This is a genomic window from Haliea sp. E17 (genome assembly GCF_048323675.1).
Lineage (GTDB): Bacteria > Pseudomonadota > Gammaproteobacteria > Pseudomonadales > Halieaceae > Mangrovimicrobium.
Genome location: NZ_JBLWFK010000005.1, coordinates 345304 through 460278 on the forward strand (window position 1 = coordinate 345304; position 114975 = coordinate 460278).

Sequence of the window (114975 nt, forward strand, 5' to 3'; positions counted from 1 at the left end):
AATGCTGGCCAGCCTGGGCGAGGCCCAGAGCGCCTGGAACACGGTGCAACTGCTGCAGCGCGACGGGGTGAATGCCCGCTTCGTCGACCTTACCGGCTGGCGCGACGACGAGCACCTCGCCCTCGACGAACGCATCATAAAGGCTTTCGAAGATATAGACCTGGCCGCGGAGTTGCCCATCGTCACTGGCTACGCGCATACCCGCGATGGCTTGATGGCGAGTTTTGACCGCGGCTACAGCGAGATGACCTTCAGCCGGACCGCAGTGCTTACCGAGGCCCGCGAAGCGGTGATCCACAAGGAGTTTCACCTGTCCAGCGCGGATCCGAACATCGTCGGTGAACAGTACGCGGTGCCCATCGGCCGCACCAATTACGATGTGGCTGACCAGCTGGCCAACCTCGGTATGGAAGCAATCCACCCGAAGGCGGCGAAAGGCCTGCGCCAGAACAATATCCCCTTGCGGGTCAAGAACACCTTCGAGCCTGAGCATGCGGGTACCCTGATCACGCCCGACTACGTCAGCGAGACTCCGCGGGCGGAAATCATTGCGGGCAGCCGGGGGGTGTACGCGCTGGAGCTGTTCGACCAGGACATGGCCGGGCAGATCGACGTATTCGACAGGGAAATCCTGTCGACCATCCGGCGCTTCCGGGGCCAGATCATCGCCAAGGATATCAACGCCAATACCATCACCCATTACCTGGGCGGTAACCTCAAGACTATCAAGCGTATCCGCCAGGCCCTGGAAGAGACCTTCCCCGACGCCGAAATCGACCAGACCAAGGTGTCTATCGTTTCGGCTATCGGCAGCGACCTGAAAGTGACCGGTATCCTGGCGAAGGCGGTAGCGGGCCTGGCCGCCCACGATATTGGCGTGCAGGCCATGCACCAGTCCATGCGCCAGGTCGATATGCAGTTTGTGATCAACGAGGACCAGTTCGACGATGCGGTGAAGGCACTGCACGAATGCCTCGTGGAAGTGCACGATCACGGCGCGGCGATCTGCCTGGCCCAGGCCTGAACCCCGCCTGCCGGGTCCGCGGGTCTGAATCGCCCCGTATTGGTCGCCCCCCGGGCCCCGGGTTTGCCGGTGGGGCTGCAATATTCCCGATAATCACGCCGCAATCGATCTCCGCGGGAACTTGTGGCCGGCAAGTCTGTCCTCATATACAGATAGCAGGCCGCAGATTTCCCGCGGCCCGGCAGGGGAAACCACCGTGACACACAGCAGAACCCGGCAACCGCGATCAGAAAGCCTTTGGCTTTCGGTGGCGGTATTGTGCCTGTTTCTGTGCAGCGGCCCCCTGTCAGCGGGCCTTGAGCAGTCAAAGCAGCTGTTCCCCGGGGAACTCGCAAGCCTCTCTGCTCCCGCCGGGGACCAGGGGTCGCTGGACAGCGGAGAGCTCGCCCTGCCCTCCCCGGTTGTATTCAGTGCCCTGCTGCTCTTTTTCCTCCTCGTACCCACCCCGAATCGCGGCCTGTTTCCCCACCGCCGCCTGCGTGGCCGACTCGCCCGCGCTCCTCCCTGTTCAGTTACTGCCTGAGTTTTTTGCCAACTGAATTATTTGCGGTGCCCGTGCGCACCGCCTGAGGAGCATTACAATGATCAATTACAAATCACTTCCCACTGTGTCACTGAAGCATGTGGACCGTATCGAGAGACCGGATTATTCCGAGCCGTTGACCACGGAAAGTTCGGCGCTGGAGGTCCTTTTGGATTTCCGCGAACAGCAACCGATGATGCTGGAGTCGAGCACACCGCTCAATGAGGCCATTGAGCTGATGAAGCGGACCCATGAGAAGGTAAAACTGGTTATCGACAGTGAAGAGACCTTTCGCGGGGTGATTTCCCTGGCGGACCTGCTCTCGGTCAAGGTGATGAAGGCGAGCCAGTCCACCGGTATGCACCATCACGAACTCACCGTGGGGGATGTGATGATTCCGCGCAATACCCTCCGAGCAGTCGAATACACCGAATTGTGTTCGGCACGTGTTGGCGACCTGCTGTCGACCATGAAAAACTATGGCGACCGTTTCGTCCTGGTGGTGGACGGCAAGACCAACTCCCTGCGCGGGCTGATCGGATCCGGGGCCATCGCCCGCGGACTGCGCATCCCGATCCTTATCGGCGAGAGGGCAAATACCTTTTCCGATATTTACCACGCGGTTCGTGTCTGAGACAGTCCTGGGCTGGCGCGGCGGAAGCAGGATTCCGCCGCGTTTTCAGCGCATTATCCTGTGCTGGTTTTCGCACACTGCGGAGAAGCAGCGCGGTGGTTTATAGCCACCGCGCTTACCCTGTGTCCCGCCTGATTATAGCGGGAGTCTGTTAGCCCACGCCGTCCGAGTCATCGGAGTCATCGGAGTCGTCGGAATCGTCGGAGTCGTCGGAATCGTCGGAGTCGTCGGAATCGTCGGAATCGTCGGAATCGTCGGAGTCGTCGGAGTCGTCGGAGTCGTCGGAGTCGTCGGAATCGTCGGAGTCGTCGGAATCGTCGGAGTCGTCGGAATCGTCGGAGTCGTCGGAATCATCATCCGAGATCTGATCCTTGCCGGTGTAGCCGTTCAGCTTGCCGGTAGCCCCCATCACCGCGACCTTTTCACCCGGCGCCAGCTCCAGGCCAAGAATCTCGCTCAGCAGTTGGGCCGCTTCCTCGGTCAGTAACAGGTCCAACTGGCGAATAACCAGTTTGCCGTTTTTCTCGACGCCCACATCTGCGTTGCCGAGGTCAATATCGAACAGGGTAACGCGCTCACTGACATCGCCATCCACCTCGATAACTGCACTTACGACATTCTGTTCGCCAAGGGCCTCGATGGTCAGGTTGTGCAGGACCAGGCGGGTGCCATCGGGGCCCTCCAGTACCAGGCCCCCGGAGAGGTCGATTTCCCCGACTGTACCGGCAAGGTCAACCACGCCGCCGGTAACGGGTACCCGCAGCCAGCCTTTTTGGGGAACAATCTTGCCGGGCTTCACTGCCGAAGTGTCGATGTCGGCATTCGCCAGTGCCTCGTTAAACAGGCTGGAAAAATACAGCGTACTGCCGCCGGCCTGGTATTTGATCTGGTAGGTCGGTGCGGCGGTCACACCGCTGGTCGCAAGATTGAGGGCGACCAGCGTGCCGGCAACCATGGCCTTCATCGGGGTGTCTTTCTTCATTCTGGTACTCCTGGTTTTATTGTGGCGCTCCCGCCTCTGGCCTTACCGGCCTGTTTCGGGGTCGTGTCATCCGGCGAAGAGGGCTTCATCCCGGGTTCACAATCTTGTTATAAAGCGAGTATAGCCGCCCGCCATTCACTGGACCGAGGTCGATTGTCGAAAAGTTATGAAAAGCCGAGCCCCGATTGCTATCAGCTACCGACCCAAGGCGCAGGATTACCTGCCGGTGGTGGTGGCGGCGATTCGCCGCCACCTCGGCGACTGGCCCGTGGTCCTGTTGACCGGAAAGGAACACCTTCCACCTGAAAACTGGATTGAATCCAATAAGATAGAAGCTATCACCGACTGGCAGCACAGCGCCGGCGCGAACAAGATCCTGCGCCTGTGGGAGCACCAGGAGGTTTTTGCGGCGCATTTTGACCGCTGGATCTGGTGGCATGACGACATGCTGTTATTGCGTCCACTGGAGGCGCCGGAAGCCGAATTTGCCCGGCCGCTGGTGCGCCACGGCCAGCGCAAGCGCCCGAACCGGGAATTGAACAACTGGCACAATATGCTCTGGGATACCCTGGGCTTTTTTCGCTGCCTGTCGATCGCGGCGCCCAATCCGGTTATGCACACGCCGCGCCTGATAGAGCGTGAAGGCCTGCAAGCCATACCGGCGCAGTGGAATCGCAGCCGGCTGCTATTCGAGCCGACCTACCTGTTGTGGCAGTGGCACCGTATGGGCCAGCAGCCTGAAGTTGCGGAAGATTTCCGGATTTGCCAGTTCGAAGGCGACATTCCACCGATCGCTGAACTGGAAGACTCCCCCTGCACGATTTTCAACTGGGGGCGCCATATCGACCACGCTGCTGCGGCAGGTGAATTTGGCCGGCTGTATCCGCTGGACTATGGGTAAAAGACTGCTGCGTGGTGCGGGGTAGCGGGTTCAGGACTGGCCGCGTAATTTGTGGACGTGTTTCTGCACCAGCGCCAGGTAACGCGGGGTATAGCCGACATCCTCGAAAATGGGGTCACCCTCCTCGTCGCGAGCGATGATCCTGTCGCCCTGCCGGTAGGGAAATGAAGCGACGAGCTCATCGAGGGCGGTACCCAGCAGCTCGGCGATCAGTTGTTCGCGACTGCGCAGCGGAAAGAGTTCGGCCAGGGCTTCAACTTTTGCCGCGTTTTCCACTGTCAGGTCGATGCGATATTGCTCATGCACCAGTTCGCCGGATGCCTGTTGGTCCCAGACGCCTACCAGATCGACAAAACTCATTGATGCCCTCCACCTCAGGGAACTAACGATATGACAGATTCGTGAAGCCTGAGTTCAGCCTAGTCCATCTGCCTGCGGGTGGCGAGCGATAAGCGCCCGAGAAAGGCTTTCCTGTGGATTTTTTTGCGAGTAGTCTGGCGTTGGGCGCTTGCGCAGGAGTGGGGTGGCATATGCTGCACAGCACATTGATGCAGGAAGACTTCCCGGCACGGCTGGAGGCGGTATTCCCCGACCGCGCCACCGCCGATGCGGCGGCCAGTGTGCTCTGCCAGCGCTTCGGCCTGGACCACTCCCAACTGGGTATCGCCGAATGCCATTCTCCCGGAGGAAACCATCGCAATCGTTTCGCCAACCGGGTCAGCGGCAGGATTTTCCAGAAGCGCCAGCTGCAGCTGGCGGCCGCGACCTTCGCCCTCATGTTCCTCGGTTTTGTCCTGATCGCCCTGCTGGAATTCCTCGGTTTCATTTCCCCGAGCACCATTGCGGTGTTGCTGGCGACCCTGGTGCTGGCGGCCCTGCTGCCACTGGCGGGGGGACTGCTGTCCTGGCGCCGGGCGGGTGTGCGCGGAGACGCGGCGCTCTCGCTGGGCCGGCGCACCGTGCTGCTGGTGGAGGTGCATGACATCAGCGAGCAGTACCAGTTGCGCGACGCGCTGCAGGAAATGGGCGCCAGGGTGGATAGCGGGGATATCGCTGGCGTGTCCTGATGTAATTTGTTCGACTAATTCGAATAAAAACTCCGAATAAATCCGATTTTTTGTCCATTAAATCGAATATAACCTGTGCTCAACCTATTCGGTAATGCGGCAATTGCGCATTTCGGCAATCCAGGACAGCAGGGAGAAACAGACATGCAAGCCAAAATCGCCAATCCTGACCACCCCATCAACCCGCTCCTGCAGCAGCGCTTCAGCCCCTATGCCTTTGACCCGCAGCGCACTGTTGCCCCCGGGGACATCGTCGCGCTGTTCGAGGCGGCCCGCTGGACCATGTCCTCCTACAATGCCCAGCCCTGGCGTTACATCGTCGGCGTCAAGGGCAGTGCGGACGGCGTGTGGGAGAAAATTCACGCCAGCCTGGTCGAGGGCAACCAGCCCTGGGCCGCCAATGCACCGGTACTGGTAATTGGCCTTGTCAAGACCGTATTCGACCACAACGGCAAGCCGAACATCGCCGCCGAGCACGACCTCGGCGCTGCATCGGCCATGCTGACTGTCGAGGCCACAGCGCGCGGCCTTGCCGTACACCAGATGATCGGCATCGAGGCGGACAAGGTGGTGGCCACCTTCCCCCTGCCGGAACACGTCAAACCGGTAACCGCGCTGGCGATTGGTTACGCTGGCACACCGGATGTCATTCCCGCGGCATATGCCGAGCGCGATGCCACACCGCGCCAGCGCCTGGCGCAGGCGGACTTCCTGCTGTAGCCCCCCGGGCCGCCGACTTGTGGCGGCTGTCCGCCGCGTGTAATGTGGGCGCCCGGTGCGGGCGCCTGGCCCGCGGGCAACAGCGGAGCGCGGGATGCACAACAAGGCCCTCGAGGGTTTCGATACGATCATCGTCGGTGCCGGCAGTGCCGGCTGCGTGCTCGCCAATCGCCTGTCCGCAGACAGTTCCCGCCGAGTGTTGCTGCTCGAGGCCGGTGGCAACGACCGCTGGCACTGGTTCCACATTCCCGTCGGTTACCTGTTTGCCATGGGCAACCCGCGCGCCGATTGGTGTTATTCACTGGAGCCCCAGGCGGGCCTCAACGGCAGGGTGCTGCCCTACCCGCGGGGCAAGGTGCTCGGCGGCTGCAGTGCCATCAACGGCATGATCTATATGCGCGGCCAGCGCGAGGACTACGACTACTGGCACCTGCCCGGCTGGGCATGGGACGAGGTGTTGCCGCGTTTTCGCCGCTCCGAGAGCTACTTCGGTGGCGCTTCGCAATACCACGGCGCTGACGGCGAACTGCGGGTTGAACAGCAGCGCCTGCACTGGCCGGTACTGGAGGCATGGAGCGAGGCCTGCAGCGAGTACGGCATTCCGCCCACGGATGACTTCAACACCGGCGATAACGGCGGGGTGGGCCTGTTTCACGTCAACCAGGTGAACGGCGTGCGCTGCTCCGCCAAACGCGCTTTCCTGAAACCGGTTGCGGGTCGGCCGAACCTGCAGGTCCTGACCGGCGTCATGGTCGATAAACTGGTCTGGGACGGGCACCGCGTCAGCGCTCTGGACGTCCTCATCGACGGCCGGGCCCAGCGTATCGACACGGGCGGCCAGGTGATCCTCTCCGCCGGTGCGGTTTCCTCGCCGTGTATCCTGCAGCGCAGCGGGATTGGCGGTGAGGAACAGTTGCGCGATGCCGGCGTTGCCTGCCGGCTCCGGCTGGACGGGGTTGGCGGCAACCTGCAGGACCACCTGCAGATTCGCGTGCAGTTCCGGGTCGAGGGCACCACTACCCTCAACTGCCTCAACGGCAGCTGGTATGGACGCGCCCGTATGGGGCTCGAATACCTGCTGAAGCGCTCCGGGCCGCTGTCCATGGCCCCCAGCCAGCTCGGCGCCTTCTTCAAGTCGGATGCCTCGCAGGCGCGTCCCGATCTCGAATACCACGTGCAGCCCATGAGCGCGGAAAAACTCGGCCTCGACCTGCACCCCTTCCCGGGCATCACCGCCAGTGTCTGTAACCTGCGTCCGACCAGCCGGGGCCGGGTGGACATCCGCAGCGCCGATCCCCTGCAAGCACCCGCCATCGACCCGCGCTATCTCAGCACCGCGGCGGATCGCGATATCGCCGCACGCTCCATCGAGATTACCCGGGAAATTTCCAGCCAGCCGGCGGTCGCACGCTTCCGACCCCGGGAAATCAAACCGGGACCGGAGATTACCAGTCCCCAGGATCTCGCCCGGGCGGCGGGGGATATCGCCACGACCATTTTCCATCCGGCCTGTACCTGCAAAATGGGCGAGGAAGGCGACCCGCTGGCGGTGACCGATGCCCGCTTGCAGGTGCGCGGCTTCGACAACCTGTACATCGCCGATGCCTCGGTCATGCCGGATATCACCAGCGGCAACACCCATGCGCCGGTGGTTATGATTGCCGAGACCCTCAGCGAGTACCTGCGCGCCTGATTCGCCAGTGGCCTTGCCGCTCCGCCTGGATCATAATGCGGGGCGAGGTCACCTGATACCTGCACTGCAGAGGGGCGCTGAAAGCTGAGCCAGGACAAGCAGTTCGCGCGACACCGCATCGATATCGATGCCGGGGAAATCCGCCTCGGCATCATCGGTGATCTGCACACCCACTGGGACGATGTCGATAACTGGCAGTTCGCTTCGGCTCCCTATGACCTCCTGTTCTTCGCCGGCGATCTCGGCGGCGGCCTCGCCGACAGCACACTGCGGGTCGCGCGCTCCATCTCGAGGTTGCGCCAGCCCACCTTGGTGATGCCCGGCAACAATGATACGGTCGACGTGGAAGAGCTCGCGGCGGAGCTGGCCCTGCAGGGCGGGTTCAACAAGATCCTGGCGATTACCCGCGACAACGCGACCGAGAGTGATATCCGCCTGTGTGGCTACAGCCTTCACGAACTGCGCGCCTGCGGCCTGGCGGTCGATATTATCGCCGGACGTCCCCACAGCATGGGCGGCCCGCAACTCTCCTTTCCCGATTACATGGCCGCGACCTACGCGGTGCACAGCCTCGAGGATTCGGCGCGGCGCCTGTGCGAGCTGGTCGACGCGGCCGAGGCCGAGGCGCTGGTTTTCATGGCGCACAATGGCCCCACCGGGCTGGGCGATGAGCCCGGTGCTATCTGGGGTTGTGATTTCAAGCCCGGCGGCGGTGACTGGGGCGACCCGGACCTGGAGGAGGCCATCGCCTATGCCCGTTCCCGAGGCAAGCGGGTACTGGCGGTGGTTGCCGGGCACATGCACCTGCGCACCAGGGATGGCGAGGAGCGGCCCTGGCTGGTCGACCGGGACGGCACACTGTATGTCAATTCGGCGCGGGTACCGCGGATCTTCGCCGGTGACGACGACACCCTGCGCCATCACCTGGAAATGCGTATCGAAGCCGGCGGGGTCAGCTTTCGCGAGCTGCTGGTGCCGGAGTCCGGGGCTATCTGATTACCTTCCCGGTGCGCTGATTTCTCCCAGCAATTCCCTGGCGCGCCGGGAGGAGACCCCGAACCATTCCGCGACATCACCGAGCAGCGCCTGTTCTTCCTCGACCACTGTGTCGTCGGCAAGGGCGACTGCCGCGGCGAGGGTAAACGCGGTCTCCCGGTCGTTGCGGTTGGCGCACAGCCGGTTGCCCAGTGCCTGCAGCAGGAACGCGGGGCCGCGTTCGCGGGCCGCCGCGTCGCAGCGATCGAGCAATGCGTCGAGGTCCGCTGCGTCGAGCAGGTCGCCGGCCAGCAGGCGAATGGCGCCGCGCACCGAGGCCAGTTCCTCCGGCGCGTGGTGGCCGTCGGCCATCATTACCAGGTACATGGTTTCGGCGAAGGGGGCGACCCGGGCCAGGGCTGCCTCGCGGCGGGGAGCGGCCACATTGCCCGGAGCCTGGTCGGCCGCCGAGTCCTGGGCCAGCAGGGCGTCGCGCAGGCGGCGAATTACCTCGGTATCGATTTGCAAGGTCAGGGTTCCTCTACGCGCCGCCTGGCCAGTCTGCGCTGCCAGGTTCGGGGCGGGGCTGTGACCCTGCGCCAGGGTGGATCGGGGCGCCGGCGATAAGCGGTGCAATTGCTGAAGCTGGGCGATGTACTTGCATGGCTGGTCCCCGGAAACAGAGCGCCCATACTAAGGTGTTCCCGCGCCAAGCGTCTACTTGAGGGCATAGCGGGTGTGGCGGGGTCAGAGAACCAGCCAGGCCAGCCCCAGGGCCACCAGCACCAGCAGTGCGGCGAGACCGATGATCGGCCAGCCGGCCCTGTAGGTTGCGTCGTTCTCCGCCTCGATCATCCGCTGGTGATTGTGGAAGCGCCAGGTGGCGAACACGATAACGGCGATGCCGACCAGGACCAGCAGCAGGGCCAGCGGATTGATCGACTGTGCGACAGGTGCGGATGCCTTGCCCGCGTCCACCGAGGCACGCAGGTAGGCAGAGAACAGTTCAAATCGCTCGATGATGAAACCAAAGGCGATAATGGCTATCGCGGTCCGGATCCAGGCCAGCCAGGTGCGTTCGTTGGCGGCGTGGTCCGTGTAGTGTTTCACTCGGAGGTGTCCTCCTCGTCGCGTTTCTCGACGAAGCGGCCAAAGAAAATCCCGACTTCGAAGAGCAGCCACATGGGCCCCGCCAGCAGCGTCTGCGAAATCACATCCGGGGGCGTCAGCAGCATACCGATGACGAAACAGCCGACGATGACATAGGGGCGCTTCTTGCCCAGGTCCTCGGCGGTGGTGATGCCGGCCCAGATCAGCAGGATGGCGACAATCGGGATTTCAAATGCGACACCAAAGGCGAAAAACAGCTTGAGGACGAAGTTCAGGTAGCTGTTGATGTCGGTCATGATGGCCACGCCCTCGGGGCCGACACTGGTGAAAAAGCCGAAGATCAGCGGAAACACCACGAAGTAGGCGAAGGCGGCGCCGGCATAGAACAGCGCGATACTGGTCACCAGCAGGGGCACCGCAAAGCGCTTTTCATGCCGGTACATCCCCGGTGCGACGAAACTCCAGGCCTGGTAGAGCACGTAGGGAATGGCGATGAAGATCGACGCGAACAGGGTCAGCTTGAAGGGCGTCAGGAAGGGCGAGGCGACTTCCGTGGCGATCATCGTGGCCCCGGGAGGCAGCAGGTCCCGCAACGGCAGCGAGATATAGGCATAAATGTCGTTGGCGAAGGGGAACAGGCAGATAAAGACCAGCAATACGGCCAGTATCGCGCGTAACAGGCGATCGCGCAGCTCCGTCAGGTGGGCGACCAGCGGCAGTGGCGGGTCCTGGATATCCTGCTCGCTCATTGCGGTCGCTGCTCTGCTTTGTCCTCGGCGGGTTGAGGTGCCGGAGGCTCCTCGATTTCATTCGCCAGTTGCTGTACCTGCTCGTCAAATTCCCGCCGGGTTTCCTTGAGTTCACGCATCACCGCATCGTTGTGCAGTTCGCGTTCAACTTCCGACTTTATCTGGTTGAAGCCGCGGCGGAAACGCGACCACCAGGCCGCACCCGTGCGGATGGCGCCGGGCAGGCGCTCCGGGCCGATTACCAGCAGGCCGACCACGGCCACGATGATCAGCTCGGCAAAACCGATATCGAACATCTCGTGGCGCTCTACTTGTCCTTGTCAGGTGAGGAGTCTTCCTCGGCCTGTTTCTCTTCCACCGGTTTGTCGTTGCTGTCCTCGTCGGACATGCTCTTGCGGAAGCCCTTGACCGCGCTGCCGAGGTCGGAGCCCAGCGTGCGCAGGCGCTTGGTACCGAACAGCATGACCACGATTGCCAGAATGATCAGCAGCTGCCAGATACTGATTCCACCTAAGCCCATAAATATCTCCGTCTATATTCAGTTGTGGGAATTGTTGCGGGCGGCCTTTTCGTCCAGCCCGGATACACCGAAGCGCCTGCCGAGGCACTCGGTGACTTCTGCCGCGTCCACTTCGAGATGCGACAACATGACCATGCAGTGAAACCAGAGGTCGGCGACTTCGCCGACCAGTGCCTCGCGACTGCCGCCGGCGTCGAGGTCGCGGGCGGCGAGGATGGTTTCCACCGCTTCCTCGCCGACCTTTTCCAGGATCTTGTTCAGCCCCTTGTGGTGCAGGCTGGCGACATAGGAGCTTTCCGGGTCCGCGCCCTTGCGCTGTTCCAGGGTCGCCGCCAGTTCGCGCAGGATGTCATTCATTCGCCCTTGGCTCCGTATAGGTCTTGCGGATCGCGCAGCACCTCATCCACCGTGGCGAGGGTGCCGTCGACTGCCGCGACCCGGTAAAAACAGCTGCGCCGGCCGGTGTGGCAGGCAATCCCGCCGACCTGCTCAACCTGCATCAGCACCGTATCGCCGTCGCAGTCCACGCGCAGTTCCTTCAGGTGTTGCACATTGCCGGATTCCTCGCCCTTGCGCCACAGCGCTGCGCGGGAGCGCGACCAGTACACTGCGCGCTGCTCCTGCAACGTAAGTTGCAGGGACTCGGCATTCATCCACGCCATCATCAGCACTTCACCGGTCTGCCAGTCCTGGGCGATGGCGGCAACCAGTCCCTGTTCGTTCCATTTGATGTTGTCGCTGAGGCTCATAATTACTCCGGCTTGACGCCCTGATTATCGCACAGGGCCGGACGCCTCACGACCGCCTCGGCCACAGCAGGGCGAGACCCGCGGCCACCAGAGCCCAGCTGGCCAGCGGTACTTCGGCAAGCCAGTCCAGTGCCTGGGGCCTGGCAACCACCACGGCGGCGGCCAGGGCTGCCAAGCCGGCCGCGCTGCGACCGGACAGGGTCCGTGGCCGGGATGGCCTGGATCCCCGGGCAGGGTTCCTTTCGGTAGTGCCGTGCTCGAGTTGATGCAGTACCAGGTCGGGGACCCGGGGCAGTTGCTCCAGCCAGGAGGGTGCCTGGCGCTGCAGCTTTTGCAACATGCTTTGCGGCGAGTAACGTTCCGCCATCCACTGTTCGAGGAAAGGTTGCGCGGTATCCCAGAGGTTGAGGTCCGGGTAGAGCTGGCGTCCCAGCCCTTCGATATTAAGCAGGGTTTTCTGCAACAATACCAGTGACGGTTGCACTTCCATATCGAAGCGGCTGGCTGTGCGAAACAGGTAGACGAGCAGCTGGCCGAAGGATATCTCGCTGATCGGCCGCTCGAAAACCGGTTCGCAGACTGCGCGCATGGCCGCTTCGAAGTCCTGCACCCGGGTATCCGCCGGCACCCAGCCACATTCTACATGCAATTGGGCGACTTCCCGGTAGTCGCGATGAAATATTGCCAGCAGGTTGCGGGCCAGGTAGTACTGGTCGGAGTCGGACAGTGAGCCGATGATGGCGCAGTCGACCGCGATATAGGTCGGGTCCGCCGGGTTGGAGGCGTCGACGAAAATGTTCCCCGGGTGCATGTCCGCGTGGAAAAAACTGTCGCGCAGCACCTGGGTGAAGAATATTTCCACCCCGCGCTCGGCCAGCAGCTTCAGGTCCACGTCCAGTTCCTTCAGGGTTTTGACGTCGGTGACGGGAATGCCCTTGATCCGTTCCATGGTAAAGACGTTGTGGGCACTGTAGTCCCAGTACACCCGCGGCACGTAAACCAGCGGGCTGTCCTCGAAATTGCGCCGCAGCTGCGAGGCATTGGCCGCTTCGCGGCCGAGGTCGAGCTCGTCGAGGACCACCAGTTCGTAGTCCTTGACCACCTCCACCGGGCGCAGGCGCCGGCCGAAGGGCAGGAAGCGCTCGACCAGCCGGGCGAGGATGAACATCAGGGCGAGGTCCTGGCGAATTACCGGCTCTATGTCCGGGCGCAGGACTTTGACTACCACCGATTCGCCGCTGGCGAGGGTGGCGGCGTGCACCTGGGCCACGGACGCCGAGGCCATGGGTTCCGGGTCGAAGCTGGCGAAGAGGTCTGCTACGGGTTGCCCCAGGCTCTTTTCGATGATCGCCACCGCCTGTTCGCCGGGAAAGGGCGGCACCGCGTCCTGCAGGCGGGCCAGCTCGTCGGCGATATCCTCGGGCAACAGGTCGCGGCGGGTGGACAGCATCTGGCCGAATTTCACGAACACCGGGCCCAGTTCTTCCAGGGCCCGGCGCAGGCGTTCTCCCCGTGGCATGTCCGGCACCGGGTGCAGGTGCCAGGGGGCCAGCTTAAAGGCTGTGCGGGGCAGCGGCGGCAGGTTGGAATGATCGAGCAGCAGGTCCAGGCGGTAACGGCCGACGACACGGAAAATGGTTAACAGGCGCAGGCTGCGGGACACGTCAGGAGCGATCCTTGTAATCGCTGGTCTTGCGGCGCAGCCGGGCGATACGGGAGTTGAGGCGATCCACCCGCAGGCAGAGATCCTGCACGTCGCGGTAGAAATCTTCCAGTTCCAGCCGCGGCGGCGTCAGGCGGGCTTCCTCCTGGATAAATTCGGCGAGCTGGCGTGACAGTCCTGCCCCCGCCTGGCGGCCCCAGCGGAAGCCGCCGCGCAGCATCTGCGCTACCTGGTGCCCGGCGACGTCGCCGAGGGTATTAACCAGGGGGGCTTCCCAGTCCGGGTCGAGGCCGGCGATGATTTTCTGCAATTCGATCAGCGCAGCGCTGTCCCCGCGCAATTCGAGGCCGCCGTTGATCAGCGCTGCGGCGGGGTCGTCGGCGGTCGCGAGGGCGGCAAACTCCGAGGCCTCACCGCGCAGGCTGGTAGTGACATCGCCCTCCCAGGCGCCCATCAGGCGCACGCCGCTCGCGGCGGGCTGCAGAAAGGCGTCCAGCTGCGGCGCTGTGCAATGCAGTGCAAACACCTGGCCTTCCAGCGCCGCGAGGGCCTGGCTGCCGCCGGGCGAAAGCTGCAGCGCCCGGTTGAGCAGGGCCTCCACCGCGGCCAGCGCCGCCGTATGCAGGGTGGGGTCGATCTGCGCGGACACGCTCAGGCCTTGACCCCGCGGTGTACCGCGACGATCCCGCCGGTCATGTTGTGGTACTCGACACTGGCGAAGCCGGCGTCTTCCATCATGTCCTTCAGGGTCTCCTGGTCCGGGTGCATGCGGATCGACTCGGCCAGGTACTGGTAGCTGTCGGCGTCGCCGGCCACCAGGCGGCCCATCAGCGGCAGCACGCGGAAGGAATAGGTGTCGTAGGCCTTGCTCAGCAATTCGTTGCCGGGCTTGGAAAATTCGAGCACCAGCAGCCGCCCGCCGGGCTTCAGCACGCGCAACATGGAGCGCAGGGCGAGGTCCTTGTCGGTGACGTTGCGCAGGCCGAAGGCGATGGTGATGCAGTCGAAACTCTCGTCCGGGAAGGGCAGGAACTGGGCATCCGCCTGCACGAACTCGATGTTGCCGACACGGCCGTGGTCGAGCAGCTTGTCGCGCCCCACCCGCAGCATGGAATCGTTGATGTCGGCCAGCACCACGCGGCCCTCATCGCCGACGATGTCGGCAAACTTCGCCGCCAGGTCGCCGGTGCCACCGGCGATGTCGAGCACGGCGTTGCCCCGGCGCACGCCGGACAACTCGATGGTGAAGCGCTTCCAGATGCGGTGGATGCCCGCGGACATCAGGTCGTTCATCAGGTCGTAGCGCGCGGCGACGGAGTGAAACACGCCGGCCACCATGCCGGCTTTCTCATCGCTGTCGACTTCGCGGTATCCGAAGTGGGTCTTGTCTTTTGCGCTCATGGGTCCTCCCGGGAGCGGGTGATTGTACCCTGAGGAAGGCTCACAGGTCAGTGTGTGGCCTCGGGAAGTTCAGGCTCACGCGCTCGGCACGGGGCCACCGATTGCGCATCGTCATGGTTGAAAGTTGATTACCTGCACGTCCGGGTCTCTGCTCGCTCCCGCGGCATCCATTCGCTGCAGGTAGTCCTGCCAGCGCCGCTCCTGCTCGAGGCAGAGTTGGTGCAGGAAGTCCCAGGAATACAAGCCGCTGTCGTGGCCATCATCGAAAAACAGCTGCAGGGCATAGTTGCCCACCGGCTTGATATTCGAGATGCCGACGTTGAGCTTGCCGACCTGCAGCACCTCCTGGCCCGGCCCGTGGCCCTGGACTTCGGCCGAGGGCGAATAGACGCGCAGGTACTCGCAGGGCAGCCGATAGCTGTTGCCATCGGCGTAGCGCAGCTCGAGTTCGCGGGAGCGCTTGTGTAACTCGATGCCGGTGGGGCGGGTGTCGGCGGCCATGGCGATTCCTAGAGAATGAAGCGCGAGAGGTCTTCGTCGGCCGACAGTGCTTCCAGCTTGGAATCCACGTAGGCTGCGTCCACGCTCAGGGTCTGGGTGGAAAGGCTGGAATCCGCCGCCTCGTAGGAGGCCTCTTCCAGCAGGCGCTCGAGCACGGTGTGCAGGCGGCGGGCGCCGATGTTCTCGGTGCGCTCGTTGACCTGCCAGGCGGTCTCGGCGATGCGGCGGATGCCGTCGGCGGTGAATGCCACCTGCAGTCCCTCGGTGGCCAGCAGGGCCTGGTACTGCTCGGTGAGGGAGGCGTTGGGCTCGGTGAGGATGCGCTCGAAGTCCTCGGGGGTGAGTGCAGCGAGTTCCACCCGGATGGGCAGGCGGCCCTGTAGCTCGGGGATCAGGTCCGAGGGTTTGGCCAGGTGGAAGGCGCCGGAGGCGATGAACAGGATGTGGTCGGTCTTGATCATGCCGTGCTTGGTGGTCACGGTGGAGCCCTCGATCAGCGGTAGCAGGTCGCGCTGCACACCCTCGCGGGAGACGTCCGCGCCGGCGCCCTCGCTGCGCTTGGCCACTTTGTCCAGCTCGTCGATAAATACGATACCGTTCTGTTCGGCGGCTTCCAGCGCCTTTTGCTTGAGTTCGTCCTCGTTGACCATCTTTGCCGCCTCTTCCTCGGTGAGCGCGGTGAAAGCGGCCTTGACGGTCATCTTCTGGGTTTTTTTCTGGCCCCGGTTCATGTTGGAGAACATGCTCTGCAATTGGCTGGTCATCTCCTCCATGCCCGGGGGCGCCATGATTTCCATGCCGATGCCGGGGGTGCGCAGTTCCACCTCGATCTCTTTCTCGTCGAGCTCGCCCTCGCGCAGTTTCTTGCGCAGCAGCTGGCGGGTGCTTTGGCCGGCGCTGGCGTCGTGCTCGCCGCGGGCGGGGGGCAGCAGGATGTCCAGAACCCGCTCTTCCGCGGCTTCCTCGGCGCGGTAGCGCACCCGGGTCATTTCCTGTTCGCGGTACATCTTGATGGAAACATCCACCAGATCGCGGACGATCGACTCCACATCCCGGCCGACATAGCCCACTTCGGTGAACTTCGTTGCCTCGACCTTGACGAAGGGCGCCCCGGCCAGCTTCGCCAGGCGCCGCGCGATCTCCGTTTTACCGACCCCGGTGGGGCCGATCATCAGGATGTTCTTGGGGGTGATTTCCGCCCGCAGTTCGACGGGTAGCTGCATCCGCCGCCAGCGGTTGCGCAGGGCGATGGCCACCGCCCGCTTGGCCTCGTTCTGGCCGATGATGTGTCTGTCGAGCTCCGAGACGATCTCCCGGGGGGTCATGTTGGACATGGGAATCAGTAATCCAGTTGTTCGATGGTGCGGTTGTGGTTGGTATAGATGCAGATATCGCCGGCGATCGACAGGCCCTTCTCGACGATCTCGCGGGCGCTGAGTTCGGTGCAGTCGAGCAGGGCGCGGGCCGCCGACTGGGCGAAGGGGCCGCCGGAGCCGATGGCGATCAGGTTGTCCTCCGGCTCGATCACGTCGCCGTTGCCGGTGATGATCAGCGAGGTGGTCTTGTCCGCCACCGCCAGCAGGGCCTCGAGCCGGCGCAGGGCGCGCTCGGTGCGCCAGGCCTTGGCCAGTTCGACGGAGGCGCGCACCAGGTGCCCCTGGTGCTTGTCGAGTTGCGCCTCGAACAGTTCGAACAGGGTGAAGGCATCGGCGGTGCCGCCGGCAAATCCCGCCACGACCTGGTCTTTATACAGACGGCGAACCTTGCGGGCGTTGCCTTTCATTACCGTGTTGCCGAGGGATACCTGGCCATCGCCGCCGATTACCACGCTGTTGCCCCGGCGCACCGAGAGGATGGTGGTGCCTCTGTACTGTTCCACGTTGTGTCTCCTGTGTCAGAAGGGGGGATATGGGGGCAAAGCCGCAGGATTCAAGAAAAGAGACCGCAAAAGGGCGTGCAGGTTCGACTGGGAATGCTTGCCTACGCGACTGGGTTATAGCCGAGGGAGTGGAGTGACCCTGGAAGCTTTGTTCCACCCAGCCGGCCACTGCTTCCGACCTGTGCGCCCGAGACACGCCGTGAACCCTTCCATGGGGGCTCGGATGCAGTATCCATGCTGCATACGGTCTCGGGCACACAGGTCGGAAGCAGTGTCCTCGTTTCGAACGGGAATCCGGGTTGGTTGCCTTCGTTCGGTGTGTGCGTGCGCTGTCCGGGAGTTATCCCGCTGGCCGCTTCATCAGCAGCGTATCGATGCCCTGCCCCGCGGTCAGGCCGCGGGCCCGGGACATTTTCGCGTGGGTGTCGAAGGGGCCGAGGTAGACCCGGAACCAGCGGCCGTTGTCGCTACGGGTTTCCTCGATCGAGGGTTCGAGGCCCAGCAGGATCAGTTCCGCGCGGCGGCGTTCGGCGTCCTCGGACTGGCGGAAGGAGCCGGCCTGGAGGAGGTAGATGATGCGGGCTTCCGCCGGGGTCGGGCGGCTGGGTTCCGCGGCTGCTGCGGCTGGTTGCTTGTAGTCCTCGTCGATGCTTTCCCCGGGCAGCATGGTGTAGAAGTCGAAGCGCGGTTCGGGCGCGGGTTCGGCCTTTGCTGATGCTGCCGTTGGCTGCGGGCCGCCGGGTTCAGCCTGGGGCAGGCTGCCGAGGTAGACGAGAAAGCTCAGGAACACGCCGGTGAGGACGCCGGCGCCGTACCAGCGCCAGCCGCCGCCGGCGCTGTGGCTGGCGGCCTTGCGTTTTGCCGCGGGCGCCTTGCGTGTGCGTTGCGCGCTGCCGCGCTTGGCGTAGTCCCGGGCCACCTTACATGCTCTCCGGCGCGGAGACGCCGAGCAGGTCGAGGCCGTTGGCGATCACCCGGCGGACCGCCAGCGAGAGTGCCAGGCGGGCGTCGCGCAGGGGCTTGTCGTCTACCAGGGTCTTGTGGGCGTTGTACCAGGTGTGGAAATCGCCGGCCAGTTCGCGCAGGTAATTGGCCACCTGGTGGGGCTCCGAATTGGTCGCGGCGTGGGCAACGACTTCCGGGTAGCGGTCCAGCTGGCGCAGTACCGACTTTTCCTGTTCTTCAGTGAGCTGTTCGAGGCTCTGCAGGGCCGCTTCCTGGTCCCAGCTGTCACCCTGCTCTTCCAGCTTGCGCAGGATGGAGCACACCCGGGCGTGGGCGTACTGGATGTAGTACACCGGGTTGTCATTGCTCTGGGACAGGGCCAGGTCGATGTCGAAAGTCAGTTGCGAACTGGGGCCGCGGGCGACCAGGAAGTAGCGGGTAGCGTCGCGGCCCACTTCGTCGATCAGGTCGCGCAGGGTCACGTAACTGCCGGCGCGCTTGGACAGCTTGACCTCTTCCCCATCGCGCATCACGGTGACCATCTGGTGCAGGACATAGTCCGGCCAGCCCTCGGGGATGCCTTCGCCCAGGGCCTGCAGCCCGGCGCGCACGCGGGTCACGGTGCTGTGGTGGTCGGCACCCTGTTCGTTGATTACCCGGCCGAAACCGCGCTGCCACTTGTTCAGGTGATAGGCGACATCCGGCAGGAAATAGGTGTAGCCGCCCTCCGACTTGCGCATTACCCGATCCTTGTCGTCGCCGAAATCGGTGGTGCGCAGCCACATCGCGCCGTCTTTCTCATAGGTGTGGCCATTGTCCACCAGCAGCTTGACCGCCGCTTCCACCGCGCCGCTGCTGTACAGCGAGGATTCGAGGAAGTAGCAGTCGAAATGGACGCCGAAGGCCTTCAGGTCGAGGTCCTGTTCCCGGCGCAGGTAGGCCACTGCGAAATCGCGGATGCTGTCGGAGTTGTCCGGGTCGCCCGCGCCGGTGACGTGGCGGTCCTCGGCGTCGATGGTCTCGCCGGCGAGATAGGCCCTGGCGACATCCACGATATAGTCGCCGCGATAGCCGTCCTCGGGCCATTCCGGGCTGTCCGGTCCCAGGCCATGGCAGCGCGCCTGTACCGAGCGGGTGAGGTTGTCGATCTGGGCGCCGGCGTCGTTGTAGTAGAACTCGCTGGCCACGTCCCAGCCGGTGGCGGCGAGCAACCGGCACAGGCTGTCGCCCACCGCGGCGCCGCGGCCGTGGCCGACGTGCAGCGGGCCTGTGGGGTTGGCGGAGACGAATTCCACCTGCACCTTGCGACCCTCGCCGCTTTGGTTGCGGCCGAAGGCTTCGCCCTGCTCAAGGATGCGGCGAACCACGGCCTGGCCGCTGTCTTCGCTGAGGAAGAAGTTGATGAAACCGGGCCCGGCGATTTCGGTGCGCTGGACCACCTGGCTCGGCGGCAGTGACGCGCAGATCAGGCCGGCGAGTTCGCGCGGAGGCATGCCCGCGGCCTTGGCCAGGGTCAGGGCGACGTTGCTGGCGAGATCGCCGTGGCTCTTGTCGCGGGTGCGGTCCACCTGTATCGGGGGGATGTTGCCCGCTGGCAGTTTTTCATTCTGAACAAGCGTATCCAGCGCCTGCGCGATGAGCTGGGAAATTGCGTCCTTCATCTGGAGGAATGTACCTGAGTCGTGTTGCGTGTCCCGGGAGGGGCCGGGAAGTGAAGGCGCTATTATCCCTGCATCGCCCCGTGATAGCCAGCTGGCCGGGACTCAGAACATATCCAGGGGATCCACGTCCAGCGACCACTTGAGGCCGCCCCTGGCCGGCAGGTTCCTGGCGGCGGTGACCAGCTCGCGGGCGGCCTCCCGGGCCAGCGGCCGCGACTGGCAGTGCAGTAGCAGCTGGCTGCGATAGCGGCCGGCGCGGCGCTGCATGGGGGCTGGCAACGGTCCGATCAGCTGGGCCTTGCCGCGCAGGCGGGGTTCCAGAGCCTCGCGCAGGAGACACAGGAATTGCTCGCCCTCCCTGGCATCCGCGCAGTCGGTGCGGGCCAGGACCAGCTGGCCGTAGGGGGGCAGCCCGGTCGCCTGCCGCTGTTGCAGCAGGCCGAGGGCCTGCTGGTGGTAGGGCTGGTCGAGCATGGCGCGCAGGGCGGGATTGTCCGGGTGGTGGGTCTGCAGCAGTACCCTGCCGGGGGTGTCGGCGCGCCCGGCGCGCCCCGCCACCTGGTTGAGCAGCTGGGCGGCCTGTTCCTCGCCGCGAAAATCGGTACTGAACAGCATGGCGTCCATATCGATGATGCCGACCAGGGCCAGGCCCGGAAAATGGTGGCCCTTGGCCAGCATCTGGGTGCCCAGCAGGATGCAGGGGCGGCCGCGATTGACCTCGTCCACCAGCTCGCGCATTGCGTCGCGGCCCTGCATCGAGTCGCTGTCCACCCGGTAGACCGGCCAGTCGGCGAAGTGCCGGCGCAGGTAATCCTCGGTTTGCTCGGTGCCCAGGCCCTTGCTCATCAGTTGCTGGCTGTGGCACTCGGGGCAGCCCGGTGGCGTCGGCGCCGCCGCGCCACAATGGTGGCAGCGCAGGCGCCGGGCGCGGCGGTGCAGGGTGAGGCGGGCGTCGCAGTGGGAGCAGCCGGCAATCCAGCCGCAGTCGTGGCATTGCAGGGTAGGGGCGAAACCGCGTCGATTGAGGAACAGCAGGGCCTGGCCGCCCTGGTGCAGGGTGTCGCCTACGGCCTGCAGTAAAGGTTCGGAGAGGCCGGCCTGCAGGGTTTTCTGGCGAATATCCAGGGTCTCGATGCGCGGCGGCATCCCACCACTGGCGCGCTGTTGCAGGCGGTGGTGCCGGTAGCGCCCGCCCAGGGCGTTGTGCAGGCTTTCCAGCGAGGGTGTCGCGCTGCCCAGCACCACCGGGCAATTGTCAATTTGTGCGCGTTTGACGGCGACATCCCGGGCGCTGTAGCGGAATCCGTCCTGTTGCTTGAAGGAAGCGTCATGTTCCTCGTCGACAATTACCAGCCCCGGTCGCGCCAGTGGCGTGAACACCGCGGATCGTGTGCCGATAACAATGTGGGCCAGACCGCTGCGTGCGGCCTCCCAGGCGCTGTAGCGCTGTGCTTCGCCGAGCCCCGAATGCAGGACTGCCAGACCATCGCCGAAGCGGTCGCGGAAGCGGGCCACTGTCTGCGGGGTGAGGCCGATTTCGGGAATGAGTACCAGTGCCTGCCTGCCCGCGTTGAGGCAGTCGTCGATCAGGCGCAGGTAAACCTCGGTTTTGCCGCTGCCGGTGACACCTTCGAGCAGGTGGCAGCTGAACCCGGCGGATGCACGGATTCCGTCAAGGGCCTGGCGTTGTTCGGGAGTCAGTGAGGGCCGGGGGCCGCGGTCTATTGCGGCAGGCTGCGCCGGGATATCACAGGTTTCGGCCAGTTGCTTCTCGGCCAGCGCGCGCAGGGCCGCGCGGTTGATGCCCGCCGCGGCAAAGCGCGAAGCGGGCACTGCTACGGCCTGCTGTAACAGGGATAACGCCTGTGCCTGCTTTGGCGAACGGGCCAGGGCGCCCTCCGGCAGGCCTTTTCCCCGGGTGGTCAGGCGCCACCCCGGTGCGGCGAGGGCGCTGTGTTCCCGGCCCTTGCGCAGCAGGGTCGGGAACGCGACGGGATAGACTTCGCCCGGGGGGTGCTGGTAGTAGTCGCAGGCCCAGCGGCACAGTTCCAGCAGGCCCGGACCGATGAGCGGCTCGCTGTCGATGATGGCGCTGGCGGATTTCAACGTTGCGACCTCCATATCGCTGGCGTCGACCACGGCGACCAGTACGCCGGTAAGCTCGCGGCGGCCGAAGGGGACGCTGAGGCGGATTCCCGCCTGCAGGTTGGCGGCCGCGACCCCGGCAGGGGGCAGGTAATCGAACAAACTGTACAGTGGCGTCGGGACGGCCACGCGCAATACAGGCATTGGCATCGGTCTGCGGGCGAAGAACGGCGGCCAGTTTAGCAACCGGTCCGGGGAACAGGCCACGCTGCCGCTGCCGATGGGGCGAATTTTTGCGCTTGCCATCGCCGCCTGGTCTGGTAAGATGCGCGCCTATTTTTTCCCGACACCGTGCCCGGCAGAAGATCGGGTGGCGGCGTCCAAGTGTGAGGAGCACGTACCATGAAAGCGGATATTCATCCTAAATACGAAGCGGTTACCGCCACCTGCAGTTGCGGCAACATCATCAACACCCGTTCCACCCTGGGCGAAGATTTCCACGTGGACGTGTGTTCCAACTGCCACCCGTTCTTTACCGGCAAGCAGAAAATTGTCGATTCAGGCGGTCGTGTTGATCGCTTCAAGAAGCGTTTCGGCACCCGCGGCGCCAAGCGCTAAGCATCACCGTGCTGCTTCAGGCAGCTCGAAAGCGCCAGTTACCGACGGTACTGGCGCTTTTTTTATGCCTGCCGTTTGCCGCCTGTTCCCGCGGCCAGCCCACTCCCGGGCAGTCCGCAGTCGACTGCGCGGTCGCGCCGGCTCAGCTGCAGGAGTTCCGCGTAGCGCGGGTCAGCGATGGCGACACCCTGCGACTCGCGGGCGGTGACAAAGTGCGCCTGATCGGCATCAATACCCCGGAATTGGGCCATGGCGGGGAGGCGGGGCAGCCATTGGCCGAGGAGGCGCGGGCCGCGCTTTCGGCCCTGGTGGCGGATGGCCGGGTGTGGCTGCAGGACGGTCCCGAGGCCCGCGACCCCCACGGACGGCGACTGGCCTGGGCCTTCGATGCCCGGGGAGAGGGTATCGCGACACAGTTGCTGCGGCAGGGCCTGGGATTTCACGTGGCAATCGCGCCCAACACCGCCAGGGCGCAGTGCCTGGCGGCAGCGGAAGCAGCGGCGCGGGCAGCTCGGCTGGGTGTCTGGGGTATTGCTGAATACCGCCCGCGCAGCGTCTCCGGGCTCGAACCGGGGTACCGCGGATTTGCCCTTTTGCAGGACCGGGTCACCCGGGTCAGCTTCAAGGAAAATGGCTGGTGGCTGCAGTTGGCAGGCAAGGTCGGGGTAAAGATCGGTCCCGGGAGCCAGTCGCTGTACTCCCGATCGGCGCTGGAAGCGCTGCAGGGCCAGGCGGTCCAGGTGCGGGGCTGGCTGGTGCCGATGCGCGGAGGTTGGTGGGTGCTCACTCTCGGCCATCCCAGTATGTTGGCGTCTCCGGGCGAGACAAGAGAGAGGGAATAAATCAACTTGTTCCCGAAATGCGTTTTCTTTATCCTCGTATACCTTTTTTTAGCGGTGCCTTCCTATGTCTGACGACTTCAAGCGAGCTGCCCTCGCTTACCATGCGGAGCCAACGCCCGGCAAGATCAGTGTCGAACTGACAAAACCGGCCCAGACCCAGCTGGACCTGTCCCTCGCCTACAGCCCCGGGGTGGCAGAGCCATGCCGGGAGATTGCCGCAGATGCCGAGGCAGCCTACCGGTATACCGGCAAGGGCAACCTTGTCGCTGTCATCAGCAACGGCACCGCGGTGCTCGGACTGGGCAATCTCGGTGCCCTGGCCAGCAAGCCGGTGATGGAAGGCAAGGCCCTGCTGTTCAAGCGCTTTGCGGGAATCAACGCCATCGACCTCGAAGTGGATACCGAGGACGCGGGTGAATTTATCGAGACGGTCGCGCGTATTGCGGACAGTTTCGGCGGCATCAACCTGGAGGACATCCGGGCGCCCGAGTGCTTCGAGATAGAAGCGGCGCTGGTCGAGCGCTGCAGTATCCCGGTGTTCCATGACGACCAGCACGGAACGGCCATTGTCACCGCCGCCGGCCTCGTCAATGCGCTGGAAATCCAGGGCAAGCGGCTCGAGGACGCGGTGATTACCTGCCTCGGGGCCGGTGCGGCTGCGATCGCCTGTATGCGCCTGCTGGTGAGCCTCGGTGCCCGGCGGGAAAATATCTTCATGCTGGACCGCCTCGGGGTAATTTACGCCGGTCGTGAAGGGGTGAATGCCTATAAGCAGGAGTTCGCCAACCACACCGACAAGCGCAGCCTCTCCGACGCCATCAATGGTGCAGACGTGTTTATCGGCCTCTCCGGCGCCGACCTGCTCAGCTCCGAAATGCTGCTTTCCATGGCTGAGCGTCCGGTTGTTTTCGCCTGTTCCAATCCCGACCCCGAGATCAGGCCGGAACTGGCGCGGGCCACCCGCGACGACCTGATCATAGCGACCGGTCGCTCGGATTACCCCAACCAGGTGAACAACGTACTGGGCTTTCCTTTCATCTTCCGCGGCGCCCTGGACGTGCGCGCCAGTTGCATCAACGAAGAGATGAAGATCGCCGCTGTGCAGGCGCTGTGTGCGCTGGCGAAGGAGCCGGTGCCGCAGGAGGTCCTGCTCGCCTGTGGTTTACAGTCGCTGGAATACGGCCCGGAGTACATCATTCCCAAGCCGATGGACGTCCGCCTGCTGGAAAGCCTGTCAGCCGCCGTCGCCCGGGCTGCGGTAGAAAGCGGTGTCGCGCGACGCGCGCTGCCCGCCGAGTACGCTGAAGCGGTCTAGCGGGCCCCGCGGCCCGCTGGCACCTGCCCGCTAGAAAATATCCCTCACCAGGTTGTCTTCCTGCTGCTGGCTGCGGCCATTGCCGTTCTGCCCGTTCGCAGTGGCCCGGGGCGCGGTTTCCTCGCGGAAAAACTCGAAGATCGCGGTGGAATCCCCGGGGGCGGCAAGACCGCCAGTTGTCGAGTTGATCCGCACGGTAACCACGCCCGGGGGAATCGGACGCTGCCGGTCGGGGCTGTCGCGAAGCGCCTCACGCATGTAGTCAATCCAGATCGGCAGTGCTGCGGTGCCGCCGAACTCCCTGCGGCCGAGCGGGGTGTAATTGTCGAACCCGACCCAGGTTGTGGTGACGACATCCCGGTTGTAACCGGAGAACCAGGCGTCCATCGGCCCGTTGGTGGTGCCGGTCTTGCCGGCGATATCACCGCGTTTCAGCGCCAGTGCGCGGGTCCCGGTGCCCTTCTTGATCACGTCCTGGAGAATGCTGGTCATGATAAAGCTGACCCGTTCATCCATCACCCGCGGCGGCTGCGGCAGCGCATCTTCAGCAGCCTCGCTGGCGAGAATTTCTTCCATGCTGAGTTCCTTGCGTCCGGCGGGTGCCGGCTTGTCGTCGCAATCGCGGCATACCGTGGGTGGCCGGGCCTGGAAAATCACCCGGCCCTCCATGTCCTCGACGCGGTCGATCAGGTAGGGCTCTACCCGGTAACCGCCATTGGCGATGGTGGCATAACCGCTCACCACTTCCAGCGGCGTCATGGCGTGGGTGCCCAGCGCCAGTGACAGGTTGGCGTCCAGGTTCGAGGTGTCGATACCGTAGCGCTCGAGCGCGGCGACCAGGTTGTCGATGCCGAGCTGTTGCAACAGGCGGATCGAGACGACGTTGCGCGACTTGGTCAGCGCCCAGCGCAGTCGGGTCGGCCCGTAGAACTCGCCACTGTCGTTTTCCGGGCGCCAGATGTCCTCGATGGAATTGTCGGCGACCACGATGGGCGCATCATTGATGATGCTGGCCGCGGTAAAGCCCGCTTCCAGAGCCGCTGAATACAGGAATGGCTTGAAGTTGGAGCCCGGCTGGCGCAGCGCCTGGGTGGCCCGGTTGAATTTGCTGAGCTCGAAACCCATGCCGCCAACCACGCTGACAATGGCGCCGTTGTCCGGGTTGAGCGACACCAGCGCGCCCTGCACGGCGGGAATCTGCGCCAGCTGCCAGGCGCCCTCTTCATCCTGTACCACACGAATCAGGTCGCCCGGCTTGAACAGCTCGGCGGGCGTTTTCGGCGCCGCCCCCAGATAGTTTTCGGTGCGGTAGGGGCGCGCCCCGGACATGCCCTTGTCCCACAGCAGCTCGCCGGTGCCGGCATCCCGGAACAGCAGCTTCACGCGGTCTTCCCCGATCTCCATTACCACGGCGGGCGTCTGGCCGATGATCTGCGGGATGGCCTCGAGCTTTTCTACCCAGTATTCCGCAGCAGCGTTGGCATCGTCCGCGGGTGGGGACCAGTGTTGCTCCGGTCCGCGGTAGCCGTGGCGACTGTCGTAGGCGAGCAGGCCATCAATCAATGACTGGCGGGCAACTTTCTGCAGCGGGCTGTTGATCGTGGTATAGACGCTGTAGCCATCGTTGTAGGCCTCGACGCCGTAGCGGTCGAGCATTTCCTGGCGGGCCATCTCTGCGGCATAGTGCGCGGCGAAGCTGATCTGCGCGCCGTGGAGGCCCGCGGTAACGGGGGCGACTACGGCTTCAGCATATTCCTGCTGGGTGATGTAGCCGAGATCGCGCATGCGCCCGAGAATCCAGTTGCGGCGCTCCTTGCCCGCCTCGGGGCCGCTTATCGGGTTGTTGCGCGACGGCGCCTTGGGGATGCCGGCGAGCATGGCGTACTGGGCGAGGTTCAGGTTGTCGATGCTGGTGCCGTAGTAGACCTGGGAGGCCGCCTCGAAGCCATAGGCGCGGTGCCCGAGGAACACACGGTTGATATACAGCTCGAGAATTTCCTGCTTGCTCAGGCGGCGCTCGATTTCGATTGCCAGCAGAATCTCGTTGAACTTGCGCATGAACGTCTTTTCCAGCGAGAGGAAATAATTCCGCGCCACCTGCATGGTCAGCGTACTTCCCCCGGAGCCTTTTTCCCCGGTCACCACCAGTTCCGAGGCCGCCCGGGCGAGGCCCATCAGGTCGATCCCCTGGTGCTGGAAAAAGTTGTCGTCTTCCGCCGCCAGCAGGGCGTCGATGAACTGCGGCGGAATCTGGTCGTAGGCCAGCGGACTGCGCTTCTGTTCGCCGAACTGGCCGATCAGGTCGCCCTCGCGGGTGTATACCCGCATGGGTGTCTGCAGTTTCACGTCGCGCAATGTCTGCACGTCCGGAAGGTCCGGACTGAGGTAAAGGTAGATACCCGCGAGCAGCCATAACGCGCCAAACAGGCCTAAAAACATAAAACGGAGCAGAAAGTTGAGAAAGCTCATGAATTCACTTTACAAAGTTGGGGCCTGAGTTAGTGTTATAAGCGGGGGCGGGCATGTATTTGGTAATTATATGCCTTTTTTGGTTTGGGATATATTTACCGCTATGTTATAAGTTCTTATTAATGTATCGGTGCATAAAAACATCCTAAGCTAGTGATACACATAGGGAAAAGAGTTGCTTGGATTAATAGGGAAAAGAAAAGCGACACCGGTTCTGGGGCTTGATATCAGTTCGACGACAGTGAAGCTGCTGGAGTTGAGCTACTCAGGGGGACGCTACCGGGTAGAGAGCTACGCAGTGAGCTCCCTGCCAGTGGACGCGGTCGTTGAAAAGAACGTCAACGACGTCGAGGGCGTTGCCAACGCCATCAGCAGCGTCGTCGCCCAGTCGCGCACCAAGCTCAAGACCGTGTCTGCCGCAGTCGCCGGGTCTTCCGTCATCACCAAGGTGATCGACATGCCAGCCGGCCTCAGTGAGGACGACATGGAGACCCAGCTTACGCTGGAGGCGGATCAGTACATCCCCTACCCGCTCGAGGAAGTCGCCATCGACTTCGAGATCCAGGGGCCATCGCCAAAAGGCGCCAACCAGGTCGAGGTCCTGCTGGCTGCCTGCCGCCGCGAGACCATCGATATGCGGGTAGCGGCCATCGAGGCCGCGGACCTGACGCCCAGGATCATGGATGTCGAAGCCTACGCGATGGAGAGAGCCTTTTCCCTGATACGCAATCAGCTCGATATCGACGAAGACGGTACGGTGGCGATTGTGGATATCGGCGCGACCATGACCACTCTCAGCGTGATCACTGCCGACAGTACGATCTATACCCGCGAACAGCTTTTCGGCGGCAAGCAATTGACCGACGAAATCATGCGCCGCTACGGCCTGCCGCTCGAAGAAGCGGGCCTGGCCAAGAAGCAGGGCGGCTTGCCCGACGACTACGAGCCCGAGGTTCTTGAACCCTTCAAGGATGCGGTAGTCCAGCAGGTGGCGCGCTCGCTGCAGTTTTTCTTTTCCTCCAGCCAGTACAACGATGTCGACTGCATCGTCCTGGCCGGCGGTGTGGCTTCCATGGAGGGCTTGCCGGAACTTGTGCAGGAGAAGCTCGGCACGCCGACCTCCGTTGCCAATCCTTTTGCCGATATGTCGATTTCTTCCAGGGTCAATGCGGTGGCGCTGTCCAGTGATGCCCCGGCGATGATGATAGCTTGCGGGCTCGCGCTACGGAGTTTTGACTGATGGCCCAGATTAACTTACTCCCGTGGAGAGAAGAGCGGCGCCAACAGCTCAAGCGCGAGTTTCTTATGATTCTCGTCGTAGTGGCTGTTCTGGGTGCCGCCCTGGTATTCCTGGCCGACCGCATGGTGAATGGCCAGATCGACTACCAGCGCCAGCGCAATAACTACCTGAGTACGCATATTCGTGAACTGGACAAGGAAGTCGCCGAGATCAAGGAGCTGCAGAAGCGCCGCAATGAATTGATCGATCGCATGCAGGTCATCCAGGAATTGCAGGGCAACCGCCCGGTCATTGTCCGGATCATGGACCAGATCGTGCGCACGGTGCCCGATGGTGTGTTCTATTCATCCCTGAAGAATTCCAACAGGACCATCACCATCGATGGTATTGCCGAGTCCAATAACCGGGTGTCCAGCCTGATGCGCCGTCTCGATGCTTCCGACTGGCTGGCCTCGCCAAATCTGGACAAGGTGCAGGCGGCGCCAGAGTACGGTGACCAGGCCAACCGTTTCCATCTTACCGTCAAGGTCGAACTGCCGAATTCCGACCAACAGGAAGAGGGGCAGTGATTCATGGCTATTGAGAACTCAATGCGCTCACTGCGCGAATTCGATATCAACGACCTGGATTTCGACAACGTCGGTTCCTGGCCGATCCTGATCAGAGTGTTCATCTGGATAGTGGTATTGGGTGTTGTGCTGGGCGGTGGTTACTACTACCACATCAAGGGCCTGCAGGAGCAGCTTGTTGCCGAGCAGAAAAAAGAAACAGCGCTGAAACAGGACTTCGAGAAGAAGGCATTTGAAGCTGCCAATCTCGAAGCCTACCGGCAGCAGCTCAAGGAGATGGAGGAGTCTTTCGGCGCCCTGGTCAAGCAGCTGCCCAGCGACACCGAAGTGCCCGGTCTGCTGGAAGATATCACCAATAAAGGCCTGCTGAACGGCCTGAAAATTGACTCGATCGACTTGCAGCCTGAAATTCAGCGCGAATTCTACGTTGAGCTGCCCATTTCGATAGTAGCCCGAGGTTCCTACCACGACCTCGGGGCATTTGTGAGCAGCATGGCAGCCCTGCCGCGGATTGTGACCCTGCACGACTTCACGATCAGCGCACCCAAGGGCGACGCCGACAGCCTGAGCCTGCGAATAATCGCAAAAACCTATCGGTACCGGGACGACGAGGTGTGAGCATGCTGCGACTGGTAAGCAAATTCGCCGTCCTCACCCTGCCGGTATTGCTGGTGGCCTGTGGTGGGCGCGGTTTCAGTGACCTCGATGCCTTCATGGCGGAAAAGCGCAGTCGTCCGGGGGGGATTATTGCGCCGATACCGACCTTCAAGGCCTACGAGGCGTTTGGTTATAGCGCCACTACCCTGCGCAGTCCCTTCGAGCGGCCTATAGAGGTTCGTGAAATCGCCCAACTCCAGGCGGTCAGTGCGGTAAAACCTGACACCACGCGACCGAAGGAATTCCTGGAGCAATTTACCCTCGATTCGCTGCGCATGGTGGGTACGCTGGAGCGCAGCGGAACCGACTGGGCTTTGATCCGGGACCCCGAGGGCGGGGTACATCGGGTGACACTGGGGAATTATGTCGGTCGTCACTACGGCAAGATCGTGGAGCTGGGCGATGCCTGGGTGGCTGTTGTTGAGATTGTCAGCGATGGCAGCTCGGACGGCTGGGTCGAACGACCGCGCACAATCAAGTTGTCCGGAATGTGAGCCGGGCCGTGGGTGATTGCCATGTCAAATAGAAAACAACATTTGGGGACAAGGGCCGTGGGGAAAGGAACAATGCAAATAGGGAAGTGGACGTGGCTGGCGCTAGGCCTGCTGCTGGGAACCAGGGCGGTAGCGGCGGATCCCACCATCACCGACATTGAGTTCAGCTCCCGTTCAGGCAGCAAGTTTGAAGTCCGCCTGGATTTCGACCAGGCGCCACCTGCGATGCAGGCTTACACGATCGAGAAGCCGGCGCGCATCGCGGTGGATTTCCCCGGCGCGAAGAGCGCGCTGGCGGAAAAGCGCTTCGAGCTGCCCTACGGCAATGCGACCGGCGTTGTGGTCCTGGAATCCGGTGACCGTACCCGTATGGTCGTCAATCTGGTGAAACTGGTGCCCTACGAAACCCGGGTCGACGGCAACAGCCTGTTCCTGGTGGTTGGCCAGGATTCGGGCGACTACGTCAAACCGACCAGCGATCCCAATCGCCTGCCCAGCCAGGTAGAGGAAGTGGTCACCGTAAATTCTGAAATCAGCGACCTGCAATTCCAGCGTACGCCAGAGGGCGAGGGTCGCCTGACTCTGGAACTCACCAATCCTTCAGTAGATGTGAACGTCTACAGCGAAGGCGGGGACATCAAGGTGCAGTTTGTGGAAACCTCGGTACCCGAACGGCTGATGCGCCGCTACGATGTCACCGACTTCGCCACCCCGGTGAACAGTGTCGACGTGAATACCACGGAGCGTGGGGCCACGCTGACCCTGAAAACCCAGGGTGAATTCGATTACCTGGCCTACCAGACCGATAACCAGTATGTACTTAGCGTCAAGCCACTTTCCGCCCATGAGGTCGAGGAGCGGCGCAAGGAATTTGCCTACACCGGTGACCGCATCTCCCTCAACTTCCAGGATATCGAGGTGCGGGCGGTGCTGCAGTTGATCGCGGACTTCACCGAACTCAACCTGGTGGCCAGCGATACCGTCTCCGGCCGTATCACCCTGCGCCTGCAGAACGTGCCCTGGGACCAGGCGCTGGAACTGGTGCTGAAAACCAAGGGTCTGGACAAGCGCCAGGTTGGCAACGTGCTGATGGTGGCGCCGGCCGCTGAAATCGCCGAGCGCGAGCGCCAGGAAATTGAGGCGAGCAAGCAGATTGCCGAACTGGCCCCACTGCAGTCCGAGTTTGTCCGTATCCGCTATGCCAATGCCGCACAACTGGTCACCCTGTTCAATGCCGGCGCAGAAGAGGGTGGCAAGCTGATTTCGGAGCGCGGTTCTGTCGTCGTCGATGCGCGGACCAATTCACTGATCATCACGGATACCGCGGCCAAGCTTGCCGCGATTCGCGAGCTTATTGAGCGTGTCGACATTCCGGTACGCCAGGTAATGATCGAGTCGCGTATCGTGATCGCGAGTTCCGACCTGACCCACAACCTGGGTATTGAGTGGGGCGGTGGCTACCTGAATTCCAGTAAGGACAATATCCTTTCGGTCTCCGGCGACGCGGCCAACGTGGTGGGTCTCAATAACTCGATTATCAACGGTTCGACGCCTTCCCTGTCCTATCCCGGCGCGCTGCTGGTTGACCTCGGCGTTGCCAGCACCAGCGGTTTCGCGGTCGGCTTTACCAGTGAAGACCTGTTCCTTACAGCCGAGCTTTCCGCGCTCGAGGCGGCCGGCCAGGGTGAGGTAGTTTCCCAGCCCAAGGTGATTACCGGCGACAAGCAAAAGGCCAATATCAAGTCGGGTACCGAAATTCCCTATCAGGAGGCGGCTGCATCCGGTGCGACCTCGGTATCCTTCAAGGAAGCTGTACTGGAGCTTGAAGTAACCCCCAACATCACCCCGGATGACCGCATCTTGCTGGAACTGCAGGTCAAGCAGGATTCCGTGGGCGACCTGGTTCCCAGCGGTAACCTGGGCGGCTTCATCCCCTCCATCGACACCACGGAACTGAACACCCAGGTGCTGGTTGGCAACGGTGAAACCGTGGTACTGGGCGGGGTATTCAAGACTGAAGATATCGAGACCATCAACAAAGTGCCGTTCTTTGGTGACATTCCCTACGTCGGCGCTTTCTTCCGCAGCGAAACCAAGTCCAAGACCAAGACGGAAACGCTGATCTTCATCACGCCACGGATCCTGGCCGATACCCTCCTCGATTAATGCCGGTTCAACGCGTATTCCTTGTCGGCCCCATGGGGGCCGGCAAGAGCACTATCGGCCGGGTACTCGCCGACGAGCTAAGCCTGCGCTTTGTCGACAGCGACAGCGAAATCGAGGCGCGCACCGGCGCGGACATCCCCTGGATTTTCGATGTCGAAGGTGAGTCCGGATTCCGTGAGCGCGAACGCCAGGTTATCGAGGAAATGACCACCTGGGACGGCATCGTGCTGGCTACCGGCGGTGGCGCCGTGCTGGCGCCCGAGAATCGCACTGCCCTCGCGGGCAGGGGGTTTGTAGTCTACCTGTATACCAGTATCGACGAGCAGGTGCGGCGCACCCGCCGCGATCGCAAGCGACCGCTCCTGCAGGGCGTCGATCCCGAGGCAACCCTGCGGGAGTTGATGCGCATTCGCGACCCCCTGTACCGGGAAATCGCGGACTGTGTCATCGATACCGCCGCCGGCACGCCCAAGTCCGTGGCCCAGCAGGTGGCGCTGGCAATTCCCGGGTAAAGACAGCTACCCCCCTCAGCCAGTATCATAGCCAGCCGTTTTGGGCTCGAGGAATTCCGTGTGTCCCTTCTGATGCATACCCTGCATGTCGACCTGGGTGAGCGCAGTTACCCCATTTACATCGGTCGCGACCTGCTCCGCGATCCGTCGCTGATTGCCCGGCATATCCGCGGTTCCCAGGTCGTCCTGGTCAGCAACGACACCGTCGCTCCGCTGTACCTCGATCACCTGAAAGCCTGCCTGGGTGAGCGCGGCCTGGTGACAGAAGTCATCCTGCCCGACGGCGAGCGCTACAAAACGCTGGAAAGCTATACCCGGATACTGGACCGGGTAATGACCGACCGCCACAGCCGGACCACCACCATGATCGCCCTCGGCGGCGGGGTGATCGGCGATATCACCGGGTTTGCCGCGGCCTCCTACCAGCGCGGCGTGAATTTCATCCAGGTCCCCACGACACTGCTGTCCCAGGTGGACTCCTCCGTGGGCGGCAAGACCGCGGTCAATCATCCGCTTGGCAAGAACATGATAGGCGCCTTCTACCAGCCCGTCGCTGTGGTCATCGATATAGCCACGCTGGCGACCCTGCCACCCCGGGAGTTCGCCGCGGGACTCGCCGAGGTGGTCAAGTACGGCCTGATTTGCGATGCACCGTTCTATACCTGGTTGCGCGAAAACATGCCCAAACTGCTGGCGCGGGAAGAGGCGGCCCTCGCCGAGGCGGTTGAGCGCAGCTGTGCCAACAAAGCGGCCGTGGTCGCCGAAGACGAGCGGGAATCCGGGCTGCGCGCAATCCTCAACCTGGGCCATACTTTTGGCCACGCCATCGAAACCGCGCAGGGCTACGGCGAGTGGTTGCACGGTGAGGCCGTGGCGGCCGGGATGGCACTGGCCATGGAGATGTCGGCCCGCCGCGGCTGGCTGGCTATGGCCGAAGTCGACAGCTTCCGCAGCCTGCTGCGGACCATGGGGCTGCCCGAGCGCCCCCCCGCGGACATAAGCCCGGCGCAGTTTATCGACCTGATGGGGCGCGACAAAAAAGTGGTCGACGGCAGTCTGCGGTTGGTGTTGTTGCGGGCGATAGGCCAGGCCTGTGTGGTTGACGACGCCACGGAACAAGAATTGCATGCATTGTTGGGAGGCGGCTGACCGGGCTGGCGCCCGGTTTGTCGGAATCTGGCCGACTGTGTAAAATAGCGCCCCCTTTTGCCGTGCCCGGCTCTTTTTCGAGTTTCTGGGCAAAAGCTTAAGTTTTTGTTTTTTCTAATTATTTTGGACTGACTATGAGCGCAGGCCTGTACAGACCTGAAGAGTTCCGCGACAACTGCGGGTTCGGACTGATAGCCCATACCTCGGGCGATGCCAGCCATCGCCTGTTGCAAACCGCAATCGAGTCCCTCACCTGCATGACCCACCGCGGTGGTATTGCGGCAGATGGCAAGACCGGTGATGGCTGTGGCCTGCTGATGCAGATGCCGGTCCAGTTCATGCGAACCCTGGCCCAGGAGTGTTTTTCCGCCGAGCTTTCCGAGAGCTTCGCGGTGGGACAGATTTTCCTCAGCCAGGACGAGGCATTGGCCAAAACCGCACGCGCGGCTACGGAGCAGGCGCTCACCGACCAGGGCTTCAAGGTACTGGGCTGGCGCGAAGTACCCACCGACCCCTCGGTATGCGGAGACATCGCCCTGCAAACCCTGCCGCGCATCGAGCAGGTATTCGTCGACGGGCCGGGCTTTTCCGATGTCGACCTGGCCACGCGGCTGTTTGTCGCCCGCCGCAAGGCGGAAATCGCCAACGAAGCCGACGGTGATTTCTATATCTGCAGCCTCTCCGGCCGGGTGATTTCCTACAAGGGCCTGATGATGCCGGTAGACCTGCCGCGCTTCTACCCGGACCTCGCCGACCAGCGCCTGGAAACCGCGATCTGTGTATTCCACCAGCGTTTTTCCACCAACACCATGCCGCGCTGGCCGCTGGCGCAGCCCTTCCGCCTGCTCGCGCACAACGGTGAGATCAACACCATCGACGGCAACCGCAACTGGGCCGAGGCGCGCACCGCGCGTTTCGAGACCGAGCGGCTTCCCAATATCCGCGAGATCGCCCCACTGGTGAACCGCACCGGCTCGGACTCCTCCAGCCTCGACAACATGCTGGAACTGCTGCTGACCGGTGGCGTGGATATGCCGCGCGCCCTGCGCATGCTGATTCCGCCGGCCTGGCAGAACATGGAGTTGATGGACTCCGACCTGAAGGCGTTTTACGAGTACCACTCCATGCACATGGAGCCCTGGGACGGTCCCGCCGGCGTGGTCCTGACCGACGGTCGCTACGCGGTCTGCCTGCTCGACCGCAACGGCCTGCGCCCGGCGCGCTGGGTGCGCACCAAGGACGGCTTTATCACCCTCGCCTCGGAAGTGGGTACCTACGGCTACAAGAGTGAAGACGTCATCGCCAAGGGGCGCGTGGGACCCGGCCAGATCCTCATGGTCGACACGCATACCGGAGAATTGCTGCAGACCGAAGAGATCGAGAATCGCCTGAAAAACCGCCAGCCCTACAAGCGCTGGCTGCAGGAGAAGGCCCAGCGTATCGAGGGCACCCTGGCCTCCGAAGCCGTTTCCGGCCTCGAGCGCGATCAGGTCAAGGCCTACATGAAAATGTTCCAGGTCAGCTTCGAGGAGCAGGACCAGGTGCTGCGCCCGCTCGGTGAATCCGGTAACGAGGCGGTGGGCTCCATGGGCGACGATACCCCCATGGCAGTGCTGTCGCGCACCCAGCGCCCCCTGTACGACTTCTTCCGCCAGAAATTCGCCCAGGTCACCAACCCGCCGATCGATCCCCTGCGGGAAACCATCGTCATGTCCCTGGAAACCGACCTCGGCGGCGAGAAAAACGTGTTTTCCGAGGGTCCGGAGCACGCCGACCGCGTTATCCTGACCTCGCCGGTCCTGTCCCAGGGCAAGTTCAATACCCTGATGAACCTGGATCGCCCCGGTTTCACCGTGTGCCGGGTGGACTGTACCTATACTGCCGCCGACTCCGACCTCGAGCAGGGCATCGCCGCGGTGCAGGCAGCCGCTGAACAGGCCGTGCGCGAGGGCGCGACTATCCTGGTGCTGTCCGATCGCGGCATCAGCAAGGAGCGCCTGCCGGTGCACAGCCTGCTGGCCACCGGTGCAGTGCACCACCACCTGATCAAGCAGGGCCTGCGCGCCGATGCCAATATCGTCGTGGAAACCGCGAGTGCGCGGGATTCCCACCAGATTGCCTGCCTGCTCGGTTTTGGTGCTACCGCGATCTATCCCTACCTGGCCTACAGCGTCCTCGAGGAACTGATCCGTTCCGGGGAGCTGCTCGGTGAACCGAGCGTCTGCTACAAGAACTACCGAAAGGGGATCAACAAGGGCCTGTTGAAAATCATGTCCAAGATGGGCATTTCGGCGGTCTCCTCCTACCGTGGCGCGCAGCTCTTCGAGGCCATCGGCCTGGCGAAGAGTGTGGTAAATACAGCGTTCTGTGGCGTGGCTTCGCGCATCGAGGGCGCCGGGTTTGCCGAACTGGAAGCCGACCAGAAAGCGCTGGCGGCCGACGCCTGGGTGCCGCGCAAGCCGATCGCCCCGGGCGGCCTGCTGAAATACATGCACGGCCAGGAATACCACGCTTTCAACCCCGACGTGGTGACCGCCCTGCAACAGGCGGTGGCCAGCGGGAACTATGCGGATTACCAGCGCTACGCGACCCTGGTCAACGAACGCCCCGTGGCAACCCTGCGCGACCTGATGCGTCCGGTTATCACGGGCGAGGGCATCGCCCTCGACCAGGTCGAACCGATCGAGAAAATCCTGCCGCGCTTCGACTCCGCCGGCATGTCGCTGGGCGCATTGAGTCCCGAAGCCCACGAGGCGCTGGCCGTTGCGATGAACCGCATCGGTGCGCGCTCCAACTCCGGTGAAGGTGGTGAGGACCCGGCGCGCTACGGCACCGAGCGCTCCTCCAAGATCAAGCAGATCGCCTCCGGCCGTTTTGGCGTTACCCCGCACTACCTGGTAAACGCCGAGGTGCTGCAGATCAAGGTGGCCCAGGGTGCCAAGCCCGGCGAGGGTGGCCAGTTGCCCGGTGGCAAGGTCAACGACCTGATTGCCCGCCTGCGTTATTCCGTGCCGGGCGTGACCCTGATTTCACCGCCGCCACACCACGATATCTATTCCATCGAGGATCTCGCGCAGCTCATCTTCGACCTCAAGCAGGTCAACCCGGACGCGCTGGTCTCGGTGAAGCTGGTTTCCGAGCCCGGCGTGGGCACGATCGCCGCCGGCGTGGCCAAGGCCTATGCCGACCTGATCACCATCTCCGGTTACGACGGCGGTACCGCGGCCAGCCCGCTGACCTCGATTCGCTATGCCGGCTCGCCTTTCGAGCTGGGCCTGGCCGAAGTGCAGCAGACCCTGCGCGGCAACAAGTTGCGCGGCTCCATCCGCCTGCAGGCGGACGGCGGGATGAAGACCGGTCTCGATGTGATCAAGGCGGCGATTCTCGGCGCCGAGAGTTTCGGTTTTGGTACCGCGCCGATGGTGGCGCTGGGCTGCAAGTACCTGCGTATCTGTCACCTCAACAACTGCGCCACCGGCGTCGCCACCCAGCACCAGAAGCTGCGCGACGACCACTTCAAGGGCACGGTGGACATGGTGGTGAACTTCTTCACCTTCATCGCCATCGAGGTCCGCGAGTGGCTAGCGAAACTCGGCGTGGCTTCCCTCGAAGAGCTGATCGGCCGCACTGACCTGCTGGAACTGCTGCCCGGCGAGACCGAGAAACAGGCGCGCCTGGATCTCTCGCCCATCCTTTACAAGGACGCACAGGCGAAGGGTGAGCCGGAATTCTGCCAGGTCGCCCGCAACGAGCCCTTCGACAAGGGCGAGAAGGCGGAGGCCATGGTGGCTGCAACCCTGCCGACCATCGACGCCGGCAAAGGCGGCGAATTTGAGTTCGAGGTCTGTAACTGTGATCGCTCGATCGGCGCGCGCCTTTCCGGGGAAATCGCCAAACGCTGGGGCAACACCGGGATGGAGAGCAACCCGCTGGTGCTGCGCCTGAAAGGTACCGCGGGCCAGAGCTTCGGCGTGTGGAACGCTGGCGGCCTGCACATGTACCTCGAGGGTGATTCCAACGACTACGTCGGCAAGGGCATGGCCGGCGGCAAGCTGGTGATCTACCCGCCGGCAAATGTGGAATACAAGTCCCAGGAAGCCTCGATCATCGGCAACACCTGTCTCTATGGCGCCACTGGCGGCCGGCTGTTCGCAGCGGGTATCGCGGGTGAGCGTTTCGCGGTGCGCAACTCCGGTGCGCACGCGGTGGTCGAGGGCACCGGTGACCACTGCTGCGAATACATGACCGGTGGCAACATCACCGTACTGGGTACAACGGGTGTGAACTTCGGTGCAGGTATGACCGGCGGTTTCGCCTACGTGCTCGACCTGGATCGCACTTTCATCGACAAGTACAACAGCGAACTGGTGGACATCCACCGGGTCAGCTCCGAGTACATGGAGGCTTACCGCAATCACCTGCGCGGCAATATCCGTGAATTCGTCGAGGAGACCGGTTCGGCCTGGGGTGCCTTCCTGCTGGAAAACTTTGAGGACTATGTCGGCAAGTTCTGGCTGGTGAAGCCGAAAGCCGCAGAGTTCGATCGCCTGTTGTCCCGCCTGCGCAACACGGATTGACGCGGGTACTGGAGAAGCTTTTATGAGTAATCGTCTGTCGAATTCGTTCCAGTTCATCGACGTCGGCCGCAGCGATCCGGACAAGAAGGCGCTGGATGAACGCAAGCGGGACTACGTGGAAATCTACAACCCGTTCACCCGTGAACAGGTTGCCGAGCAGTCGCACCGCTGCCTGGAGTGTGGCAATCCCTATTGCGAATGGAAATGCCCGGTACACAACTTCATCCCCAACTGGTTGAAGCTGGTTGCCGAGGGCAACCTGTTCGAGGCCGCGGAACTGAGCCACCAGACCAATACCCTGCCGGAGGTCTGTGGCCGGGTGTGTCCCCAGGACCGTCTGTGTGAGGGCGCCTGTACCCTCAACGACGGTTTTGGCGCCGTTACCATCGGCTCCTCGGAGAAGTACATCACCGATACCGCGCTGGCCATGGGCTGGCGGCCGGACCTTTCCGGCGTCGTCGACACCGGCAAGCGGGTCGCCATCATCGGTGCCGGCCCCGCCGGCCTGGGCTGTGCCGACATCCTGACCCGCAACGGCGTCAAGGCCGTGGTCTATGATCGCTACCCCGAGATCGGCGGCCTGCTGACCTTCGGTATTCCCGAGTTCAAGCTGGAAAAGCAGGTGATGGTGCGCCGCCGCGAGGTGTTCGAGGGCATGGGTATCGAGTTCCGCCTCAACACCGAAATCGGCACCGACGTCAGCATCGACGAACTGCTCGCCGACTACGACGCCGTGTTCATGGGCATGGGCACCTACACCTACATGAAGGGCGGCTTCCCCGGCGAGCACCTGCCGGGTGTCTACGAAGCGCTGCCCTACCTGATCGGCAACGTGAACAACAATCTCGGCTTCGAGCAGGCAGATGATGCGTACGTCAACCTGAAGGGCAAACGCGTTATCGTGCTCGGTGGCGGCGACACCGCCATGGACTGCGTGCGCACCGCAGTGCGCCAGCAGGCGGAGCAGGTCATCTGTGCCTATCGCCGCGACGAGCAGAACATGCCCGGCTCCCGCCGCGAAGTGCAGAATGCGCGCGAGGAAGGCGTCGAGTTCCTGTTCAACCAGCAGCCGATCGAGGTCGTCGAATACTTCGGCCAGGCCTGCGGCGTCAAAGTGGTCGAGACCGAACTCGGCGAACCCGACGCCGATGGCCGCCGCCGTCCCCAGCCCATCCCGGGCAGCGAGAAAGTACTGGAAGCGGATGCGGTGATCATCGCCTTCGGTTTCCAGCCGAGCCCGCCGGAGTGGCTGGCGAAGGTCAATGTCGACGTCAACGACTGGAAGGGCGTGGTGGCTGCAGAGCACCAACAATTCAAGTTCCAGACCAGCAACCCGAAGATCTTCGCCGGCGGCGACATGGTGCGCGGTTCCGACCTTGTCGTGACCGCGATCTGGGAAGGGCGCCAGGCAGCCGAAGGCATTCTGGATTTCCTCCAGGTCTGACGGATTCAGGGCGCCGCAGGTTGCCGCCCGGGGTGTGCCCTCGATCTGCCAGCACAGGCGCATGTCCCGTGCTTACTCGAAGGACTTTTAACTCGACGCACGGAACATGCGCCTGTGCTGGCTTGTGCGGTGCGAACGTCCAGTAGCATCTGGTTCAGCTGGAATTCCGCTGCAGGCCAGGGTTTGCGGTTGAAGCCCGATTCAGTGGCACCCCGGTTCGCTGACCACATACCCTTTCCTTTCCTTGCCCGGGTTTTTGCCGCCAGCGTTTAGTCTGGCGACACAAAATGCCATAATGCCGCCCGGATTAGACAAGCAGGTGACCCCGTGAGCGAACTCAAGAACGACCGCTTCCTCCGCGCGCTGAAACGCCAGCCCGTGGACAGGACCCCCGTGTGGATGATGCGCCAGGCCGGCCGCTACCTGCCCGAGTACCGGGCCACCCGGGAACAGGCCGGATCCTTTCTCGACCTGTGCAAGAACGCGGAACTCGCCTGCGAGGTGACCATGCAGCCGCTGCGCCGCTACCCGATGGACGCCGCGATCCTGTTTTCCGACATTCTCACGATTCCCGACGCGCTGGGCCTGGGGCTCTATTTCGAGACCGGCGAAGGCCCGCGCTTCCGCAAGACCGTGCGCAGCGAAGCCGACCTCGCCGGGCTCAACAGTATTCGCGCCGATGACGATCTCGACTACGTGATGAATGCGGTGCGCACCATTCGCGCCGAACTGAACGGCGCGGTACCGCTGATCGGCTTCTCCGGCAGCCCCTGGACCCTGGCGACCTACATGGTCGAAGGCGGCTCCTCCAAGGACTTTGCCCAGGTCAAGGGCATGGCCTATGACAAGCCAGAGCTGATGCACAACCTGCTGACCCTGCTGGCGGATGCGGTGGCCGATTACCTGGCGGCCCAGGTGCGCGCCGGCGCCCAGGCCCTGCAGATCTTTGATACCTGGGGCGGCAGCCTTTCCGCCGGGGGGTACAAGGAGTACTCACTGAAGTACATGCAGCGCATCGTCACCCGCCTGCAGGCCGATGAAACGACACGCGACGTGCCGGTGATAGTGTTCACCAAGGGCGGTGGCCAATGGCTGGGCGCCATCGCCGAGTGCGGCGCCGCAGGTGTCGGCATCGACTGGACCACGGATATCGGGCTGGCCCGCCAGTTGGTTGGCGACCGGGTGGCGTTGCAGGGCAACATGGACCCGGCAATGCTGTTTGCTTCTCCCGCGCGGATTCGCGAGGAAGTCGCGACGATTCTTGCGGCTTACGGTCACGGTACCGGCCATGTCTTCAATCTCGGCCACGGCATCACCCCGGGGGTGAATCCCGACCATGTGACTGCGTTTGTGGATGCGGTGGTGGAGTTGTCGCCCCAGTATCATGTAGCGGGCTGATTTCTCGAGGACTGTTGTCTGGTATGAGCACGGAATCCGCACACACAGGCGCATGTCCCGTGCTTACTCGAAGGCGTTTTGACTCGACGCACGGGACATGCGCCTGTGTGTGCTGACTTGGGAGCCAAGCCAGATACGATGCTGAAATTGCCTGGATCTGGCCGTGAGCGAGAGATTGAACCTGCAAGGACTCCCACGCTGAGTTAAAGCGCTCTCGAGCCGTGGGAGTCCTTGCAGGTTCAAGCTCGGATTCGAGCCACCACCCTGTTCATTGGTCGAATATGGTCGAGCTTCTGGCTCAACGATGCTAACGATCAGTTCTGTCCTTCCACCCGCCGGGCTTTCTCGCCCGAATCGCAGCAGAAATCGTGGTCCATATCCAGGGCCGGGGACTGCGAGGCAGGACGGCCGACGATCTTGGCCGGGACGCCCGCAACCGTTGTATGCGGCGGAACCTCCTCCAGCACCACGCTGCCCGCACCCACCTTGGCGCCCTCGCCAACGCGGATATTGCCGAGGATTTTCGCGCCCGCGCTGATCAGTACGCCGTCGCCGATCTTGGGGTGGCGGTCGCCGGTTTCCTTGCCGGTGCCGCCGAGGGTGACCGATTGCAGGATGGAGACATTGTTGCCGACCACGGCGGTCTCGCCGACCACCAGGCCGGTAGCGTGATCCAGCATGATACCGCGGCCCATGCGGGCGGCGGGGTGAATATCCACACCGAACTGCACCGAGACGCGGTTCTGGAAAAACAGGCCCATCGATTCGCGGCCGTGGGTCCACAGCCAGTGGGCGATGCGGTGGCTCTGCAGGGCGTGGAAACCCTTGAAGTAAAGGAAAGGGATGTAGAGTTCGTGGCAGGCGGAGTCGCGCTCCTCGACCGCGAGCAGGTCGGCGCGCACCGCCTCACGAATGCCGGCGTCGTCTTCCAGCGCCTGCAGCATGACTTCGCGCAGCAGCAGTGAAGTGACGGTGGGGCTGTCGAGCTGGCTGGCCAGGTGGAAGCTCAGCGCGCACTCCAGGGTCTTGTGGTTGAGGATCGTAGCGTGCAGGAAGCTCGCCAGGATCGGTTCTTCCTGGGCGTGCCGTTCGGTTTCCGCGCGGATGCGTTCCCACACCGGATCGGGTTGCTTGCTAGACATTTCGGTACCTCGCTTCAGAGCGTGGACTGTAGCTCATTCGGTGGCATTCGTCACGGTGGTACCGCTCCGGTAGCGCCACAGCGGGTGGCCGCTGCGCTGGTATTTCTGTTCGAACAGGGTCAAGCCCTCGGGGTGCAGCAGCTGCGCGACCTGGCCCCTGCGTCCGGCCAGCAGCATCGCCAGGCCGAATTCCTCGACATAGATCTGCCAGTTGGAGCGGAGCTCGATCCGCCCGCCCAGTGCAGGCAGCAGGACAAAGGCAGGGTGGCCGTGAATCCGCCGCTGCAGGTGGGCGGACTTGGGCCAGGGATTGGGGTAGAGCAGGTAGTGAAAATCCACCGGCCAGTGCTGCTCGAGGACCAGTTGCCAGATATCCTCGCACTGGGCCCGCAGCAGGAGGTAGTCCCCCGCGTTATCCGGCAGGTGTCGCGACAGCCGGTCTGCGGATTGGTCGATGCCGACGATGCGGTGGTCCGGATGGCGGGCTGCCAGCAGGGCGGTGCTGCGCCCGGTGCCACAGAAGGAATCCAGCACCAGGCGCTTGGGGTCGTCCTGCTGCAGCGCAGCGAGTGCCGCGAAGGCTTCCCGGTTGTGCGCGGCCAGTGGTTTGCGCCAGTTGTGGCCGAGGTGGCGCTGCACCACGGCGGGCAGCTTCGGGTGCAGCCATGCCTGGTTGCTGGTGACAGGTCGGGAGTCGGTTTGCAATTCCGCGCGCCTTCGGTAACGTTGGGCGGTCGCGCGACGGCCGCCTGGCTGCTCGCGCCGCGATATATTAAACGGCCGCAGGGCCGCATGCTAATGGAACTGGAATTCGATGCGAGAGGATCTGCGCCCCTACTGGGTAAAAAAAGCCTACCTGCGTTTTCGCGACTGGTATACCGGTTATTTCCTGGTCCCGGAGTGCGAGTCGCTGGGCCCCCACGCCACAGTCATGAAACCCTGGTTCGTGCGTATCTCAGGGCCGAATATCCGTATTGGCCGCAACCTGACGGCGATCGGGGAGCGCAACAGCCCGGTGGAAATAGGCGTCTGGGGGCGCGAACCGGGGCAGGGGCGGGTGGAGATCGGCGATTGCGTGCTGCTGAGCCCGGGCAGCCGGATCAGCGCCTGCGATGAGATCGTGATTGGCGATGGCACCATGTTTGCCCACGGCGTCTACGTCACCGACAGCGACTGGCATACCCTCTACGATCGCACCCGGCGGGATGAACGCGTGCTGCCGGTACATATAGGCCGCAATGTCTGGCTGGGGGACCACGCGACAGTACTGAAGGGCGTCACTATCGGCGAGAACTCGGTGGTGGCGGCGCGCGCGGTGGTTACCCGCGACGTGCCGCCGAATGTCGTGGTGGCCGGCAACCCGGCAAAGGTGGTGAAGTCGCTGGATCCGGAGCAGGGCTTTACCACCCGCATGGATTACTTCGCCGATCCCGAAGGGCTGGCGCGCTTCTTCGACCAGGTCGATCGGGATGTCCTGGCGGGGAACAGCCTGTGGCGCTGGCTGCTGTCGCTGGTCTACCCGGCGGGTGTCCGGCGCTGACCCCTATTCCGGGTAGAGCGTCCGCACCCCCTCCTCTGTGCCCAGTAGCAGGACGTCCGCCGGGCGCAGCGCAAACAGGCCGTTGGTGACGACGCCGGTAATGCCGTTGATCTTTTCCTCGGTGGCCAGCGCCTGCGGGATCGGGTAGTTGTAGATGTCGAGGATGATATTGCCGTTGTCGGTAACGAAACCCTCGCGGTACACCGGGTCGCCGCCCAGCTTGACCAGTTCGCGGGCGACGTGGCCGCGGGCCATCGGAATCACCTCCACCGGCAGGGGAAACGCGCCGAGGGTGTTTACCAGTTTCGATTCATCGGCAATACAGATGAATTTGTCGGCGACAGCCGCGACAATTTTTTCCCGTGTCAGCGCACCGCCGCCGCCCTTGATCAGCTGCAGCGCACGGTTACTTTCGTCGGCCCCGTCGATATAAAAATCCACGCGGTCCACGGCGTTGAGGTCGAGTACCGGGATGCCGTGACCTTTCAGGCGCTCCGCCGAGGCCTCGGAACTGGCTACCGTGGCGCCGATCATGCCCTTGATATCCGCCAGGCAGTCGATAAAGCGGTTGGCGGTGGAGCCGGTGCCGATGCCCAGCACGGTGTCGTTCTCGAGGTGCGGCCGTATATAAGCCAGTGCTGCTTCGGCAACGGCCTGTTTCAGTTCGTCCTGGGTCATGGGCGTGGTCTCGGCGGGAGTCAGGGGGCGCCATTATAGCCGGGCCGGGCAAGTGCCCGCGAGCTGGAATCTGGGGGACAGACGGGACTGGCGTAGTGGTGCTCCGAATACGCACCCACAGGCGAATGCCCCCGGCGGCTCGAGGGCGCTTTTTACTCACCGCCGGGGGCATTCGCCTGTGAGCGCTCGTCCCGGTGGTAACTTCGAACGCGCTGCACGTATTCAAGTCTTGCTCGTGGCGAGAGCCTCACCGCCAGACCCCCGCCACGGTGAGTAAAAAGCGCTCTCGAGCCGTGGCGGGGGTCTGGCGGTGAGGCTCGGATTCAGTGCGCCGGTTGCCGCCGTATCGTAATTCGCTCCCAAGCCCAGACTCCTGGAAGGATAACCCCCGTTGGGGCTGGTATTCTCGCGCTCGTGCTTTAAGATTGCCGCTTTGTTGCCCACTGGTGGTGGAAATGCCTCAGTCCTATATAAAACGCATCCTCGATGCCCGGGTCTACGATGTCGCCAGGGAAACCCCGGTGGATCGCGCCGAGCTGATGTCCCGGCGACTCGGGAACAACGTCTGGTTCAAGCGCGAAGACCTGCAGCCGGTGTTCTCCTTCAAGTTGCGCGGCGCCTATAACAAGATGCAGCAGCTCAGCGAAGCGGAGCGGCAGTGTGGCGTGGTAGCGGCCTCCGCGGGCAACCATGCCCAGGGCCTGGCGATGGCCGCCAGCCGCATGGGGGTAAAAGCCACCATCGTGATGCCACGCACTACACCCATTATCAAGGTCGACGCGGTGCGCAATCGCGGCGCCAAGGTGGTGCTGCACGGCGACTCCTTCGAGGAAGCCGCGGACAAGGCCCAGGAACTGGTCGACACGCAGGGGCTGGTGTATGTCCACCCCTTCGATGATCCCGATGTGATTGCCGGGCAGGGTACCGTTGCCATGGAGATTGTGCGGCAACTGCAAAAACCCCTGGACGCCATTTTTGTGCCGGTGGGCGGCGGTGGCCTGCTCGCCGGTGTCGCCGCCTACATCCGCTATGTCTGGCCCGAGACCCGCATTGTCGGCGTGGAGCCGGAGGACGCCGCCTGCCTGAAGCTGGCCATGGAGCGCCAGCGCCGCGACAAGCTGCCGGAAGTGGGTATTTTCGCGGAGGGGTGCGCAGTCGCCCAGATCGGCAAAGAGCCGTTCCGGGTTATTCGCGAGACGGTGGATGAAGTCATCACTGCCAGCACCGACGAGATGTGCGCGGCGATCAAGGATATCTTCGAGGACACCCGCAGCATCGCCGAACCAGCCGGGGCCCTGGCGCTGGCCGGGCTGAAGACCTACGTGGAGCGCGAGGGGGTCAGCGGCCAGGACCTGCTGGCCATCGTCAGTGGTGCCAATACCAACTTTGACCGCCTGCGCTATATCTCGGAGCGCACGGAAATCGGCGAGCAGCGCGAGGCCGTGCTCTCGGTAACCATTCCGGAAAAACGCGGCAGTTTTCGCAGTTTCTGCGGCGCCCTGGGACGCCGCAACATCACCGAATTCAACTACCGCTATGCGGACCCGGGGTCGGCACAGGTGTTTGTGGGGCTGTCCGTGGTTCCCGGCGGCAAGGACCTCGCCGGCCTGCTCGAGCACCTTGCCGAAAAAGGCTATGAGGCGGTCAACCTGTCCGACAACGAGGTGGCCAAGCTGCACGTGCGCTACATGGTGGGCGGGCATGCGCCGACCAGCCTGGAGCACGAACGGGTCTATCGCGTCGAGTTTCCTGAACGCCCGGGAACCCTGGCGAAGTTTCTCGCAGGTCTCGGCCAGCGCTGGAATATTTCCATGTTCCACTACCGCAATCACGGTTCCGCCTTTGGCCGGATCCTGATCGGGGTGCAGGTCGCTCCGGCGGAGCGGCGGGAGTTCGAAGCGGTGCTGGATACCATTGGCTATCGCAACTGGGACGAGTCCGATAATCTTGCTTACCAGCTGTATCTCGGGCGTCGCGTGGACTGATGTCCGCTGCGACGTCCAGGTGAAAAAATATTCCCGAAAAAAAATCGACTTTTTCACTATGAAGTCTGGACAGCGTAATTACTTGTGAAATAATGCCAAAAGTTGCCGCTTGGTCATTTTCCTGGCACAACTCAAAAAACGCTGAACAGCGCCAGCTTAAATGGCTGAAATAATAGCGGTGAAGGCATCTCACAGAAGTGCCAAACCTTTGGACGTGATAGAGAGAGTGTAATCCAGCGTGGACCGTAAACCCGACTTGATGCTTGTATTGATGGCGGTATTTGGCTTTGGGCTGGTTATCAGCCTGATGCTCCCCATGGCTGCCAACGAGACTGTTGCCGCTCCGGCATCCGAACTGCAGGCAGGCGTCATCATCGAAGAGTAAGCGGGTGCGGCTGCGCGCCGCTACCCGCAGTCTACCTCCTGCAATTATGCAGGGCAGTTTCTGTCGCGATAAAATCCATCACAACATCCCACGGTTCCCGCGGTAATAACGCTACTTCCTGGCAGGCGTAGCCGAGCCCGATTTTCAGGGTGGACGAACCCGCCAGGCTGCGGTCGTAAAAACCACCCCCCATTCCCAAGCGGCCTCCGTGCCGGTCCCAGCCGACCAGTGGCAGCAGGATGACCTCGACGTCACCGGCGGGGATACGCGGCCGGTTCGGCAGCGGTTCCGGTATGCCGAATCGATTGGTAAGCAGCGAATCTCCGGGACTCCAGGGGGCGAAGCTAAGGTGGTTGTCCGCTTCAATGACCGGCAGGTAGACCTGCTTGCCAGCGTCGGCCAGTTGCCCGAGCAGCGGTGCGGGATCGATTTCCGCGTCCGCCGCAATGTACCCGGCAAAACTCTGGTAGGCGCTCCAGTCGGGAATGCTGCAGGCGTGGGCAGGCAGATTGGCCGCCGCGACACCGCGCTGCTCGGGCGTCAGCGCCCGGCGCCGCTGGCGCAGTTCGTTGCGCAGGCGAAGTTTGTCGGTGTTTTCAGGCATGCAGTGAATCGCGAATCACGGGCCTGGAAACGGCCGGCGCGGGGAGCAGAGTCCTGGCGTGGGTCATGGCAGGCATCGCAATCGGAAGTTCCACAGGAGTGTTTTCGCCCCGGGTTTACTGCTGAGTTGTTTGGTAAGAGATTCCCGGCGTACCGCTGGCAGCGCTGCCCTTGAACCCGACGGTTCAAGGAGGGGGCACCTGCACTGTTTCAGGCTTTCCGGTCATTGGCCGGACCTGCACACCAACAGCGGCGAGACACCCCCGGTATTACATTTATCGGCTCGAGGACTGTCTGCCTGGCGCATACGCCAGGGATCCGGGAAGCAGTATAGCGCAAGCGCAAGAGCCCTTCGCCCTTGATTTTTCCGCGAGAATTGGGTTCAGCCGATTTCCAGTTGCCGCAGCTGGTACAGCGCATCGTCCAGTTTGCGGTTGAGTTTTTCCATTTCGCCGCTGTCTGGCGGGGCCTGGGCGGCGGCGCTCTGGTCCGAGGCCTGCAGTAACTCGTAGCTGATGTTGAGTGCCGCCATGACGGCAATGCGCTCGAGGCCGATCACCTTGCCGGAATCGCGGATGCTGCGCATCTGCTTGTCGAGGTATTTGGCGGACACGATCAGTTCGGCCTCCTGCTCTTCGGGGCAGGCGACCTGGTATTCCTTGTCCAGGATCTTGACCGTGACGGTATTGGTCGGGGGCACGGGGATTACTCCATGGTGCGCAGGCGGGTGATCATGGCCTCTACCTTGGAACGGGCCATTTCGTTTTTGTCGATTAACTCCTGGCGTTCCTGTTGCCAGCTGGCAACCTGGGCCTTGAGCGACTTGTTTTCCCTGTTCAGCAACTGGCACAGGCTGATCAATTCGTCGATCTTCTGCTCCAGCGCCTTTACTTGCTTGTCGGCCATCGGGTTGTACTGGTCTTAGCTTGACAGGAGTTTTACTATAAGGGCGCTATCAGGCAAGGTCAACGAAACAAAATCAATGAAAATCAACAGCCTGCCGGGTTTTTCTGCAACAGGGCCAAAACAGGTACCGGCGCGTTCCAACGCACGCCGCACGAGCGATGATTGAACTGACAGATTACTCCGAAACCCCCTTTGACTTCGACGAGGTCGCCGGCTACCTGCTGGAGCAGGGAATCGATGCCAGCCCATCGGGAATCCACGGCTGCCTCTGCGGCCTGCTGGCGGCGGGCGCGCCGGCGGAACCGGAGGCCGGCCTGGCCCTGCTGGGCCAGGCCATGTCCTTCGATCTCTACGGCGAACTGGCCGGCCTGGTGATGGGGCTGTACGAGGTCTCCTCGGCGGCGCTGGAGGACGAGGAATTCGACTTTCATCCCCTGCTGCCCGACGACGAGGCTGAAATCGGCGAGCGCACGGGGGCGCTGGCGGACTGGGTTCGCGGCTTCATCAACGGTTTCGCCCAGGTCAACCAGGCCGAGCTGCGCAAGGACAGCGGCGAGATCCTGGGCGACTTCGCGGCTATCGCCGAGGCCTGTGTCGGCGAGGCTGACGACGACGATGAGGCGGAGGACAGTTACCACGAACTGGTGGAATACCTGCGCTTCGGCGCCCTCAATATCTACATGGACAGTCGCGTTTCGGCCCCGGCCAGCAACGGCAAGCCCTCCCTGCACTGATGGCCACCCTGCGCATCGAGTCCACTCCCCCCGCGGGGAGCAAGCTGCGGATTTCCGCCAGTGAATTCACCCGTCGCCGCCGGCGCCTGATGGACATGATGGAACCCAACAGTATTGCCATCGTTCCCTCGGCCCGGGAAACGCAGCGCTCCCGCGATACCGAGCACCCCTTCCGCCAGGACAGTGATTTCTACTACCTGTGCGGTTTTGTCGAACCCGAGTCGGTGCTGGTGCTGGTGCCGGGCCGCGACCACGGGGAGTTCGTGATGTTCTGCCGCGAGCGCGACCCGGCACAGGAGTTGTGGCACGGGCGGCGCGCCGGTCCCGAGGGGGCCTGCGAGCATTTCGGTGCTGACGATGCCTTCCCGGTCAGCGATATCGACGAGATTCTTCCCGGCCTGATCGAGGGCAGGGAGCGGGTCTACTACTCCATGGGCCGCAGCGCCGGTTTTGACCGCCGCATCATGGACTGGGTAAACAGCATTCGCAGCAAGGAGTCCAGCGGCGCCGTGCCGCCGGGCGAATTTACCGACCTCGACCACATGTTGCACGACATGCGCCTGATCAAGAGCGCCGCCGAACTGCGCCTGATGCGCCGGGCCGGCGAGATTACCGCCGCCGCCCATCGCCGGGTCATGCAGGCCTGCGAGCCGGGTCTGCCCGAATACCAGCTGGAGGGCGAGATGCACTACCAGTTCACCCGTGGCGGCGCGCGCTTTCCCGCCTACCAGAGCATCGTCGGCGGCGGTCGCAATGCCTGCACCCTGCACTACGTGGAGAACCGCGACCGGCTGCGCGATGGCGACCTGGTGCTGATCGACGCCGGCTGTGAATTCGAGTACTACGCCGCGGACGTCACCCGCACCTTCCCGGTGAACGGGCGCTTCAGCCCGGAACAGCGACAGCTCTACGACCTGGTGCTGGCCGCCCACCAGGCCGCCTGTGCCGAGATCCGTCCCGGGAACCACTGGAACCAGCCACACGACGCCAGCGTGCGGGTGCTGACCGAGGGGCTGTGTGCACTGGGCCTGCTCGAAGGCGATCCAGAAGCCGCGATCGAGTCCGGGGCCTACCGGGAATTCTACATGCACCGGGTCGGGCACTGGCTGGGCCTCGACGTGCACGACGTGGGTGATTACCGGGTCGGTGGGGAATGGCGGATGCTGGAACCGGGGATGGTATTGACGGTTGAACCGGGCATATACGTGGCGGCGGACAACACGTCGGTAGCGCGCAAGTGGCGCGGCATCGGCATCCGCATCGAGGATGACGTGGTGGTGACTCCCGGTGGTTACGAACTGCTTACCGAAGGGGCGCCGCGTCGGCCGGATGATATTGAAACCCTGATGGCCGGCGGATGAGCGAGATGCGCGATATCGTCATCGCCGGCGGGGGCATGGTGGGTATCAGCCTGGCGCTGCGGCTAGCCCGGCAATTGCCGGGTGAGCGACGCATCACCCTGGTTGAGGGTTTTCCCCTGCCCACGGACAGCGCGCAACAGTCGGCCTATCACCCCTCTTTCGATGCCCGGTCGACGGCACTGAGCTACTCCAGCCAGTCCATCTTTGTGGCACTGGGGCTCTGGGACGCTATCGCCCGGCATGCCTGCCCGATCGAAACCATCCACGTGTCCAATCGCGGCCGCTTCGGCAGTGCCCTGCTGCGCGCTGCGGATTACGGCTGGCCGGCGCTCGGCTATGTGGTTGAAAATCCCTGGCTGGGGCGCTGCCTGGCGTCCGCCCTGCGCGCCAGCGAAGTGGAAATCCTGAGCCCGGCTACCGTGGAAACCGCGCGCGTGATCCCGGCGGGGCAAAAACTCGCGCTTTCGGGCGAAGGGCCGGAGTCCCTGGAGACCCGTTTGCTGGTCGTCGCCGATGGTGCGGGCTCCGGCCTGCGTCAGCGGCTCGGTTTCAGTGCGCATGAGAAGAGTTACGGCCAGCAGGCGCTGGTGGGGAACGTGGCCCATGCCCAGCCGCACGGCGGCCGGGCCTTCGAGCGCTTCACCGCCAATGGCCCGCTGGCCCTGTTGCCGCTGCCCGGTGTCAGCGGCGCGCCGCACCGCAGTGCGCTGGTCTGGACGGTGGACCCCGAACGCGGCAGCCGGCTGCGCGACTGTGCGCAGGCGGAATTCCTGGGCGAGTTGCAGGAGGCCTTCGGTTACCGCCTCGGCCGCCTGCAGCAGGTCGGCGAGCGGGCGCACTACCCCCTGTCACTGGTGCAGTCGGCGGAGCAGGTACGCAGCGGTGTGGTGGTCATGGGCAATGCCGCCCATGCGCTGCACCCGGTGGCCGGACAGGGCTTCAACCTGGCCCTGCGGGCGGTGGCGGTCCTGGCGGATACACTCGCCGAAGCGCTGGAGCAGGGCGAGTCCTGCGGTGACCTGGCGGTCCTGGAGCGCTACGAGCGACGCCAGCGCGGTGACCAGCGGCGCACCATCGCCTTCAGCGACAGCCTGCCGGGCCTGTTCAGCCACCCCGGCCCCCTGCTCGGGTTGACCCGCGACCTGTCCCTCGCCGGCCTGGATATCCTGCCGGCACTGAAGCGCGAATTCGTGCGCCACACCGCCGGTGTGGCGGCGCTGGGAGAATAATATGCCCGCTACTTCCCGCTATGACGCGGTGGTCATCGGTGCCGGTATCGCCGGCAGTGCCCTCGCCATTGCCCTGGCCCGGGGCGGTCTGGAGGTGGCGCTGGTGGAGGCCCGCCCCCTGCAGCGCATCGACCTGCCCGTGGAACTGGAGCTGGGCGCGTTCGACCAGCGGGTCAGTGCGCTGACCCCGGCATCGGTGCGCCTGCTGGAGGAACTGGGGGCGTGGCCGCTGGTGGAGGCCTATCGCCACTGCGCCTACCGCCACATGGCCGTGTGGGATGCCGAGGGCACTGGCCGGATCGAGTTTGACTGTGCAGAACTGCAGGCGCCGGTGTTGGGGCATATCGTCGAGAATCGCGTCGTCGTGGACAGCCTGCTGGCGGTGCTCGATGCGTCCCCGGCCATCCGCCAGTTGAGCACCAGCCGGCTGCAAGCCTGTGAGCGGCAGGCCGACGGCGACATGCTGCTGAGCCTCGACAGCGGGGACCAGCTGCGCACTTCACTGCTTGTCGGCGCCGACGGTGCGCTTTCCCGGGTGCGCGAGCTCTGCGCCTTCAGCACCCGCGAGTGGGACTACGGCCACGCCGCCATCGTCGCCACCATCCAGACCGAGCGACCCCATGCGGATACCGCCTGGCAGCGTTTCCTGCCCAGCGGACCGCTGGCCTTCCTGCCCCTGCCGGGCACCCGGGAGACCCATTTCAGTTCGATCGTGTGGTCGCTGGATTCCCCCCTGGCGGAACCGCTGGTGGGCTGCAGCGATGCCGACTTCTGCGCCGAACTGACCCGTGCCTCCGAGGCCTGCCTCGGCCAGGTGCTGGCGGTGGGGCCGCGCGCCAGCTTCCCCCTGCGCCAGCGCCACGCCCGGGACTATATCCAGCCCGGTGTCGCCCTGGTGGGCGATGCTGCGCATACCATTCACCCGCTGGCTGGCCAGGGCATCAATCTCGGCCTGGCGGATGTGGCGGCCCTGGCCGGCGAGGTCCGCAGCGCCGCAGCCCGGGGCCTGTCGCCCGGACAGCTCGAGGTGCTGGCCCGCTACCAGCGCCAGCGCAAGGGCGAGAACCTGCTGATGATGGGGGCCATGGAAGGCTTCAAGCGCCTGTTCGAGCAGCAATCCCTGCCGCTGCGCTGGCTGCGCAACGCCGGCATGCGCGGCGTGGGTGGCGTAGCTCCGCTGAAGCGCCAGTTGATGCGCCACGCCATGGGTATCAGCTGAGTCCGCGCGCCGTATTGTTTTTCATCTATCGACAGTTAGAATGACCCGGTCAACCGCACCCGCCCCGGATTCCGGGCATTGCCGCCAGAGGACAGCAAATGAGCCAGACGCCCAGTGAACTGAAATACGCCAGGAGCCACGAATGGGCCCGCCTCGAAGAGGATGGCACAGTAACTGTCGGCATTACCGACCACGCCCAGGACGCGCTGGGCGACGTGGTCTTTGTCGAGCTGCCCGAGATCGGCAATACCCTGTCCGCTGGCGACGAGGCCGGAGTGGTGGAATCGGTCAAGGCCGCGTCGGATATCTACGCACCGGTGAGCGGTGAAGTAATCGCCGTCAACGAAGCACTTGAAGACGAACCGGAGACGGTCAACGCCGATCCCTACAACGATGGCTGGTTTTTCAAGCTGCAGCCCAGTGATACCACTGAGCTGGACGAACTGCTGAGCGCGGACGAATACAATGAAGCCTGCGACGAGGACGACTAGTCCTCCTCGCTTTTCCACTCGTACCGCGAATTTCACGGGAAAACAATGACTGCTATCGCCGAACTGTTCCTGCGTCCGGGGGCTGACCGGCGCCTGCGCGGCGGCCACCTGTGGATCTACTCCAACGAGATCGACAGCGCCAGGAGCCCGCTCGCCGGGTTCGCGCCGGGGGACGCGGTCGACGTCCGCAATGCCCAGGGGGACTCTCTCGGCAGTGCCTATATGGACCCGCACTCCCTGATTTGCGCGCGGCTCTACGCCCCCGGGGAGTTTCGCCTCCTCGATGCGAGCCTGTGCCGGGAGCGGCTTGCCACCGCCCTCGCCGGGCGGGAACTGGCCTTCCCCGGGCCCTGGTACCGGCTGGTCTACGGCGACAGCGACGGCCTGCCGGGTATGGTTGTCGACCGTTTTGGCGATTATCTCGTCGTGCAGCTCAACAACGCCGGCGCGGAACACTACCGGCAGGCCCTGGTGGAGGCGCTGGTAGAGCTGGTGCAGCCGGCGGGAATCCTGCTGCGCAGTGACAGCCGCGAGCGCCGCGATAGCGGCCTGGCCGGCGGCGCCGAGGTGATCTTCGGCGAGGTGCCAGAAGCGGTGGAACTGGAGGAGAACGGCGTCCGCTTCCTCGCCCCGGTACACCAGGGCCAGAAGACCGGCTGGTTTTACGATCATCGCATGGGGCGCGCACGCCTGGCGCCCTGGGTGGCGGGGAAGGCCGTGCTCGATGTTTACAGCTACATCGGCGGCTGGGGTATCCAGGCCGCGGCGTTCGGCGCCAGCAGTGTCTGTGCGGTGGACAGCTCCGCCGCGGCGCTGGAGGGGGTCATGGCTAACGCCGCGCTCAACGGGCTGGCACAGGTTGTGGAAGTCCGCCGCGGCACCGCCACCGATACCCTGCAGGCGATGCGCGCCGAGGGCCGGCGTTTCGACGTGGTGATACTCGACCCGCCGGCCTTTATCCAGCGGCGCAAGGATCTCAAGAAAGGCCAGGCCGCCTACCGGAAACTGTTCGAACTGGGGCTGCACCTGTTACAGCCCAATGGCCTGCTGGTCGCCGGCTCCTGCTCCATGCACCTGAGCAGGCCGGACATGCTCGTTCTGCTGCAGCAGGCCGGTGTGCGCGCCGGTTGCCGGCTGCAGGTGGTCGAGCAGGGCTGCCAGGGCCCCGACCACCCCATCCATCCGGCCATCCCGGAGACGGAATACCTCAAGAGCATCTTTGCACGGCGCATTTCCGGGTAAAAAAGTCCGGAAATCGACCAGTGGATTGGGCAAACTGTGAAAAATTGCCTAATATTTAACCAAAGGCTCGGCGAAGTTGAGCGATACTAAACGGCTCAACCCATAAAAACGTGGCGTGCAGCAACGCAAGTGCGTGACGCCAGAGGTAGCCAGATGCGACCCGCAAAAACGGCCGCCACCACCTGCGAGGTGAGTGAGATGGCTGTAGTAGATACGTTCACCAAGCTGATTTTTGATCAGGGCTCCGAGTATTCGTCGGAAGAACGGGCGATCATTGAGACGCTGCGCCTGGTGGATGACAACCTCCTGCCGGACTCTCCCCAGGAAATGGGCGCCTACCTGCGCGCGCTGGGGGTACAGGAAATGATCGAGCTGGTGAGCCAGGTGGTCGCGCGCCTGGGGCGTGAGGCCGCGGTGGGCGAACTCAAGTCCGCCGGCGAGACTTACCCGCGCGGCTCACAACGCCTCCACTGAGTACCGCCGCGACTTACCCGGCTTCCCCGCTTTCCTCTCCCTCTTCCGCCGCCGGCTTTTTCGCCTTGGGCGGCTTCAGGCCGCAACCCGCTTGCAAGGCGAAGTTTGCCTGGTAGGTGTTTTCCCGATCGAGGCCCTCGAAGGCCAGGTCGACCACCTGGTCGAGCTGGAAGCGGCGGGTGGTGCTGGTCAGGCTCGCCGTCCACTTGTCGTAACTGAATTTTTCCGGGTCCTTGCGCAGGTCCACGAATCCTTCCAGGCCGGTTTCCTCGAGGCGGACATTGAAGCCGCTGCTGGTAACGTGGCTGACCCGGCCCCGGAACACCGCGTTGTCGCCTGCCGCCAGGCGTTCGAGGTAGCGTCCGGCCAGCCAGCGTTCAGCTTCCTGGGTGGCGGAGCGCGCGTTGCCGATACGTTCTTTCAGCTGTTCCAGCGACGCGTTCCCGGTACCGCTCGCGGGCTCGCCGCGTAGCAGGCGCTTGAGCTGCAGGTGTACCAGGAAGTCCAGGCTCTTGCGCAGGGGCGAGGTGCAATTGGTATAGCAGGGTAGCGCCATGCCCATGTGCGGGCCCGGGGCGTCGGAAATTTCCGCGCGGGTGAGCAGGCGGTTGACCATGCCGCGCAGGGGCAGGTCGTGCTCGGGCGCCGCGAGGCCGCGCATGATGTCGCCGTAACCCTCGACCTCGGCGGGGTCCTTTTCCAGCAGCGCGGGGGCGTGCAGTTCCAGGAAGTGCTGCAGCTCTTCCTTGCGATCTGCGCGGAAGCCGGCGTGGACCACATAGGGCCCGGTGGCCTCGCGCTGGCGGAGAAAGCTCGCCGCGCAGCGGTTGGTGGCGATCATGCACTCTTCCACCAGTTTCTGGGACTGCAGCTTTTCGTAGGGTTCGATGTTCTCGATACGCTTGTTGTCGTCGAGCAGCCAGCGGTACTCGCGCCGGTCCTCCATCACCAGGTGGTGATTCTCGCGATTTGCGCGCAGGGCGCGGTACACCTGGTACAGGGCCTCCAGTGGGGAGGCGTGCATCATCAGTTCGTCAGCCTGCCCGCTGAGGTAGCGGTCCACCGCGAAGTAGGACAGCTTGGCGCGGGAGCGGATAGTGGCCTCGCAGAATTCGAAATCACCCAGAGAGCCGTCATCCTTGACCGAGATCCGGCACACCAGGGCCGGGCGGTCGACGCCCTCGGACAGGGCGCAGGTCTCCTGGGACAGTTCCTCCGGCAGCATCGGCAGGATGTCGCCGTGGAAATACACGGTGGCGCCCCGCGCGGTCACGTCCTCGAACAGGCTCGAGTCGGGGGTGATATAGGCGGTGGGATCGGCAATGGCGACAAACAGCGTCCAGCCGTCCTCGGCGACCTGCGCGTACAGGGCGTCGTCGATGTCCTGGGTCTTGGCCGCGTCGATGGAAATGAATTCCAGGTCGGTGAGATCCTGGCGGCGTTCGTCGGCCAACGGCTGGCACTCGGCCAGGCGCTTTTCCAGGTCCTTGCGGCTGGCGCTGCTCCACTCGGCGGGAAGGCGGTATTTCGCCATGCAGTAAGCATTTTCGATTCCGGGCGTATCGTCACTGCCGATAACGCTGAGGATCTTCGCCTGCGGCTTGCCGTCGCGAATCGGGTGGCGCAGGATGCCGGCGCGCACGTAATCGCCTTCCTTTACGCCGTTGCGGGCGTGGGGCGGAATAAACAGCCAGCGGCGCAACTGGGGCAGGTCGGGTTCGACAAACAGGGCCTTGCCCTTGCGCACACAGCGCCCGGTAAAGTCAGCCAGCGGGCTGTCCACCAGCTTTTCGATGTCGGCAATGACCCGGTTGTCCTTGGCCGGCCGAATGCAGACCTTGACCCGGTCATCGGGGAAAGCCTTGAGCATTTCGTCCGGGGGGATGAAGATTTCCCGTCCGTCGTCCAGGACGGCGAAGCCGTAGCGTGCCTGAGTGCCCTTGATGACGGCCTCGGTGCGCTCTTTTTCCGCCTCCATCTGGGACTTGAGGCCCTTCAGCTGCGCGAGGGAGTCCTGATTGAGCATGAAATGAAGTTATTACTGTGACAAATTTGAGCCCGCTATCCTAGCCTATATTGCGGGCCCTGTCAGTGAGCGGCGCACGTTAGCGGCAATGCTGCCCATGAATGGCCGCCGGCATTGACAGCGCCCCGAGGCGGCTTTAATAATGAAGCCGTAGATGCGCTCTGGAACACGTCGGGTAAATGATTTGAAAGAGCTATTGGCGCAGGCCCCTGTATGACGAAAAGGCCGCAGGCGTCACCTCAAAAGTGCACATGCGCTGCCGCTGAGCCTCCACCGCTCTGCCCCCTCGCACGGTCCAGACACCCCCTGAATTCCCTTCCCAAGCCATACCCACACCTGGCCGGACACAGAAGCCGGCCCCAAGCAAGGAGTTTCCAGTTCCACTGCCACCGGGAGTGGGGACGGGGCCGCTTTGCCCCGCGCCTTCCGGCATTCACCTTCGAGACCAAAAAAGTGATACCTGTGAGGAATACCCTATGGATTCAGGCTCGGCCCTGCGCATCGAAAAATCCGCAACCCTGAAAACCGTGGTCCGGAAAACCTACGTTCTGGACACCAACGTACTGCTTCACGACCCGATGGCGGTCACTGCATTCAAGCAACACCATGTCGTCATTCCCATGACGGTGCTCGAGGAACTGGACCACATCAAGGACCGGCGCGACAAGACCGTCAGCCGGGAGGCCCGTATCGCCATCCAGATGATCGATAAAGTGGTCGATGCCGCCACCCCGCAGCAGATTCAGGAGGGGGTCGAGGTGCCGGGGTCGGACCTGGAAGGGCTGGGGATGGGGACCCTGGCGATATTCCCGGACCAGTTGCTGGGGGATAACTCCGACGTGCCCTTCCTCGATGGCACCACGGACCAGGCCAATGACAACCGCATCATCAATGTGGCGCTGCGCCTGCAGGCGGAGAACCCGAACAGCTTCATCTGCCTGGTGACCAAGGACATCAACATGCGGATCAAGGCCAAGGGGTCCGGCCTGGTGCATGTCGAGGACTATCGCCGCGACCGGGTGCTGGACGATATCGACCTGCTGGCCAAGGGCTATGAGCATATCGAGGGGGATTTCTGGTCGACCATCGACGAGGTGGATACCCTGCGCGAGGGCGATTGCACCCTGCACCGGGTACCGCGCAGCTCACTGCCCAATGCCTATCCCAACCAGTTCCTGCACGACGACCAGGATTTCATGGCCTTCGTGAAACGGGTCGATGCGGACTATGTGTACCTGCGTTGCGACAGCCGCGACAGCCTGATGAACCGCCGTTTCTGGGGCCTGGCGCCGCGCAACCTGGAGCAGGCCATGGCGATGGCCCTGCTGGACGACGAGGATGTCGACATGACCGTCCTCACCGGCCCCGCCGGCTCGGGCAAGACCCTGCTGGCGCTGGCCTACGGCCTGCATGCGATCCTCGAGCAGAAGAAGTACTCAAAGCTGATCGTGGCGCGCTCCACGCCGCCCATCGCCGAGGATATCGGCTTCCTGCCGGGTACCGAGGAGGAGAAAATGGCGCCCTGGCTGGCGGCTTTCGACGACAACCTGGAGATCCTCCACGGAACCGACGAGTCCTGCCACGGCAGTATCGACTACGTGAAAGAGCGCGCCAACATCCAGTTCAAGTCGCTGAACTTCATGCGCGGCCGTTCGTTCAACAACGCCTATATCATCATCGACGAGAGCCAGGGCCTCACCCAGTTCCAGCTCAAGTCGGTCATCAGCCGGGTCGGGGCGGATTCCAAGATCGTGGTGCTGGGCAACCTCGCCCAGATCGACAACAAGTACATCAGCCCGCTGACCTCGGGCCTGACCTACCTGGTGGAGAAGAGCAAGAACTACACCCACGCCGGCATCATGCACGTGAACGGCATCGTGCGCTCGCGGCTGGCGGCCTTCGCGGAGGAGAACCTCTAGTCCTTCCGCTGTTTCGACCTGTCCCGGGATTTCTGGTGCAGGTCGATTTCCAGGCGCGCGGCAAAGCTCCAGGCCCCCGCGCGCTCCTCATCCGGCTGGCGCTGGCGGTAGTTCCAGGCCGGTTCCAGGGTCAGGTAGAGAAAGTCCCGGTAGACACGGCGGCGCCACTGTAAACCGAGACGGTAGTTCTTTACCCGCTGGTCGGGCTGCGTGATGCCGTTGATCGACGCGTAATAGTTGATCGCCACCGGGCGTTTCGCCTCCGGGTTCCATACCTGGCGCAGTGACAGCCGGGTGCGCCATTCCACGCCGTCGGTTTCCTCGCCATACATCACCCTGTTCGACCAGCGCAGCAGTTTGGTGTCGCTGAGGCTTTGGTTGAGGTCCACCAGGCCGGTGGTAAACAGGTTCTCATCCCGGTCGTATTCCAGGCGCTGGATCCAGCGGTAACTGGTGTCTTCGGTGACCGGGCCCTGGTTGCGGAAGCGCAGCCCCGGCCTCACATCGCCCCCGCCCCAGGCGAGGGTAGCGTCGAAACGCGAATTGCCGCCGTGGTCGATCTGCCACTGCAGGCCGAAGCTGTCGTCCCCGCCCTCGCCGTCGATGGAATCGTCGTCGTCATCCCCGGCGAACACCACCGCCAGCCGCCGGGAGAGTTTCGGCAGCTCGACCTTGCCCCGCAGGCGAACCTTGGTGTCGTTGCCGTCGTCCTCATCCCACTTGTCGATCAACTGCAGGCGCAGGTAGGACTCGGCGCGTTCCACGTCAAAGTTGGGATCGCCGAAGAATCCGTCCAGCCACTCGGTGAGCGCCTGGGTGCGGTTGGACATGGCTTCCTGGCTATTGTCCAGCCAGGAATCGTCGCCCGCATCCGCGCTTGTGGTCCCCGGCGCCTGCTCTTCCGCGACAGCCCAGGGCGGCGCGAGCAGGAGGACCAGAAAAGGCAGGGTTCGCAAATTCATTGGTCAGAAGCATTCCCTTGGGCGCAGCACTCAGTAAACTACATCCCCATGAATACACTATTTATCCTTATACAGCACATTTTGCCACAACACCTCCTGTCCCGGCTCACCGGCTGGCTTGCGGAGCTCGAACATCCGCGGGGGCTCGTCGAGTGGTTTATCGGCTGGTTTGTGGGGCATTACCGGGTCGATATGGACCAGGCTGTCGAGCCCGATCACCGCCGCTATGCGAATTTCAATGCGTTCTTTACCCGGGCCCTGCGCGAGGGTGCGCGGCCGATCGACGACGCTCCCCTGGTCAGCCCGGCGGACGGTGCGGTGAGCCAGAGCGGAGAAATCCTCAACGGGCGCATGCTGCAGGCCAAGGGCCACTATTTCAGTGCCATCGAGTTGCTCGGCGGTGACCCGGAGCGCGCGGCGGACTTCGCCGATGGCAGTTTCGCCACCATCTACCTCTCGCCGCGGGATTACCACCGGGTGCACATGCCGGTGGACGGGGAACTGGTGGCCACGACCTATATCCCGGGGGACCTGTTCTCGGTCAATGGGGTTACCGCCGAGGGGGTGGACAACCTGTTCGCCCGCAACGAACGCCTGGTCTGCTATTTCGACACGCCGCTGGGGCCAATGGCGATGGTGCTGGTGGGGGCGATGATCGTCGCCGGCATCGAAACGGTCTGGGCGGGCCAGGTGGCGCCGCCGCCCACCGCGGTGCAGAGCGTGGATTACCGCAAACTGGCCGACGCCGTGCGCCTGGCCAAGGGCGAGGAAATGGGACGTTTCAAGCTGGGGTCCACGGTGATCCTGCTGTTCCCGAAGGGGGCGGTGGAGTTTGGCGAGGCCTGCGCGCCGGGGGCGGTTTTGCGGATGGGGCAGGCGCTGGTTTAGCTGCCAGGCGAGCGGCTTTTCTGAATTGGTGCACTGGTGTCGGTCCGGAAATTGGTCCAGCCCTCCCCGGGACCGCCAAAAAGCGCACATCAATGTGCAGGCTCGGCCTCGGATATCCATGTCCTCGGACGCCCCGGGGAGGGCTGGACCAATTTCCAGACCTCTCTCACTGCCACCTCCCGAGATTTGACTTCCTGAAAGTGGCGCTGAAATTGGATCGTCTTATAGAGTGAGGCATGGACGCGAGGGTATCCCCACGAAAATGTGTGAGGCCATGGATGGCGCTTTTGCGGTTTTCGGGGGGGATACCCTCGTGGCCGTGCCGGATTCGGTGCTCCAGGACCCGCAAAACCATAGTTCTGTAGCCAGCTCGGAATCGGGTAGCAACCCATCACATGGCGCTAACGCTCCTCCAGACTCGCCACCATGTGCCGGTAGCTGTCCAGCCGCGCCGGTGTGATCTCGCCGGATTCCGCCGCGGCCAGGATAGCGCAGCCCGGTTCCTGTTCGTGGCGGCAGTCGCGGAACTTGCAGCTGCCGGCCAGCGGGCGGAACTCGCGAAAGCCGGATTCAACCTCTTCCCGGGTCATGTGCCATAGGCCGAATTCGCGAATGCCGGGGGAGTCGATCAGGCGCCCGCCGCAGTCGAGCTGGAACAATTGCGCGGTGGTTGTCGTGTGGGTGCCTTTGAGTGACTGCGCCGACAGCTCCCCGACCCGCAGGTCCACATCGGGCAGCAGGGAGTTCACCAGGGAGGATTTGCCGACGCCCGACTGGCCGACAAAGACGCTGGTGCGTGAATGCAGTGTCGCTTCCAGTTCAGCCAGTCCCCCGGCCTTGGCCGAGGTGTGCAGGACCCGGTAGCCAAGCCGGGGGTAAATGGCCACCAGCGCCGCCAGCTTTGCCGCGAGTGCCGGGTCTGCGTCCAGCAGGTCCGCCTTGTTGACCACCAGCACCGGCTCGATGCCCACCCGCTCCGCGGCGACCAGGTAGCGGTCGATCAGGTTGGCGTGGGGTTCCGGGTGGGGTGCGATCACCACCAGGATCTGGTCGATATTGGCCGCCACGGCCTTCAGTTTGCCATAGGGGTCCGGGCGGGTGAGCTCGCTGCTGCGCTCCAGTTGCGCCACCACCACCCCGGTGGGTTCGCCGTCGCGCCAGACCACCCGGTCGCCGGTGACCAGGCCCTCGAGGTTGGCGCGCAGGTGGCAGCGACGGACCGCGCCACCAGGGGCGCCGATCTCCAACTGGGTGCCGTAGTGGGCGATAACCAGGCCCTCCTGCTCGGGCCCCAGCTCGCCGTTTTGCAGCGCGTCCGCGGCCTGCTCGTCGCGCCTGGCGGCGCGGCGGGCCCGCTCTTCCTGGATTTTCTCGACCCGCCAGGCCTGCTGCCGACTGAGTTTGCGTTTTGACATACCCTGCATTATTGGCGGGCGGCTTAGGCCTGTCGAGGCAATTTGTTACACTGCCCGCTAGCGCGTAATACAAGGCAAGCAAACATGCAGGATGCCAGCAACCTGATCTGGGTGGACATGGAAATGACCGGGCTGGACCCGGATCGCGAGTTCGTGATCGAAATCGCCACGATCGTCACCGACAGCAACCTCACCACGCTCGCCGAGGGGCCGGTTATCGCTATCCACCAGAGCGATGCCACTCTCGATGCCATGGACGAATGGAACACCACCCACCACAACAATTCCGGCCTGGTTGCCCGGGTCCGCGCCAGCGACTACGACGAGCGCCGCGCGGCCCGGGAAACGCAGGACTTCCTCGAGCAGTGGGTGCCAAAGGGCGCTTCACCGATGTGCGGCAACACGATCTGCCAGGACCGGCGCTTCATGTTCAGGCACATGCCGGAGCTCGAGGCGTTTTTCCACTACCGCAACCTGGATGTCAGCACGCTGAAGATCCTGATGCAGCGCTGGCGGCCGGAGCTGGATGCCGGGTTGAGCAAGAAGGGTTCACACCTGGCGCTGGAGGATATCCGCGAGTCGATCGAGGAATTGCGGTATTACCGGGACCATTTTCTGCGCATGCCCCAGGTTTGATTGGAGGCTTCGTTGCCGGCCTGAGCACGGGAAAAGGCCACCCGAAAAACGCAAAAGCGCCATCCCTGGCAGCTCGGCTTCCCGGAGCGCCGGCCGGGCCCTCCATGGCCTCAGACGTTTTCGTGTGACCTTTTCCCGTACTCAGTCCTCTCTAACTGCCACACTTTGTACTCAGTCACTCAGTCACTCAGTCACTCAGTCACTCAGTCACTCAGTCACTCAGTCACTCAGTCACTCAGTCACTCAATCACGTTTCACGTTATGGCGACGAGCGTGCTCGAAAGGTAGGGATGTAGCGCGAGATATGCCTTGGCGGGGCGTCCGAGGACATGGATCTCCGAGGCCGGGCCTGCACATGGATGTGCGCTTTTTGGCGGTCCCGACAAGGCATATCTCGCGCTGCGGCCCGGGATGTCCCTCCCGAAACCAAAAGCTGGATTGAACCCGGGAATCAGGAGGCGAGATTATCCAAGGCCCACTGAACATGCTCCCGTACCAGCTCAGAGGGATAGACCAGCCGGCTCTTGAGAGCAGCGATCGCCTCCGCAGAACAAGGCCCGTTCCCCAGCCCCACCGCCAGGTTCCGCAGCCAGCACTCGTAGCCAATCCGGCGGATCGCCGAGCCCTCCGTATTGCGCAGGAAGGTGTCCTCATCCCACAGGAACAGCTCGACCAGCGAACTGTCATCCAGGCCGTGGCGGGGCTGGAAGTCGGGCTCCCCGCTCGGCTGGGCGAACTTGTTCCAGGGGCACACCAGCTGGCAGTCGTCACAGCCGAACACACGGTTGCCCATCAGCGGGCGCAGTTGGGGGTCGATACTGCCGCGGTGCTCGATGGTCAGGTAGGAAATGCAGCGGCGGGCATCCAGCTGGAAGGGGCCGACAAAGGCATTGGTGGGGCAGATCTCCAGGCAGCGGGTGCAGGTGCCGCAGTGTTTGGTGTCCTGGGACGCAGTCGTCGTCAATGGGAGGTCCGTGTAGATTTCGCCGAGGAAGAACCAGGAGCCCGCCTCGCTGTTGATCAGCATGGTGTTCTTGGCGATCCAGCCCAGGCCGGATTGCTCGGCAATGGCGCGCTCGAGTACCGGCGCGCTGTCGACGAAGGCGCGGAAGCGGCCGCCTCCCGCTTCTTCCTCGATGCGGCGGGCCAGTTGCGCCAGGCGCTTGCGAACCAGCTTGTGGTAATCGCGACCCAGTGCGTAGCGGGAGATGTAGGCCGTCTCCGAAGAGGCCAGGACAGCAGCGGCGCTGTCGTCGACCAGGTAATCCATGCGCACCGAGATCACCCGGCAGGTTTCCGGCACCAGTTGCGCGGGCTGTGCGCGCATGTCGGCATGGCGTGCCATGTAGTCCATGCTGCCGTGGTAACCGGCGTCCAGCCATTTTTGCAGGTAGGCCGGGTGCTCGCCGAGGGCGATATCGGTGACCCCGAGCTGTTGGAAGCCCAGTTCCTGCGCCCAGCGGCGTAAATCTTCGAGCATTTGTACGGAATCAGCGGGTTGCATGGGGCCACGGATGGAGGACATGAGCGTATAATTTTGCCAGAACTGGCGGCCGGACACAGGCCGCGAATTACACGGGGATCAACAGGGTCGGCATGGATACCTCCGGACTCCAGGCAATATACACGGCGGAACAAACCCGGGCGCTGGATCGCGCGGCGATCAGCGATGGCCAGCTGCCGGGAATTACCCTGATGGGTCGCGCGGCCCACGCCGCTTTCGAGTGCCTGCTGGCGGCCTGGCCCAGTCCCGCGCGGCTGCAGGTGCTGTGTGGCACCGGCAATAATGGCGGTGACGGCTTCCTGCTCGCGGACATCGCCCACAAGCGCGGTATTCCCACTGTGGTGCTGCAGCTGGGCGATCCGCAGAAAATTGCCGGCGATGCCCTGCAGGCACGCCAGCAGGCCGAGTCCAACGGGGTAACCATCCAGAACTTTGCCGAGGCCGGGCTCTCACTCGACGGCGTCATTGTCGACGCCATGCTCGGCACCGGGCTCGGCGGTGAAGTGCGGCAGGAGTACCGTGAGGCCATCGCCGCGGTGAATGCCTCTGGCCTGCCGGTGCTGGCGGTGGATATTCCCTCCGGCCTTTGCTCGGACACCGGTGCGGTGCTCGGCGCGGCGGTGCGTGCGGACCGCACCATCACGTTCATTGGCCGCAAGCGCGGCCTTTATACCCTGGACGCGGCGGGCTGCACCGGCGAGTTGCACTTTGCCGATCTCGGCGTGCCCGCCGAAGTCTACGGCCAGGTTCCCGCCGACGGATATTTGCTGAACCTGGCCGCCGCCAGGCGGCTGTTGCCCCCGCGCCCGGCCACTGCCCACAAGGGCAACTGTGGCACGGTACTGGTGATCGGCGGCGATCACGGCATGGCAGGGGCGGCTGCGCTGGCCGGCGAGGCGGCCCTGCGCTGCGGCGCCGGGCTAGTGAAAGTCGCTACCCGCGCTGCGCACGTGGCGCCACTGGTGGCGCGCACACCGGAATTGATGCCGCGGGGCGTGGAGTCCGGAGACGAACTGGAAGGACTGTTGCAATCCGCGGATGTGCTGGTGGCAGGCCCCGGGCTCGGCCAATCGGACTGGTCGGCGTTCCTGTTGCGGGCGGCGGCCGCCAGTGGCAAGCCCGTGGTGCTGGATGCCGATGGCCTCAATATGCTGGCGGCCGGAAAGGTTCGCTTCGACGGCGAGGTCGTGTATACCCCTCACCCGGGTGAGGCGGCGCGCCTGTTGGGCGTTACTACCGCGGCTGTCCAGGCAGACCGCTTTGCCGCGGTGCGGCAGCTGCAGGATAAACTGGGCGGAGTCGCCGTACTCAAGGGCAATGGCAGCCTGATCGCGGGGCGCGATGCGCTGCTGCTGAGCACCTACGGCAATCCGGGCATGGCGAGCGGCGGTATGGGCGACGTGTTGAGCGGCGTCATCGGGGCGCTTCTCGCCCAGGGGCTGCCGCCGCTGGAAAGCGCGGCGCTGGGCGTCTGTTTCCACGGTGCCGCGGCGGACGCCGCTGCGCAGTCGGGCATGCGTGGTCTGCTGGCTTCGGACCTGATGCCCTGCCTGCGGGAGATCCTGGGATGAGCCGGACCCTGCAGCTGGACCTGCCCGACGAAACGGCGATGGTCGCTTGCGGCGGACAGATCGCCGCCGCGCTGGCGCCAGGTTCCGTGGTGTTCCTGGAGGGTGACCTCGGTATGGGAAAAACCACCCTGAGTCGCGGTATCTTGCGCGGGTTCGGGCACGCTGGCGCAGTGAAAAGCCCCACCTACACCCTGGTCGAGCCCTACGAGTTGCCGGGCCAGAATGTCTATCACTTCGACCTCTACCGCCTCGGCGATCCGGAGGAGCTGGAATTTATGGGTATCCGCGACTATTTCAGCGCGGACGCCATCTGCCTGGTGGAGTGGCCGGAGCGCGGTATGGGGGTTTTGCCCCCTGCCGATATAGTGATTAATATAGAACGTAGAGGCGCGGGCCGGGCTTTGCAACTGGCCGGACAGAGCGCACAGGGTGACGAGATACTGGCCCGTCTGGAGTTGTCTTGAAGGCGGCAGTAACCAACGCGGGGCGCGAAAGAAAAATGGTCAGGGCGTGGCTCGGGGCAATTTTCGGAATACTGGCGGCATCCGCCGCACAGTCAGCCGACGTGCGCGATGTGCGTTTGTGGCGTGCGCCGGACCACACCCGTATCGTCCTCGATCTCAGCGCGCCCGCTGAGCACAAGCTCTTCGTGCTGGAGAATCCCACCCGCATTGTCCTCGATGTCGAGGACGCGCAGATGGCGACGGCCTTTCCCTCCCTCAAGATCGATAATACCCCGATAAAGAGCATTCGCTCGGGGGTGCGCGAGGGCGATGACCTGCGCATCGTCTTCGACATGGGCGCAGCGGTCAGTCCCCGCAGCTTCGCCCTCAAGGCCAACGAGCAGGCGGGGGATCGCCTGGTGGTCGATCTCTATGACCAGGGCGCGCCATCCGGCGGTGCTGCCGAAAGCGTGGCCGCGCTGCCCGAGGTGAAAAAGCGCGCGGGCGATGGCGGCAAGCGCGACATCATTATTGCGATCGACGCCGGCCACGGCGGCGAGGACCCGGGCGCGATCGGTCCCAGCCGCAAGCGCGAAAAGGACGTGGTACTGGCGATCTCCAAAGAGCTGCAGAGCCTGTTCGCAGCGGAGCCCGGCTTCACACCCACCCTGATCCGCAGCGGCGATTACTATGTCAGCCTGGCGGGACGCCGCGAGCTCGCGCGCAAGCGCCAGGCCGATCTGTTCGTATCGATCCACGCAGACGCCTTTACCAGCCCCAAGGCCTATGGCGCCTCGGTATACGCACTGTCGTTGAGCGGCGCGACCAGTACCACCGCTCGCTACCTCGCCCAGCGCGAAAACGCCTCTGACCTGGTGGGCGGGGTAAACCTCGGCGATCACGACGATGTGCTGGCGGGTGTACTGGCGGACCTGTCGATGACTTCTACCCTCGACACCAGCCTGCAGGTGGGCAGTTATGTGCTGCGCAACATGGGTGGACTGGCCCGGCTGCACAAGCGCAATGTCGAACAGGCGGGCTTTGCGGTGCTGAAATCGCCGGACATCCCCTCGATCCTGGTGGAAACCGGTTTTATCTCCAACCCGGACGAGTCCCGCAAGCTGGCGACCAGTAATTACCAGAAGCAGATGGCGCGGGCCATTTATTCCGGTATCCACAGCTGGTTCACCGCTCACCCGCCCTCGGGTACCCTGGTGGCCTGGAACAAGGCGCAGGGTGGAACCGAGTACATTATCGCCCGGGGTGATACACTCTCCGACATCGCCCAGCGGTTCAACGTATCGCTGAACTCGCTGATGAACGTCAATGGTATCGACGGCTCGAGGATCATCGTCGGCCAGAAGCTGACCATCCCGGCGAGCTAGATCCGCCGCCGGGGCCAGACGCAGCATTTTCCCAAACACTGTACCGGCCTGGAACCGCAATGCCCGTAATCCATCGACTTTCCCCGCGACTGGCCAACCAGATTGCCGCCGGCGAGGTTGTCGAGCGTCCGGCCTCCGTGGTCAAGGAAGTGCTGGAAAACAGCCTGGACGCCGGTGCCAGCCGCATCGATATCGAGGTGGAGGCGGGCGGCAGCCGGCTGATCCGCATCCGCGACAACGGCTGCGGCCTCGCCCCGGATGACCTGCCACTGGCGCTGGCCCGCCACGCCACCAGTAAAATCAGTTCACTCGACGACCTGGAGGCCGTCGGCAGCCTTGGTTTTCGCGGCGAAGCGCTGGCCAGTATCGGCTCGGTATCCCGGCTCACCCTCACCAGCAACCCCTCCGAGACCGGTAGCGAGGGCCAGTCGGCGGCCTCCGAGGGGCGCGACATGGAGGTAGTGCTGCGCCCGGCGCCGCACCCGCGGGGAACCACGGTGGAAGTGCGCGACCTGTTCTTCAACACCCCGGCCCGGCGCAAGTTCCTGCGCACCGAGAAAACCGAGTTCAACCACCTCGAAGAGGTGGTAAAGCGGCTCGCCCTGTCGCGCTTCGACGTGGCCTTCAGCCTGCGCCACAACGGCCGCGGGGTTCACGACTTCCGCGCCGGCGAAAGCGACGCGGAAAAGCGCCGCCGGGTGGCGGCGGTCTGCGGGCCCGCGTTCATGGAGCAGGCCATCGAGGTGGAAAACCAGGCCGGCGGCTATCGCCTGAGCGGTTGGGTCGGGCTGCCAACCTTTTCCCGCAGCCAGGCGGACCTGCAGTATTTCTATGTCAACGGCCGCATTATTCGCGACCGCCTGATCGCCCACGCCATCAAGCAGGCCTACCGGGATGTGCTCTACCACGGCCGCCATCCCGCCTTTGTCCTCTACCTGGAGCTGGACCCGGCGCTGGTCGATGTCAACGTGCACCCGACCAAGCACGAAGTGCGTTTTCGCGATGGCCGCTCGGTGCACAATTTTATTTTTTCCAGCCTGCACCGCTGTCTCGCTGAGGTGCGCCCTGCCGATCACGTGGCCGCGGAACTGGCTGCGGGCGAAGTGATCGATACCGCCACCGGCGAGATACGCAGCCAGACCGGGCTGGCGTTGCCGGTCGATGATCGCCCGCGCGATGGCGTGCCCTATCTGGCGGCCCAAGGGGTGCTGGCCGAGGCCGGGGCAGCTTATCGCGGTGGACAATCCGCGGCCTGGTCGCCGGGAGCGGCTGCCCGCACGGGGGGTGACTGGTCCGCGCGTCCCTCCCAGGTGGCGCCACAGCTCGGCGCTTACCGCCAGTTGTACGGCGCACCCGCCGGTGGGGAAGCAGGCGCGGTCGCCGAACAGGACATCCCCCCGTTGGGCTACGCGCTGGCCCAGCTCAAGGGTATCTACATCCTGGCCGAGAACGCGGCTGGGCTGGTGCTGGTGGACATGCACGCGGCCCACGAGCGCATCACCTACGAGCGCCTCAAGCGCGCCCGCGACAGCGACGGCATTCGCAGCCAGCCGCTGCTGGTGCCGCGACCGCTGGCGGTCAGCCAGCGCGAGGTCGCCATCGCCGTGGAATATGCGCAGTTGTTTACCGGCCTCGGCCTGCGGGTGGAAGCGGCGGGGGAGGAGTCCCTGCTGATACGCGAGGTGCCGGTGAGCCTGCGCGACGCCGATGTGGAGCAGCTGTTGCGCGACGTGCTGGCGGACCTTATCGAATACGGCAGCTCCGAACGCATCGAAGCCCACATGGACGAGCTGCTGTCCACCATGGCCTGTCACGGCTCGGTGCGCGCCGGCCGGCGGCTGACCGTGCCGGAAATGAACGCCCTGCTGCGCGACATGGAAGAGACCGAGCGCGCCGGCCAGTGCAACCACGGCCGCCCGACCTGGACGCAGCTGTCGCTGGGCGAGCTGGACAAGCTCTTCCTGCGCGGCCGCTGACGCTGTTGTGAGCGACAGCCGCCCGCGCCTGGTCTGCCTGCTGGGCCCGACCGCCTCCGGCAAGACAGACCTGGCCATTGCCCTGGCCCAGTCCATGGACTGCGAGCTGGTCAGCGTCGATTCCGCACTGGTCTACCGGGGGCTGGATATCGGCAGCGCGAAGCCCGTCTATCCGCATCACCTGGTGGATATCTGCGATCCCGCCGAGGCCTATTCGGCGGCCCGTTTCGCCGCGGACGCCGCGCGGGTCTGCGCGGATATCGTCGCCCGTGGCCGGACTCCCCTGCTGGTGGGCGGCACCATGCTCTACTTCCGCGCTTTCCTCGAGGGACTGGCTCCCATGCCCGACGCGGACCCCGCGATTCGGGCGCAAATCGAGGCGCTGGCGGCCGAGCGCGGCTGGCCCGCGGTGCACGCGGAGCTGGCGCAGGTCGATCCCGAATCGGCCGCCCGCATCCACCCCAACCATTCGCAGCGCCTGTCCCGCGCGCTGGAGGTGTTCCACGCCAGTGGCCGGCCGTTGTCCGCATGGCACGCGGAGTCGGGAGGCGCGCCCGCGGATGCCTACGACGTCCGGCAAATTGCCCTGTGTCCGCTGGAACGGGCGGAGTTACACCGCCGTATCGCCCTGCGTTTCGACAGCATGTTGCGCGAGGGTTTTCTCGAGGAAGTCCGCGGCCTGCACGCCAGGGGCGACCTGCACACCGGACTGCCGGCGATTCGCGCCGTGGGCTACCGCCAGATGTGGCAGTACCTGGAGGGCGAGTGCTCGCTGGAGGAGGCGGTCGAGCGGGGCATCGCCGCCACCCGCCAGCTGGCCAAGCGACAGCTGACCTGGTTGCGTAAATGGCCCGATCTGGCGTGGATTTTTACTGATCCTGCCGGGAACATCGCCCCGGGTGGCCTGTCAGAGTATTACCCCGGCTTGCTGGGCGGCCCCCCGGTTGCGCTGGCACGGAATTTTTTACGTTAGTGATGTGCGCCACTGGCTAACGAATGCACTATAATGTGTGCAGGAGTCACAGGGGCCTACAGACAATATCGCCGCCAGCCATAGCGCTCGGTACGGCACTGGGGTGATTCCGGTGGCTTCCGCTGGAGAAGTCCAAACTTCAATTTTTTTCGGCTCGAGTTGAGCCTGTTAGGAGAGAGAGCTATGTCAAAAGGGCATACCTTACAAGACCCTTACCTGAACCTTCTGCGTAAGGAACGCGTCCCGGTCTCGATTTACCTGGTCAACGGCATCAAGCTGCAGGGCCAGATCGAGTCTTTCGATCAGTTTGTCGTACTGCTCAAGAACACGGTCAGCCAGATGGTGTACAAGCACGCCATCTCGACTGTCGTCCCGAGCCGGGTAGTGCGGCTGCCGATGCAGCAGCCCCCGGAAGAGGGTAGTGGCAGCTAGGAATCCACCTTGCGGCAGCCTTGGCTGCCGCCTGCTCACCATCAGAGGCCATCTTGTTTTTTGATCGACCCGAATCCGGGGAACGGGCTGTGCTCGTTCATCTCAACCTCGATAGTGAAGCGGAACGGGAAGACCCGAGGGAATTCGAGGAGCTGGTGCTTTCCGCCGGCGGGGACCCTGTTGCCTACATAATGGGGTCGCGCGTCGCGCCGGACCCGCGCACGTTTGTCGGTTCCGGCAAGCTGTTGGAAATACTCGAGGAAGTCCGCCTGCACGAGGCCGAGGTGGTGATTTTCAACCACTCCCTCTCCCCCAGCCAGGAGCGCAACCTCGAGCGGGAATTCAAATGCCGGGTGCTGGACCGCACCGGGCTGATCCTCGACATCTTCGCCCAGCGCGCCCGCACCCACGAGGGCAAGCTGCAGGTCGAGCTCGCCCAGTTGCAGCACATGAGCACCCGCCTGGTCCGCGGCTGGACCCACCTCGAGCGCCAGAAGGGCGGTATCGGCCTGCGCGGCCCCGGTGAAACCCAGCTCGAAACCGACCGCCGGCTGCTGCGCCAACGCATCAAGTCGATTACCGCACGACTGGAAAAAGTCCGCCGCCAGCGCGACCAGGGCCGCCGCTCACGCCAGCGCCAGGAAATACCCACTGTGTCACTGGTCGGCTATACCAACGCCGGCAAATCCACCCTGTTCAACCGCCTGACCTCCGCTGAGGTCTACGCCGCCGACCAGCTGTTCGCGACCCTCGACCCGACCCTGCGCCGGCTGGAGCTCGACAACGTCGGCCCGGTGGTACTGGCGGACACCGTGGGCTTTATCGCCCACCTGCCGCACAAGCTGGTCGAGGCCTTCAAGGCAACCCTCGAGGAAACCCTCAACGCCGACCTGCTGCTGCACGTCATCGACGCCGCCAGCGGCGAGCGCGAGGACAACATCTACCAGGTGCGCGAAGTGCTGGAAGAGATCGGCGCCAGCGACATCCCGCGCCTCGAGGTCTACAACAAGCTCGACCTGCTCGAAATGGAGCCGCGTATCGATCGCGACCCCGAGGGCCGCCCCGAGCGGGTCTGGCTGAGCGCCGTCACCGGCGCGGGCATCGACCTGCTGCTGCAGGCGGTGAGCGAGACCGTGGGCGAGGACATGGTCAACGAGGAGCTGGAACTGAAGCCGGACCAGGGTGGCCTGCGCGCCGCGCTGTATCGCATGGGTGCCGTGGAGGCGGAGGATTATTCCGCGGACGGTGTAGCTCACCTGCAGGTGCGCCTGCCGCGCGCGGAGTGGAATCGGTTGATGAAGAAGGGCCCCGAGCCGCTGTTTTGACCGCTGGCCGCGTTTGCAACCAATAAGGAACGTTATTCGGTGCACAGAAGGTAGGGCGAGTGAAGGTTTTTCCCTGTGAAACCGTGAGGCGACAGGACGTCGCCGATCGAGCCTGCACACGGATGTGCGCTTTTGGGCGTGTTTCACAGGGAAAAACCTTCAATCGACCGTGACAGGCGGCGCTGAGCCACAAGCCGGATCGAAATGCGCATCAGGTATAACCCGCCGGCACCAGATTTGTTAGACTTCCCCAGACTTTTTAACAGGAGCTGAATATGGCCTGGAATGAACCGGGTGGCGGAAACAATAAAGGTCCCCGCGACCCCTGGGGTGGCGGCGATCAGGGTCCGCCCGATCTCGACGAGGCGCTGAAAAAGCTGCAGGAAAAATTCGGCGGCCTGTTCGGCGGCGGTTCCGGCAGATCCGGCGGCAGCAGTGGTGGCGGTAGCGGCATTTCTGCCAGCCTGCTCGGCCTGGTAGCCGTGGTAGTGGTCGGTATCTGGTTTTTCATGGGGCTGTACCAGATCGACGAGCAGGAGCGCGCGGTAGTGCTGCGCTTCGGCAAGTACGTGGACACCGTGGGTCCCGGCCTGCACTGGAATCCGCCGATGATCGACGAGGTCATCAAGGACAACATCACCAAGGTGCGCCAGGCCACGCTGGACGAGATCATGCTCACCAAGGACGAGAACATCGTCGAGGTGAAAATGTCCCTGCAGTACGTGATCGACGACCTGACCAAGTTCGTGCTGAAAGTACGCGACCCGGAAATCTCGCTGCAGCATGCCGCCCAGAGCGCCCTGCGCCACGTGGTCGGCGACACCCGCATGGACATGGTGCTGACCGAGGGCCGCGCGCAAATAGCCGCGGACGTGCGCACCCGCCTGCAGGAATACCTCAACATGTACGAGACGGGCATCCTGATCAGCAAGATCAACATCGACGAATCCAAGCCGCCGCGCCAGGTGCAGGCCGCCTTCGACGACGTGATCAAGGCCCGCGAGGACGAGGAGCGGGTGAAAAACGAGGCCCAGGCCTATGCCAATGGGGTGATCCCCGAGGCCCGCGGTTCGGCCCAGCGCCAGATCGAGGACGCCAGCGCCTACAAGGAGCAGGTGGTGGCCAACGCCCAGGGTGAGGCGGAGCGCTTCACCAAGCTGCTGACGGAATACCGCAAGGCCCCGGAAGTGACCCGCCAGCGCCTCTATATCGACGCGGTGCAGGAGGTATACGGCAACACCAGCAAGGTGCTGGTGGATGTAGAGGGTGGCAATAACATGATGTACCTGCCGCTGGACAAGCTGGCACCGGGCCAGACCAGCAGCGCGCCGCGGCGTATGACCCTGGACAGCAATACCCTGCGGCAGATTACCGACGCGGTAACCGACCAGCTGCGGCGCGACGCTGCGGTCTCCACTTCATCCAGCCGGGGAGGTCGCTAAGATGTCCAGTCGTAATATGGTGGTCGTGATCCTCGCGGTCGTCCTGCTGTGGATTCTCAGCAACAGCCTGTTTGTGATGCGCGAGACCGAGCGCGGCGTGATGCTGAAATTCGGTGAGGTGGTCAATCCCGATCTGCAGCCCGGCCTCGGGTGGAAGATTCCCTTCGTCAACAGCGTGCGCAAGTTCGACGGCCGGGTGCTCACGGTGGATTCCCAGCCCGAGCGCTTCTTCACACAGGAGAAAAAGGCCCTCATCGTCGATTCCTACGCCAAGTTCCGGGTGTCGGATACCGCCAAGTTCTACACCGCCACCAACGGCGAGGTGGTGCGGGCGATGCAGCTGCTGTCCCAGCGCATTAACGATGGCCTGCGCAACCAGGTGGCCAAGCGCACCATCCAGGAAGTGGTCTCCGGCGAGCGCGACCAGCTGATGATCGACCTGCAGGAGTCGCTCAACGACGTGGCCCGCTCCGAACTCGGCGTCGAACTGGTCGACGTGCGGGTCAAGCGTATCGACCTGCCCGCGGATGTCTCCGAGTCGGTCTACCGCCGGATGAACGCCGAGCGGGAAAAAGAGGCCCGTGAGCATCGCTCACAGGGCCAGGAACTGGCCGAGGGTATCCGCGCTGCGGCCGACCGCGAGGTCACGGTGATCAAGGCGAACGCCTACCGCGACGCGGAGCAGATTCGCGGTGAAGGTGACGCCGAGGCCACCCGGATCTACGCCGAGGCCTTCAACCAGGATCCGGAGTTCTATGCGTTTACCCGCAGCCTGCAGGCCTACCGGGATTCCTTCCAGGGCGATGGCAATATCCTGCTGCTGGAGCCGGACGACGAGTTCTTCCGCTACCTGAAGGATTCGCGCGGCGGGAAGTAGCGCATAAGCGGCGCCGAATGGGCTCAGGGCCCTTTTCCGGGCAGGGCAAGTGCCCTGCCCGGAAAAGGGCCCTGAGCCCGGTACGGAGCGCCCAACAAATTTACAGGTACTATCCGCGGCGGTTGTGGTAGCATCCCGCAACCGTGGGATTCGTCGTTTGCGCTGCAGGCGATGCGCCCGCGGTTTTTTGTGTCCGGCCGATTACTGAGGGTCAATGGACTTCTGGCAAGTACTCCCCGTAGCGCTGGCACTGGTACTGATTATCGAAGGGTTGATGCCCTTCCTGAGTCCTCGCCGCTGGCGTGAGCTGGTGGCGAAAGTGGCGACTCTGGATGATCGCGTAATTCGCAACATCGGCCTGCTGAGCATGCTCGGCGGCCTGGCGATGTTGTATTGGGTACATTAAGGGTGACTGATGACATCAGTTGATCGTTGGCAACTGCCGGACGGTATCGAAGAGGTACTTCCCGAACAGGCGGCGCAGGTTGAGCTGCTGCGCCGGCGCCTGCTCGACCAGTTCCGCGCCTGGGGCTACGAGCTGGTGATTCCACCGCTGGTGGAGTTTACCGACTCACTGCTGATCGGCCTCGGCCAGGACCTGGACCTGCGCACCTTCAAGCTGACCGACCAGATTTCCGGCCGCTCCATGGGCGTGCGCGCCGACATCACCCCGCAGGTGGCGCGTATCGACGCCCACAGCCTCGGCCGGGAGGGCGTTTGCCGGCTCTGCTACGCCGGCTCGATCCTGCACACCCGCTCAAACTCCCTGATGGCCTCCCGCTCGCCCATCCAGCTGGGGGCCGAATTGTTTGGCGATGACAGCCTCGCATCGGATGTCGAGGTCATCCGCCTCATGCTGGCGACGCTGGCGCTCGCCGGTGTCGAAAACTACACCCTGGATCTCGGCCACGTGGGCGTCTATCGCGCCGTGCTCGACGCTGCGGGTCTCGACAGCGAGCTCGAAGCCCGGGTCTTTGACTGCCTGCAGCGCAAGTCCCTGCCCGACCTGCACAACGTGCTGGCAGGCGTCGCCCCCGAACCCGCTGAGCTGATCCTCGGGCTGCTCAACCTGCACGGCGATGACGATGTCCTGTCCCGGGCCCGGGCCCTGTTTGAGCGCCGTGCGCCGGCCGCGCTGGCCGCGGTGGAAGCCCTGCAGTCGGTGGCGCAGAGCCTGCGCCAGTTGCAGCCGGAACTGCCGATTTACTATGACCTGGCGGAATTGCGCGGCTACCACTACCACACCGGGCTGGTGTTTGCCGCCTATGTCAGCGGCCACGGCAAGGCGCTGGCCAACGGCGGGCGTTACAACGGCGTCGGCGAAGTATTCGGCCGGGCGCGCCCCGCCACCGGATTCAACACTGACCTGAAGGCGCTGATGAGCCTCACCGCCGATCCGGCGCCCCGGCCGTCCGCCATCGCGGTGCCGGACAGCGCTGACCCCGCACTGGCAGCGGCGGTACAGCAACTGCGGGCACAAGGTGAAATCGTCATACACCGCCTGCCCTCGGGCAGCGACCCGCGCTGCAGCCGGGAGCTGGTCGAGGTGGACGGCGACTGGCGGGTGCAGCCACTGGCATAGTGGCCTGCCCCGTCGACGGGAAGAATTTGGATTAACCTCGCGCGAGCTCCGCTCCGCGAATTGACAGCGGTACCCTGAGCGAACCCTCACGCCGGGTTCAGTGAAGACAAGGCACGAGCAAAGCACATGAGCAAGAATGTAGTCGTCCTCGGCACCCAGTGGGGTGATGAAGGCAAGGGCAAGATCGTAGACCTCCTGACCGACCAGGCCAACGCCGTGGTGCGGTTCCAGGGCGGTCACAACGCCGGTCACACGCTGGTCATCGGCGGTGAGAAAACCGTCCTGCACCTGATCCCCTCCGGTATCCTGCGCGAAAACGTCCAGTGCCTGATCGGCAACGGCGTGGTGCTGGCGCCCGATGCCCTGCTCAAGGAAATGAAGGAGCTGGAAGACCGGGGCGTACCGGTGCGCGAGCGTCTGAAAATTTCCGCTTCCTGTCCCCTCATCCTGCCCTACCACGTGGCGCTGGACCAGGCGCGCGAGGCGCGCAAGGGCAATGACAAGATCGGCACCACCGGCCGCGGTATCGGCCCGGCCTATGAGGACAAGGTCGCCCGCCGCGGACTGCGCCTGGGCGACCTCAAGGACGAGCACCGCTTTGCGCGCAAGCTCAAGGAAGTGATGGAATACCACAACTTCGCCCTGGAGCATTTCTACCGCACCGAGCCGCTGGATTACCAGCAGGTCCTCGAGGAAACCCTCGAGATGGCCCCGCAGTTGTTGCCGATGATGGCCGATGTGACCGCGCTGCTGCACGAGTACCGCAAGACCAACGCGAAAATCATGTTCGAAGGCGCCCAGGGATCGCTGCTGGATATCGACCACGGCACCTATCCCTTCGTCACCAGCTCCAACACCACCGCCGGCGGTACCGCCACCGGCTCGGGTTTCGGTCCGCTCTATCTGGATTACGTGCTGGGTATTACCAAGGCCTACACCACCCGGGTCGGCTCCGGCCCCTTCCCCACCGAACTGTTCGACGAGACCGGCGCGCACCTGGCGAAAAAAGGCCACGAATTCGGCGCCACCACCGGCCGCCCGCGTCGCTGTGGCTGGTTCGACGCGGTTGCCCTGCGCAACGCGGTGAACATCAACTCGGTGAGCGGCCTGTGCCTGACCAAGCTGGACGTGCTCGACGGCCTGGAATCCATCCAGATCTGTGTCGGCTATGCCGACGAGAACGGCAACCCCCGCCCCAACCCGGTGGACTCCGATGACTACGAGGGCCTGTACCCGGTCTACGAAGTGGTTGCCGGCTGGAGCGAGTCCACCATCGGTGCGAAAAGCCTCGAGGAACTGCCGCAGGCGGCCCTCGACTATATCGCGCGGATCGAGGAAGTGGTTGGCGCCAGCATAGATATCATCTCCACCGGCCCGGACCGGGAGGAGACGATCGTGTTGCGGCATCCTTTCGGGGGCTGAAACGCCCCCTCGGCCAGCAGTTCCGCCCGCGTGGCGGAGCTTCCCGCTGGCCTGGGCCTGCGGAAAAATTTCCACGAATCATCTGTGCTAAAGTGCCGCCAGTGGGGCTGTACGGGGGCGGCCACGAATTTGGCGTGGTGGGAGTGACGTGGCTGGAATCTTTGGGATATACCGGGGCAGCGGGCAGCCCGTCCTGCCGGAAGAACTTGAGCCGATGGCCCGTGAACTCGCGCATCGTGGTCCGGACGGCGTGGGTTTTTCCGCCAGCGGCTCGCTCGGGCTCGGTCACTGTGCACTCCATGCGACCGCCGAGTCAAAGTTCGACCAGCTGCCTCACCAGTGCCCCGATTCCGGCTTGAGCATCACCGCAGACGCCCGCCTCGACAACCGCGACAGCCTGATCTCCGAGCTGCGTCTCACCCCGGACGATCCGTCACGGCTTGCCGACAGCCGGATTATCCTTGCCGCCTATCGCCGCTGGGGCGCGTCCTGCGTGGACCACCTGCTAGGTGATTTTGCCTTTGTTATTTGCGATCAACCGCGCAATACACTGTTCTGCGCGCGTGATCACATGGGTTGCAAGCCATTCTATTACAGCAAGGCAAATGGCACGTTCGTCTTTGCCTCCTCCGCGCTGGGCGTCATTCGCGGTCCGGGGGTGCCCGCAGAGGTCTCGCCCGGTCGGGTAGCGGACTACCTCGTGGAGTACCTGGAAGGCCTGGACCGTACAGCCACGTTTTTTGCCGCGGTTTCCCGCCTGCCCGCCGGTTGTACCATGACGGTAAACGCGGGTGAATTCCGGGTTGCACAATACTGGACGCCAGGGGCCGACCATCCACTGCACCTCGGCTCCGACGAAGCGTACGTCGATGCGCTTGAAGAGCTGTTCCGCGATGCCGTCAGGGTACGCCTGCGCGGATTACACCAGCCCGCTTCAATGCTCAGTGGCGGCCTGGATTCTTCCACCGTCGTTGGTGTTGCGAGCAATCTGTTGGGGGCTGGCACGGCGGCAAGGCCGATCCTGACGCTGTCGGCGACGCGTCCGGGTGATCTGGCTTGCCTCGAGACCCGGTACTCGAAACAGGTGGTCAACAGTGTCGGTGCGCAGCCGGTTTACCTGACGCCGGATGCGGTAGGCAGTTACGCGGCAGAGCTCGAACAGTGGTGTGCGCGGTGTGAGGATCCGTTCGATCTGATGATGATCGTGCCGGCGTTGACTGCCCTGGCTGCGCGCGAACAGGGCGCCCGTTATCTGCTCGACGGCGTCGATGGCGATATCGTCGCGGGGCTCCCTGTCAATCCACTGCCCTTCCTGCTGCGCCAACGCGAATTGGGGCACTTCCTCGGCGAGCTCCGGCGTCTGGGTGAAAGTGGCGATGGCATCCCCTGGCGCCGTGCCTTCAGGTCGGTGTTGGCCGCCTGCCAGCCGCGATGGGCCCGGCGCCGGCGAGAGTTCGGGCGGACGTCGGCGCGGATGCATGCGCTCCTGAGTGAGGCGGGGCTCGATCCCGCATTCGCGCGTGCCGTGCGGCTGGACGAACGCTTTGCCCTGGATGCGCGCAACAATCACTTTAGCCTGGGCGATTCCCTTATGGCCGTTCACGCGAACATTCTCGGAACTGCCTTCCTGAGTGCCGGTATCGAACGCTACGAGCGCAGCGCTGCGGCAATGGGGCTCGAAGCGCGGCATCCGTTTCTCGACAAACGCATCGTGGAATTTTTCCTGAATCTGCCCCACGACCAGAAAGTCCGTGGAGGCGTGTCCAAGTTTCTGCTGAGGCAGCTGGCAGCGCGCTACCTGCCTGAACCGGTGGCGCAGAGGGTGGAAAGGCAGCATGTAGGTATGCTCTACCATGGCTGGTTCCGGGAGTTGCAACAGCAGTTTTGCCCGCCGGGCACCACCGCTGAGCTGGCTGAACAATTGTCCGCGTGGCTGCCACCGCAGTATGCATTGAAGCTGGCGGCCGGTGAAAATGACCAGAATTCGCGGCGGCAGCGAGTGGCATTGTTGGTCAATTGGCTGCAAAATAACCTTTCTTTAACATGAATCAGGGCCTTGGGGGCTTATTGACAATGGCAGGCGTTACCAAACCACCTCGGAACCAGGCGCGGCGCGCGTATCAGCCCCCGTCACTTAAGCGCTTTGATACCATCAGTGGCCTGACCCAGCAGACGAGCGGGGTAACCAAGGCCGTGATTAAAAGCGAAAACCCCGGCCACCCCGACGGTCTCCGCACGTAGGGACTGATGCCGTTTGCAGCGCCATCTCCACTATTTTTATGGCGTACCCTGTGATGTCGATTTCACCCTTGCGGTGCCTGCACCGGGGGTGCCTGAACCACCCGCTTGCGCCTCGCCAGCGGACGTTGTAACCCTCAGTCGCAGTGCATGCGCTATCCCTGAATCACCGCTGGAAGCCGAGCGTTTCGCCGTGGTCGAGCATGGCCGCGAGGTCTGGTTTTCCAGTGACATCGATCATTGGGGCGTACCCAGGACGGGCCAGCGCTACCGCTTTAGTGTAGCGGGTGTCGCCAGTTTTGAATGGGAGGGCCAGGGCAGCGAGATTTTCTACTCGCCCCACGGTGAGGAAAATCCCGGGCCGCTCGGTTTCTGGTTCATCCACATTTTCCTGCCCTTGTACCTCGCGCTGGTGCGCGGCTACCATTTTTTTCATGCCGGGGCGGTGCGGATCGACGGCGCAGCCGTGCTATTTTTTGCCCCTTCGATGGGTGGAAAGTCCACGCTCGCCGCCGGTTTTCTCGAGCGCGGGCACAAGTTGCTGTCCGATGACAAGGTAGCCGTGGTGCAGACCGGTCAGGGGTTTTATGCCTTCCCCTCACACCCGCACCACCGGCCCTACCGGCGCAATGAAGATCTCGGTATACCGATCCCCCGGTTCTGCACAGCCGCCGAGCCGATCGCCGCTGTCTATATTCTCGAGCGGGGCTCACCTGACGGGCCAGTGACGTTTTCCGCGCTCTCGGGTTTTCGCAAATTCGAGGAGTTATTGCCGAGTTATCTGTTCAACTTTGCAGGTCTGCTGCAGACGCGAACCGCCTATCTAGCCAGGCTGGTCGATGCCCTCCCGGTCTATCAACTCCGGCGTCCGTGGAGTCTGGCGCGTACGGACGAAGTCTGCACAGAAATTTGTCACCACCTGCGCTCCCTGGCACCTGCCCCGGCTTGAATCCAATGCCTTATGGCCCGCCAATTTCCACCACCCGGTCCGCCAGCGCCAGGCTCGCCGGCCGGTGGGTAATCAGGATCACCGTCCGGGTCTGCAACAGCTCCCGGCTTTCTGCGATAAACGCCTCTTCGCCCGCCGGGTCGAACATCGCGGTGGCTTCGTCCAGCACCAGGATCGGCGGGTCCTTGAGCAGGGTGCGGGCCAGCGCCAGTCGCTGCCGCTGGCCGCCGGAGAGTCGGACGCCCTGGTCGCCAATCACGCTGGCGTAGCCCTCGGGCAGGGCGCTGATGAAAGCGTGCGCGTGCGCCGCGCGGGCGGCAGCTTCGATAGCGGCAAAGTCTGTCGCCGGGCTGCCGTAGGCGATGTTCTCCGCCACGCTGCCATTCAGCAGCAGGACGTGCTGGGCGACCAGGCCGATCTGCGAGCGCAGGCTGTCCAGGGTTACTTCCCGCAGGTCGACGCCGTCGATCAGTACCCGGCCGGACTGTGGATCGGCGAAGCGCATCAGCAGGTGGGCGAGGGTGGATTTGCCCGCGCCGTTGCGCCCGGTGATCGCCACGGTTTCACCGGCCCGGATCTCGAGGGAAAAATCCTGCAACACCGGAGCGCGCCCCGGGTAGGCGAATGTCACGCCGTCGAAGCGCACATGGCCCTTTACCGGTCGCAGTTCACGCTCTCCCACATCCGCCGGCTCGGGTTGCTCCGCCAGGAACTCCAAAATGCGTTCGGCGCTGCCGCGGGTGCGTTGCACCTGGCCGTAGACATTGGCGAGGGTCTGCAGGGGCGCAATCAGCAACATCGCATACAGCAGCAGGCTCACCAGTTCCGAGGCCTGCAGCCGGCCGGCATCGATATGGGCAGTGCCCAGCCACAGCAGGCCAATCAGGCCCAGCCCGCCGAGGCATCTGATCGTCGGACCCAGGGCGGCACCCAGCCGCAATTGCTGCAGGCTGACGCCGAGCAGGGTCTGGTTCGCGGTGTCGAAACGCGCCTGCTCGTGGGCTTCCCGGGTGAAGGCCTTGATCGCCGGCAGCATGCCCAGGTTCTCCTCCACCACCGAGACCATGGCGCTGTTGGCCTGCACCCAGTCGCGGGACAGCGGCCGCAGGCGGCGGCCGATCATTTTCATCGCCAGTACGTAGGCCGGCGAGAGGCAGACCGCAAGCAGGGCGATGGTCGCGTCCAGCCATAGCATCAGCAGGAACGCGCCGCCGAAGGTGGCGAGTGCGGGCAGCAACTGCACCAGGGTCTGGGTGACAAACGAGGCAATGATGGCGGCGTCGCTGCTCAACAGGGTAAGCGTCTCCCCCGCCCGGCGTTGCTGGTGATAGCCCAGCGGCAGGGACTGCAGGTGCTGGTAGAGGCGGGCACGCAAGGCGGCGGTGATCTGTTCGCCGGTGCTGCCGATGTGGTAGCTGCTGAAGAAGCTGACCACGCTGCCCGCGGCAATGATACTCACCCAGATAGCCAGCAAAGCCTGCGGCGCCAGCCCCGAAGCGCTTTCACCGACGACGCTGGCGACGAGCAACCCGGCCAGCCACGGGTTGGCGAGGGCGAGCAGGCTGCCGCCCAGCAGCAGCGCCACCATCAATCCCAGGGCGCGGCGGTGGGGGGTAATAAAGGGGAGAAAATCTCGAAAGCGCACAGCGGTTCAGTGTGGGGGCAGGCCGGTCATCAGTTATTCTGCTGATCCTAAATTATAGGCCTGACCCCATCTAGCCCTTTTTGCTAGAGTTTCGACCAGGTCAATTATCGTGTCGTGGTGGCGGTTGTGGGTTCACCCCTGAAAAAATTCCTGGCGCTGGACTGGCGCAGCCAGCTGCTCGCCGGCAGGATCTGGGCAATGCTCGGGTATTACCGGGCGGCCATCCTGCTCAGCAGTTTCCAGCGGCTTTCCAGGCAAATGCAGCACGCCCGGGAAGAGCCGCCCCGCGTCCGCTGCAACGCAATGCAACTCGCGCGGGCCGGGCACCTCGGCTACCTGGTGGCCGCCACCGCCCGCACTACCCCCTGGCAGAGCAACTGTCTCGTCCAGGTGCTGGTGTTGCAGCAGCTGCTGCAGCGCGAGCAGATTGGAGGCCGCCTGTACCTGGGCGCCTGCCGGGATGCAACCAGTGGTGAGATGCTGGCCCATGCCTGGCTGCGCTGCGGTGACACCGTCGTCAACGGTGGCGGCGCCCACGAACGTTTCGCGGTGCTTTCCACCTACTGTTGGGGGGAGGGCGATGCCTGAACTGATTGTCTACAGTACGTCAGTACTGTTTTTCGCCCCCTCCCACTCCATCACCGGCCCATTGGAGTTGCCCCATGCGCCTGACCCGCTTCGCCATCCTTTTGAGCCTCGCTTGCGCCGCATTTGTCTGGGCGCGCTTTGATATCGAGGACGGCTACGATGCCTTTGCGCGCGGCGACGTCAACGGCGCCGTGGCGATCTGGAGGGAGCTGGCCGAAGCGGGCGACACGACCGCCCAGTTCAACCTCGGCCAGCTGTACCGCGCCGGGCAGGGCGTGCCGCAGGACGACCGCGAGGCCTATCGCTGGTACCTGATGGCAGCGCAGGCCGGCATGGTCAGCGCGCAGCACAACCTGGTCCTGATGTACGAGGAGGGGCGGATTTCGCGGCGGGATATCGCGCCGCTGCTCGGCACCAGCAATCTGTTGTTGCCGCAGTTCGACCCGAATCACTACCTGGTGCAGGTGCTCACCAGTTCCGACCGCGGCGCGCTGGATGCCTATATCCAGCGTTACCTCGAAGCGTTGGCGGAACCGCTGGTGATCCAGCTGGAGGTTGACGGCAAGCGTTGGTACGCGCTGATGCTTGGCCCGTTTGCAACCGGTGCGGAGGCGCAGGCGGCGCTTGCCGCACTGCCGGCGGAGGTGCGTGCCCTGGGCGGCTGGGTGCGCAAGGTGGGCACGGTGAAGGCGTTGTCGGTTGAATCGGCAGAAACGGCGGGGCCGGGGCGGTAAATCGCACTGTGTTGCGCCCGGCCTGGCATCCTGCCCGGCCCGGGAAAGCCCGGAGGAATTGTGCCGGAGGTCGCGTTTCTCGCGAAAAGGCTGGTTTTCCGCCAGCGTAGTCGGCAAAATTAACGTACTTGCTTTTGTATTGGGCCAACCAGGGAGACAGGTAATGATGAAAGCCCTGCAACATATTCTGCTCGCCAGCATGCTGGCCTGTACCAGCCTCGCCGCCACTGCACAGGGAGAGGACGCCGCCGCCGCGGTCGCCGCCGGCCTGCAGCAGGGCAGCAGTTTCAGCGATATCATCCGCAGCCTGGTGGGCGAGCCCCACGACCTCACGCTGGCGGAAGCCACGGTCGCCGCCATGAATGCGGGCGGCGCTGCCAACAGCGTCGACTTCGTCAATGCCGGTGTGGCCCTGGCGGGTAACCTGCCGCAGGCGCAGGAAGTGGTGAACGCCGTACGCGCCGCTGCTGGCGAAACCGCCCCGGAAGCCCTGGCGGCCACCGCCGCACTGCAGGCCTATGTCCGCGTGATGCCCCAGCCGGAGGTGTATGAAGACAACTACTCGGCGACCGGCGGTGCCGTGTTGCAGGGCGGGGCCACGGGCGGAGGCGTCAGCACGGCGTTCTGATACCGTGGCAGTCCAATGGAGGCAGCCCCCGGCTGCCTTTTTTATTGCCTGTTGAACCTGCTGTGAAACTGCGACCCGAATCCCTGCTGTTTGCCGGCTACTGCGCGCTTCTGGTCTGGGCGCCGCTGCCGTTTGCCTCCTACCGGCCCTGGGCCGCCGCCTTGCTGACGCTGCTTGCGGGCCTGCTGTTCGCCGGCTGGCTGCTGCTCTATTGCGCCGGCGGTGCGCGCGTCAACCCGGGGGTCTGGCGCTACGCCCGCCTGCCGCTCGCCCTGTTGCTGCTGGTCCAGGCCTGGGTGCTATTGCAGACCGTGCCCCTGCCCCGCGCCCTGGTGCAGTGGCTCTCGCCGCAAGCCTACGCCTGGCACATCCGTGAGGGCTGGCTGACCCTGTCACTGGACCCTTCCGCCACCCGCGCCTACCTGCTGCGCGGCCTGACTTTCACCGTGTGCTTTTTCCTTACCCTGGCGCTGGTGAACTCCCGCGAACGGCTGAAGTTGCTGCTACAGGTGCTGGTATTCAGCGGAACCTTCCAGGCGGCCTACGGCACCCTGATGGTGCTCAGCGGCCTGGAACTGGGCTTTTTCGTCGAGAAATACACCGGCAAGGGTGTGGCCACGGGTACTTTCGTCAACCGCAATCACCTCGCGGGCTACCTGGTAATGTGCCTGGCCGCGGGTATCGGGCTGCTGCTCTCACAGCTTGCCACCACCGCGGCGCAGGGCTGGCGGGAGCGCCTGCAGCGCTGGCTCGCGCTGCTGTTGAGCGCCAAGATTCGCTTGCGTATCTACCTTGCGGTGATGGTGATCGGCCTGGTGCTGACGCGGGCGCGCATGGGAAATGTGGCCTTCTTTACCGCACTGGGGGTGGCTGGGGCCGTCGCGCTGTACGCCGGCGGGCGTTTTTCCTGGCGGGTGGTGGCCTTCCTCGGCAGCCTGTTGCTGGTGGACCTGCTCATCCTCGGGCAGTGGTTCGGCCTGGACCGGCTGGTGGAGCGCCTGGAGCAAACCAGCCCGGACAGCGAGGCGCGGGTTTTTTCCAGCGCCTATACCTTCGACTATATCCAGGCCTTTCCGCTCACCGGCTCCGGCGGTGGCTCTTTCTACGGGATCTTCCCCAATTTCCAGCACCCTTCACTGGAAGGATTCTACGTGCACGCTCACAACGATTACCTGGAGTTTGCCGCAGAACTGGGTGTTCCGGCGACGCTGGTGCTGGCGCTGGTCGTCCTGCTGGCCCTGCACAGCGCGTGGCGGGTGCAGTGCCGGAGCGGCGCGCCGCTCGAGCGCGGGGCGGCTTTTGCCGTGACCATGACGGTCTGTTGGGCCGCCCTGCACTCGCTCTCCGACTTCAACCTGCAGATTCCCGCCAACGCGCTGACCTTCGTGAGCATACTGGCGACGGCCTTTGCCTGCCGCGCGCTACCGGGCCGCGATTGCGCGCCCGGGCGGTGAATTCCGCGATTCCTCGCAAAAATGCCACACTAACGCCCTCTTTTGTGAGAAGTTTCAACGTTTTGCACTAGGAATTGCAGCGGTTTTCCCTATAATCGAATAAGCAATCCGTCGTTTTATATTACAAAACTGTTTCAACAGGACTTTCCCATGCAAAGGAATGCCGAGCGTTATTCGTTCCTGGCTTGTGTAGCCATGCAAAGTCTTACAATCGCCTCCGAGGTGAACGCGGTGGAGCCTGCCAACATGGCGGTCGGCCCGGTGTACCTGACGCCAACCGTAGAAACCAGCCTCGGCTATGTCGACAACTTGTTCCGCTCGTCCGATGACGAGAAGAGCACTGGCGTGAGTGAAATCAAGCCCAAACTACAGGCCTGGCTGCAAAACGGCCTGAATACCTACTCGCTCACAGTTGGCCTGGCGGATTACCGCTACTTCGACAGCAGCGCCGACGACTTTACCGACCTCACGCTCAACCTGGATCTTCACCACGAGTTCAACGCGCGCAACGTGGCTAATGTGTTCGGTGAATACAGCAAGGGGCACGAGGAGCGTGGTACCGGCCTGGCGGAAACAGGTATTTCGCAGCAGCTGATTTTCGACAAACCGGTGAAACTCGACCGCACCATCCTGGGCGGCGACTACACCTACGGCAGCCAGTTATCCAGTGGCCGCCTGAAACTGGCGGCAAAGGCTACCGACCACGACTACCAGAACTTCGAGCAGTACACCCAGTTCCGCAGCCGCGATCTCTACGACTACGCGGGCACGTTCTTCTGGAAGGTCGCGCCGAAGACCGACCTGCTGCTGGAGGCCCGCTACGCCGACGTGCAGTACAAGAAGGACAACCCGCTGGACCGGTTTGGCAGCCTGGACAGCGAGGAGTACAACTACTTCATTGGTGCCGAGTGGGCGGCAACCGCGAAAACCTCCGGCAGCATCCGCCTGGGTATGTTCGACCGCCAGTACGACTCCGACGCCCGCCAGAACGACGACGGCTTCTCCTGGGAGGCGGACATCACCTGGCAGCCGCGCAGCTACTCCTCGTTCAACTTCGAAACCCGGCGTTTCACCCAGGAGACCAACGGCCAGGGCAATGCCGTAGACACCAAGGATGCCAGGCTCTCCTGGAACCACGGCTGGAACAGCCGCACCCAGACCGACCTCAGCTTCGGTGGTGGGGTGGAGGACTATACCGGCTCCGCGCGCAAGGACGATGTCTATACCCTGGATGCGCAGCTCAGCTACGCCCTGCAGCGCTGGGTCGACCTGGGGCTGGGCTACCGCTGGGAGGACCGCGACTCCTCCAACCCATTCTTCGACTACACCCGCAACTACATTTTCCTGGAAGCCGGGTTCAGCCTGTAATGGCGGCCCGCCTGGCACTGGCCGCACCGCTGTTGATTATTGCCCTGGCGGCCTGCTGGCAGGCAACTTCCCTGCTGCGGCAGGATTTCAGCTACGCCGCCGCCATGACCGAGGTCGGCTTCTGGGGGCGGGCCGATTACCGGCCGGCCCCGGCGGCCATCGAGCGCACCGGGCGCGGTATCGCAGCCCTGTTACAGCAGGCCCCGGCCAACCCCGAATACCATGCCCTGCAGGCCAGGTACCTGGCCTGGCGGGGCTACTGGGCGCAGGATGCCGAGGTGCGGCTGCGCCTGGACGCGCGCGCGCTGCAAGCCCAGTACCGCGCCCAGCAACTGCGCCCCGCCCACCGACAGGGTTGGCAAAAGGTGTTAGAGTATGCCTCGCACACCCTGGATGGCGCCGCCGCCATGGCCGAAGCGTCAAGGCGTATCGCGGTGTTGCAGCCCGCGGCCTGATCCGCGCCGACGTGCATTTTTAACGATTGAGGCTCCCGTTTCATGTCCAGGCGTTTCACGCTGTTTCTGTTCTTCCTGTGCACACTTTGTGTTGGGCGCGCTGCACTCGCCGAAACGGCGGGGGGCTACAGCCTGAATGCCGGCGACTCAATCAGTATTCACGTTTACGGCGAGCCCGACCTGAGCTTCGACCGCATGCTGATCGGCCAGAACGGCCGCATCTCCTTTCCCTTCCTCGGGGAGCTAGTGGTGGCCGGCAAAACCGCCGCGCAACTGCAGCAAATGCTGGTCGATGGCCTGCGGCCGAATTACCTGGTGGACCCCCGGGTATCGGTAGCCATCGTCAAGTACCGCCCGTTTTTCGTCAACGGCGAAGTGAAATCCCCCGGCGGTGTCGACTTCCAGCCCGGACTGACCCTGCGCAAGGCGGTCTCCCTGGCCGGCGGCTTTACCGAGCGGGCCAACAAGAAGCAGATGCTGCTGATCTCGGGTACGGACCCGGAGCTGAAGGAGCAGGAAGTCGGCCTTGATTACAATATACAGCCGGGCGATATCATTACCGTGCAGGATACTTTCTTCTAGATGAACCAGATGTCTCCCGTGCCCCCACAGACGCAAGCACCCCTCCTGCAGCCCGCAGCGGACGACGATTTCATCGACCTGGGCCGGTTGTTCCGCGCCGTGCTGCGCTACAAGTGGGGCATTCTCGGCCTGGCCTTTGCCATCACCCTGCTTACCGGGTTGGCGGTGTTTTCCATGCAGCCGGTGTACCGGGCCACCGCCTCCATCGAGCTGGAAAGCGCGCAGGCCAACGTGGTGGGTGTGGAAGACGTGTACGGCCTGGACACCGGCAACTACAACTACACGCAAACCCAGTACGAGATCCTGAAAAGCCGCAGCCTCGCGGAGCGGGTGGTGCGCCGGCTGCGCCTGCACGAGCACCCGGTGTTCCTGCCGGAAGACGGTGAAGAGGAGGACGGCGGTTTCAGCCTGGAGAGCCTGCTGCCGGCCAGCAAGCGGGAGCCCCCGCCGCAACTCAGTGCAGAAGAGCGCGAGGAGCAGGCTATCCAGGCCGTGACCAGCGCCGTTGCCGGTGGCCTTTCGGTGGCGCCGGTGCAGTACAGCTATATCGTGTACCTCAGTTATGAATCCACCGACCGCAAGCTGGCGGCGGCCGTGGTGAACGCCATTGCCGAGGAATTTATCGCCAGTAACCTGGAGAACCGCCTGACCGGCACCCTGCAGGCCACCGACTGGCTGGACACCCGGATGGCGGACCTGAAGCAGAAGCTGGAGGAGAGCGAGAGCGCGCTGCAGGAATTCCGCGAGCGGGAGGGGCTGGTGAGCGTGGAGGGGCGGACCAGCCTGGGCAACAGCGAGTTGGCCATTCTCTCCCAGCGGCTGGAGGAGGCGCGGCGCCAGCGCATCGAGGCGCAGGCCATTCGCGAGGAAGTGCAGGGCATGGGCGACGCCAGCACCGACGAGCTGCTGACCATTCCCGCGGTGCTGAACCACAGCCTGATTGCCGACATCAAGCGCGAGCAGGCCGGCGCCGAACGCCGGGTGGCGGAGCTGGCCAAGCGCTACGGCCCCATGCACCCGAAGATGATTGCCGGCGAGGCAGAGCTGGAGGAGGCGAACGCCAACCTGGCGCGGGAGGTGCGCAAGGTGGTGTCCGGCATCAGTCGCGAGTACGACCTGGCCCTGCGCAACGAGCGCCAACTGGAACAGACCTGGGAAGCGAGCAAGAGCGAACTGCAGGACTTCAACCGGGTTGAGTTCCGCCTGCAGGAGCTGCAGCGGGAGGTAGACACCAACCGGCAGCTGTACGACATCTTCTTTACCCGCATCAAGAGCGTGAGCGAAACCGGCGGTTTCGAGAAGCCCCATGCGCGCATACTCGACCGCGCCATGGTGCCCGGCTGGCCGGTGAAACCGAACAAGAAAATGAGCGTGATGCTGGCCTTGATTCTCGGCCTGATGCTGGGCTGCGGTATCGCCATATTGCTGGATATCCTGGACAACACGGTGAAAACGCCGGACGACGTGGTGGACAGGCTGGGCGTGCCGCTGCTGGGTACCCTGCCGAAACTGAAGACCGACAGGGACGGCAACTTCCCCCAGTTCTGGCAGAAGCCCCAGGGCCAGTACGCGGAGGCCATTCGCACCATCCGCACCGGGGTGGTGCTCTCGGGCCTGGACGAGCCGGCGAAGGTCATCCTGGTGACCTCGACCGTGCCCGGCGAGGGCAAGTCCACCACCGCGCTCAACCTCGCATCCGCCCTGGGCCAGATGGAAAAGACCCTGGTGATCGGCGCCGACCTGCGCCGCCCCAGCCTGGCCAAACGCTGCGACCTTCCCGCCAACCATCCCGGGCTCAGCCACTTCGTTTCCGGCACGGTGGACCTGAAACAGTGCATCAAGAAGGTGGGCGCCATGCAGCTTTTCGTGATGCCGGCGGGGATTATTCCGCCCAACCCGCTGGAGATGGTGAGCTCGCGCCGCTTCGCCGAGGCCATCGATTTCCTGCGCGGCCAGTTCGAGCGCATCGTGATCGATTCCGCCCCGGTACAGGCGGTGAGCGACGCGCTGGTGCTGGCCAGCTACGCAGATTCCGTGGTGTACGTGGTGAAGGCGGACAGCACCCCCGCCACCGCCGCACAGAAGGCCATTGCCAGCATCGTGGCCAGCAACGAGCCGCTGACCGGCGTGGTGCTGAACCAGTTCGACATGAGGAAGGCCAGCAGGTATTCCTACGGCGGCAAGTACTACCAGTACCAGGAGTATTACCAGAGCAAGGAGGAGCCCGCGTAGCCCTGGCAGGCACATACCGATAACTACCCGCATGCCCGTGCCCGCAAGCACGGGCCCAGGCAACGCAGCGTGACCCGCGTATGATAGACCTGCACACCCACCTGCTACCCGGCATCGACGACGGGCCGGATACCCTGGCGCAGAGCCTGGCGCTGTGCCGCATTGCCGTGGCGGCGGGCACCACCCACGCGGTGGCCACGCCGCACATTCACCCCGAGCGCTGGAACAACACCCGCGAGATTATCCGGCGCGCCTGCGGCGAATTGCGGGCGCAGCTGGTGCAGCAGGGCATCCCCCTGCAACTGGGCTTTGCCGCCGAGGTGCGCCTTTCGGAGCAGATCATCGAGCAGCTGATGCGGGACGAAATACCCTTCTACGGCGAGGTGGACGGCTTTCGCATCATGCTGCTGGAATTCCCCCACGGGCACATTATCCCGGGCTCCGACAAGCTGGTGCGCTGGCTGCTGGCGCGCAACATCCGGCCCCTGATTGCGCACCCGGAGCGCAACAAGCAGGTAATGCGCGACCCCGATTCCCTGCTACCCTTCCTTGAGGCCGGCTGCTGGCTGCAGGTGACCGCGGGCTCGGTGATCGGCAGCTTCGGCGAGCGGGCCGAGGCGGTGGCGCACCAGTTACTGGCAGAGGGCAAGGTGGCCGTGGTAGCCAGCGACGGCCACAACGATGGCCCCCGGCAACCGGCGCTGCGCCTTGCCTTCGACGCCATCTGTTTGCGCTATAGTGAAGAGACTGCACGCAGCCTGATGTGGCACACCCCCGCCGCCATCACCGCGGGACAGTTCGCCGCCATGGAGGACACGACACAATGAAGCAATGGTATGCCGTGCAGACCAAACCCCGGCAGGAACACGTGGCCCGGGAAAACCTGCAGCGCCAGGATTACACCACCTACCTGCCCATGATTCGCCAGCGCAAACAGCGGCGGCAACGCTGGACCCAGGTTTCCGAGCCGCTGTTTCCGCGCTACCTGTTTATCCATGCCGACGCCGGGCAGCAGAGCCTGGCCCCCGTTCGTTCCACCCTGGGCGTTATCGCGCTGGTGCGCTTCGGCCAGCTCCTGCGGCCAGTGCCGGACGCGGTGATTCACTACCTGCGCCAGGCGGAAAATGCGGAGGCGGGCGAACGCGTGGACGACAGTTGGCCGCATCGCCCCGGTGACCCGGTGCAGGTACTGGCGGGTGCCTTCGCCGGCCTTACCGGGATTTTCCAGCACCCCGTTGGCGAGGAACGAGCAATTCTTTTGCTCGAACTGCTCGGCCGCCAAACCCCAATAGCTATCGAACTGGACGCGCTGGGCGCTACCTGAAAGAGGTAAGCAGGGCACTCCTGCCCCGCCAAGTTGCACTCAATTCACTCTTCGTTCTTCACATTGTCACAAAGCTGTGTTCAACTGTTGAACAAATCATAATAAACAACCCATTCCCGGCCATGCCCATACCAGACGGGTAGGGCGGTAGCGTGTCCAAAATGCTAACTGAAGAAGCCCACTACAAATTATTGCGCCTGCTGGAAGCCAATCCGAGTGCAACCCAGCGTGAGATCGCGAAAGAGCTGGGTGTGAGTCTGGGCAAGGTGAACTATTGCCTGCAGGCCCTGGTGGAGAAGGGGCACGTGAAGGCCAAGAATTTCAAGAACTCGCAGAACAAGGCTGCCTATCTTTACCTTTTGACTCCGAGAGGCGTGCGGGCAAAAGCCGGTATTACAGCCGCATACCTGCAACGGAAACTTGATGAGTATGAGGCATTGCGCGGGGAGATCGAGGAATTGAAAGCGGAAATGGCGAGTGATACATGATCGATAGGGAGTGGATCTTCCATCCAGACCGGAATGTATTAAGACTTGGGATTTAGCAGCAAACTGCCGTCCCTGAAGTTGGGAGTTCTTTTCGACGAAAGTTGCGGGTTTGAACTAATGCCACACACGCACAAACCAACAAGCAAGAGTCAGCATTTTTTTGGCAGATAAGAAAAACTTTGTTATCAAGCGTTCAAATCAAGAATTTGGATGCTTATTATCGAGATCATGGGTAATTGATTAAAATAAGAAAATCTGTGGCTCGCGAGTTCGGGAAAACGTTTTTTCGTTCCCGCGAAGGCGGATATCGAGAGAAGGTAGCACTGCCTACCATCTAACTGAAGAGATGCAGTCATCTGTCTCGAAATGACTCAACATTTAATGCCCTTATATTCAACTTATTAACAAACTAATGGAAACCACCGTCAAACCGCACTACTCACCACCCCTGGAAAGGGTCGCAGTGTACCCAAACAATAAACAAATAAAGCGCTCCATAAGTCCCAGCTTCTACTAATCCAAATCGACGAGGGCGCCCAGCGAGAAAGAGCCTATGAACTCAGCATCAGCCTGGAGAAGTTTAGCTATGACCTGGGGCCTTTGGTAGGGAAGAGTCACATCAAGGTCAACAACTCTAAGAGCTCTCCCTGCGAGGTAGCTTGCTCATATTTGTTGATCCCTAAAGGCATCAAAGCCAAGAAGCACTACCGCCAGATAGCTGTAGTGAAAGATGCATGAAGTTGAAAGTTTGCAAAACGAACTCGATGAAATAAAAGGCCGACCTTTTGTGATATGCACTAATCCGCGTTTCTCAAGCGATTTTTTCTGAGTTTTATCGCTATAAAAGGTCTGAAAAAATTGTTCCTGAATTCCTTTGGTTTGACTTCAAATGGGGCGTGGTCTTGAGGAAAGCTTTCGTAATAGCGAACCAGTGACCATTTCGCTCAGACAACCTCTTTTGGAGCATGTCCCCTGTATTTTTAACAATGGAACAAACTAAACTTTCGGTAAAATTCTAAATGGGTGATAGTTCACGCATTTTTAGACAAACTACAATTGCGAATCTATTGATTTCAATATTCACTGCGGTAGTTAGCATTGTTTTGTCGAGATGGTTGGGTCCTGCAGGCAGAGGCGACTACGTTTCGCTATTTGCTGTCTACAGTTTGGTCGTGAATTTTTCGCTATGGGGTTTGCCCGTTTACTTAGCAAAAATTTCGTCGAAGGAGCAAGAGCTAGCATCAAAGAATTCAAACAACATAAGCGAAAAGGGACTACCAATTATTGGGTTGTGTCTCATCGGCGGGCTATTGTCCGGAGGTATCTTTGTGCTGTTAGACGGCATCGGATATCAAATGTTCGCTGACGAAAAGTATATTCTAATTGGTATTTTATTCGTCACTACAAATATTGGAACCGTTCTCTTTTTGTCGATCTACCTCGGGCACAAAAAATGGATTGAATACAACCTGTTTAGGGTCGTCTTTTTTCCTGCGTACATGATTGGATTGGCCTGGATTCATTTTTATTCAGGAATTGAAGTGTTAGAAGCATTTATCTGCATGATTGGTGTAAATTTATCACTTATTCTTTTTCAGACACTGAGCTGCATAAGAAGGAAGCAAAATTATCTCCGCTTGGATTTTGGATATGTAGCAAAATTGTACCGAAATTCGACCCCGTACGCTCTAAACTCGATACTTGCCGTCGCGTTTATACAAAGTGATTACCTTGTTGGAGGATATGCAGTAAGCAATGAAGAGCTAGGGGTTTGGGCGGCTGGGAAAACGCTAGCTGCCCTAGTATTTCCGATAACCCATGCAATCAATACTCTTACATTTGCCCACTATATTCGTGACGCGAGTTCGATAAAGCATGAAAAATTCTATTCTTCTGTAAGACTAACGCTTTTGATTTCTGGGTTCCTATTCGTTGTATTGTGGGCTTGTAGTGAATTTATTATAGGTATATTTTTCGGACCAAAATTTTTTTCGTCCCTTACAGCTGTTGCTATGATCCTGGTCGCTTCTTTCGCGATGATTACTGCCGACGTGGTAGAAGAGCGGCTAAAGGGTGAGGGTAATCTTCAACCTACAATTCTAGCTAGGCTTATGGCGTTACTATCGATGATATTTTTGTCCCTCATGATGAGCCCCCATTACGGGTTTGTTGGCTTTGGACTAGCATATTTATTTGCTCATCTATTTCGCTGTGTGGTGCTGCTCGTAACTGTGCTAAAGGGAGATGGTCTAACTGTCACAAAAATTATTCCGTCAAAGGAAGATATCTCATTGGTATTGAGCCTACTTACGAAATCAGGAAGACAATGACTATAACGAACCTACTTCTTTGAGGCCTATGTAATGGTCTCTGATCAAAAAGTTTTTGTGAATTTAGACTATAGCCCCGAGATTGCTAGTAGACTTCTAGATAGTAAAAGTGACCGGGCTCCAAAGTGGTTTGTCTCGCCGTTAGAGTTTGCAGGATACGAAGTTTGCTATTGCCGCAATCCAAGCATCGAGGTGATCAAGTCTTTTCTTCGAGGTGTGAGACCTCGTTTGCTTTGTTTCAATCCGTCTCTGGCATTTCTCGTTGTGGCATTATTGCCACTTCCGATGGAATTGTATTCTCTATATCAGTGGCGGCCATTTTCCCGTTTAGGTTTCCTTAAACGGAGTGCTGTAAATATCATTTTGTCTAGATCTAAAAAAATAGCCGTTTATGAGCCAGTCGCCGCTAGATATCTGCGCCGACTATTCCCTCGTAAAGAAATATCGCAGATTGGCCTATTCACAGATACTGATTACTTTCGCGCTCGAGAGGTATCAGATGAAGATCTAGAAAAGTACTTATTTGTTCCTGGCGACCATTTGCGTAACGAAGAATTGTTAGGCGAGATTGCCATAATGACGAGAATGAAGATTCTTAGAGTGACGAGAAACAAGCATGTTTATAGAGAGATCAAAAGACTCAACGCAGCTAGCATTGAAGTAAAATTCAATGTTAGTTATGAAGAACTTCGTAGACTTTATCAAGACGCTACATATGTACTTATACTGTCTGATAGTAGCGAAATTCCAACTGGGATTACTACATTGTTTGAGGCGCTAGCATGCAATAAACATGTCATTATCAATGGTGGAAAAAGCTGTTCGATGTTTGGCAATAGTGGCTGTGAGCCGATTTTAAAATTACCAAAAAGGTATTCAGCAAATGAGGTTTTTGAAGCCGTTTCTTTACTCAATCGGTCGATTCAGCCTTGCAAGAGCTATTCGAACTCTTCAGGAAGAGCATATGTAGAAAAAGAATGCTCAATAACAGCAGTTTCTGAGGACTGGAAAAGACTCTTTAACGAAAAGCATTGATAATGATAATAGTTTTCTGGGTAATCATTATTCTACTATTGTCATATTCTGCATCGCAGAAGAATGGCTTTTATCATACCCCCTTTTTTATGTGCGCGATTGTTGCCCTATATATTGGCCCACAACTAACTGCCTTCAATTCAGCAGAATCATTCCAATACTATGATGAGATTGCCACGTATATTATTCTGACTATTGCAAGTCTACTATTTGCCTACATGGGCTTTTACTATAGAAAAAAAGTTGCTGCTCCAAAAAAAAATAGTCTTTCCTCGAGTTCATTAAGTCACTCCCATATGGCCCTTTGCGGCATCGTTCTCACTGCAATTTCCGCATTCTCTCTTTGGAAACTATCCTCGCTAAGCGGAGGTTTTTCGAACTTCCTTCTAACACGAGGGGCAGACCTAACTTGGGAAGGGCTCGCGGTACAGTATGTTTTTTTTGTTCAATTTGTCTACCTGGCGGTTCCACTTCTTCTTGTTTCGTGGAGTAGAACCGGTCGTCGTTGGTATTTGATTTTTTCCATGATTTCGATGGTGATACCTGTAATCTATGTTGTCCTATTCAATAGGAGATTAGTGTTTTTCATACTTGCTTGTACCGTTTACATGTTTCTCTTTTTTGAGAAAAATGTGAGATTTAGTCGCGCTTGGATGATTTTCTTTTCTCTGGTAGCCCTATTAGTCATAAATTCTTTTCCCCAGTTTCGATCCATTGATTTAAAAGAACTTTTTGACAGCGGGAATACACCGAAAGCGTCGATGGTTCAGGTGAGCAGTGGTTATTATGGTGAAACGAAAAATGGAGTGTTGATGGTTGGCGCTGCTAAGGATAATCATGAACTTGGTCTGGGTGCCGGATTCTTAAAGACTCTGATTAGAGACTACGTTCCCAGTTCCGTACTTGGAAGAGAGTTCAAGAAGGACTTATTGGGCCAGCCAATACCGTGGAATATAGTGCATTGGAAATATGGATATTTGATTCCTTCGAATGAGTTTATTACCGGGGTGTCGTGGCTTTTCTTGGAGTTCGGCTATTTGGGAGTTGTTTTCTGGTTCTTCTTGGGGAGATATATGGCAGTGCTGTGGAATCGGGCCTGTGGCAGTCGAAATGAAAAGTCTGTGATTTTGTACATAGTACTCACAGTACCAGCGATGATTGCGGTGGCGTATACACCTGGAAATGCTCTTTCAATGATATTGAGGTCCTACATTATTTTGTTTTTGGTCCTGTATTTTTCCCAGCATGGCCGCGACAAACGTACAAATTTGGATATAAGAGCCTAATAAATTTGCGATTAGTGCTGGCGAAAAACGTGAAGAACATGAAAAACATGAAAAAGTTGAAATATGATGGAATTGATCTTCTGCAGGCGGCTCACCGAGCGGTTGCGCTAGTCAGGGGTATTATCTGGAGTGCCTACGCTAAGGTTTTACTTAAGAACTTCAGGTGTGGATCGAGTATGAGTTGCTTTGGTTGGCCTAAGCTGCATTATAGGAATGGATCAATTTCACTCGGTAGCTTTTGTCACTTTGGATCAGGTGTTCTTAAAGCTGGGCCGAATGGTAGCTTAATTGTCGGGGATAGGGTTATGCTGAACAGCGGCTTCGTAATTACTAGTGATGAAATGGTAACAATTGGAAATGATGTAATGATTGGTGAGTATGTGAGTATTAGAGACTCAGATCACACATACTCAGATATAGAGATTCCAATGAATCAACAAGGCATTACTACATCACCAGTTAAGATTGAGGATGACGTTTGGGTTGGTAGAGGTGCGGCAATACTGAAAGGAGTTACTGTCGGAAGAGGTGCAATTGTGGCTGCGAATTCACTAGTAAATAAAAATGTAGAGCCGTTCTCAATAGTAGGAGGGGTTCCCGCAAAACAGATATCTTCGAGGGTGTTAACAAAGGAAATATCCGCTTGAAGTTTTATCTAAACTAGCTCAGTGAATTCATCACAAGATTATCAACGCTATGCAAACAGCAGCTACCGTTAAGATAAATTACTTCTTCCGTAGATTTCGGGCATTTCTTGGAAAGGGCTGGGTAGTACATAAGCGAGAGATTGTAGTTTCAAATGTCGATGAGCGTTCACCTTCGCCAATATTTATAATTGGTACACATAGATCTGGTACGAGTTTACTTAGAAGAATAATTGACTCTCACCCAGCAATTGCTTGCCCCCCAGAAAGTTTTTTCATGTCACATTACTTTTCTCTGATTAGCGACGATGAGGCGAGTATAGGTTTTGATAATCTTTCGATCAGCCATGATTCTGTACGACAGGTATTGGCTTCACAGTCTTCATATTTCCACGAAGCATATAGAAAAGCCAAAGGTAAGAGTCGATGGGCAGACAAGACGCCTCAGTATTTTGAATACTTGAATGAGATAGATCAACTTTTTGCACCTGATGTCGTTTTCGTAAATATAATTCGTAATCCGCTAGATGTCGCCTATTCCATCTGGTCGAGGAAGTGGGATGTTGTGAGAAAAGATGGAGATTACCTGGATAACGTGTGTAAATACGTGGCGAGAGCTGGTCTCAAACAGCTAGCTTTTTTTGATCAAACCTCAAGCCGATACGTGAAGCTTAGATACGAAGATCTAGTAGAAAATACTAGAGTAGAGTTAGAAAGAGTTATCGAAGTTATCGGCGAGCCGTGGTGCGATGAGATCATGAATTTTTCAAGGATTCCGCATGATTTTGGCACTGAGGATCCGATCGTCCGTGGTACTAAAAGAATTCAAGGAAGTACTGGTAACTGGCGCGCATGGAAACAGTCTCAATTGAATTGTGCAGTCAAAAATCTAAAAGATTTGATGATTGCGACAGGTTACGCTATTCCAGAATGACGGCGATCTGAAGAGTACATCTGTGGTGGGTGAACTTACTCATGGCGTTGAGATTCGCGATCCTAGTCGTATCGCAGTTATAGTGGATAGGATATCCCCATATCATGCGGCGCGTATTGACGCGTTGGCTAGAGTGATGGATACAATTTTGATTGAGATTGTATCCATGGATGAAGTCTATTCTTGGGAGAAAGTCGTTACAAATGACTCGGGTTTTGAAACCGTCACTCTGTACGAGCAAAGAATGGATAAGAGTGCGTTAGGTGATCTAGAGATACGCTTAACCGAGGCATTAGAAAAAAGAGAATTGCACGCGGTTGCGATTCCGGGGTGGTCAGAGCGTTATTCGATATGCGCTCTGCTCTGGTGTAAAAAAAATAGCGTTCCAGCCATTTTAATGTCCGATAGTACTGAACTGGATGAGAGACGAAGGTGGTACAAGGAATGGATTAAGTCTTTAATACTCAACTATTTTGATGCCGCATTTGTCGCTGGAAGTTCGCAAAGACGTTATTTGGAGAAATTAGGGTTTTCCGAGAATCGTATTACCGAGGGATACGATGTTGTCGACAATATGCATTTCTCTATATCTCGGGAGTTTCACCAAGGCTTGGTACCTGCCTTAGGAAACAAGAAGTACTTTTTAGCCGTCTCAAGATTTGTGCCCAAGAAGAACATTACCACTTTAATACGTGCCTATAGTATCTATGCCCGGGATATGGATGAGTCATTGGTCTGGCCGCTGGTACTGGTTGGTGACGGGGAGCTTCGGCCAACTATTGAGAAGCTTTTGTTAGATTTAGGGATAGAGGATCTGGTATATCTGCCTGGATTTATACAATACGGAGAGTTGCCTAGCTATTACTCCAATGCAGGGACCTTTGTCCATGCAAGTATTTCAGATCAATGGGGTCTGGCTGTGAATGAGGCTATGGCTTCTGGGCTGCCGATTTTGGTTTCTGAGCGCTGTGGTTGTGCAACTGATTTGGTTGAGGATGGGAGAAATGGCTTCAAGTTTGATCCTTTCGATGAGAATGAACTGGCTAGCCAAATGTTGCACGTTACATCTATGAATGATCAAAGCCGTGACGCTTTAGGGGGCGCTAGCAAAGATATTATCGACAGATGGACCCCAGAAAAATTTGCCGATGGACTTCGGCAGGCAGTGGATATTGCTACAGTAGCACCAGGGCGGAGACTACATTTGATTGATCAACTATTGCTTCGTTTAGTTTCTTTGCGATGAAAGTTGGGTTATTAACTGCGTCTTCTTCAAGGCAGGCTGGTGGATTATTTTGGGCAGTGCCGTCATTAGCTAGGCATCTACAGGATGCGGGGTGCCAAGTGCGGGTTTTTTCTGGGCGCGATTGTTACTCAGAAAAAGACCTCTATAAGTGGGCAGGGATTCCACTAAATGTTTTAGATGCCGTCGGGCCTCGTTCCTTCGGATATCTGCCTGGTCTCAAAGAAAGATTGGCTTCAGAATCTCTAGATATTCTGCATACACATGGGATATGGATGTATCCGTCGATGGCTACTTTTCGGTGGGGGAAGCATTCAAGAAAACCGTGGGTGATTTCACCACATGGTATGCTCGATCCTTGGGCAGTCAATAATGCTCGCTGGAAGAAACGTGTGGCTGAGTTTATTTATGAAACTCGTCACCTGAAAGGGGCTTCGTGTCTGCACGCGCTTTGTAATGCCGAGGCCGACGCTATGCGTGCTTATGGATTGAAAAATCCAATTGCCGTGATTCCCAATGGTGTAGAATTGCCTAAAGATTTCGGCGATATTCCTGAGCCGGAATGGGCAAAAACTCTACCCAAAGACACAAATGTACTTTTGTTTTTAGGCCGTCTCCACCCGAAAAAAGGACTATCCAATCTTTTGCACGCGTGGTCACTGGCAAAACCCGTTTCGAAAGGGCAGTGGATTCTAGCGATTGCTGGCTGGGACCAGAACGAACATCTCTCAGAGTTAGTATCCATGACTTCTCTGCTTGGATTGGAGCATAGCGTACGTTTTGTGGGGCCGCAGTTCGGAATTGATAAATCTGCAAGTCTACTAAGGGCGAATGCTTTTGTACTTCCATCGTTCAGCGAAGGATTGCCTATCGCTGTTCTTGAGGCTTGGGCTCACGGGTTACCTGTATTGATGACGCCACAATGCAATCTCCCGGAAGGTGTATCTGCGGGAGCAGCATTGTCAATGGAGCCAAATGTGGATGCAATTCAAGAAGCACTGTGTTTGCTATTTGATATGAGTCATAAGGAGCGTGAGAGGATGGGTGCGTTTGGCCGCAGTCTCGTTGAGAAGCGTTTTACTTGGAGCTCTGTCGCCACAAGAATGTCTGCGGTTTACGAGTGGGTGTTGGATGGCGGCTCTATGCATGATTGCTTGAGACTGCAATGAAACGGCTCGAGCCAGCAAAAATTACAAACAAGAATCGTATTGCTCGCGTTTTGTGGGGAGTTACTTGGGCTTTGCTTTACCGTCCATCACCAAAAGTTTTACACGGTTGGAGGAGTTTCCTGCTCAGGTTGTTCGGCGCAGATATCGGACGTAAAGTCCACCCATACCCATCATCCAAAGTATGGGCGCCATGGAACCTACGAATGGGAGACTACAGTTGTTTGGCGGATGGTGTAAATTGCTACTGTGTAGCGCAAGTTACGATCAGTGCCCATACGACAATAAGTCAATTCAGCTACTTGTGTACTGCCAGCCACGACTACAGTAGGTCGGCTATGCCGCTAGTCGTAGCTCCTATCCACATCGGCGAACGGGCTTGGGTCACGGCAGATGTTTTTGTCGGGCCAGGAGTTACTATTGGAGACGGAGCCGTGATCACAGCGCGTTCAAGTGTTTTTACGGACATTGATCCATGGGTCGTCGCTAGTGGTAATCCAGCAGTGCCTATTAAGCCACGTAAACTCCTCGAAACGATCTCCATAGATGCAGTGGTTCCCGCACCTTGAAAGTTGTCGCAATAATCCTCACGTTTAATGAAGAGAAGCATCTTGAACGTTGTATTAAAAGCGTACAAGAAATAGTAGATGGGATCCTGGTTCTGGACTGTTATTCCGCGGATAAGACTGTGGATGTAGCCATCAAGTTAGGCGCTAGTGTTCTCCAAAAGGATTGGGTTAATTATTCGACCCAATTTAACTATGCACTTTCTCAGCTCGACGATGATATTGATTGGGTGCTGCGCATTGATGCAGATGAATATTTGACATCGGACTTGATCAGCGAAATCAAATCAAAGCTGGCGGGCTTGCCCCGAGATATAGCTGGAGTCTATTTGCCGCGTCGAATGACTTTCATGGGGTGTATGATCCGCCATGGAGGCGTATTCCCTGTGCAGGTGCTGCGCCTGTTCCGTCAAGGTGCGGGCAAATGTGAAAACCGTTGGATGGATGAGCATATAAAGATTACCGGGAAGACTGTGAAATTCGAAAACGAGTTGATTGATGACAACCTAAACTCTCTGACTTGGTGGATCGACAAGCACAATAATTACGCCAGTCGGGAAGTGGTCGATCTGCTTAATCTCGAATACAGCTTCATTCCTCATGATACGGTTGCAAGTCTTTCCAGCGGCTCGCAGGCTTCAGTTAAGCGTTGGATCAAGGAAAATGTCTATGCTCGCCTGCCAGGCGGATTCAGAGCTTTCGCTTACTTTTTCTATCGCTATTTTCTACGTCTGGGCTTTCTCGATGGCCGGGAGGGCACTGCTTTCCATGTGTTACAGGGCTTCTGGTATCGCTATCTGGTAGACGTAAAGTTGTATCAAGTCCAACAATACATTAGGAAAAACAACTGTGACCCCCAATCCGCCATTCAAAATGTGTTGGGTATTACGCTAGATTCAGATTGAGTAGTTTCCAGAAGGCTGCTCGATTCAAACCAGCTTAATTTTGGAACTAATAGCATCGTGTCGATACAGAAAACATTGGAGTTCGTCCTCCAACATCCTTTGAACAGTGACAGGAGAGCGGCATCGATTATTGACTTCCTGAAATGGCAACTTGGTAGTCGATTGTTGCCTGGAGACAAGGTTTTCGATTGGGTCGCCGGCGCCAGATTCTACGTGCGTAGGGGTGAAACCGGACTCACGGGCAATATATACACCGGTCTGCATGAGTTCGCGGACATGGCGTATCTGTTGCACGTTTTGCGTAAGGAGGACATTTTTGTCGATGTAGGTGCAAACGTGGGGTCATATTCACTTCTGGCTGGGGCAGTGATTGGTGCCCGAGGCTTCGCCTTTGAGCCGGTGCCTACAACGCATAGAAGGCTTGTGGAAAATCTGCGCCTTAACCATATCGAAACTCGCGTGAATCACCCTTGTCTCGGAATGAGCGATAACCCGGGAAAGCTGTTATTTACGTCAGATCAGGATACGGTGAATCATGCGCTGACGGAGCATGAGAAAGAAGTTAACGTTATAGAGGTGAAGGTTAGTACGCTCGACGATATTTTAACTGGGGAGGACCCCAGCTTCGTGAAGATTGACGTGGAGGGTTTTGAGATGTCTGTGTTGCGGGGCGCAACGCAGCTTCTTGCCAGGCCATCTTTGCATTCAGTAATCATGGAACTCAATGGTAGCGGGCAACGATATGGCGTCGATGAATCTGAAATCCTTGAAATGATGCTCGATAACGGTTTCCGAACGTACGAATACAGCCCATTTGAACGCTTATTGGTCGACCTCAATGGAAAGAATTTGGATTCCGGTAACACTCTTTTCATTAGGAATAAGGATTTTGTTGAAGAAAGAATTCGAACAGCCAATCATCTGACGATCAACGGGCGTACGTTTTAAGCGGGTTTCACCGTGCGTTAATCTTCTCATGGCCTAACCTAACCACTGCCCCACCTTTCCCAGCGGCTTCGCCAACAGCGTCCAGGGTTTGGGTTTTATTTCGTTCACCGCCCAGGCCTTCCGGTCACTGCGATTCGCCCTGACCCGGTTCTTGAAACTCGCATTACTCATTCCCGCCGTTCGCATGTGCACCAGAACTCTTGGTACGTAAGCGGCGGTCGTGTCGTGCTTTAGTAACATCCTCAACATCAGTTCGTAGTCCGCTGCCGAGCCGAGGTCCAGGCGGTATCCACCGTGGCGCTTGTAAAGCTCGCGTCGCAAAAAGAACGTGGGGTGTGGCGGCATCCAGCCGTTGTAGAACTTCTTAGGTTGATACTCGCCAGAGCGCCAGTTACGCACCACTTTTTCAGGATTTTCCCTGTCGACGTAATAGAGGTCGCCATAGCTGGCGCTGACCTCAGGTTTCTCGAAAGCCTTTTCTACCAGTTCCAGAGCATCGTCGGTGGGATAAAAATCATCGGAATTGAGCACGCCGACAATCTCGCCCTCGGCCAGTGCGATGCCCTTGTTGATGGCGTCGTACATCCCCCGGTCTGGTTCGCTGATAAACGTCGACCCTTCAGCCCTTTCTCTTTCGATAACGTCCTGGGTGCCATCGGTGGAACCGCCATCCACGATGATGTGCTGGCACTTCACCGTCTGCCGATTGATGGAGCGAATGCAGTCGGCTACGGTGCCTGCATTGTTCCAGACAGGGGTAATGAGTGTGATGGACATGCTGGATTTGTGGTCGACTGAGTGAGTGTGAAATCGAAAAAGTCCTAGTCATGATAATACGAATTATCGTGGCTGTGTGCTTCCAGTTAGCGAAATTTTACGTTCCCGCTGTCTGAGTTGGGCTTCAATTTCCCCAACCTCTTCCTCACCCCGCCACCGGCATTCCCGTGCCACCTGAGTCGCCCGCAGTGCGTCGCGCAGTGAATCGTGTGCCGCCAGGGTGAAGCCAAGCTGCACCCGCATTGGGGTATCTAGCCAGCGGCTGGTCCGGTTGCTGTCCAGCCAGTTCTCCAGGTAGCCCCTGCGTATCTTCCCTGGTCGCAGTGCCTCTTCGGCGTTGAGGGTGGTTTCAATTGCCGTGCATTGCCTGAACCATTTCAGGCTCAGCCAGCCGGCGGTTTTCAGGCCGCTCTCTGCAAGCCATCGTGTCACCTCGCGCCAATCAGGTCCTTTGGTATGCAGTAAACAGGCGATATCCAGTTGCCGCACCAGGCTGGCCTGCGGTGTCGTCAGGTACTTGGTGAACACGGAATGTACCAGCAGCAGGAACAGGGTGACCTCGTCGCTCGGGCCCCAATAGTCGCCATAGTCTCGCCGCGAGGCGAGAAAGCGCCCTGCCATGGGAATACGCGTGCGGCCCGGGCGCAGGATGTCCCAGTGCAGGTCGATGCTGGTATGGCCGCGGGTAAGACTGCATTCGTGGCTGATGTTCTCCGGCAGGGCATGCAGGTCGAAGCCTTCGGTTATGAAGGCATGAATAGCGTCGGTTCGCGCCTCCCGGGGCACAAGCACGTCGATATCCACGGCGGGCCGCAGGGCCGGCTCGGGAAAGTAGCGCTCGCGGGTGTGGGCGCCCTTGAACACCAGGTGGGGAATGTTGCTGTTGTCGAGAACGCGGCGTAGTGCTTTCAGTGCGTGGCTTTGCGCCAGGTATTGGCCGGTCGCCTGCAGCCGTGCCTGGTGCAGGTCGGCGTAAAGCTGTTGGGAAAATTGGTCGGTGAGCCCGTGTTCGTGCAGCCGGGCGGCCCAGAAGGGCGCCAGGCCCTGTGCCTGCAGGAAGTGCCCGAACTTTGCCTCGCCCAGCGCAAGTGCCTGTTCCGTGGCCAGTTGCAGCGCCGCTTTGCCCGCACCCGGAAGCAACGGCGCCAGCGCCACGCGGTGCATCTCGTAGTCGTAGTGGCCGCCGATAGTCATCTGTTGTCGTGTGCGGAACAGGGGCGGCGCGGGACTGGTGTTGGTGTCTTCATGGGGTGTATTTAAAGGCAAATGCCGGACGAAGGGAAAGGCACTGTGTGGGCATCTATCCTCCGCGAATGAAGAATCATGCCGGCGTGACGCCATCTATCGCGTAATTTTTGCGCTTGAATGGGCGGCACCAAATTGGATGGTGCTCGCCACCGGGTGCGCCGTGCTGCGACATTTCCGGAAAAATCGCAGCGATTTTTCGTTTTCAGCGCACTGGTCTGAACAAATCCGCCGGTGAGTGCACTGCGATGGCTCGTCTTGAAACCGGATAAAAAAATATCTGGTGATTTGTTGATTTTCGGCTAGCTTTTTAAAGATATGTTGGTTCGCCGGGATTCCGCAATCCGGCTGTTGGTGGGCACTTTCGGGGTGCTCGTGTTGTGCCAACAGCTGCTCTGGGGTGGGCTGCGCCTCGCTGCCGAATGGCAGGCGCTTCCCGCCTCTGCGCGTATGGACTGGTGGAGCGAGTGGGAAGTCGAACCCTCCGAGGCCGAATGGCAGCGGGAGTACCGGCGTTTGCAGGCTGCGCTGCGGCTGATGCCGGATGATCCGGCGCTGCAGGCGGAGCTGGGCGACCTGTACACCTGGCGCCTCGGCATGGAAGGGCTCAGCAACGACCAGACCTTCGAGGCCATGGATGCCGGGGCACAGGCCTACATGGCCTCCCTGTCGCAGCGGCCGACCTGGGTGGGGGACTGGGACGACCTGGCATTGATTCTCTACAACCAGCGGCTCTATGCGGACGCGGACTACCAGCTGGCCTTGCGGCAGATGGCCCGCCTGGGGAGCCGCCGCGGCGACATGATGGATTTATTGGCGGAGTTGAGTGCCAGCTCCTGGCAGGCGCTCGACACCGAAACCCGGACCATGGTGGTTGGTGCCACCGATGTACTGCGCACGTTCGACGTGCGGGAAGGACTCACGGTTGCCGATATCAGCAGGTAGTTCAGCAGGTAGTAATGTACGGGGAATGATCATCGGCAGGTAACTGGACAAGTAGCACTGGCAGGGAGGCTGTATCCCATGAAACTGTACTCCACAACACGCATTCTGCTTGCGGCGGCGCTGGCGCTGCCATTGGGTGCGACGGCATCGGACGAGTTCGCCGGCCCTGGCCTGGCAGGGCCGGGCCACTACGCCGGCCTGGAGGCGAACCCCCTGGGTGATGCCACGCGCCACTACTCACGCAGGGAAGACTGGGAAGAGGCGCAACAGGCGGGCGACGGTTCCAAGAAGAAAAAGAAAAAGAAAAAGAAAAAAAAGAAGCCCAGCCCTTCCTGACGGACTGAACCGTGTCTTCGCGGTCTTGCGATAGCGAGCGGGTCCTGTTCTATGCGTTCCTGGGCCTGCTGGTGTGGTTGCCGCTACCCTGGGGCAGCAACCGGCCCTGGTCGTGGTCCCTGATGGAAATCTGCACCGCCCTGCTTACTCTCGGTGTGCTCGCACTGTTCGTCGCCGGCCGCCTGAAGCCCTCCGCCGCCTTCCGCGCCGCCTGGCCGGTGCTGGTTTGCCTGGCGCTGGTGTGTCTGTGGATTCGCCTGCAGGCCGTGGCATTGCCGCCGGCAGTGCTCGCGAACCTGTCGCCGGGGGCGTCCGGGATCAATGGTGTGGGTCCTGGGCCGGGCAGTATTTCCCTGGAGCGTTTTGCCACCCGGGTGGATCTCGGTCTCACCCTCGCCTACCTGCAGCTGTTCGGCCTTACCCTGTTGCTGGTCACGTCGCGGGAGCGGGTCAAGGCGCTGCTCGCGGTGCTGGTGCTCGGCGGCGTTTTCCAGGCCGCCTACGGCACCTTTCTCACGCTGTCGGGCTTCCAGTTCGACTACGTGTTGTTGAAAGAGGTCAACACCGGCGCGGCGACGGGCACCTATATCAACCGCAACCACCTCGCCGGCTACCTGGAAATGACCCTGGCGCTCGGCATCGGGATGATGGTCGGCACCCTGCAGGAGAACAACCGCCGGGCGAGTAGCTGGCGGCAGGCGCTGCGCCGGGGGCTCAGGTTGCTGCTCAGCGAAAAGGTGCGCCTGCGGGTCTACCTCACGGTGATGGTTATCGGCCTGGTGATGACGCGCTCGCGCATGGGTAACTCGGCCTTTTTCATCAGCCTCACCCTGGCCGTCGTCTACTGGGTGATCGCCAGCGGGCGGCTGTCGCGGGGTACGCTGCTGCTGTTCGCCAGCCTGCTGGTGGTGGATATCTGGGTCGTGGGCAACTTCTTCGGCATTCACCGGGTGGTGGAGCGCCTGGAGGCCACCTCGCTGGCATCGGAGCAGCGCGACGAGGTGGCCTTCGACACGCTGGCGGCGATTGCCGACTACCCGCTGACCGGTACCGGCGCGGGGAGTTTCTATGCCATCTTTCCCCTGTACCAGCGCGGCGAGGTGGAGCCCTACTACGATCACGCGCACAACGATTACGCGGAGTTCGCCGTGGAGCTGGGCCTGCCGGCCACGGCCCTGCTGGGTGTGGCGGCGGCCGCCTCGCTGTGGGCGGCGTTGGCGGCCACCCGGCGCCGCCGGGACCGCCTGTTGCGCGGGCTCGGCCTGGGCGCCTCCATGGGCATGGTGTCCCTGCTGATTCACTCGGTGGTGGATTTCAACCTGCAAATTCCCGCCAACGCGGCCCTGTTCGTGGTGCTGATGGCGCTGGGCTGGGTCAGCCTGCATCTCGGGCGCGGCCATCCAGCGAGATCGCCAGCGCCCGCCCGGGAGGCAGCAGCCCTGGTCTAAGTAGCGAGTACGGCGGGCGAGTTCACGGTGTTACACCTGCTGTTTGCGCACGGACCAGATAAAGCTGTCGTACCAGAAGTGCATGATCGACACGGTCAGGGTGAGCGCCCACAGCGCGGTGATGCTGGTGTCCGAGAGCTCTGCCCACAAGCCGTAGCCGAAGGTGGCTCCCAGGAACAGGGCCAGGGCCAGGTATTTGCCGTTGGGCAGCGAGCCCACCCGGAACAGCCGTACCAGGTTGCCCTGCTCCCGGGCCCAGACGATGCCGAAATACTGCAGGGCGTGGAAGAAGTTCATGATGAAGAAGGCTTCCCCCCAGGTGTTGAAGCCCCAGGTGAGGATAGAGACCGCGCCAGTGCTGGCCAGCAGGTAGACCTTGAGCGGCGAAACCCGGTAGCCCTGCCGGGACAGCCGCCACTGGGCGTGCAGGTAGTAGAGCAGGAAGGCGCAGCCGAGGGCGATCACCGCCCAGGCATAGTATTGCTGGTGCCCTTCCATGTAGGCGGGTATCCGGGTGAAAAAGGTGGCGCCCACTTCCTCGAACTCTGCGAAATCCTCGAAGTGGTCGATCATGGTCACCCCCGCGAGGATGGGCCCGGCGTACAGCAGCAGGTTGAGCCAGTAGTCCAGTTGGCGGCCCGCCGCGGGGTCGTTGCCCCACTTGTTGTCGTAGATGCGCGCGAAGCCGAAGGTCTGCAGCGCGGAATGGTACACGTCCCAGAAAGTGGCCAGCACGGAAACGCAGATCAGCGCCCAGTTGGAACTCAGCATGGCCAGGTAGAGCAGGAGCGGCACCAGCACGAAGCGGCGTGGAAAGCTGCGGAAGATGGCCGGATTGCCGTGGCTGCGGAAAAACACGGCCACCAGGTGGGCGTGGATGAACACGCCGATCAGCAGCCCGCTGGGGCTGAAATCGTAACCCGCCAGCTCGAACCCGGCGTCACTGAACCAGGTGCCGGTAATGACAAAACCCAGTCCCAGCGCCGCCACCGGCGGCAGCAGGAAGAGCAGCCAGTCGTAGGCGGGATTGACGATGTAGGCGCTGCGGGGAAGGGCCGATGCTGCGGCGCCTGTGGCAGCGGTGTCCATTCAGGCCGGGTGGTTGTGCTCGCTGCGCCGCGCCTTCATCCATTCCGCGATCCGCTGTGAACGCACCACGAACAGGCAGTGCAGGATGAACAGCAGGAAGTAGCAGGCGAGGCTGATCCAGGCCGGCACGGCCTCCAGCAGCACGCCGGTAAGCGCGCAGCCCCAGCCGTGGACGCACAATAAAGCCAGGGTCTGGCGGGCGTTTAAGCCCATGCCCATCAGGCAGTAGTGGATGTGGTCGCGGTCGGCGTCCATCAGGCTGCGGCCGGCGCGCAGGCGGCGAATCATGGTGCCCAGCATGTCCATCAGGGGCACGGTCACCAGCCACAGGGCGGTCACCGGTTGAATCAGGGGATTGCTCCCCTGGGAAAAGTACACCAGCGTCGCGGTAACGCACACACCCAGGGTGATACTGCCGGCGTCGCCGAGAAAGACCTTGGGCAACCAGCGATTGTTGGGGCCGAGGTTGAACAGCAGGAACACACCCAGCGGCACCAGCAGGATCAGCAGGTGATCGGTGCCCGGGTGGCCTGCGTTCAGCGCCAGTATGTAGAGAACCAACAGCGGCAGCGCAATCAGCGAGGCGGCGAGGCCATCGATGCCGTCGATCATGTTGTAGGCATTGGTCAGGCCGGCAACCGCCAGTGCGGTCAGCGGTATGCTCAGCCACAACAGGGGGATGTCGCCGTGGCCAAGCAGGTTGCCCACGTTGTGGATGGCGACCCCGCCCACCGTGGCCAGCTGGATGCCGGCGCCGAATTCCAGCACCAGGCGCAGGCCGGCGTGAACGTGGCCCATGTCGTCGTACACCGCCAGTGCGAAAAGCGGGGCGATGATGGTCAGTACGCCGACGTTAAACTGGTTGAAGCCCAGCAGGAAGTTACCCACGAGGATGCTCAGGACGATGGCGATACCGCCGGTCAGGGGTACGCTCCCCAAGTGGCGTTTGCGGTGGTCCGGGTGGTCGACCAGGCCCGCGCGCCGGCCCACGATCGCGCAGAGCAGGGCGATGGGGTAGGCGAAAAACGCCAGCGAGAGTATCAGTTGCATGTCGGGTCCTTCCGGGCCGGAAATCCATATTGTTGCGCAATTAACGATGCTTCGGGTTACAAAAGCATGACAATGCGAGGCAGCTCACAAACCGGATTCTTTGATACGGAAGGCGAAAGGCACAACTGGGCAGGAGTGTTGGCTTGTTTTTACAGTGGGCTGCTTGCAGCCACCGCTGCCACATGGGTTGTTTACTTTCCTGCTTAAAAAAGATTCTAGCAAAAAAAATGCGGTCGGCAAGATTTTCCGGGCAATCCATTGGCCCGGCGCTCTGTGAATTTACTCCAATCCGCACTGGCCCCGGACCTTGCCGCGATATAAAGTCAATGCGTGTCCTGGCGGGGCAGTCCAGCGCCAGGTGCAGGGGGCCGGGAGTGTGGATAAAGGGAATTTTCGATGACGCAACAGGGTTTCCGCATTCTCGGGGCGTTGAGCCCCCTGTTCGTTCTGGCAATCCTCGCCATCCCCGGTGCTTATGTCGAAGCCCTTGTTGACTGGTTGAACAGGTTTCTCTCACTCAACATTCAGGGCCCTTCCCTTGCTGTCGGCTGGCAGGACAAACTGGTACACGCGATGTTGTTTTTTGCCATGGCTTACTGCGTCGTGCGGGCCAACTACTTTCCCGATTACTCCCTGCTGTGGCTGTTGCCGCCACTGTTGGCCTATGCGGCGTTTACCGAGGGCGTGCAGTATTTCGTACCCCGCCGGGTGCCCAGTACGCTGGATTTTCTGGCGGATGCGGCGGGGGTTTGCGCCGGGATGGCATGCGCGTGCTGGTGGGCCGGCAGCGGAATCAACAGGCCCGTTAGTGAACCAGGCACAAATTATTTGCGGTAATACGCCCTGTACCAATCGATAAAACGGGATACGCCCTCGGTGATCGGCGTCGCCGGCCGGTAACCCACCGCCGCCTCCAGCGCTGCGATATCGGCATAGGTGGCCGGTACGTCGCCGGGTTGCATCGGCAGCAGTTCTTTCTCCGCGCGCATGCCCAGGGCATCCTCGATGGCGGCAATGAAATCGAGCAGCTTTACCGGCTGGTTATTGCCGATATTGAAGAGGCGGTAGGGCGCGCTGCTGGTGCCCGGGTCCGGGACGGCGGCGTCCCAGTCCGTATTCTGCCGGGCTGGCCTGTCCAGCACCCGGACCACGCCTTCCACGATGTCGTCGATATAGGTGAAGTCCCGCTGCATCTCGCCGTGGTTGAACACCTTGATCGGTTGTCCTTCCAGAATGGCCCGGGTGAACAGGAAGAGTGCCATGTCCGGCCTTCCCCACGGCCCGTAAACCGTGAAAAATCGCAGGCCGGTCGTCGGCAGGCGGAAGAGGTGCGAATAGGTATGGGCCATCAGTTCGTTGGCCTTCTTGCTGGCGGCATACAGGGATACCGGGTGATCCACGTTGTCGTGGACTGAAAACGGCATGCTGGTGTTCATGCCGTAGACCGAACTGCTGCTGGCGTAGACCAGGTGGCCGGTGCCCTGGTGGCGACAGCATTCGAGGATATTGGTGAAGCCGACGATATTGCTGTCGATATAGGCGTGGGGGTTTTCCAGCGAGTAGCGCACCCCGGCCTGGGCGGCGAGGTTGATGACGCCGTCGAAGTGCTGCCCGGCGAACAGCTCTTCCAGGCGGGGGCGGTCCTCCAGCGAACAGCGCACGAAGCTGAAGCCGGGCGTGCCCTGCAGTTGCGCGAGGCGCGCTTCTTTCAGGTTGACGTCGTAGTAGTCGTTGAGATTGTCGAGGCCCACCACCTCGTCGCCCCGCGCCAGCAGCGCGCGGCAAACGTGGAAGCCGATAAAGCCGGCGGCGCCGGTAACCAGTACTTGCATGGGGAACTCCTTATCCCGGTTACAGGCGCAGGTCGCTGTCCTCGACCGGGAGAACCTGTTTCAAATCATAGAGTACATGCGATTCGCGCCCAAGCGCGCGAATGCCCTGTGCGCCCAGCGCGCAGAATTCCCGGTGCGCGACTGCAATGATGATACCGTCGTAACTGGCCGGGTTGGGCGACGCGAGTAACTCGATCCGGTACAGGCTGGCAGCTTCGGCCCGGTCGACCCAGGGGTCGTACACGTCCACGTGGATGCCGTATTCCTGCAGCTCGCGAACGATATCAGTGACCCGGGTGTTGCGCAGGTCAGGGCAATTCTCCTTGAATGTCAGGCCCATTAACAGCACCCGGGCTCCCTGGACCTTGATACCGCGTTTCAGCAGCGCCTTGATGAACTGCGCGACCACATACTCGCCCATCTGGTCGTTGATACGGCGGCCGGCGAGCACCATTTCCGGGTGGTAGCCCGCGGCCTGGGCCCGGTGGGTCAGGTAGTAGGGGTCGACGCCAATGCAGTGTCCACCGACCAGTCCCGGTTTGAAGGGCAGGAAGTTCCACTTGGTCGCCGCGGCGGCAAGCACGTGCGAGGTCTCGATGCCGAGGCGGTTGAAGATCATCGCCAACTCGTTCATCAGGGCGATGTTTACATCGCGCTGGGTGTTTTCGATGACCTTGGCGGCCTCGGCGACCTTGATGCTCTGTGCCTGGTGGGTCCCCGCCTCGATGATCCGTGAGTAGAGCCGATTGATAAAATCTGCCGCTGCCGGTGTAGAGCCCGCAGTGACCTTGGTGATGGTATGCAGGCGGTGTTGCTTGTCGCCCGGGTTGATGCGTTCGGGACTGTAACCAACAAAGAAGTCGCGGTTGCAGACCAGCCCGGATTTACCTTCCAGGATGGGCACGCAGAATTCTTCGGTTGCGCCGGGGTAGACGGTCGATTCAAAAATCACCACATCCCCCGGTTTCAGCAGGCCGCCGGCCAGTTCGCTGGCACTGGCGAGGGGGCGCAGGTCCGGCTGCTTGTGGCCGTCAATCGGTGTGGGCACGGTTACCACGTAGACATTGGCAGAGGCGATATCCGCGATGTCGCTGGTGAAGTGGAGCGCAGTCGTCGCCGCCAGGGCGTCGCTGTCCACTTCGCGGGTGCGGTCATGGGCTTCACGCAATTCGGCAATCCGCTGTGGATCGATATCGTAACCGCTGGTGCGGTAATGCTTGCCGAACGCGACAGCCAGCGGCAGGCCGACATAGCCGAGCCCGATTACGGCGATCTTCGGATTTTCAGTCACAGGCCTTTCCCATCTCGCAAGCCGTAAGTTATGCCCTTGTTATAGCGGCAGTTTTTCGTATCCACATTGCCCTAAAAAAAGGCTGAAATACAGTCCGGGTTGGGGAAAAGTCAGGTTCCCGGGATGCGGTGCGCGCATTGCGGGGCGTTCTTCCGGGCACTCCCGTTCGCAGCCTCAATCGGGTTCCCGCGGCGCTGGCCCGGCGCCGGCTGAATCCCCTTGCCGGGCGAAAGCGTTTACACTGGTGCCCTCGGAAATATCTGCGAACACACTCAGGGAAAGACACCATGTCGCATACAGTTCTTGTCACCGGTGGCGCTGGCTATATTGGTAGCCATGCCTGTATAGCACTGCAGGAAGCGGGCTATGACACGGTGGTTCTCGACAATTTCTGTAACAGCAGCGCGGTGGCCATCCGCCGGGTCGAAGGTATCTGTGGGGCGACTATCCCGCTGATCGAAGGTGATATTCGCGAGGCCGTAGTGCTCGATCGCCTGTTTGGCGAGTACGCGATCGACGCTGTCATGCACTTTGCCGGGCTCAAGGCGGTGGGAGAGTCGGTCGAGTTGCCGCTGAGCTACTACGACAACAATGTGCATGGCAGCCTGGTGCTGCTCGAGGCCATGCAGCGAGCCGGGGTGAAGCGCCTGCTGTTTTCCTCCTCGGCGACCGTCTACGGCGATCCCGCGTCGGTACCCATCCGCGAGGATTTCCCCACCGGTGCCACCAACCCCTACGGCCGTTCCAAGCTGATGGTGGAGGAAATCCTCGCTGACTGGCAGCACGCCCAGCCCGACTGGAGTATCGGCAGGTTGCGTTACTTCAATCCGGTGGGCGCACATCCCAGCGGGCGTATTGGCGAGGACCCGCAGGGCCCGCCCAACAACCTGATGCCCTTTATCGCCCAGGTGGCGGTCGGGCGGCGGGAGAAGCTTGCCGTATTCGGCAGCGACTACCCGACACCCGACGGGACCGGCGTCCGCGACTACATCCACGTCATGGACCTGGTGGAAGGGCATGTGGCCGCGCTCGACCACCTGCTGCGCAACACCGGCCTGTTGACCGTGAACCTGGGTACCGGCCAGGGCGCGTCGGTGCTGGAACTGGTGCGCGCCTTCGAGCGGGCATCGGGGCGGGCGATACCCTATGAAATCGTCGGTCGCCGCGCCGGCGACATTGCCGCCTGTTGGGCCGACCCGGCCATGGCAATTGACCTGCTGG

Annotated in this window: 108 protein-coding genes and 1 other RNA gene (2 of these 109 cut by a window edge); 72 read left to right on the plus strand and 37 right to left on the minus strand. The window is 61.7% G+C overall.

Going from position 1 to position 114975, the window contains the following annotated elements:
• Positions 1-1024, plus strand: the 3' portion of a protein-coding gene (locus ACNKU3_RS14990) for an aspartate kinase (RefSeq protein WP_418260316.1). It extends 431 nt beyond the left edge of the window; the window shows 1024 of its 1455 coding nt (coding positions 432-1455); the start codon falls outside the window, past its left edge; the stop codon is at positions 1022-1024.
• A gap of 581 nt (positions 1025-1605) precedes the next feature.
• Entirely contained in the window at positions 1606-2181 is a 576-nt protein-coding gene (locus tag ACNKU3_RS14995; protein ID WP_418260317.1) for a CBS domain-containing protein, read from the plus strand.
• A 151-nt stretch (positions 2182-2332) separates the two neighbouring features.
• Here ACNKU3_RS14995 and ACNKU3_RS15000 read toward each other — a convergent pair whose 3' ends face one another.
• Positions 2333-3163 (minus strand): hypothetical protein, encoded by an 831-nt coding sequence (locus ACNKU3_RS15000; RefSeq protein WP_418260318.1) that lies wholly within the window; start codon positions 3161-3163, stop codon positions 2333-2335.
• Between the two features lie 166 nt (positions 3164-3329).
• On the opposite strand from ACNKU3_RS15000, the gene ACNKU3_RS15005 reads away from it, so the two are divergent.
• Positions 3330-4064 (plus strand): hypothetical protein, encoded by a 735-nt coding sequence (locus ACNKU3_RS15005; RefSeq protein ID WP_418260319.1) that lies wholly within the window; start codon positions 3330-3332, stop codon positions 4062-4064.
• A 30-nt stretch (positions 4065-4094) separates the two neighbouring features.
• Here the strand turns inward: ACNKU3_RS15005 and ACNKU3_RS15010 are convergent, their stop codons facing one another.
• Complete coding sequence (locus ACNKU3_RS15010; RefSeq protein WP_418260320.1) at positions 4095-4424, minus strand: type 1 pili tip component; 330 nt, start codon at positions 4422-4424, stop codon at positions 4095-4097.
• 170 nt (positions 4425-4594) lie between these two features.
• On the opposite strand from ACNKU3_RS15010, the gene ACNKU3_RS15015 reads away from it, so the two are divergent.
• From ACNKU3_RS15015 to ACNKU3_RS15030, 4 genes are all read left to right on the plus strand, one after another.
• On the plus strand, positions 4595-5131 hold the full coding sequence (locus tag ACNKU3_RS15015) for a hypothetical protein (protein ID WP_418260321.1): 537 nt from the start codon (positions 4595-4597) through the stop codon (positions 5129-5131).
• 144 nt (positions 5132-5275) lie between these two features.
• Positions 5276-5851 (plus strand): nitroreductase family protein, encoded by a 576-nt coding sequence (locus ACNKU3_RS15020; protein ID WP_418260322.1) that lies wholly within the window; start codon positions 5276-5278, stop codon positions 5849-5851.
• A 94-nt stretch (positions 5852-5945) separates the two neighbouring features.
• Positions 5946-7544 (plus strand): GMC family oxidoreductase, encoded by a 1599-nt coding sequence (locus ACNKU3_RS15025; protein WP_418260323.1) that lies wholly within the window; start codon positions 5946-5948, stop codon positions 7542-7544.
• Positions 7545-7697: 153 nt separating this feature from the next.
• Positions 7698-8540, plus strand: a complete 843-nt coding sequence (locus ACNKU3_RS15030) for a hypothetical protein (RefSeq protein WP_418260554.1) — start codon at positions 7698-7700, stop codon at positions 8538-8540.
• Here ACNKU3_RS15030 and ACNKU3_RS15035 read toward each other — a convergent pair whose 3' ends face one another.
• The 16 genes from ACNKU3_RS15035 to ACNKU3_RS15110 all read right to left on the minus strand — a co-directional run bounded on the left by ACNKU3_RS15035 (position 8541) and on the right by ACNKU3_RS15110 (position 21986).
• Positions 8541-9047: a TerB family tellurite resistance protein gene (locus ACNKU3_RS15035; RefSeq protein WP_418260324.1), complete on the minus strand. Its 507-nt coding sequence runs from the start codon at positions 9045-9047 to the stop codon at positions 8541-8543.
• Between the two features lie 219 nt (positions 9048-9266).
• On the minus strand, positions 9267-9629 hold the full coding sequence (locus ACNKU3_RS15040; protein ID WP_418260325.1) for a DUF202 domain-containing protein: 363 nt from the start codon (positions 9627-9629) through the stop codon (positions 9267-9269).
• Positions 9626-10378, minus strand: coding sequence for a twin-arginine translocase subunit TatC (gene tatC / locus ACNKU3_RS15045; protein ID WP_418260326.1), 753 nt, complete (start codon positions 10376-10378; stop codon positions 9626-9628). Before tatC ends, ACNKU3_RS15040 begins: the two co-directional genes overlap by 4 nt.
• Positions 10375-10674 (minus strand): Sec-independent protein translocase protein TatB, encoded by a 300-nt coding sequence (gene tatB, locus ACNKU3_RS15050; RefSeq protein ID WP_418260327.1) that lies wholly within the window; start codon positions 10672-10674, stop codon positions 10375-10377. The genes tatC and tatB overlap by 4 nt, the downstream gene beginning before the upstream one ends.
• 11 nt (positions 10675-10685) lie before the next feature.
• The gene (tatA, locus tag ACNKU3_RS15055) at positions 10686-10898 is read right to left on the minus strand and encodes a twin-arginine translocase TatA/TatE family subunit (RefSeq protein WP_418260329.1); all 213 of its coding nucleotides are present in this window, start codon (positions 10896-10898) and stop codon (positions 10686-10688) included.
• Between the two features lie 18 nt (positions 10899-10916).
• Positions 10917-11255, minus strand: coding sequence for a phosphoribosyl-ATP diphosphatase (locus tag ACNKU3_RS15060; protein ID WP_418260330.1), 339 nt, complete (start codon positions 11253-11255; stop codon positions 10917-10919).
• The gene (gene hisI / locus ACNKU3_RS15065) at positions 11252-11647 is read right to left on the minus strand and encodes a phosphoribosyl-AMP cyclohydrolase (protein ID WP_418260331.1); all 396 of its coding nucleotides are present in this window, start codon (positions 11645-11647) and stop codon (positions 11252-11254) included. The genes ACNKU3_RS15060 and hisI overlap by 4 nt, the downstream gene beginning before the upstream one ends.
• 46 nt (positions 11648-11693) lie before the next feature.
• Entirely contained in the window at positions 11694-13310 is a 1617-nt protein-coding gene (ubiB, locus tag ACNKU3_RS15070; RefSeq protein WP_418260332.1) for a ubiquinone biosynthesis regulatory protein kinase UbiB, read from the minus strand.
• A gap of 1 nt (position 13311) precedes the next feature.
• Positions 13312-13959, minus strand: coding sequence for a ubiquinone biosynthesis accessory factor UbiJ (locus ACNKU3_RS15075; RefSeq protein WP_418260333.1), 648 nt, complete (start codon positions 13957-13959; stop codon positions 13312-13314).
• A 2-nt stretch (positions 13960-13961) separates the two neighbouring features.
• Positions 13962-14711 carry a bifunctional demethylmenaquinone methyltransferase/2-methoxy-6-polyprenyl-1,4-benzoquinol methylase UbiE gene (gene ubiE / locus ACNKU3_RS15080; RefSeq protein WP_418260335.1) on the minus strand — a complete coding sequence of 250 codons (750 nt, stop codon included), beginning with the start codon at positions 14709-14711 and terminating at the stop codon, positions 13962-13964.
• A 111-nt stretch (positions 14712-14822) separates the two neighbouring features.
• A complete protein-coding gene (locus tag ACNKU3_RS15085) occupies positions 14823-15212 on the minus strand; it encodes a gamma-butyrobetaine hydroxylase-like domain-containing protein (RefSeq protein ID WP_418260336.1) in 390 nt (129 codons plus the stop codon).
• An 8-nt stretch (positions 15213-15220) separates the two neighbouring features.
• Positions 15221-16546: an ATP-dependent protease ATPase subunit HslU gene (hslU, locus tag ACNKU3_RS15090; protein WP_418260337.1), complete on the minus strand. Its 1326-nt coding sequence runs from the start codon at positions 16544-16546 to the stop codon at positions 15221-15223.
• Between the two features lie 5 nt (positions 16547-16551).
• Positions 16552-17091, minus strand: coding sequence for an ATP-dependent protease subunit HslV (hslV, locus tag ACNKU3_RS15095; protein ID WP_418260338.1), 540 nt, complete (start codon positions 17089-17091; stop codon positions 16552-16554).
• 340 nt (positions 17092-17431) lie between these two features.
• Entirely contained in the window at positions 17432-18010 is a 579-nt protein-coding gene (locus tag ACNKU3_RS15100; protein WP_418260339.1) for an SPOR domain-containing protein, read from the minus strand.
• Between the two features lies 1 nt (position 18011).
• Positions 18012-19697 (minus strand): arginine--tRNA ligase, encoded by a 1686-nt coding sequence (argS, locus tag ACNKU3_RS15105; protein ID WP_418260340.1) that lies wholly within the window; start codon positions 19695-19697, stop codon positions 18012-18014.
• A 102-nt stretch (positions 19698-19799) separates the two neighbouring features.
• Positions 19800-21986 (minus strand): primosomal protein N', encoded by a 2187-nt coding sequence (locus ACNKU3_RS15110; RefSeq protein ID WP_418260341.1) that lies wholly within the window; start codon positions 21984-21986, stop codon positions 19800-19802.
• Positions 21987-22184: 198 nt separating this feature from the next.
• Between ACNKU3_RS15110 and rpmE the strand changes: the two genes are divergently transcribed.
• The 3 genes from rpmE (at position 22185) to ACNKU3_RS15125 (ending at position 24557) form a co-directional block, all read left to right on the plus strand.
• Entirely contained in the window at positions 22185-22400 is a 216-nt protein-coding gene (gene rpmE / locus ACNKU3_RS15115; RefSeq protein ID WP_418260342.1) for a 50S ribosomal protein L31, read from the plus strand.
• A gap of 8 nt (positions 22401-22408) precedes the next feature.
• Positions 22409-23242 (plus strand): thermonuclease family protein, encoded by an 834-nt coding sequence (locus tag ACNKU3_RS15120; protein ID WP_418260344.1) that lies wholly within the window; start codon positions 22409-22411, stop codon positions 23240-23242.
• A gap of 64 nt (positions 23243-23306) precedes the next feature.
• Positions 23307-24557, plus strand: coding sequence for a malic enzyme-like NAD(P)-binding protein (locus tag ACNKU3_RS15125; RefSeq protein WP_418260345.1), 1251 nt, complete (start codon positions 23307-23309; stop codon positions 24555-24557).
• Between the two features lie 30 nt (positions 24558-24587).
• Here the strand turns inward: ACNKU3_RS15125 and ACNKU3_RS15130 are convergent, their stop codons facing one another.
• On the minus strand, positions 24588-27026 hold the full coding sequence (locus ACNKU3_RS15130; protein ID WP_418260346.1) for a penicillin-binding protein 1A: 2439 nt from the start codon (positions 27024-27026) through the stop codon (positions 24588-24590).
• 175 nt (positions 27027-27201) lie between these two features.
• On the opposite strand from ACNKU3_RS15130, the gene ACNKU3_RS15135 reads away from it, so the two are divergent.
• The 10 genes from ACNKU3_RS15135 to hemE all read left to right on the plus strand — a co-directional run bounded on the left by ACNKU3_RS15135 (position 27202) and on the right by hemE (position 41232).
• Complete coding sequence (locus tag ACNKU3_RS15135; protein WP_418260347.1) at positions 27202-28266, plus strand: pilus assembly protein PilM; 1065 nt, start codon at positions 27202-27204, stop codon at positions 28264-28266.
• The gene (locus ACNKU3_RS15140; protein WP_418260348.1) at positions 28266-28835 is read left to right on the plus strand and encodes a PilN domain-containing protein; all 570 of its coding nucleotides are present in this window, start codon (positions 28266-28268) and stop codon (positions 28833-28835) included. Before ACNKU3_RS15135 ends, ACNKU3_RS15140 begins: the two co-directional genes overlap by 1 nt.
• 3 nt (positions 28836-28838) lie before the next feature.
• Positions 28839-29453, plus strand: a complete 615-nt coding sequence (locus tag ACNKU3_RS15145) for a type 4a pilus biogenesis protein PilO (protein WP_418260349.1) — start codon at positions 28839-28841, stop codon at positions 29451-29453.
• 2 nt (positions 29454-29455) lie between these two features.
• Positions 29456-29986: a pilus assembly protein PilP gene (locus ACNKU3_RS15150; protein ID WP_418260350.1), complete on the plus strand. Its 531-nt coding sequence runs from the start codon at positions 29456-29458 to the stop codon at positions 29984-29986.
• A gap of 72 nt (positions 29987-30058) precedes the next feature.
• Positions 30059-32152, plus strand: a complete 2094-nt coding sequence (pilQ, locus tag ACNKU3_RS15155; RefSeq protein WP_418260351.1) for a type IV pilus secretin PilQ — start codon at positions 30059-30061, stop codon at positions 32150-32152.
• A complete protein-coding gene (aroK, locus tag ACNKU3_RS15160; RefSeq protein ID WP_418260352.1) occupies positions 32152-32664 on the plus strand; it encodes a shikimate kinase AroK in 513 nt (170 codons plus the stop codon). Before pilQ ends, aroK begins: the two co-directional genes overlap by 1 nt.
• A 72-nt stretch (positions 32665-32736) precedes the next feature.
• Entirely contained in the window at positions 32737-33813 is a 1077-nt protein-coding gene (aroB, locus tag ACNKU3_RS15165; protein WP_418260556.1) for a 3-dehydroquinate synthase, read from the plus strand.
• Between the two features lie 134 nt (positions 33814-33947).
• A complete protein-coding gene (gene gltB / locus ACNKU3_RS15170) occupies positions 33948-38390 on the plus strand; it encodes a glutamate synthase large subunit (protein ID WP_418260353.1) in 4443 nt (1480 codons plus the stop codon).
• Between the two features lie 22 nt (positions 38391-38412).
• Complete coding sequence (locus ACNKU3_RS15175; protein WP_418260354.1) at positions 38413-39834, plus strand: FAD-dependent oxidoreductase; 1422 nt, start codon at positions 38413-38415, stop codon at positions 39832-39834.
• A 327-nt stretch (positions 39835-40161) separates the two neighbouring features.
• Complete coding sequence (hemE, locus tag ACNKU3_RS15180; protein ID WP_418260355.1) at positions 40162-41232, plus strand: uroporphyrinogen decarboxylase; 1071 nt, start codon at positions 40162-40164, stop codon at positions 41230-41232.
• 314 nt (positions 41233-41546) lie between these two features.
• Here hemE and cysE read toward each other — a convergent pair whose 3' ends face one another.
• Entirely contained in the window at positions 41547-42374 is an 828-nt protein-coding gene (gene cysE, locus ACNKU3_RS15185) for a serine O-acetyltransferase (protein WP_418260356.1), read from the minus strand.
• Between the two features lie 33 nt (positions 42375-42407).
• Entirely contained in the window at positions 42408-43079 is a 672-nt protein-coding gene (gene trmB, locus ACNKU3_RS15190; RefSeq protein WP_418260357.1) for a tRNA (guanine(46)-N(7))-methyltransferase TrmB, read from the minus strand.
• Between the two features lie 109 nt (positions 43080-43188).
• On the opposite strand from trmB, the gene ACNKU3_RS15195 reads away from it, so the two are divergent.
• Positions 43189-43914, plus strand: a complete 726-nt coding sequence (locus ACNKU3_RS15195) for an acyltransferase (RefSeq protein ID WP_418260358.1) — start codon at positions 43189-43191, stop codon at positions 43912-43914.
• A 3-nt stretch (positions 43915-43917) separates the two neighbouring features.
• Here ACNKU3_RS15195 and rpiA read toward each other — a convergent pair whose 3' ends face one another.
• Positions 43918-44592, minus strand: coding sequence for a ribose-5-phosphate isomerase RpiA (gene rpiA, locus ACNKU3_RS15200; protein WP_418260359.1), 675 nt, complete (start codon positions 44590-44592; stop codon positions 43918-43920).
• A gap of 455 nt (positions 44593-45047) precedes the next feature.
• On the opposite strand from rpiA, the gene ilvA reads away from it, so the two are divergent.
• A complete protein-coding gene (gene ilvA, locus ACNKU3_RS15205) occupies positions 45048-46577 on the plus strand; it encodes a threonine ammonia-lyase, biosynthetic (protein WP_418260360.1) in 1530 nt (509 codons plus the stop codon).
• A 238-nt stretch (positions 46578-46815) separates the two neighbouring features.
• Positions 46816-46962, plus strand: coding sequence for a hypothetical protein (locus tag ACNKU3_RS15210; RefSeq protein ID WP_418260361.1), 147 nt, complete (start codon positions 46816-46818; stop codon positions 46960-46962).
• Positions 46963-46993: 31 nt separating this feature from the next.
• Here the strand turns inward: ACNKU3_RS15210 and ACNKU3_RS15215 are convergent, their stop codons facing one another.
• From ACNKU3_RS15215 to ACNKU3_RS15230, 4 genes are all read right to left on the minus strand, one after another.
• Positions 46994-47566, minus strand: a complete 573-nt coding sequence (locus tag ACNKU3_RS15215; protein WP_418260362.1) for a 5-formyltetrahydrofolate cyclo-ligase — start codon at positions 47564-47566, stop codon at positions 46994-46996.
• Between the two features lie 137 nt (positions 47567-47703).
• Positions 47704-47885: non-coding RNA, 6S RNA (gene ssrS / locus ACNKU3_RS15220), on the minus strand.
• 62 nt (positions 47886-47947) lie between these two features.
• Positions 47948-48265: a cell division protein ZapA gene (locus ACNKU3_RS15225; RefSeq protein WP_418260363.1), complete on the minus strand. Its 318-nt coding sequence runs from the start codon at positions 48263-48265 to the stop codon at positions 47948-47950.
• 5 nt (positions 48266-48270) lie between these two features.
• Positions 48271-48471 carry a TIGR02449 family protein gene (locus ACNKU3_RS15230; protein WP_418260364.1) on the minus strand — a complete coding sequence of 67 codons (201 nt, stop codon included), beginning with the start codon at positions 48469-48471 and terminating at the stop codon, positions 48271-48273.
• A 158-nt stretch (positions 48472-48629) separates the two neighbouring features.
• Between ACNKU3_RS15230 and ACNKU3_RS15235 the strand changes: the two genes are divergently transcribed.
• From ACNKU3_RS15235 to ACNKU3_RS15265, 7 genes are all read left to right on the plus strand, one after another.
• Positions 48630-49205 (plus strand): UPF0149 family protein, encoded by a 576-nt coding sequence (locus ACNKU3_RS15235; RefSeq protein WP_418260365.1) that lies wholly within the window; start codon positions 48630-48632, stop codon positions 49203-49205.
• A gap of 44 nt (positions 49206-49249) precedes the next feature.
• A complete protein-coding gene (gene pepP / locus ACNKU3_RS15240) occupies positions 49250-50566 on the plus strand; it encodes a Xaa-Pro aminopeptidase (RefSeq protein WP_418260557.1) in 1317 nt (438 codons plus the stop codon).
• Positions 50563-51795, plus strand: a complete 1233-nt coding sequence (gene ubiH / locus ACNKU3_RS15245) for a 2-octaprenyl-6-methoxyphenyl hydroxylase (protein WP_418260366.1) — start codon at positions 50563-50565, stop codon at positions 51793-51795. The genes pepP and ubiH overlap by 4 nt, the downstream gene beginning before the upstream one ends.
• Before the next feature lies 1 nt (position 51796).
• Positions 51797-53014, plus strand: coding sequence for a UbiH/UbiF/VisC/COQ6 family ubiquinone biosynthesis hydroxylase (locus tag ACNKU3_RS15250; protein ID WP_418260367.1), 1218 nt, complete (start codon positions 51797-51799; stop codon positions 53012-53014).
• Between the two features lie 98 nt (positions 53015-53112).
• Positions 53113-53505: a glycine cleavage system protein GcvH gene (gene gcvH, locus ACNKU3_RS15255; RefSeq protein WP_418260369.1), complete on the plus strand. Its 393-nt coding sequence runs from the start codon at positions 53113-53115 to the stop codon at positions 53503-53505.
• A gap of 45 nt (positions 53506-53550) precedes the next feature.
• Complete coding sequence (locus ACNKU3_RS15260; protein ID WP_418260370.1) at positions 53551-54747, plus strand: class I SAM-dependent rRNA methyltransferase; 1197 nt, start codon at positions 53551-53553, stop codon at positions 54745-54747.
• 198 nt (positions 54748-54945) lie between these two features.
• Positions 54946-55221, plus strand: a complete 276-nt coding sequence (locus ACNKU3_RS15265) for a hypothetical protein (RefSeq protein WP_418260371.1) — start codon at positions 54946-54948, stop codon at positions 55219-55221.
• A 13-nt stretch (positions 55222-55234) separates the two neighbouring features.
• Here ACNKU3_RS15265 and ACNKU3_RS15270 read toward each other — a convergent pair whose 3' ends face one another.
• The gene (locus ACNKU3_RS15270; protein ID WP_418260372.1) at positions 55235-57247 is read right to left on the minus strand and encodes a ribonuclease R family protein; all 2013 of its coding nucleotides are present in this window, start codon (positions 57245-57247) and stop codon (positions 55235-55237) included.
• Positions 57248-57723: 476 nt separating this feature from the next.
• Here ACNKU3_RS15270 and ACNKU3_RS15275 point away from each other — a divergent pair, with 476 nt between their 5' ends.
• Entirely contained in the window at positions 57724-59166 is a 1443-nt protein-coding gene (locus tag ACNKU3_RS15275) for a PhoH family protein (protein ID WP_418260373.1), read from the plus strand.
• On the opposite strand, the gene ACNKU3_RS15280 is transcribed toward ACNKU3_RS15275, so the two are convergent.
• Positions 59163-60128, minus strand: coding sequence for a hypothetical protein (locus tag ACNKU3_RS15280; protein WP_418260375.1), 966 nt, complete (start codon positions 60126-60128; stop codon positions 59163-59165). The genes ACNKU3_RS15275 and ACNKU3_RS15280 overlap by 4 nt on opposite strands.
• A gap of 81 nt (positions 60129-60209) precedes the next feature.
• Between ACNKU3_RS15280 and asd the strand changes: the two genes are divergently transcribed.
• Positions 60210-61016, plus strand: coding sequence for an archaetidylserine decarboxylase (asd, locus tag ACNKU3_RS15285; protein ID WP_418260376.1), 807 nt, complete (start codon positions 60210-60212; stop codon positions 61014-61016).
• 401 nt (positions 61017-61417) lie between these two features.
• On the opposite strand, the gene rsgA is transcribed toward asd, so the two are convergent.
• Complete coding sequence (gene rsgA, locus ACNKU3_RS15290) at positions 61418-62431, minus strand: small ribosomal subunit biogenesis GTPase RsgA (protein WP_418260377.1); 1014 nt, start codon at positions 62429-62431, stop codon at positions 61418-61420.
• A gap of 84 nt (positions 62432-62515) precedes the next feature.
• On the opposite strand from rsgA, the gene orn reads away from it, so the two are divergent.
• Positions 62516-63067 carry an oligoribonuclease gene (orn, locus tag ACNKU3_RS15295; protein ID WP_418260378.1) on the plus strand — a complete coding sequence of 184 codons (552 nt, stop codon included), beginning with the start codon at positions 62516-62518 and terminating at the stop codon, positions 63065-63067.
• A 451-nt stretch (positions 63068-63518) separates the two neighbouring features.
• Here orn and queG read toward each other — a convergent pair whose 3' ends face one another.
• Positions 63519-64547: a tRNA epoxyqueuosine(34) reductase QueG gene (gene queG / locus ACNKU3_RS15300; RefSeq protein WP_418260379.1), complete on the minus strand. Its 1029-nt coding sequence runs from the start codon at positions 64545-64547 to the stop codon at positions 63519-63521.
• Between the two features lie 116 nt (positions 64548-64663).
• Between queG and ACNKU3_RS15305 the strand changes: the two genes are divergently transcribed.
• The 14 genes from ACNKU3_RS15305 to ACNKU3_RS15370 all read left to right on the plus strand — a co-directional run bounded on the left by ACNKU3_RS15305 (position 64664) and on the right by ACNKU3_RS15370 (position 81186).
• Positions 64664-66142 (plus strand): NAD(P)H-hydrate dehydratase, encoded by a 1479-nt coding sequence (locus ACNKU3_RS15305; protein ID WP_418260380.1) that lies wholly within the window; start codon positions 64664-64666, stop codon positions 66140-66142.
• On the plus strand, positions 66139-66606 hold the full coding sequence (tsaE, locus tag ACNKU3_RS15310; protein WP_418260381.1) for a tRNA (adenosine(37)-N6)-threonylcarbamoyltransferase complex ATPase subunit type 1 TsaE: 468 nt from the start codon (positions 66139-66141) through the stop codon (positions 66604-66606). The genes ACNKU3_RS15305 and tsaE overlap by 4 nt, the downstream gene beginning before the upstream one ends.
• Positions 66607-66641: 35 nt before the next feature.
• Positions 66642-67970, plus strand: a complete 1329-nt coding sequence (locus ACNKU3_RS15315; protein ID WP_418260559.1) for an N-acetylmuramoyl-L-alanine amidase — start codon at positions 66642-66644, stop codon at positions 67968-67970.
• Between the two features lie 59 nt (positions 67971-68029).
• Positions 68030-69946, plus strand: a complete 1917-nt coding sequence (mutL, locus tag ACNKU3_RS15320; protein WP_418260382.1) for a DNA mismatch repair endonuclease MutL — start codon at positions 68030-68032, stop codon at positions 69944-69946.
• Between the two features lie 7 nt (positions 69947-69953).
• Positions 69954-70919 (plus strand): tRNA (adenosine(37)-N6)-dimethylallyltransferase MiaA, encoded by a 966-nt coding sequence (gene miaA, locus ACNKU3_RS15325; RefSeq protein WP_418260383.1) that lies wholly within the window; start codon positions 69954-69956, stop codon positions 70917-70919.
• Between the two features lie 183 nt (positions 70920-71102).
• Positions 71103-71351 (plus strand): RNA chaperone Hfq, encoded by a 249-nt coding sequence (gene hfq / locus ACNKU3_RS15330; protein ID WP_418260384.1) that lies wholly within the window; start codon positions 71103-71105, stop codon positions 71349-71351.
• A gap of 53 nt (positions 71352-71404) precedes the next feature.
• Entirely contained in the window at positions 71405-72676 is a 1272-nt protein-coding gene (hflX, locus tag ACNKU3_RS15335) for a ribosome rescue GTPase HflX (protein ID WP_418260385.1), read from the plus strand.
• Between the two features lie 275 nt (positions 72677-72951).
• Positions 72952-74118, plus strand: coding sequence for an FtsH protease activity modulator HflK (hflK, locus tag ACNKU3_RS15340; RefSeq protein WP_418260386.1), 1167 nt, complete (start codon positions 72952-72954; stop codon positions 74116-74118).
• A 1-nt stretch (position 74119) separates the two neighbouring features.
• The gene (gene hflC, locus ACNKU3_RS15345; RefSeq protein WP_418260387.1) at positions 74120-74995 is read left to right on the plus strand and encodes a protease modulator HflC; all 876 of its coding nucleotides are present in this window, start codon (positions 74120-74122) and stop codon (positions 74993-74995) included.
• A 214-nt stretch (positions 74996-75209) separates the two neighbouring features.
• On the plus strand, positions 75210-75401 hold the full coding sequence (locus ACNKU3_RS15350) for a DUF2065 domain-containing protein (protein WP_418260388.1): 192 nt from the start codon (positions 75210-75212) through the stop codon (positions 75399-75401).
• Positions 75402-75410: 9 nt separating this feature from the next.
• Positions 75411-76577 carry an ATP phosphoribosyltransferase regulatory subunit gene (locus ACNKU3_RS15355; RefSeq protein WP_418260389.1) on the plus strand — a complete coding sequence of 389 codons (1167 nt, stop codon included), beginning with the start codon at positions 75411-75413 and terminating at the stop codon, positions 76575-76577.
• 126 nt (positions 76578-76703) lie between these two features.
• The gene (locus tag ACNKU3_RS15360; protein ID WP_418260390.1) at positions 76704-77999 is read left to right on the plus strand and encodes an adenylosuccinate synthase; all 1296 of its coding nucleotides are present in this window, start codon (positions 76704-76706) and stop codon (positions 77997-77999) included.
• Positions 78000-78213: 214 nt separating this feature from the next.
• Positions 78214-80046 (plus strand): asparagine synthase-related protein, encoded by a 1833-nt coding sequence (locus ACNKU3_RS15365; RefSeq protein ID WP_418260391.1) that lies wholly within the window; start codon positions 78214-78216, stop codon positions 80044-80046.
• Between the two features lie 207 nt (positions 80047-80253).
• Positions 80254-81186: a hypothetical protein gene (locus ACNKU3_RS15370; protein WP_418260392.1), complete on the plus strand. Its 933-nt coding sequence runs from the start codon at positions 80254-80256 to the stop codon at positions 81184-81186.
• 10 nt (positions 81187-81196) lie between these two features.
• Here the strand turns inward: ACNKU3_RS15370 and ACNKU3_RS15375 are convergent, their stop codons facing one another.
• The gene (locus ACNKU3_RS15375; RefSeq protein WP_418260393.1) at positions 81197-82831 is read right to left on the minus strand and encodes an ABC transporter ATP-binding protein; all 1635 of its coding nucleotides are present in this window, start codon (positions 82829-82831) and stop codon (positions 81197-81199) included.
• 126 nt (positions 82832-82957) lie between these two features.
• On the opposite strand from ACNKU3_RS15375, the gene ACNKU3_RS15380 reads away from it, so the two are divergent.
• From ACNKU3_RS15380 to ACNKU3_RS15475, 20 genes are all read left to right on the plus strand, one after another.
• Positions 82958-83419, plus strand: coding sequence for a lasso peptide biosynthesis B2 protein (locus ACNKU3_RS15380; RefSeq protein WP_418260394.1), 462 nt, complete (start codon positions 82958-82960; stop codon positions 83417-83419).
• 74 nt (positions 83420-83493) lie between these two features.
• Positions 83494-84153, plus strand: a complete 660-nt coding sequence (locus ACNKU3_RS15385) for an SPOR domain-containing protein (RefSeq protein WP_418260395.1) — start codon at positions 83494-83496, stop codon at positions 84151-84153.
• 163 nt (positions 84154-84316) lie between these two features.
• Positions 84317-84781 carry a hypothetical protein gene (locus tag ACNKU3_RS15390; RefSeq protein WP_418260396.1) on the plus strand — a complete coding sequence of 155 codons (465 nt, stop codon included), beginning with the start codon at positions 84317-84319 and terminating at the stop codon, positions 84779-84781.
• 62 nt (positions 84782-84843) lie between these two features.
• A complete protein-coding gene (locus ACNKU3_RS15395) occupies positions 84844-86235 on the plus strand; it encodes an O-antigen ligase family protein (protein WP_418260397.1) in 1392 nt (463 codons plus the stop codon).
• A gap of 195 nt (positions 86236-86430) precedes the next feature.
• Positions 86431-87603 carry an outer membrane beta-barrel protein gene (locus tag ACNKU3_RS15400; protein WP_418260398.1) on the plus strand — a complete coding sequence of 391 codons (1173 nt, stop codon included), beginning with the start codon at positions 86431-86433 and terminating at the stop codon, positions 87601-87603.
• Positions 87603-88058 (plus strand): hypothetical protein, encoded by a 456-nt coding sequence (locus ACNKU3_RS15405; protein WP_418260399.1) that lies wholly within the window; start codon positions 87603-87605, stop codon positions 88056-88058. Before ACNKU3_RS15400 ends, ACNKU3_RS15405 begins: the two co-directional genes overlap by 1 nt.
• A 42-nt stretch (positions 88059-88100) precedes the next feature.
• Positions 88101-88640 (plus strand): polysaccharide biosynthesis/export family protein, encoded by a 540-nt coding sequence (locus ACNKU3_RS15410; RefSeq protein WP_418260400.1) that lies wholly within the window; start codon positions 88101-88103, stop codon positions 88638-88640.
• Complete coding sequence (locus tag ACNKU3_RS15415) at positions 88641-90872, plus strand: GumC family protein (RefSeq protein ID WP_418260401.1); 2232 nt, start codon at positions 88641-88643, stop codon at positions 90870-90872.
• A gap of 80 nt (positions 90873-90952) precedes the next feature.
• Complete coding sequence (locus ACNKU3_RS15420) at positions 90953-91699, plus strand: tyrosine-protein phosphatase (protein ID WP_418260403.1); 747 nt, start codon at positions 90953-90955, stop codon at positions 91697-91699.
• Positions 91696-92196, plus strand: a complete 501-nt coding sequence (rfaH, locus tag ACNKU3_RS15425; RefSeq protein ID WP_418260404.1) for a transcription/translation regulatory transformer protein RfaH — start codon at positions 91696-91698, stop codon at positions 92194-92196. Before ACNKU3_RS15420 ends, rfaH begins: the two co-directional genes overlap by 4 nt.
• Positions 92197-92357: 161 nt before the next feature.
• A complete protein-coding gene (locus ACNKU3_RS15430) occupies positions 92358-92684 on the plus strand; it encodes a MarR family EPS-associated transcriptional regulator (protein WP_418260561.1) in 327 nt (108 codons plus the stop codon).
• Positions 92685-93703: 1019 nt separating this feature from the next.
• A complete protein-coding gene (locus tag ACNKU3_RS15435; RefSeq protein ID WP_418260405.1) occupies positions 93704-95014 on the plus strand; it encodes a lipopolysaccharide biosynthesis protein in 1311 nt (436 codons plus the stop codon).
• A gap of 33 nt (positions 95015-95047) precedes the next feature.
• Positions 95048-96049, plus strand: coding sequence for a hypothetical protein (locus ACNKU3_RS15440; protein ID WP_418260406.1), 1002 nt, complete (start codon positions 95048-95050; stop codon positions 96047-96049).
• 2 nt (positions 96050-96051) lie between these two features.
• A complete protein-coding gene (locus tag ACNKU3_RS15445) occupies positions 96052-97335 on the plus strand; it encodes a hypothetical protein (RefSeq protein ID WP_418260407.1) in 1284 nt (427 codons plus the stop codon).
• Between the two features lie 38 nt (positions 97336-97373).
• Entirely contained in the window at positions 97374-97982 is a 609-nt protein-coding gene (locus ACNKU3_RS15450; protein WP_418260563.1) for an acyltransferase, read from the plus strand.
• Between the two features lie 49 nt (positions 97983-98031).
• On the plus strand, positions 98032-98913 hold the full coding sequence (locus ACNKU3_RS15455) for a sulfotransferase family protein (protein WP_418260408.1): 882 nt from the start codon (positions 98032-98034) through the stop codon (positions 98911-98913).
• A 148-nt stretch (positions 98914-99061) separates the two neighbouring features.
• The gene (locus ACNKU3_RS15460) at positions 99062-100159 is read left to right on the plus strand and encodes a glycosyltransferase family 4 protein (RefSeq protein WP_418260409.1); all 1098 of its coding nucleotides are present in this window, start codon (positions 99062-99064) and stop codon (positions 100157-100159) included.
• The gene (locus ACNKU3_RS15465) at positions 100156-101325 is read left to right on the plus strand and encodes a glycosyltransferase (RefSeq protein ID WP_418260410.1); all 1170 of its coding nucleotides are present in this window, start codon (positions 100156-100158) and stop codon (positions 101323-101325) included. Before ACNKU3_RS15460 ends, ACNKU3_RS15465 begins: the two co-directional genes overlap by 4 nt.
• A gap of 562 nt (positions 101326-101887) precedes the next feature.
• Positions 101888-102793 (plus strand): glycosyltransferase family 2 protein, encoded by a 906-nt coding sequence (locus ACNKU3_RS15470; protein ID WP_418260411.1) that lies wholly within the window; start codon positions 101888-101890, stop codon positions 102791-102793.
• A gap of 57 nt (positions 102794-102850) precedes the next feature.
• Positions 102851-103741 (plus strand): FkbM family methyltransferase, encoded by an 891-nt coding sequence (locus ACNKU3_RS15475; protein ID WP_418260412.1) that lies wholly within the window; start codon positions 102851-102853, stop codon positions 103739-103741.
• A gap of 33 nt (positions 103742-103774) precedes the next feature.
• On the opposite strand, the gene ACNKU3_RS15480 is transcribed toward ACNKU3_RS15475, so the two are convergent.
• Positions 103775-104518, minus strand: a complete 744-nt coding sequence (locus ACNKU3_RS15480; protein WP_418260413.1) for a glycosyltransferase family 2 protein — start codon at positions 104516-104518, stop codon at positions 103775-103777.
• Positions 104519-104581: 63 nt separating this feature from the next.
• Positions 104582-105712: a nucleotidyltransferase family protein gene (locus tag ACNKU3_RS15485; protein WP_418260414.1), complete on the minus strand. Its 1131-nt coding sequence runs from the start codon at positions 105710-105712 to the stop codon at positions 104582-104584.
• Between the two features lie 426 nt (positions 105713-106138).
• On the opposite strand from ACNKU3_RS15485, the gene ACNKU3_RS15490 reads away from it, so the two are divergent.
• The 3 genes from ACNKU3_RS15490 to ACNKU3_RS15500 all read left to right on the plus strand — a co-directional run bounded on the left by ACNKU3_RS15490 (position 106139) and on the right by ACNKU3_RS15500 (position 108492).
• Positions 106139-106708 (plus strand): hypothetical protein, encoded by a 570-nt coding sequence (locus ACNKU3_RS15490; protein ID WP_418260415.1) that lies wholly within the window; start codon positions 106139-106141, stop codon positions 106706-106708.
• A gap of 78 nt (positions 106709-106786) precedes the next feature.
• Positions 106787-107044, plus strand: coding sequence for a hypothetical protein (locus ACNKU3_RS15495; RefSeq protein WP_418260416.1), 258 nt, complete (start codon positions 106787-106789; stop codon positions 107042-107044).
• 11 nt (positions 107045-107055) lie between these two features.
• On the plus strand, positions 107056-108492 hold the full coding sequence (locus tag ACNKU3_RS15500) for an O-antigen ligase family protein (protein ID WP_418260417.1): 1437 nt from the start codon (positions 107056-107058) through the stop codon (positions 108490-108492).
• Between the two features lie 30 nt (positions 108493-108522).
• On the opposite strand, the gene ACNKU3_RS15505 is transcribed toward ACNKU3_RS15500, so the two are convergent.
• Positions 108523-109581: a hypothetical protein gene (locus ACNKU3_RS15505; protein WP_418260418.1), complete on the minus strand. Its 1059-nt coding sequence runs from the start codon at positions 109579-109581 to the stop codon at positions 108523-108525.
• Positions 109582-110631: an MraY family glycosyltransferase gene (locus ACNKU3_RS15510; protein WP_418260419.1), complete on the minus strand. Its 1050-nt coding sequence runs from the start codon at positions 110629-110631 to the stop codon at positions 109582-109584.
• A 396-nt stretch (positions 110632-111027) separates the two neighbouring features.
• Between ACNKU3_RS15510 and ACNKU3_RS15515 the strand changes: the two genes are divergently transcribed.
• Positions 111028-111468 carry a VanZ family protein gene (locus ACNKU3_RS15515; RefSeq protein WP_418260420.1) on the plus strand — a complete coding sequence of 147 codons (441 nt, stop codon included), beginning with the start codon at positions 111028-111030 and terminating at the stop codon, positions 111466-111468.
• On the opposite strand, the gene ACNKU3_RS15520 is transcribed toward ACNKU3_RS15515, so the two are convergent.
• Both ACNKU3_RS15520 and ACNKU3_RS15525 read right to left on the minus strand, forming a co-directional pair.
• Positions 111456-112463, minus strand: a complete 1008-nt coding sequence (locus tag ACNKU3_RS15520; protein WP_418260421.1) for an NAD-dependent epimerase — start codon at positions 112461-112463, stop codon at positions 111456-111458. The genes ACNKU3_RS15515 and ACNKU3_RS15520 overlap by 13 nt on opposite strands.
• Before the next feature lie 19 nt (positions 112464-112482).
• Positions 112483-113754 (minus strand): nucleotide sugar dehydrogenase, encoded by a 1272-nt coding sequence (locus ACNKU3_RS15525; protein WP_418260422.1) that lies wholly within the window; start codon positions 113752-113754, stop codon positions 112483-112485.
• Between the two features lie 287 nt (positions 113755-114041).
• Here ACNKU3_RS15525 and galE point away from each other — a divergent pair, with 287 nt between their 5' ends.
• Positions 114042-114975: the 5' portion of a UDP-glucose 4-epimerase GalE gene (gene galE, locus ACNKU3_RS15530; RefSeq protein ID WP_418260423.1), read on the plus strand. Its footprint extends 83 nt past the window's final position; the window shows 934 of its 1017 coding nt (coding positions 1-934); its start codon is at positions 114042-114044; the stop codon falls past the right edge of the window.

Bases quoted from the DNA above. Each gene is read 5' to 3' on its own strand.
- ACNKU3_RS14995 (WP_418260317.1), top strand. From the start codon at position 1,606: ATGATCAATTACAAATCACTTCCCACTGTGTCACTGAAGCATGTGGAC.
- ACNKU3_RS15000 (WP_418260318.1), bottom strand. From the start codon at position 3,163: ATGAAGAAAGACACCCCGATGAAGGCCATGGTTGCCGGCACGCTGGTC.
- ACNKU3_RS15005 (WP_418260319.1), top strand. From the start codon at position 3,330: ATGAAAAGCCGAGCCCCGATTGCTATCAGCTACCGACCCAAGGCGCAG.
- ACNKU3_RS15010 (WP_418260320.1), bottom strand. From the start codon at position 4,424: ATGAGTTTTGTCGATCTGGTAGGCGTCTGGGACCAACAGGCATCCGGC.
- ACNKU3_RS15015 (WP_418260321.1), top strand. From the start codon at position 4,595: ATGCTGCACAGCACATTGATGCAGGAAGACTTCCCGGCACGGCTGGAG.
- ACNKU3_RS15020 (WP_418260322.1), top strand. From the start codon at position 5,276: ATGCAAGCCAAAATCGCCAATCCTGACCACCCCATCAACCCGCTCCTG.
- ACNKU3_RS15025 (WP_418260323.1), top strand. From the start codon at position 5,946: ATGCACAACAAGGCCCTCGAGGGTTTCGATACGATCATCGTCGGTGCC.
- tatC (WP_418260326.1), bottom strand. From the start codon at position 10,378: ATGAGCGAGCAGGATATCCAGGACCCGCCACTGCCGCTGGTCGCCCAC.
- tatB (WP_418260327.1), bottom strand. From the start codon at position 10,674: ATGTTCGATATCGGTTTTGCCGAGCTGATCATCGTGGCCGTGGTCGGC.
- tatA (WP_418260329.1), bottom strand. From the start codon at position 10,898: ATGGGCTTAGGTGGAATCAGTATCTGGCAGCTGCTGATCATTCTGGCA.
- ACNKU3_RS15060 (WP_418260330.1), bottom strand. From the start codon at position 11,255: ATGAATGACATCCTGCGCGAACTGGCGGCGACCCTGGAACAGCGCAAG.
- hisI (WP_418260331.1), bottom strand. From the start codon at position 11,647: ATGAGCCTCAGCGACAACATCAAATGGAACGAACAGGGACTGGTTGCC.
- ubiE (WP_418260335.1), bottom strand. From the start codon at position 14,711: ATGAGCGCAAAAGACAAGACCCACTTCGGATACCGCGAAGTCGACAGC.
- ACNKU3_RS15085 (WP_418260336.1), bottom strand. From the start codon at position 15,212: ATGGCCGCCGACACCCGCCCCACCGGCATCGAGTTACACAAGCGCTCC.
- hslU (WP_418260337.1), bottom strand. From the start codon at position 16,546: ATGTCCAACATGACCCCCCGGGAGATCGTCTCGGAGCTCGACAGACAC.
- argS (WP_418260340.1), bottom strand. From the start codon at position 19,697: ATGAAGGACGCAATTTCCCAGCTCATCGCGCAGGCGCTGGATACGCTT.
- ACNKU3_RS15110 (WP_418260341.1), bottom strand. From the start codon at position 21,986: ATGCCTGTATTGCGCGTGGCCGTCCCGACGCCACTGTACAGTTTGTTC.
- rpmE (WP_418260342.1), top strand. From the start codon at position 22,185: ATGAAAGCGGATATTCATCCTAAATACGAAGCGGTTACCGCCACCTGC.
- ACNKU3_RS15125 (WP_418260345.1), top strand. From the start codon at position 23,307: ATGTCTGACGACTTCAAGCGAGCTGCCCTCGCTTACCATGCGGAGCCA.
- ACNKU3_RS15130 (WP_418260346.1), bottom strand. From the start codon at position 27,026: ATGAGCTTTCTCAACTTTCTGCTCCGTTTTATGTTTTTAGGCCTGTTT.
- ACNKU3_RS15140 (WP_418260348.1), top strand. From the start codon at position 28,266: ATGGCCCAGATTAACTTACTCCCGTGGAGAGAAGAGCGGCGCCAACAG.
- ACNKU3_RS15145 (WP_418260349.1), top strand. From the start codon at position 28,839: ATGGCTATTGAGAACTCAATGCGCTCACTGCGCGAATTCGATATCAAC.
- ACNKU3_RS15150 (WP_418260350.1), top strand. From the start codon at position 29,456: ATGCTGCGACTGGTAAGCAAATTCGCCGTCCTCACCCTGCCGGTATTG.
- pilQ (WP_418260351.1), top strand. From the start codon at position 30,059: ATGCAAATAGGGAAGTGGACGTGGCTGGCGCTAGGCCTGCTGCTGGGA.
- aroK (WP_418260352.1), top strand. From the start codon at position 32,152: ATGCCGGTTCAACGCGTATTCCTTGTCGGCCCCATGGGGGCCGGCAAG.
- aroB (WP_418260556.1), top strand. From the start codon at position 32,737: ATGCATACCCTGCATGTCGACCTGGGTGAGCGCAGTTACCCCATTTAC.
- gltB (WP_418260353.1), top strand. From the start codon at position 33,948: ATGAGCGCAGGCCTGTACAGACCTGAAGAGTTCCGCGACAACTGCGGG.
- ACNKU3_RS15175 (WP_418260354.1), top strand. From the start codon at position 38,413: ATGAGTAATCGTCTGTCGAATTCGTTCCAGTTCATCGACGTCGGCCGC.
- cysE (WP_418260356.1), bottom strand. From the start codon at position 42,374: ATGTCTAGCAAGCAACCCGATCCGGTGTGGGAACGCATCCGCGCGGAA.
- ACNKU3_RS15195 (WP_418260358.1), top strand. From the start codon at position 43,189: ATGCGAGAGGATCTGCGCCCCTACTGGGTAAAAAAAGCCTACCTGCGT.
- rpiA (WP_418260359.1), bottom strand. From the start codon at position 44,592: ATGACCCAGGACGAACTGAAACAGGCCGTTGCCGAAGCAGCACTGGCT.
- ilvA (WP_418260360.1), top strand. From the start codon at position 45,048: ATGCCTCAGTCCTATATAAAACGCATCCTCGATGCCCGGGTCTACGAT.
- ACNKU3_RS15215 (WP_418260362.1), bottom strand. From the start codon at position 47,566: ATGCCTGAAAACACCGACAAACTTCGCCTGCGCAACGAACTGCGCCAG.
- ACNKU3_RS15230 (WP_418260364.1), bottom strand. From the start codon at position 48,471: ATGGCCGACAAGCAAGTAAAGGCGCTGGAGCAGAAGATCGACGAATTG.
- ACNKU3_RS15235 (WP_418260365.1), top strand. From the start codon at position 48,630: ATGATTGAACTGACAGATTACTCCGAAACCCCCTTTGACTTCGACGAG.
- ubiH (WP_418260366.1), top strand. From the start codon at position 50,563: ATGAGCGAGATGCGCGATATCGTCATCGCCGGCGGGGGCATGGTGGGT.
- ACNKU3_RS15250 (WP_418260367.1), top strand. From the start codon at position 51,797: ATGCCCGCTACTTCCCGCTATGACGCGGTGGTCATCGGTGCCGGTATC.
- gcvH (WP_418260369.1), top strand. From the start codon at position 53,113: ATGAGCCAGACGCCCAGTGAACTGAAATACGCCAGGAGCCACGAATGG.
- ACNKU3_RS15260 (WP_418260370.1), top strand. From the start codon at position 53,551: ATGACTGCTATCGCCGAACTGTTCCTGCGTCCGGGGGCTGACCGGCGC.
- ACNKU3_RS15265 (WP_418260371.1), top strand. From the start codon at position 54,946: ATGGCTGTAGTAGATACGTTCACCAAGCTGATTTTTGATCAGGGCTCC.
- ACNKU3_RS15270 (WP_418260372.1), bottom strand. From the start codon at position 57,247: ATGCTCAATCAGGACTCCCTCGCGCAGCTGAAGGGCCTCAAGTCCCAG.
- ACNKU3_RS15275 (WP_418260373.1), top strand. From the start codon at position 57,724: ATGGATTCAGGCTCGGCCCTGCGCATCGAAAAATCCGCAACCCTGAAA.
- ACNKU3_RS15280 (WP_418260375.1), bottom strand. From the start codon at position 60,128: ATGAATTTGCGAACCCTGCCTTTTCTGGTCCTCCTGCTCGCGCCGCCC.
- rsgA (WP_418260377.1), bottom strand. From the start codon at position 62,431: ATGTCAAAACGCAAACTCAGTCGGCAGCAGGCCTGGCGGGTCGAGAAA.
- orn (WP_418260378.1), top strand. From the start codon at position 62,516: ATGCAGGATGCCAGCAACCTGATCTGGGTGGACATGGAAATGACCGGG.
- queG (WP_418260379.1), bottom strand. From the start codon at position 64,547: ATGCTCGAAGATTTACGCCGCTGGGCGCAGGAACTGGGCTTCCAACAG.
- ACNKU3_RS15305 (WP_418260380.1), top strand. From the start codon at position 64,664: ATGGATACCTCCGGACTCCAGGCAATATACACGGCGGAACAAACCCGG.
- tsaE (WP_418260381.1), top strand. From the start codon at position 66,139: ATGAGCCGGACCCTGCAGCTGGACCTGCCCGACGAAACGGCGATGGTC.
- ACNKU3_RS15315 (WP_418260559.1), top strand. From the start codon at position 66,642: ATGGTCAGGGCGTGGCTCGGGGCAATTTTCGGAATACTGGCGGCATCC.
- mutL (WP_418260382.1), top strand. From the start codon at position 68,030: ATGCCCGTAATCCATCGACTTTCCCCGCGACTGGCCAACCAGATTGCC.
- hfq (WP_418260384.1), top strand. From the start codon at position 71,103: ATGTCAAAAGGGCATACCTTACAAGACCCTTACCTGAACCTTCTGCGT.
- hflK (WP_418260386.1), top strand. From the start codon at position 72,952: ATGGCCTGGAATGAACCGGGTGGCGGAAACAATAAAGGTCCCCGCGAC.
- hflC (WP_418260387.1), top strand. From the start codon at position 74,120: ATGTCCAGTCGTAATATGGTGGTCGTGATCCTCGCGGTCGTCCTGCTG.
- ACNKU3_RS15350 (WP_418260388.1), top strand. From the start codon at position 75,210: ATGGACTTCTGGCAAGTACTCCCCGTAGCGCTGGCACTGGTACTGATT.
- ACNKU3_RS15355 (WP_418260389.1), top strand. From the start codon at position 75,411: ATGACATCAGTTGATCGTTGGCAACTGCCGGACGGTATCGAAGAGGTA.
- ACNKU3_RS15360 (WP_418260390.1), top strand. From the start codon at position 76,704: ATGAGCAAGAATGTAGTCGTCCTCGGCACCCAGTGGGGTGATGAAGGC.
- ACNKU3_RS15365 (WP_418260391.1), top strand. From the start codon at position 78,214: ATGGCCCGTGAACTCGCGCATCGTGGTCCGGACGGCGTGGGTTTTTCC.
- ACNKU3_RS15385 (WP_418260395.1), top strand. From the start codon at position 83,494: ATGCGCCTGACCCGCTTCGCCATCCTTTTGAGCCTCGCTTGCGCCGCA.
- ACNKU3_RS15390 (WP_418260396.1), top strand. From the start codon at position 84,317: ATGATGAAAGCCCTGCAACATATTCTGCTCGCCAGCATGCTGGCCTGT.
- ACNKU3_RS15400 (WP_418260398.1), top strand. From the start codon at position 86,431: ATGCAAAGTCTTACAATCGCCTCCGAGGTGAACGCGGTGGAGCCTGCC.
- ACNKU3_RS15405 (WP_418260399.1), top strand. From the start codon at position 87,603: ATGGCGGCCCGCCTGGCACTGGCCGCACCGCTGTTGATTATTGCCCTG.
- ACNKU3_RS15410 (WP_418260400.1), top strand. From the start codon at position 88,101: ATGTCCAGGCGTTTCACGCTGTTTCTGTTCTTCCTGTGCACACTTTGT.
- ACNKU3_RS15415 (WP_418260401.1), top strand. From the start codon at position 88,641: ATGAACCAGATGTCTCCCGTGCCCCCACAGACGCAAGCACCCCTCCTG.
- ACNKU3_RS15420 (WP_418260403.1), top strand. From the start codon at position 90,953: ATGATAGACCTGCACACCCACCTGCTACCCGGCATCGACGACGGGCCG.
- rfaH (WP_418260404.1), top strand. From the start codon at position 91,696: ATGAAGCAATGGTATGCCGTGCAGACCAAACCCCGGCAGGAACACGTG.
- ACNKU3_RS15430 (WP_418260561.1), top strand. From the start codon at position 92,358: ATGCTAACTGAAGAAGCCCACTACAAATTATTGCGCCTGCTGGAAGCC.
- ACNKU3_RS15435 (WP_418260405.1), top strand. From the start codon at position 93,704: ATGGGTGATAGTTCACGCATTTTTAGACAAACTACAATTGCGAATCTA.
- ACNKU3_RS15440 (WP_418260406.1), top strand. From the start codon at position 95,048: ATGGTCTCTGATCAAAAAGTTTTTGTGAATTTAGACTATAGCCCCGAG.
- ACNKU3_RS15445 (WP_418260407.1), top strand. From the start codon at position 96,052: ATGATAATAGTTTTCTGGGTAATCATTATTCTACTATTGTCATATTCT.
- ACNKU3_RS15450 (WP_418260563.1), top strand. From the start codon at position 97,374: ATGAAAAACATGAAAAAGTTGAAATATGATGGAATTGATCTTCTGCAG.
- ACNKU3_RS15455 (WP_418260408.1), top strand. From the start codon at position 98,032: ATGCAAACAGCAGCTACCGTTAAGATAAATTACTTCTTCCGTAGATTT.
- ACNKU3_RS15465 (WP_418260410.1), top strand. From the start codon at position 100,156: ATGAAAGTTGGGTTATTAACTGCGTCTTCTTCAAGGCAGGCTGGTGGA.
- ACNKU3_RS15480 (WP_418260413.1), bottom strand. From the start codon at position 104,518: ATGTCCATCACACTCATTACCCCTGTCTGGAACAATGCAGGCACCGTA.
- ACNKU3_RS15485 (WP_418260414.1), bottom strand. From the start codon at position 105,712: ATGACTATCGGCGGCCACTACGACTACGAGATGCACCGCGTGGCGCTG.
- ACNKU3_RS15495 (WP_418260416.1), top strand. From the start codon at position 106,787: ATGAAACTGTACTCCACAACACGCATTCTGCTTGCGGCGGCGCTGGCG.
- ACNKU3_RS15505 (WP_418260418.1), bottom strand. From the start codon at position 109,581: ATGGACACCGCTGCCACAGGCGCCGCAGCATCGGCCCTTCCCCGCAGC.
- ACNKU3_RS15510 (WP_418260419.1), bottom strand. From the start codon at position 110,631: ATGCAACTGATACTCTCGCTGGCGTTTTTCGCCTACCCCATCGCCCTG.
- ACNKU3_RS15515 (WP_418260420.1), top strand. From the start codon at position 111,028: ATGACGCAACAGGGTTTCCGCATTCTCGGGGCGTTGAGCCCCCTGTTC.
- ACNKU3_RS15520 (WP_418260421.1), bottom strand. From the start codon at position 112,463: ATGCAAGTACTGGTTACCGGCGCCGCCGGCTTTATCGGCTTCCACGTT.